This window comes from Caballeronia sp. GAWG1-1, from assembly GCF_023631465.1.
In the GTDB taxonomy this organism is placed as follows: domain Bacteria; phylum Pseudomonadota; class Gammaproteobacteria; order Burkholderiales; family Burkholderiaceae; genus Caballeronia.
The window spans coordinates 1-115,343 of record NZ_JALQDB010000014.1; the positions used below are offsets into that span (position 1 = coordinate 1).

Genomic DNA, 115,343 nt, shown 5'->3' on the forward strand with positions numbered 1-115,343 from the left:
TGCTGCCGTTCGACTTGCATGTGTAAGGCATGCCGCCAGCGTTCAATCTGAGCCAGGATCAAACTCTTCAGTTCAATTCCTGTTACTGTTTTCGGTTGTTTTACCAACCGGTCGCTCACTCAACGTACTGACGATGATCAATCCGTCTTTCGACAGATAAACCTTCCTCTAATACTGTGTGAGACTTGATAACTTTCGCTAAACGTCCCAACCCCGAAAGGTCAGAACCGCTCGCGCCATCAAGTGCCCACACTTATCGGCTGTTAGTTTTTAAAGAGCACATTCGCTAAGACTTCCTGCCAAGCGCACCAAGCATTTTGCTCAGCACCGCTTCGTCTTGCGTCGCTGCATCTGCAGCAGAGAAACGAGATTATGTACGTCGTTTCAGTTACTGTCAACAAGAATTTGAAGCTTTCTTTTCTTGCCCACCGCGCTTCGGAGCGAATACCACCTTTGCCCGCCTCGCCTACTGAAACCACCTCCCGCTTCCTTCGCGTTCATCGAATCGCGAAGGAACGGAATTCTAGTTGCGCGACGTGCAATCCGCAAGTAGTCGAATCGAAAAAATTGACGGGCGAAGATCCACCGCCCAAACGACCCATTTCAAAGCCCGTGTTCAACGTTTCGAACGTCACTCTAGCTACCATTCAGATGAGCAGTAACGGCGCCACCTAAGCAACTACAATTAAAGGTTTTCTGCCCCAACTAAACTCGTATCCCTATGCGCTCGCGAATTGCAAAACGTATTCCTCCGGACGCTGACAAGCTCGTCAGTCTCTCGCTCGCGCTGTTCGCGTCGGGCAGCCGCGTCGAAGACCGCTTCTGGGAAGCGCGTCTCGATGCCCTTATCGCCAAACTCGTGCGCACCGGCAATCAAACAACGCTTGACGCTGCCTTGGATCATCTCCAACAGAATCATCCCGATGCCTACGGTGCGCTTGCCGATATGGCCGAGACGCATAGCGAGTCTTTCGCCATCGATATCGACGGCGTCGCGCACGAAGCGCTGCTGATTGCCGCGCCCGTGCTCGCCTGGACGCGCTATTCCATCCCGTCGGGTGCGCTCAAGTCCGAGACGATCGACGCCATGCGTACGCAGTTGCAGGCGCACGTGCTTGCGGCGGGTGCGCGCGTCGCATTCGCGCCGTATCTGTACAGCATCGATCAATTGCCGCGTCATCACGTGGATACGGCTCGGCTAGCTCAGCAATTGACGCAGACCGCCTTGGGCGCGGCGGCAGTCCGGCTGAATCTAGCTGATCTGCCGGAGACCTCGCCAATTCTCGCCGACCCGCGCTTCCTGTTGGCCATCGCGATCGTTCCTACAGGCGCGGCTTTCTTCCGTTGGCAAGAAGACGAAACGGGCGGTCGTACCGAACGCGGTCAGTGCCTGGAGCAATGGATGGCGCAAGGTGGGCCAAACTTCGCTGCCATCCTGCCGGGTTGTGAGATCGAATGCCTGCTTCCAGACGCCTATTACTCAGCCTGCCGCGATGCAGACGAGCAAGTTCGCCCTCACACGGTGCGCACGGCGGTGCGTTATCTGTTCGATACGCTCGGCACCGCGCCGCAAGAATTGCGCGCAGTCATCGCGGGCTTTGGCGAGCGCCGAATCGACGAGTATCGAGTCGGCTTCACGCGTCGCGGCAGTAACGATGTGATCTACGGTGTCGTATGGCCGTTATACGGCCGCGAGAACGGCGAGCTGGACATGGAAGAGGACATCGTCGAACTGGAAGGCGCGAACGGTCCGGTCGAAGAAATCGTCGAGCTATTGAAGAAAGCTGGAGTGTCCGACGTGCGCCGCCACGCAGGCCGCTTCGAACCCGAATTTTGCGACGACTGCGGCGTGCCGCTTTACGCAGATCCGCTCGGTGAAATCGTACATGCCGAGATGCCTGAAGACGCCGAGCCTGCGCAACCTCACTTTCATTGACTGGCGTCATAAGACTAAGTGCCTAAGGCAATTAAAAAACCCCGCTTTTGCGGGGTTTTTTGTGCAATTCTGCCTATGCCGTTTGGCTAGGGGGAAAAATCGGCCGAAGTTTGTCAATATGGACCCGTGCCGACGCGCTTGTCGGCAGCAAGTCCCGGCGCGCAGGCGTCGGCGTATTGATTCGAGGTATAAGCATGAAAATTACGATCATGGGTGCTGACGGCGAACGTCGTGCAGGCCTTAAAACATTGCTGCGCCGTATCGCGCGTCACGCGCAGTTCAACGAAGTAATCGACTGGCGACAGGCCGGGGTGGCCTTGAGACAAGCCAGATCCAGCCTGATTGTCGTCGACTGGGAGCCTCATCTGCGAGCGGGCGATCTACAGACGCTGCTCGAAGAGGCACGAGGCATCCCCACCGCCGTAGTAGTCGACCGACCCACGGTCGCTCAGGTTTATATGCTGATGGGCATCGGCGCGATGGGCGTCATTCCACGCACGCTCGATCCCGTTCTCATCGTCAGGGCGCTCGACATGGTGCTCATCGGCGGTCATTACGTGCCGCCCGATGTGATCGATCCGGCGCTGAGTCAGGAGTCGCTCATCATTCGTACGCCGCTCAGCGCGGCCATTCGGCGGCGGCTGCGTCATCTGCCTGCCCTGTCGCCGCGGCAGCAGCAGATCATGCGTTGCGTGCACATGGGCAGCACCAACAAGATGATCGCGAAGACGCTGGGTATCAGCGAAGGCACTGTCAAGATCCACCTTGCGAGCATCTTTCAGCAGCTAGGCGCCACGAACCGTGCCGCTGCCGTTGCCATCTATAACGGCGTGCAAACCGCGCATCTCGAGATTCTTCGCAGCAGCGAATGCGAAGCGCCGGAGCGCGCAGTGCCGGGACAAGCGAACGTGGTGCCATTGCGCCGAAGACGCGCGCTGTATCCGTCACTCACGGAAAGCGACGCGTCGTCGCTGCCAATGGCCGCCCAGCCCGAGGCGACGTTCTAGCAACAAAGGACGCGTTTGGGTTCGTCGTTTGCACGCACGAATCACGCGCAACGAGTAATATGCAAGGCATGGGGTTCTTTTACACACCGCTCCCGCTTTGGCTTACCGTCGGCGGCTGGATAGTCGCCGCGGGATTGCTCGCGCTCGTACTGTTGCAGCGTCCTTTCAGCAGATTGCAGGACGCCACGCTACAGCACGTGTGGCTTGGCATCATCGTCGCGGTGACGGTGTTGTGGGCGTGCAATGCATGGTTCGACGACGGACCCGTCATCCACTTGCTGGGCGCGACCTTGATGGTCACCTTGTTCGACTGGCGGCTGGCGCTCATCGGCACGGCTGCCACCACCGGTCTCGCGGCCGTCGTGCTCGACGCATCCTGGCTCTCGGTCGCGGTCACCTATATGTTGTTCGGCGCGCTGCCTGTTGCGGTATCAACGTTCCTGCAACGGCTATCCAATGCGTGGCTGCCGCGCAATCTGTTTACGTTCATCATCGGGCACGGCTTCGTGAGTTCCGCGGCAGCGGTTGCCGCGGCATGCGGCGCGACGGTGCTCTTCGAGATGGCGCTCACCGGCGGACCGGTCACCGTGCCCGCTGCATTCATGCGCGGCTCGCTATTACTGGTTGTTGGCGAAGCGCTCTTTACCGGCCTGCTCACCATTTTGATCTCGGTGTATAAGCCAGCCTGGATCACCACTTACGACGTGCGCCGCTATCGCCTTGATCGCGGACCTCGCGTCTGAGGCACACCGCAAGCCGAATTGCACGCGAGCAAAAACGCAATCAAAGTGCGATAAGATGGAACTCCTTCCCCGCACGCGGCATCTTACTTGCCCGTGTCTTCTTAGCACCAGACTTGATGGAAAGTAACCACGCACCGCGCCGGCTTTTGCGGCTCGTCGGCCGGTTGGCGGTATGCGCATCGATTGCATGCGCGGCAGTATCCGCCTTAGCCGACTCGCTCGACGAGCGCAACGAATTGATTCACCACTTCGTCACCGACTTCCACGCCAATCCGCTCGTCGCGGATTGCGCGGCACACGGCAACTTCATTGCCAGCACTTCGGCGGCGTTCGATCACGTAGAGTTTCCGCCTGCTGTCTTCGACCCATCGCGCTCGACCATCGAACCGTGGAACGATTCGTTCGACGAGAAGAAGCAGCGTATCAAGGTGGACAACGTCGTGACAGTCGAGGGCGAAGGCGTCTCGAAGAGCGGTGAGAGCGATGTCACGCCGCTCAAGTTTCGTTGTGGCTACGTAGGCAGTCAAATGCTCGCCTTCGGCTGGAACGATCCGGTTCCGCCACTACGCCCCCGCGCCGAACCGTCGTCCGCACGCGGCACGAAGGGCAAGCATGGCGCGAAAACAAAAGGTGCGTCTGCGGGCAAAAGCAAGAGCTCGGGCAAGTCGACGAAGAAGTCGGCCAAGAAGCACTAGCTAGCCAGCCAGGAAGCACGGCAAACAAAAAAGGCGCGGCACCTGAAGGTGTTGCGCCTTTTTGCGTCATCGGAAACGCTCTGGGATAGATCAGGCCGGATACGTCTGCAACTGCCAAAGAATCGCCTGCAACATCGCCGCACCAAGCGCCGAACTCCGCTCGCCACTCCAGCCCACACGCTCATCCGGCAAATTCGCGTTGTCCTTGAACGGCATCTCCAGCGTCAGCGAGAGACACTTGTACTCGTTGCCGATGTACTTCGACGCGAGCTTGAGCGCATCCGTCTGATACTTGCTCGACTCGTAGCCGTGCACGTCCTGAAAGTCCGGGCTTGCCTGCTTGAAGAATTCGATGAACGCCTTCTGCTCTTCCGCCTGCTTGCCGGTGAAGCCCGGCAGCATCTCCGAGCCCGCGACGAACACGTAAGGAATGGCTTCGTCGCCATGGATGTCGAAGAACATGTCGCAGCCGATATCGCGGATGGCATCACGCACCACGAGCACCTCGGGACTGCGCGCGGCATCCGGCTCCATCCATTCGCGGTTCAGGTTCGCGCCGGCCGCGTTGGTGCGCAGATTGCCGAGCACGCTGCCATCCGGATTCATGTTCGGGACGATATGAAACACCGCGCGCTCCAGTACCGCGCGCGCGGTCGGGTCACCCGCCCAGTCGCCCCAGCCCGCGAGCCGCTTGACGAGGCCCTCGACGAACCATTCCGCCATCGTTTCGCCCGGATGCTGGCGCGCGATGATCCACACGTTCTTCTTGGGCTTGGCACTCGTGCCATCGGCGAGACCGAGCGAAAGCAAGGACATTGGTCGGCCTTGCACCGTGCTGCCAAGTTCGGTCAACGTGGCGTGCGGCATCTGCTGCACGGCGCCGAGGAATTCCGCGTGACGCTCGTCGCTATACGGCTCGAAATACGCGTAATGGATGCGATCGAAATCGGGCGTATGGTCGATCTTCAACACGCCGCCCACGTACTCCGTCTCCACGCGAAACCAGTTCACGCGATCGTAGCTCGCCACCGCCTGATAGTCGCGCCAGCCTTCCGGAAACGCGCATTGCGCCGCATTCTCGAAGCTCATCACGAGACGCTCGCCGCGCGCGCCCGAGACGCGGAAATAGAACCACTGCGCGAAATCGGCGTGAGAATCCGGACGCACGCGCAAACGAATATCGGACGGGTTGGTCGCGTCGACGACTTCGATTGCGCCCGCATCGAAATGACTTGAAATTGAAATGCTCATGATGAATTCCTTGATGCAGACACTTTAATCCGCGACGCGGCGGCGAAAAACATAAGTCGTATCGTTCGATGCCTTCGCGTCGAACGCATACCCGTCACTGTCGAAGTCCTTGAGCCCTTCCGGCTCGTCGATGCGGTTCTTCACCGCATAGCGCGCCATCAAACCGCGCGCGCGTTTCGCATGAAAACTGATGATCTTGTAGCGTCCGCCCTTCCAGTCCTCGAACACGGGCGCGACCACCGGCACGTCGAGAAGCCGCGGCTTCACCGACTTGAAGTATTCCCCCGACGCACAATTCACGAGCACGCGCGCGCCGCGCTGTTTCCTGAATTGCTCGTTGAGCGCGGCCGTGATGCGCTCGCCCCAGAACGCGTAAAGATCCTTGCCGCGTGCGTTCGGAAACTTGGTGCCCATTTCAAGGCGATAAGGCTGCAATAGGTCGAGTGGTCGCAAGAGCCCATAAAGCCCGGACAAAACACGCACATGATTCTGCGCGTAGTCGAGATCGGCCGAAGACAGCGTCTTCGCGGCGAAGCCTTCGTAGACGTCGCCATTGAAGGCGAGCACGGCCTGCTTCGAATTGGTCTCGTCGAAACGCTTCGACCATTCGGCATAACGCTGGAAGTTGAGCGTCGCGAGCTGGTCCGAGATGCCCATCATTCCGCCGATCTGTTGCGGCGAAAGATGACGCAGACCCTTGATGAGCTCGCCGGCGTCATCGACGAACTCGGGCAGCGTGTGCTTGCGGATATGCGGCGGCGTCTCGTAGTCGAGCGATTTGGCAGGCGATAGAACGATTATCATGGAGGCTCGCCGTCAAACGAGCGGCGATCATAGGCATAAACCCCCAATTGTATCGAATGGAAAATTCCGCCGCGCTGCCCGTTCAAGCGCTCACGCCCGCCTCCGCCTTACGCGTGGTGCTCGATTCCAACGTGTGGATCGACATCCTCGTATTCGACGATCCCGCCACGCGCCCGATTCGCGCCGCGCTCGAAGCAGGCACGCTCGAAGCGCTGATCGATCCGCGGTGTCTCACCGAACTCACGCGCGTGCTCGACTATCCGCAGTTCGTGCGCTTGAACGTCGACAAGGAAGCGGCGCTTGCCATCGTCGCGCGGCTTTCGACCTTGATCGCGCCGCGCACGCAGGAGGCCGAACGGCCGCTGCCCAAGTGCCGCGACCGCGACGACCAGAAGTTCCTCGAACTCGCGCAGGCTTCTCGCGCGGACTGGCTCGTCTCGAAGGATCGCGCGGTGCTGAAGCTCGCGAAGCGCATCGCGCGGGATTTTGCGTTTCGTATCGGCGAACCCAAACCTTTCGTCACCGCATTCGAGGCACGATTCGAGGCACCGCAGGCCACGTCCGCGCACATTGCAAGCGCTGTTTAGAATAGCAACCCTACCCGTCAGCACACGTCCACGCCATGAACGCCACGCACGAACTGCCACAGACCCCGCCCGAGCTGTCCTTTCCGTCGCGTCTGCCCAATGTCGGCACGACCATCTTCACGGTGATGAGCGCGCTCGCCGCACAGAAGGGCGCGGTGAATCTCGGTCAGGGTTTCCCCGATTTCAACTGCGACCCGCGCGTCGTGGATGCCGTCGCCAACGCCATGCGCGACGGCCACAACCAATATCCGCCGATGGCGGGCGCCGCGCCCTTGCGTCAGGCCATCGCGCGCAAGATCGACGCGCTCTACGGCCGCGCCTACGACGCCGACCGCGAGATCACCGTGACCGCCGGCGCGACGCAGGCCCTGCTCACGGCGGTGCTGTGCTGCGTGCATCCGGGCGATGAAGTCATCGTCATCGAGCCGACGTACGACAGCTACGTGCCGTCCATCGAGCTCGCGGGCGGCAAGCCCGTGTTCGTCGCGCTCGAAGCGCCCGACTACGCGCTGCCCTTCGACAAGATCGCCGCCGCGATCACGCCGAAGACGCGCCTTCTGATGATCAACACGCCGCACAATCCGACCGGGCGCGTCTGGCGCGCGGCGGACATGAAGAAGCTCGAAGAGATCGTGCGCGATACCAACGTGCTGATCCTCTCCGACGAAGTCTACGAACACATGGTCTACGACGGCGCGCCGCACGAAAGCGTCTCGCGCTATCCGGAACTGGCCAAGCGCAGCTTCGTCGTGTCGAGCTTCGGCAAGACCTTCCATGTGACAGGCTGGAAAGTGGGCTACGTCGCCGCGCCCGCCGCGTTGACCGCCGAATTCCGCAAGGTGCATCAGTTCAACGTGTTCACGGTGAACACACCCATGCAGGTCGGCCTCGCGCATTATCTCGAAGACCCGAAGCCGTATCTCGAACTGCCCGCGTTCTATCAGAAGAAGCGCGACTTTTTCCGCGCGGGTCTCGCCGATACACGCTTCAAGCTCCTGCCTTGCGACGGCACGTATTTTCAGTGCGTCGATTATTCGGCGATCAGCGACATGCCCGAAGCCGACTTCTCGCAATGGCTCACGAGCGAGATCGGCGTCGCGGCCATTCCGGTGTCGGCGTTTTATCACGAGAGTCACGAATCCGGCGTCGTGCGGTTCTGCTTCGCCAAGAAGGAAGAAACGCTGGCGCTCGCCTTGCAAAGGCTCTCGAAACTCTGAGCGGGGCGCGGCGAATTCAATCACGTAGAGGAGACATCCGCATCATGAGTTCGCAGGAATACGCAATCGGAACGCTTGGAATCGTCGGCAGCGGCGCGATGGGTCGCGGTATCGCGCAGATCGCGACGCTCGCCGGACTCACCGTGCGTCTCTTCGATGCCAATCCCGTCGCGCTTGCCGCCGCGCGCGAGTATCTGTCCGAAACGCTATCGAAGCTCGCCGCCAAGGGCAAGATCAGAGAAGCCGATGCGCACGCCGCGCTCGCCAACGTGCACGACGCACAGGACGCGAGCGAACTCGCGGATTGCGACGTCATCGTGGAAGCGATCGTCGAAAATCTCGACATCAAGCGCGAACTGTTCCGTGAACTCGAAGCCGTGGTGAGCGCGCGCTGCATTCTCGCGTCGAACACTTCGTCACTGTCGATCACCGCAATCGCGGCGGGCTGCTCGAAACCGGAACGCGTCGCGGGCTTCCACTTCTTCAATCCCGTGCCGTTGATGCGCGTGGTCGAAGTCATCGACGGACTGCGTGGCGATCCGCGCGCCGGCGATTCACTCATGGAACTCGCGCGCCGCATAGGTCACACGCCGGTGCGCGCGAAGGACATGCCGGGCTTCATCGTGAATCACGCGGGACGCGGCATGAACACCGAAGGCCTGCGCGTGGCGAGCGAAGGCGTGGCGAGTTTCGCGGACATCGACCGCATCATGCGCGAGCAGGCGGGCTTTCGCCTCGGGCCGTTCGAATTGCTCGATCTCACCGCGCTGGATGTCTCGCATCCGGTGATGGAGTCGATCTATCACCAGTTCTATGAAGAGCCGCGCTTCAGGCCTTCGCCGATCACGGGCACGCGGCTCGCGGGCGGGCTGATCGGGCGCAAGACGGGCGAAGGTTTCTATCGATACGCCGATGGCAAACAAATCGCGCCGCCCGAAGCCGAAGCGCCTACCCGCTTGCCCAAGCGCGTGTGGGTGAGTCGGGCGTCGCAAAGCGCTTATGAAGCGGTGCGCGCGTTGCTTCCCGCATCGGTCGAACTCGATACCGACGCAACGCCCGCCTCGGATTCCTTGATCGTGGTCACGCCGCTCGGCTTCGATGCGACCACCGCCGCCGTCGCCGAAAAGCTCGACGCCACGCGCGTCGTCGCCATCGACACACTCTTTCCCTTCGATACCGCCGCGCGCCGCACCATCATGACGACGCCCGCGACCACGCCCGCCATGCGCGACGCGGCGCACGCGCTCTTCGCCGCCGATGGCGTGCCCGTCAGCGTCATCCGCGACTCGACCGGCTTCGTCGCGCAACGCGTGGTGGCAACCATCGTGAACATTGGCTGCGATATCGCGCAGCAAGGCATTGCGACGCCGTCCGACATCGATCTCGCCGTCATGCTCGGCCTCGGCTATCCGCGCGGACCGCTCGCACTCGGCGACGCGCTCGGCGCCGCGACCATCCTCACGATCTTGCAGAACATCCACGGCGTGCTCGGCGACCCACGCTACCGGCCTTCGCCCTGGCTCGCACGCCGCGCGAGGCTCGGACTTTCTCTTACCCATATCGAGGAGCTCAGATGAGCGCCGAACTGCTGACCTACCGCCCTGCCGGGAGCGACACCACGCTCGTGCTCAAGCTGTCGAATCCGGGCGCGCGCAACGCCCTGCATCCGGATATGTATGCGGCCGGCATCGAGGCGCTCAGCACGGCCGAGCGCGACACGTCGGTGCGCACCATCGTGCTGACGGGCGCGGACAACTTCTTCTGCTCGGGCGGCAACCTGAACAGGCTGCTCGAAAATCGCGCGAAGGATGAGTCGGTGCAGGCCGAGAGCATCGACTTGCTGGGCGAATGGATCAGCGCGTTGCGGGCGTCGACCAAGCCGATCATCGCGGCCGTGGAGGGTGCCGCGGCCGGCGCGGGATTTTCGCTTGCGCTCGCGTGCGATCTGATCGTCTCCGCCGACGACGCACGCTTCGTCATGTCGTATGCGCGGGTCGGCCTCACGCCCGATGGCGGCGCTTCGTGGTTCCTCGCGCGCGCCTTGCCGCGCACGCTCGCCAGCGAAGTCCTGCTCGAAGCGAAGCCGATCGGCGCGGCGCGTCTGTATGAAGTGGGCGTGGTCAACCGGCTGACGAAGAAAGGCATTGCGCTCGATGCCGCCATCGCCTGGGCCGACGATCTCGGCAGCGTGTCGCCGAAAGCACTCGCACGCATCAAGTCGCTCATCAACGCGGCGGACGTGCAGCCGCTCGCCGCGCATCTCGACATGGAACGCGACAGTTTCGTCGACGCCCTGCATCACGGTGACGCGCTCGAAGGCATTACCGCGTTCCTCGAAAAGCGTCAGCCGACTTACCGCTGAGATGGCTCAATACCAGTTGCCCAAACGCCGCCGCATCTATCTGATGCGTCATGGCGACGTCACGTATTTCGACGACAGCGGCCGCGCAATCGACCCGGAAAGCGTGCCGCTCAACGAACGCGGCCGCGAGGAAGCAAGCGCGGCTGGACGCGTGTTTGCCGCGCAGAACATTCGCTTTGACCGCGTGATCGTGAGCGGCTTGCCGCGCACGCGCGAAACGGCGCAGCGCGTGCTCGCCGAAACGGATCAGCCAATCGAGCCGGAAGTTTGGCCGGAGTGGCAGGAGATACGCGGCGGGCGGCTCGCGAGTCTCACGACGCAAGATATCGAGCGCGCGTTTCTTTCCGTGTTCGATGGCGTGGTGCCCGAAGAGACGCGCTTTCTGGGCGGCGAAAGCATTGGCGAGCTGCTCGATCGCGCGCTGCCCGCCATGACGAAGCTGCGCGGCGATGCCTCATGGGACACGGTGCTGCTCGTGCTGCACGGCGGCGTGAATCGCGCGTTGCTGTCGCATGCGATCACGGCCGGCGGGCGCGCGTTCTTCGGACATCTGTCGCAGGCGACGGGCTGCATCAACGCGCTCGATGTCGGCGACAAACCCGGCGACTGGGTCGTGCATGCAATCAATCATTCGCCGCCCTCGCCGCTTCATGCCGACGTGCGTCACACGACGATGGAACTGCTGTATGCGCAGTTTCTGCGCTTCAAGGCCGACGAGATGGACTGAAGCGCGATGTCCTGGCGCACCACAAAAATATGGGAGGAGACGATGCCAGACAACGAAACCGATTTCGCAGCGTTCGAAGGGACGCGTCCGGTGCACGAGAGCCAGCGCTTCGATAGCGACGCGCTCGCCGCGTGGCTTGCCGCGCACGTCGAAGGATTCAGCGGCCCGCTCAAGCTGGAGCAGTTCGCGGGCGGCCAGTCGAACCCGACCTTCAAACTCGTCACGCCCACGCGCGCTTATGTCATGCGCTCGAAGCCCGGGCCGGCCGCGAAGCTCTTGCCATCGGCGCATGCAATCGAGCGTGAATATCGCGTGATGCACGCACTCGCCGCCACGGATGTCCCCGTCGCGCGCATGCTCGCGCTGTGCGAGGACGAGAGCGTGATCGGCCGCGCGTTCTATGTCATGGATTTTGTGGAAGGCCGCGTCTTGTGGGACCCGTCGCTGCCCGGCATGTCGGCCGACGAACGCGCCGCGATTTATGGCGAGACCAACCGCGTGATCGCCGCGCTTCATACCGTCGATGTAGCAGCGGCCGGACTCGCCACCTACGGCAAGCCTGGCAACTACTTCGAGCGGCAAATCGGACGCTGGAGCAAGCAGTACGTCGCGTCGCAAACCGAATGCATCGACGCAATGGACCGCCTGATCGAATGGTTGCCGCGGCATATCCCGCAAGTCGAGGCGCGCGTCAGCATCGTGCATGGCGACTTCCGGCTCGACAACCTGATCTTTCATCCGAACGAGCCGCGCGTGCTTGCCGTGCTCGACTGGGAACTCTCCACGCTCGGCGATCCGCTCGCCGACTTCGCGTATCACTGCATGGCTTGGCATGTCGATCCATCGCAGTTTCGCGGTGTCGCGGGACTCGACTGGACCGCGCTCGGCATTCCCGACGAAGCCGCCTACGTCGCACGCTATTGCGAACGCACGGGCTTTGCGATCGAAGGCGACTGGAATTTTTACCTTGCCTACAACATGTTCCGCATCGCCGCGATTCTGCAAGGCATCATGAAGCGTGTGGTCGATGGCACCGCCGCGAGCGCACAAGCCGCCGATGCGGGCCGGCGCGCGCGGCCGATGGCCGAACTTGCCTGGCACTACGCCCAGAAAGTCGGCCACTGAAGACGAAAAAGAGGAGACGAGCGATGAATTTCGACTACACGGAGAAGGTGCACGCGCTGCGTGAGAAGCTGCTCGCCTTCTTCGACGCGCATATCTATCCGAACGAACACGCCTTCGCCGAGGAGATCGCGGCCAATCGCGCAGCGGGCAACGCATGGGTGCCGACGCGGCTGATCGAAAGCCTCAAGGACCACGCACGTCGCGAAGGACTGTGGAATCTGTTTCTGCCGGCATCGGCGCGTGGCGCGGGTCTCACGAATCTCGAATACGCGCCGCTCTGCGAAATCATGGGTCGCGTACCGTGGGCGCCCGAAGTCTTCAACTGCAATGCGCCCGATACCGGCAACATGGAGACCATCGAACGCTATGGCACCGACGCGCAAAAGGCGCAGTGGCTCGAACCGCTTCTGCGCGGCGAGATTCGTTCGGCGTTTCTGATGACCGAGCCGGAAGTGGCGTCGTCGGATGCGACAAACATCCGTTGCAGCATCACGCGCGATGGCGACGATTACGTCGTCGATGGCCACAAGTGGTGGTCATCCGGTGCGGGCGATCCGCGCTGCAAGGTGTATATCGTGATGGGCAAGACCGATCCCGATGCGCCACGCCACGCGCAACAATCGATGATCCTCGTGCCTGCCGATGCAGCGGGCATCACGGTGCGTCGGCCGCTCAATGTGTTCGGCTACGACGACGCGCCGCACGGCCACATGGAGATTACGCTCGAACAAGTGCGCGTGCCGGCCGCCAACCTATTGCTCGGCGCCGGACGCGGCTTCGAGATCGCGCAAGGGCGGCTCGGGCCGGGGCGCATTCATCATTGCATGCGGCTCATCGGTCTCGCCGAACGCGCGCTCGAACTGATGACGAAGCGCACGCTGTCGCGCGTGGCGTTCGGCAAGCCGATTGCGCGGCAAGGCGTGACGCGGGAGCGCATCGCCGAGGCGCGCATCATGATCGAACAGGCGCGTCTGCTCACGCTCAAAGCTGCCTACATGATGGACACCGTCGGCAACAAGGGCGCGCGCGGCGAGATCGCGATGATCAAGGTCGTGGCGCCGAACATCGCGTGTCAGGTCATCGACTGGGCGATACAGGCGCACGGCGCGGCCGGCATCTGCGACGACTTTCCGCTCGCTTATGCGTATGCTTCGGCGCGCACGCTGCGGCTCGCGGATGGGCCGGACGAAGTGCATCGCAATGCCATCGCGAAGCTCGAGTTCGGGCGGTATTCGGAAGCGCGCGATTGAGCGAGGAAGACGGCCTCGCCGCGCCCTTTAGCTCGCTTGCGAACCCGCGTCGCGCAACCCGAACAGCGCCGCCGAATCCACCGTCAGCACCAGTTCGCCATCCTGGTTATGCGCTTCCCAGCGCGTGGCGACGATACCGCGATCCGGCTTGCTCTTCGACACGCGCTTGTCCAGCACGCGCACCGTAAGCCGCACCGAATCGTCGACGCGCACCGGCTTGATCCAGCGGATATTGTCGAGACCGGGCGAACCCATCGAGGTCGAATCGGCGAGCATGTCGCGCACGAGAATGCCCATCATCGCGGAACAGGTGTTCCAGCCGCTTGCAACGAGACCGCCGAAATGCGACGCCTTGCCCGCTTCCTCCGACAGATGGAACGGCTGCGGATCGTAACGCTTCGCGAACTCGATGATCTCATCGCGCGTGAACGTGTGGGCGGAGAGCGTCACCGCATCACCGACTTCGAAATCTTCATAGGCGTAGGTCATTCAAGCTCCTTCCAGGTCATGAAACGCAGGTTGCGACGCAAAACGCGCGAGGTGGTAGTCTACGTCGCCGAGCGTCGTCTCGATGATCGACAGCCGTTTGAACCAGTGCGCGGCGGGCATCTCGTTGGTCACGCCCATGCCGCCGTGCAACTGCACCGCCTGTTGCCCGACGAAGCGCGCCGCCTGACCGACACGCGCCTTCGCAGCGGAAATGGCCTGCGTGCGCGTGGCCGCGTCGTCGCTGGCGTAACGCGCAGCGGCGAGATACGTGATGGAGCGTGCCTGCTCGGTGTGGATCAGCATGTCCACCATGCGATGCTGCAGCACTTGAAACCGCGCGATGGGCGCACCGAACTGCTTGCGCTCCTTCGTGTAGTCGACGGTCGCGCGATCGAGCGCATCGAGCGCGCCGAGGGCTTCGGCGCAAAGCAAAAGCGTGGCGTAATCGGCGATCTTCGCGAACGTGGCCGCACCGCCGTTCAAACGCGTGGCTTGCGTGTTCCTGAAGACGAGCGTCGCGGCGCGCTGACCGTCGATCGTGCGGTAGTCGGTGACATCGACGTTGGCGGCATCGCGCGGCACCAAAAAGAGCGCGACTTCATCGGCGAGACGCGCGGGCACGATCCAGTAATCGGCCTGCGCGCCGTGCTGCACGACCGACTTCCTGCCGTCGAGCGTATGGCGTTCGCCTTGCTTGCTCGCCGTAGTGCGAAGATCGAAGAGATCGTAGCGCGCGTGCGGCTCGTTGAACGCCAACGCCATCCTGAGTTCGCCACGTCCGGCGCGCTCGAGCAATTCGCCCTGTTCCGCCGATGCCGCGAGCCGCAACGCTTCGATGCCGACCGCCGTCGCCCAATAAGGCTCGACGACGAGCGCGCGCCCGAGCTCTTGCATCACGACGAGCATATCGACGGGCCCACCATCGAAACCGCCTTGCGCTTCGGGAACGGGCAGCGCCAGCAAGCCGAGTTCGGCGAACGCGTTCCAGTGCCGTGCATCGACGCCCGCTTGCGACATGACGATCTTCTGCCGCGCGTCGAACGAATATTCGCGGTCGAGATAGCGGCGCAGTGCATCGCGAAACTGCTGCTGTTCATCGGTGAAATCGAAGTCCATGCGCGCTCCTCAAAGGCCCAGAATCATCTGCGCGATGATGTTCTTTTGAATCTCGTTCGAGCCGCCATAGATCGACGTCTTGCGAAAGTTGAAGTAGTACGCGGCAAGCGGCGCGGCATCGTCGTCGCCGGTCTGGCTCGCGTCGCGCTCGCCTTCGAGGTACGCGGGATCGAAGCCGGCCGCTTGCGGTCCGGCCGCTTCGAACATGAGTTCGGTCAGCGCCTGCTGCACTTCCGTGCCTTTGATCTTCAGCATCGATGCTTCGGGCCCCGGACCTTTTGCATCCGACTCGCTTGCGATCACGCGCTGCACCGTCGCTTCGAGGGCCATCAGTTCTATCTCGAGCGCGGCGACTTTCGCGGCGAACAAGGGATCGTGCAAAAGCGGCTGGCCGCGGCTCGTGCGTTCGAGTGCAAGCCGCTTGAGAAAGCGCAGTTCACGCTTCGATTGCCCCACGCGCGCAATGCCCGTTCGCTCGTGCCCCAGCAAATACTTCGCATACGTCCAGCCGCGATTCTCCTCGCCGACGAGATTGGCGGCCGGCACCTTCACGTCGTCGAAAAAGACTTCGTTGACTTCGTGATCTTCGTCGAGCGTGATGATCGGCCGCACGGTGATGCCCGGCGTTTTCATATCGATCAGAAGGAACGAAATGCCCTCCTGTTTCTTGGCCTCGGGATCGGTACGCACGAGGCAGAACATCATGTCGGCATGTTGCGCGAGCGTGGTCCACGTTTTCTGACCATTGACGATGTAGTGATCGCCCTGTCGCTCGGCGCGCGTGCGCAACGAAGCGAGATCCGAACCGGAGCCGGGCTCGGAATAGCCCTGACACCACCAGTCGGAGCCATCGAGAATGCGCGGCAGATAGCGAGCCTTTTGCGCGTCGCTGCCATATTTCATGAGCACGGGCGCGACCATCGATACGCCGAATGGCAGGACCATCGGTGCGCCCGCGCGCGCGGATTCTTCGTCCCAGATATGACGCTGCGTGGCGTTCCAGCCGGGACCGCCGTACTGCTTCGGCCACGCGACCGCCGACCAGCCGCGCTCGCCGAGCAGCTTGTGCCAGTTCACGAAGTCTTCGCGAGTCAGACGCTTGTGATTGAGAACCTTGTCGCGCAATACGCGCGGCAAGCTGGCTTCGAGCCAGTTACGGATGTCGGCGCGAAAGGCTTCGTCCGCAGGGGAATGATCGAGATTCATACGCTGTGTCTCCTGTGTAGCCGACCACACGAGACACCGCTGATTTACTGCAGCGGCTCTTTCAGTGCGGCCGGAACGGGCAACGGCAATACGTCGATCCCTTCTTCCAGCAAGGCATGCGTTTCTTCGGGCGTCGTCACGCCGCGGATATTGCGCGCGGGCGCTTCATCGTAATGAATGCGCCGTGCTTCCTCGGCAAAACGAACGCCCACGTTCTCGGTCTTCTCGATCAACTCGCGCATTAACTGAAGCGCGCGCGCCTGAACGCCCACCGCATCCGGCGATGCTTCCGCCGGTACCGCGCGGTCGTTGCGCGCCGTCGAAAGATTCAGACGCGGCGCCGATGGCATGCGGCTCACATCGGTCTCCGAACAGACCGGACACGCAACCAGCTTGCGCGACAGTTGCGATTCGAACTCTTCGGTAGAAGCGAACCAGCCTTCAAACCGATGTTCATGCGAGCACTTTAAATCGAGGACCTTCATGCTGATGGGGACTTCCGGGAAGTTTATCTCAAAACTATCGATTGTGAACGGTCGTTCGTAAAGACTGATCTTTTGATTGCTCGACCGGTGATCGATTCTAGCGGTTCGAGGGTACGGGCGCTTGGCTCACCCATAACGCGAAATCTTGCAGTCTGGCACTGCGCCGAAAATGAACAAGCCCCAAGATCGAATGATCTTGGGGCAAGCGATACGTCTTCAGCGGTTCGATGGATGACGACTATGCCTTCGCTTCTCCCAACTTCCACTCTCCCGAGCGCACCTTTTCCAGCCAGAACGCGCCGATGATCGTCTTCACATCGCTGATCGTGCCGTCCTTCACCCACTGCATGAGTTGCGCCGGCTCCGCGATAAACGTCTCGAGAAATTCGCCTTCATCGAGCCGGGCATCGCCAGCGGTGAGACCGCGCGCGAGATAGAGATCGATGAACTCGGTCGAATAGGAGATCACGGGGTGGATACGCGTCAGAAAAATCCATTCGCTCGCGGTATAGCCCGTCTCTTCCAGCAGTTCACGCTTCGCGCATGTCAGCTCGTCTTCGTTGGGATCGAGCTTGCCGGCCGGAAACTCGAGCAGCACCTTTCCCACCGGATACCGATACTGCCGTTCCAGCAAGACGCGACCATCGTCGAATTCCGGCAGGATCATCACCGCGCCCGGATGCTCGACGAATTCGCGCGTGGCGTGCTTGCCGTCGGGCAATTCCACGGTATCGCGCTTGAGCGTCAGAAACTTGCCTTCGTGAAGCGTGACGCTTTCGACCTTCTTCTCGATTAGGCCGTCGTCGTTACCGAAGTTCGCGGTGGAAGAAGCGTTGTGATCTGCCATCTTGAGCCCTATGCCAAATGGCCAAAAGCCGCCGACAGCAACCAGCCGTCAGCGGCGTTTGACAAGATACTGATACGTGAAGCCCGGAAACGCGAACACCACGAAGAGACTGAAGGTAATGGCATAAAACTGCCATTCCTGATCGAAGCGGTTGCCGGCGCGCGCTTCGAGCATGAAGCCGAGCGCGCCAACCGCGAAGTAAAGAACGAGCAACTCGCCGATCCGAATCCAGACGCCCTTCTTCGCCGTCTTGCTCCCATCCGCATGAAGCTTGAGCGGCATGACGGCAAAAAGGCGCTGATTCAGGAACGGCAAGTTGGCGCCGACGAGCGCCAACAGCACGATAAACCATCCCGCTGCCGACATTACAGCGGCAGCGTATGCGTGATCGCTTGCAGGCAAGCCGTCATCAGCGGGCCGGGCACGAGACCGAGCACGAGCACGGCCAGACCGTTGAACGCCAGCAAGGAGCGATTGAGGCTGCCGGCAACGATCGGCGACGCATCTTGCGGCGCGTCGAAATACATCAGCTTCACGATACGCAGGTAGTAGAACGCACCGACCAGCGATGTCAGGACGGCCAGCACGGCGAGCCACGTCAGACCGGCGTTCATCGTCGCTTCGAGCACGGCGAGCTTCGCGTAGAAACCGACCGTCGGCGGAATGCCCGCAAGCGAGAACATCATGATCATCATGACGAACGCGAACACCGGGCTGCGCTGATTCAAACCCTTGAAGTCGTCGATCATCTCGGCTTCGAAGTCGCGGCGCGCAAGCAGCATGACCACGCCGAAGGTGCCAAGCGTCGTGACGAGGTAGATGATGCTGTAGAACATTGCCGAGCTGTAGGCGCCCGCCGCGCCCGTTACCTTGCCGTCCACTACGCCAGCCAGCAGGCCGAGAAGCACGAAGCCCATGTTGGAGATGGCCGAGTACGCGAGCATCCGCTTGATGTTCTTCTGCACGATACCCGTGACGTTGCCGACGATCAGCGACAGCGCGGCGAGAATCACGAGCATCTCTTGCCAGTCGACCGCGAAAGGCAGCAGTCCCATCACCAAGAAGCGCAAGCCCCATGCGAAGGCCGCGACCTTCGGGCCGCCGCCGGTGAGCAAGGTCATTGCGGTCGGTGCGCCTTGATAGACGTCCGGCACCCACATATGGAACGGCACCGCGCCCATCTTGAACGCCACGCCCGCCACGACGAAGATGATGCCGAACAACAGCACCGCGTCGTTGATGCGGCCCGAAGCCACCGCCTTGAAGACTTCACCCAGTTCCAGCGAGCCGGTCGCGCCATAAAGCATGGAAATGCCGTAGAGCAGGAAGCCGGACGCGAGCGCGCCGAGGACGTAATACTTCATCGCCGATTCGTTCGCCTGCGGCGAATCCTTGCGCAGCGCGATGACCGCATACAGCGACAGCGACATCAGTTCGAGGCCGAGGTACAGCGTGAGGAAGTTGTTGCCCGAAATCATCACGCACTGGCCGAGCAGCGAAAAGAGGCCAAGCAGGAAGAAGTCGCCGCGAAACAGACCGCGGTCTTCCAGATAGCGCCGCGAATAGATGACCGACACCGCGTAGCCCAGACACACCACCGCTTTCATGGCGCTCGCGAACGGATCGACGACATACATGCGCGTGAAGAAGTAATGCGGCGTCGGGTCGAGTGCCGTGAACGCAAACCACACGCCGACCACGAGGGTCGACACGAGCGCGATCAGATACGTGACACGACGGCTTGGCACGCCGAAGATCGTGTCGTTCAACCAGGCGATGACGACTGCGGCCATCAGGACCGCGTCGGGCAACAGCACACTCATAGGGGCGTTTTGCATGATCTTTTAATTCCTCCGCACGGCGTTACTGATCCAGCGGCAGCTTGGACTGCGCGACGTGGGAGAGCAGGTTTGCCACCGATTCGTGCATGACGTCGGTGAAGGGCTTCGGATGCAGGCCCATGTACAGCGTGAACGCTGCGAGCACCACCAGCATGAACATTTCGCGCTTGTTGATGTCCTTCAGCTTCGCGACATGGTCGTTCGCCACGGCGCCGAAGTACACGCGCTTGTACATCCACAGCGTATAGGCCGCGCCGAGAATCAGCGTGAACGTGGCCAGGAAACCGATCCAGAAGTTGAACTTTACGGCGGCCAGAATCACCATGAACTCGCCGACGAAACCCGAGGTGCCCGGCAGGCCGCAGTTGGCCATGGCGAACAACATGGAGAACGCCGCGAACTTCGGCATGGTATTGACGACACCGCCGTAATCCGCGATCTGGCGCGAGTGGACGCGGTCGTACAGCACGCCGATGGAAAGGAACATCGCGCCCGAGACGAAGCCGTGCGAGATCATCTGGATGATCGCGCCTTCCACGCCAAGCTGGCTGAAGATGAAGAAGCCAAGCGTGACGAAACCCATGTGCGCAATCGACGAATACGCCACCAGCTTCTTCATGTCCGCCTGAACAAGCGCGACGAGACCGATGTAGATCACCGCGATCAGCGACAGCGTGATGACCACGGGCGCGAGAAAGTGGCTCGCGTCCGGCGCGATGGGCAGCGAAAAGCGCAGGAAACCGTACGCGCCGAGCTTCAGCATGATCGCGGCAAGCACGACCGAGCCGCCCGTCGGTGCTTCCACGTGAGCGTCCGGCAGCCAGGTGTGGACGGGCCACATCGGCACCTTGACGGCGAACGCGAGGAAGAACGCTATGAACAGCAGCACCTGCGGCGTCATGCCGATCTTCGCGGCTTGCCACGTGGCGAGGTCGAACGTATGCGTCTGCGTGTACAGGTACAGCAGCGCGATCAGCATCAGAAGCGAGCCGGCCAGCGTGTACAGGAAGAACTTGAACGCCGCATACACACGGTTCGGACCGCCCCACACGCCGATGATGATGTACATCGGGATGAGCGTGGCCTCGAAGAACACGTAGAACAACAGGCCGTCGGCGGTCGAGAACACGCCGATCATGATGCCCGAGAGAATCAGGAACGCGGCCAGGTACTGCGAGACGCGCTCGGTGATCACTTCCCATGCGGCGATCACCACGATCACCGTGATGAGCGAGGTCAGCACGACAAACCACATCGAGATGCCGTCCACGCCCAGGTGATACGTGATGTTGAAGCGTTCGATCCAGCTCGCCTGCTCGACGAACTGCAACGCGGCCGTCGACGTATCGAAGCCGGTGATGAGGGGGATCGTCACGATCAGCCCGAGCACCGAGCCGATCAATGCGACCCAGCGCGCGGGCGCCGGGTTGTGGTCGTTACCTATAGCCAGGACCAGGACGCCGAATACGATCGGCAGCCAGATCGCGACACTGAGAATCGGAAAAGAGTGCATAGGGTCCCTCGCCTTATTTGCCGCCGAGCGTTACAAACAGGGTCAAGAGCCCCAACATGCCGATAATCATGGCGAACGCGTAGTGATAGATGTAACCGGATTGAAGGAAGCGGATCACACCGGCGAACCAGCCGACGAACCGCGCACTGCCGTTGACGATGCCGTCGATGACGACCACATCGCCCTCTTTCCACAGCCCCCGGCCAATGGCGACCGCGCCCTTGGCGAAGACCACTTCGTTGATCTTGTCGAAGTAGTACTTGTTGTCGAGGAGCGTATAGATCGGGCCGGACGCCTTCTTGATGACAGCGGGCAGATCCGGACGCTTGATATACAGGAACCACGCGACGATCACGCCGAAAGCCGCGATCCACACCGGTCCCGGCGTGATGATGCCGTGCAGCGCCATGGCCATCCAGCCGTGGAACTCCGTGGCCATTTCCTTCAGGCCTTCGTGGTTTTCGGCGATGTAGATCACCTTGTCGAAGATCACGCCGTGCGAAAAGAAGTCGCCGTAGACCATCGGACCGATGCCGATCGCGCCGATGATGATCGACGGAATAGCCAGCAGCACGAGCGGCAGCCACACCACCCACGGGGTTTCGTGCGGCACGTGCGCGTGGCCGTGGTCATCATGGCCGTGCCCGTGGTCGTCGTGACCATGGCCGTGCGAATCGTGACCGTGGCCATGTGCTTCAGCTTGACCCATCGGCGAATCGGGATGCTTCGGACCGCGGAAACGCTCCGGACCGTGGAACACCATGAAGTACATGCGGAACGAGTACAGCGACGTGACGAACACGCTTGCGACCACCGCGAAGTACGCAAAGCCGGAGCCCGCCAAGTGCGAGGCCTTGGCCGCTTCGATGATCGAATCTTTCGAGTAGAAGCCGGAGAAGAACGGCGTGCCGATCAGCGCGAGCGAACCGATCAGCGACGTGATCCAGGTGATCGGCATGTACTTGCGCAGACCGCCCATGTTGCGCATGTCCTGGTCGTGGTGCATGCCGATGATGACCGAACCCGCGCCGAGGAACAGCAACGCCTTGAAGAACGCGTGCGTGGCAAGGTGGAACACGGCGACCGGATAAGCCGACACGCCGAGCGCGACCGTCATGTAACCGAGCTGCGATAGCGTGGAGTAAGCCACCACGCGCTTGATGTCGTTCTGCACGACGCCGAGAAAGCCCATGAACAACGCGGTGATCGCACCGATGACCGTGACGAACGACAGCGCCGCATCCGAATGCTCGAAGAGCGGCGACATGCGCGTCACCATGAAGATACCGGCCGTCACCATGGTTGCCGCGTGGATCAGCGCGGAGATCGGCGTCGGGCCTTCCATCGAGTCGGGCAGCCACACATGCAGCGGAAACTGCGCGGACTTACCCATCGCGCCGATGAAGAGGCAAATGCACGATACCGTCAGCAAGCCCCATTGCGTGCCGGGAAAGGTCATGGTCGCGAGCTTGTCGCTTTGCGCGAACACGTCGCCGTAGTTCAGCGAGCCGCCGAACGCCAGCAACAGGCCGATGCCCAGCAGAAAACCGAAGTCGCCCACGCGGTTCACGATAAACGCCTTCATGTTGGCGTAGATCGCGGTTTCACGCGTGAAGTAGAAGCCGATCAGCAAGTACGACACGAGACCCACGGCTTCCCAGCCGAAGAACAGCTGCAGGAAGTTGTTCGCCATGACGAGCATCAGCATGGAAAACGTGAAGAGCGAGATGTATGAGAAGAACCGCTCGTAACCGACTTCTTCATCCGCCATGTAGCCGATGGTGTAGATGTGCACCATCAGCGAGACGAAGGTCACGATGACCATCATCATCGCGGTGAGCGAGTCGACCAGGAAGCCGACTTCCATCTTGAGCGAACCGACCGTCATCCATTCGTAGACGGTGGCGTTGTAGCTCGCGCCGTTCAGCACGTCGAAGAAGACCATCGCGGACAGCACGAAGGAGATCGCGACGCCGAGAATCGTCACGCTGTGCGCGCCCTTGCGCCCTATCGTCTTTCCCAGCAGCCCCGCGATCAGCGAACCGGCAAGCGGCGCCAGCGGAACCGCAAGCAGGACGTTTTCATTGAGTGTCATGGACATAACAGCCTAGCCTGAAATTAACCTTTGAGCTGATCGAGGTCCTCGACGTTGATCGTGTCGAGGCTGCGGAACAGGGTCACGAGAATCGCGAGACCGATTGCCGCTTCAGCAGCAGCCACGGTCAGCACGAAGAACACGAAGATCTGGCCGTGTATGTCGCCCAGATAATGCGAGAACGCGACGAAATTGGTGTTCACCGCGAGCAGCATCAGCTCGATGGCCATCAAAATGATGATGACGTTGCGGCGATTCAGGAAGATGCCGACGATGCTGATCGCAAAGAGGATCGCACCGAGCACGAGGTAATGGGCAAGACTCAACATTTCGATATTCTCCTTCGCGCTCAGCCCTTGTTGTCGACCGTTCCCGCACCGATGTTGCCGGTCACGGGCGGTTCCGTCGCGGCGTCGGGCGCCTCTGTCTCGGACTTCATCTTGACGATACGCACGCGGTCCTGGGCGCGCACCTTGACCTGCTGGCTGACGGTCTGCGTCTTCTTGTCCTTCTTGTCGCGAATGGTGAGCGAGATCGCCGCGATGATTGCGACCAGCAGCACGAGACCGGCGATTTCGAACGCGAAGATGTAGTCCGTGTAGATGATCTTGCCGATGAGCTGCGTGTTCGGCATCACCGCCGCGCCGCTGACAGCCGCGCCAACGACCGGCGTGGTCGTCGCGCCGAAACCGTGCCACAGGATCAGCGCCGTTTCCACCACGATGATCGCGCCCACGATGCTCGCGAGCGGCACGAAGCGTCTGAAGTCGCGTCGCAGTACGTCGATGTTGATGTCGAGCATCATCACGACGAAGAGGAACAGCACCATCACGGCGCCCACGTAGACGAGAACCAGCAGGATCGCGAGGAATTCGGCCTGCAGCAGCATCCAGATCGCGGCGGCGTTGAAGAACGCGAGCACGAGAAAGAGCGCGGATGACACCGGGTTGCGCGAAGTGATCACCTTCAGCGCCGACACGGTCAGGAGCAGCGCGAAGATATAGAACAGTACGGTTGTGAATTCCATGATTACCGGTTCATCGTTAGGCCATCAAGAGGCATGGTGTATCGGCGCTTCGGCTCGCTCTCTCCGTGCGACGGACAAAGCGCGGCCGGGGAAGATCAGCCACGAAGCACGGTCACTAAGCGCGCCGCATTGTGCCAGACAGCAACAACAAAAACGCAACGACATGTCGAGGACGGGAGCGCGCGAACGTGGTTTCTGTTTCTCTCGCGCGGCGCTCCAGGCTCGGCTTCGCATCAACGATAAGGCGCGTCTGCCGCCTTCGATGCGGCGATTTCCGTCTCGTAACGATCGCCCACCGCAAGCAGCATGTCCTTCGTGAAGTACAGGTCGCCGCGCTTTTCGCCGTGATATTCGAGGATGTGCGTCTCGACGATCGAGTCGACCGGGCAGCTTTCTTCGCAGAAGCCGCAGAAGATGCACTTGGTCAGGTCGATGTCGTAACGCGTCGTGCGGCGCGTATTGTCAGCACGCGTTTCCGATTCGATCGTAATGGCGAGCGCCGGGCATACTGCCTCGCACAGCTTGCAGGCAATGCAGCGCTCTTCACCGTTTTCATAGCGGCGCAGTGCATGCAGGCCACGAAAACGCGGAGAAATAGGCGTCTTCTCTTCCGGGAACTGCACCGTGATCTTGCGCTGGAACGTGTAGCGTCCCGTCAGCGCCAGACCCTTGAGCAGCTCGGTCAGGAAGAAGGTCTTAAAAAAGCTCTGTATTGCGTTCATGATATTTGTCCGCTCTTGTCTCTTTGCGCGCCGTTACTTCCAGATGTTGAGCGGCGACATGATCCAGAAGCCGACCACGACGACCCACACCACCGACACCGGCAGGAACACTTTCCAGCCAAGACGCATGATCTGGTCGTAGCGGTAACGCGGGAAAGTCGCGCGCGCCCAGATGAAGACCGACAGCAGGAGGAAGACCTTGAAAACGAACCAGAACACGCCCGGGATGAACGACAGGAAGCCGAACGGTGCGTCCCAGCCGCCGAGGAACAGCGTCGTGGCGATCGCCGAGATCACGATCATGTTGATGTACTCGGCGAGGAAGAACAGCGCGAACGCCATGCCGGAGTAATCGATCATGTGACCGGCGACGATTTCCGATTCACCTTCCACCACGTCGAACGGATGGCGGTTCGTTTCGGCGATGCCCGAGATGAAGTACACGACGAACATTGGCAGAAGCGGCAGCCAGTTCCACGACAGGAAGTTGACGCCGAAGCCCGCGAAAATGCCGCGTTGCTGCGACGTGACGATATCCGACATGTTCAGCGTGCCCGCGACCATCAGCACGACGACCAACGCGAAGCCCATCGAGATTTCGTAGGACACCATCTGCGCCGCCGCGCGCATGGCGCCGAGGAACGCGTACTTCGAGTTCGACGCCCAGCCCGCGAGGATCACGCCGTACACGCCGATGGACGAGATCGCCATGACATACAGCAGACCGGCGTTGATGTCGCCGAGCACGGCCTTGGCCTGGAACGGAATGACCGCCCACACGGCGAACGCCGGGACCACCGTCATGATCGGCGCGATCACGTAGATCCACTTGCTTGCCTGCGTCGGCTGAATGACTTCCTTGAGCAACAGCTTCAGCACGTCCGCAATTGGCTGCAAGAGACCTGCCGGGCCGACGCGGTTCGGGCCGAGACGCACGTGCATCCAGCCGATGAGTTTGCGTTCCCAGAGAATCAGGTACGCGACGCACAGCAGGATCACTACCGCGACCACGACAATGCGCACCAGCGCCCACACCGTTGGCCATGCGACGCCCAGAATCTGCGTGCCGCCCGCGTTGATCGTATCGAACAAGCCCATTTACGCCTTCTCCACTACCAGTTCGCCGAACAGGCCGCCAAGCGCGGCGCCGGCTGACGTGCCCGCCGATACGCGGACCACCGATTCCGCCAGATTCGCATCGCGAACCGCGGGCAGCACCACCGACAGATTGCCTTGCTTGACGCGCACTGCTTCGCCGTCTTTCAGGCCGAGCTGGTCGAAAAGCGCGGTCGGCAGACCCGCCATGTTCGCGTCGCGGGCCGCGGCCGTCAGATGCAGCGACGGGGCGCGGCGCACCAGTGCGTCGGCGTGATAGATCGGCACGTCGGCAAGACGCTGAAAGCCGCCGTTCGCCGTGACATTCGACGCCGCGCGCTTGGCCGCGACCGTCGTCTCGTTCGACAAACGCGCGCTCAACTCACCCGTGCCGAGTGCGGCGATACGCACTTCCTCGGCCGTGTCGTAATCGAAGCCCGACAGACCGAGCAACGTGCCGAGCACCCGCAGAACCTTCCAGCCCGGACGCGTGTCGCCCAGCGCGCGCACGACGCCGTTGAACGACTGAGCCGTGCCTTCCGCGTTGACGAAGGTGCCCGACGTTTCCGTGAACGGCGCGATGGGCAGCAACACGTCCGCGTAGTCGAGGCCGTGCTTGAACGACGACATCACCACGACCATTTCCGCCTGCTTCAATGCGGCGATGGCTTGTGCGGGGTTGGCCGTATCGAATTCCGGTTCTGCATTGAGCAGCACGTAGCCCTTGCGCGGCTGTTCGAACACTTCGCGCGCGTTGAGACCGCCTTCGCCCGGCAGGACGTCGACCAGATGCGCGCCCACTGAATTTGCGCCTTCGGTCAGGAAGCCAAGCGTGGCGCCCGTGCTGTTCGCGATCCATTGCGCCGCCGCGTGAATCTGCGCGAAATCGGGATGCTGAACCGCGAGGTTGCCGAGCAGCACGACGCGCTTGTCGCCCGCCGAGAGCGATGCCGCGACATCTTTCGCCGCCGCCGATACTTCGCGTCCGGCAAACGCTTCAGGCAGTTCCGAGCCACGCGCTTCGGCCACCGCGGCTGCGATGCCCGCGAGCTGGTCGAGCCAAGCCGACGGCGCCGCCACCAGGCGATGCGCGGTCGGGATCAGCGAGTCGTCGTTGCTTGCGTTGAGAAGCGTGAGCATGGCGCCATTCTTCGCCGCCTGACGCAGACGCGCGGCCAGCAACGGATGATCGCGACGCAGGAACGAACCGATGACGAACGCGGTATCGACATTCGACAGATCCGCGATAGGCACGCCGAGCCAGGGTGCGCCGACGCCCACGGGCGCCGAGAAGTCGTTCTGACGCAGACGGAAATCGACATTGGGCGTACCCACGCCTTCCGCGAATTGCTTCAGCAGGAAAAGTTCTTCGACCGTTGCATGCGGCGTGGCCAGCGCAGCGATGGCGTTCGGGCCGTGGTCCGCCTTGATACCCTTGATGCCCTTCGCCACGTATTCGAGCGCGGTCTGCCAGTCGGTTTCGATCCAGTTGCCGCCTTGCTTGAGCATGGGCGTGCTCAGGCGCTCGTCGCCGTTCAGGCCTTCGTAGGAGAAGCGATCCTTGTCTGAAATCCAGCATTCGTTGATGGCTTCGTTTTCCATCGGCAGAACGCGCATGACGCGATTGTTCTTCACCTGGACGACGAGGTTCGCGCCAACGGAATCGTGCGGGCTCACCGACTTGCGGCGCGACAGTTCCCACGTACGCGCGCTATAGCGGAACGGCTTGCTCGTGAGCGCGCCGACCGGGCACAGATCGATCATGTTGCCGGACAGTTCGGAGTCGACCGTCTTGCCGACGAACGAGGTGATTTCCGAATGCTCGCCACGGCCCAGCATGCCGAGCTCCATCACACCGGCCACTTCCTGGCCAAAGCGCACGCAGCGTGTGCAGTGGATGCAGCGCGTCATCTCTTCCATGGAGATGAGCGGGCCGACGTTCTTGTGGAACACCACGCGCTTTTCTTCGCTATAGCGCGATTGCGACTTGCCGTAACCGACGGCCAGATCCTGCAATTGGCATTCGCCGCCCTGATCGCAAATAGGGCAATCCAGCGGGTGGTTGATCAGCAGGAACTCCATCACCGACTGCTGCGCCTTCACGGCCTTGTCGGAGGTGGTACGCACGATCATGCCGTTGGATACGGGCGTGGCGCACGCGGGAACGGCCTTCGGCATCTTTTCGACTTCGACGAGGCACATCCGGCAGTTCGCCGCGATCGACAGCTTCTTGTGATAGCAGAAGTGAGGAATGTACGTATCGACCTTATGCGCAGCCTGGATCACCATGCTGCCTTCAGGAACCTCGACCGTCTTGCCGTCAATTTCTAGTTCAACCATGATGGATAAAGATCCTCAACCTCTGTCGCGCATCTGATTGCGCGTCTGATTACGCGGTAAGCGCTTCGGACGCCGCATGATGCGCGTGCCCGCCGACGAGACAATGCTTGTGCTCGACGTGATATTCGAATTCGTTCCAGAAGTGCTTGAGCATGCCGCGCACGGGCATGGCCGCCGCATCGCCGAGCGCGCAAATCGTGCGGCCCATGATGTTTTCGGCAACCGAGTTCAAGAGATCCAGATCTTCCTTGCGGCCAAGTCCGTGCTCGATACGATGCACCACGCGGTACAGCCAGCCCGTGCCTTCTCGGCAGGGCGTGCACTGACCGCACGACTCTTCGTAGTAGAAGTACGACAGACGCAGCAGCGAACGCACCATGCAACGCGTTTCGTTCATGACGATGACCGCGCCCGAGCCGAGCATGGAGCCCGCCTTGGCGATGGAATCGTAGTCCATGTCCGTTGCGAGCATCATCTCGCCCGGCACGACCGGCGCCGACGAACCGCCTGGAATGACCGCCTTGATCGACTCGCCGCGTACACCGCCGGCCAGTTCCATCAGCGTGGCGAACGGCGTGCCGAGCGGCACTTCGTAGTTGCCAGGACGATTCACGTCACCCGACACTGAGAAGATCTTCGTGCCGCCGTTATTCGGCTTGCCGATCTCGAGGTAATTCTGCGGGCCGATTTCCAGCAGGAACGGCACGGCCGCGAACGTCTCGGTGTTGTTGATGGTGGTCGGCTTGCCGTACACGCCGAAGCTCGCCGGGAACGGCGGCTTGAAGCGCGGCTGGCCCTTCTTGCCTTCCAGCGATTCCAGCAGCGCGGTTTCTTCACCGCAGATATACGCGCCATAGCCATGATGCGCGTACAACTCGAACGAAAAGCCCGTGCCCAGGATGTTCGCGCCGAGATAACCGGCCGCGCGCGCCTCTTCGAGCGCCGCTTCGAACACGCGATAGACCTCGAAGATCTCGCCGTGAATGTAGTTGTAGCCCACGGTGATGCCCATTGCGTACGCGCCGATGGCCATGCCCTCGATCAGCGAATGCGGGTTCCAGCGCAGGATGTCGCGATCCTTGAACGTGCCCGGTTCGCCTTCGTCCGAATTGCAGACGAGATACTTCTGCCCCGGAAACTGACGCGGCATGAAGCTCCACTTGAGGCCGGTCGGAAAACCCGCGCCGCCGCGGCCGCGCAGACCCGACGCCTTGACGTCGGCGATCACTTGCTCGGGCGGAATCTTCTCTTCGAGAATGCGCCGCAACTGCTTGTAGCCGCCGCGCGCAACGTAATCTTCGAGATGCCAGTTCTCGCCGTTGAGGCCAGCGAGGATCAGCGGCTTGATGTGACGATCGTGGAGTGACGTCATTTCGAAAGTTCCTCGATCAACTGGTCGATCTTCTCGTGGCTCAGGAAGCTGCACATGCGGTGATTGTTCACCAGCACGACGGGTGCGTCGCCGCACGCGCCAAAGCATTCGCCTTCTTTCAGCGTGAACTTGCCGTCCGGCGTGGTTTCGCCGAAGTCGATGCCAAGCTTCTGCTTGAGATACTGAGCAGCACTATCCGAGCCACCGTCCGGGCCGAGCTGGCAAGGCAGGTTCGTGCAAAGCGTGATCTTGTGCTTGCCGACCGGCGCGAGGTTGTACATGGTGTAGAACGTCGCGACTTCCTGCACGGCGACCGGCGGCATGCTGAGATAGCTCGCCACGAACTGCATGAGTTCCGGCGAGAGCCACCCGTGCTCTTCCTGAGCGACAGCCAGTGCTGCCATCACCGCGGATTGCTTTTGCTCCGCAGGATATTTCGCGACCGCGCGATCGATTTCTTTCAGGCCTTCAGCTGAGATCATTTTCAGACACGACTCTTTCAATTCCTACCGAACGAAAACCTGCCGCGCCCTTCTTGTTGCGGCAGACCTGGCGTCCTGCGGTTTGCTGTTATTGCTGCTGCGCTGTTCGCTTGGGCGTCGAGCGAGAACCAATACGAACGGCTATCAGCGATCGATTTCGCCGAACACGATGTCTTGCGTGCCGATGATCGTCACGGCATCCGCGATCATGTGGCCGCGCGCCATTTCGTCGAGCGACGCGAGATGCGCGTAGCCCGGAGCGCGAATCTTGAGGCGATAAGGCTTGTTCGCGCCGTCCGAAATCAGATAGATGCCGAACTCGCCCTTCGGATGCTCGACGGCGGCATACGTCTCGCCTTCGGGCACGTGGAAGCCTTCGGTGAAGAGCTTGAAGTGGTGAATTAGCTCTTCCATGTTGCTCTTCATGCCGACGCGCGAAGGCGGCGCAACCTTGTGATTATCGACCATCACCGGGCCCGGATTCTTGCGCAGCCAGGCAATGCACTGTTTGGCGATACGCACGGACTGACGCATTTCCTCGACGCGCACCAGATAGCGGTCGTAGCAGTCGCCGTTCACGCCAACCGGAATGTCGAAGTCGAGTTGGTCGTAGACTTCGTACGGCTGCTTCTTGCGCAGATCCCATTCGATGCCCGAGCCACGCAGCATTGCACCGGAAAGACCCATCTGCAACGCGCGCTCAGGACTCACCACGCCGATGCCGACAAGCCGCTGCTTCCAGATACGATTGTCGGTGAGCAGCGTTTCGTACTCGTCGACACAGTGCGGGAAGCGATTGAAGAAGTCTTCGATGAAGTCGAGCAGCGAACCTTGACGGTTCTCGTTCATCCGGTCGAGCGCCTTCGCATTGCGAATTTTGGACGCCTTGTATTGCGGCATTGCGTCAGGCAGATCGCGATAAACGCCGCCCGGACGATAGTAAGCCGCGTGCATGCGCGCGCCCGACACCGCCTCGTAGACGTCCATCAGATCTTCGCGCTCGCGAAACGCATAGAGGAACACCGCCATGGCGCCGACGTCGAGCGCGTGCGATCCGATCCACATCAGGTGGTTCAGCACGCGCGTGATTTCGTCGAACAGCACGCGGATGTACTTCGCGCGGATCGGCACGTCGATACCGAGCAGCTTTTCGATAGCGAGCACATAGCCGTGCTCGTTGACCATCATCGACACGTAGTCCAGGCGGTCCATGTACGGAACCGACTGAATGAAGGTCTTGGTTTCCGCCAACTTTTCGGTCGCGCGATGCAAGAGGCCGATGTGCGGATCGGCGCGCTGGATGACTTCGCCGTCGAGTTCCAGCACGAGACGCAGCACACCGTGCGCTGCAGGGTGTTGCGGGCCGAAGTTCAGCGTGTAGTTCTTGATCTCTGCCATGGCGTTCTCTTAATGTTTCAGACCGCCGTAGCGATCTTCGCGAATCACGCGCGGCGTGATCTCGCGCGGTTCGATCGTCACAGGCTGATACACGACGCGCTTCTCTTCCGGGTCGTAGCGCATTTCCACGTAGCCGGAGATCGGGAAGTCCTTTCGGAACGGATGGCCGATGAAGCCATAGTCCGTGAGAATGCGGCGCAGGTCGGGATGGCCTTCGAACACGATGCCGTACAGGTCGAACGCTTCGCGCTCGTACCAATTTGTCGACGACCAGATGTCGACCACCGACGGCACGATGGGCACTTCGTCGTCCGGTGCGAACACGCGCACGCGCACGCGCCAGTTGTTCGCGATGGACAGAAGATGCAGCACCGCGGCAAAACGCGGGCCGTCGTAGACGCCGTCGCCGAAGGTCGAATAGTCGACGCCGCACAGATCCATGCACTGCTCGAAGCCGAGCGAGCGATCGTCACGCAGCCGGGTCGCGACTTCGATGTAGTCGGCCGCTTTCACGACCACCGTTACCTGACCCAGCGACTCGGTGACTTGGAGACGGTCGCCAAACGCCGCCTCGAGGTTCGCTTTGAGGGTCTCGAGTTTGCTTGCCATAATTGGGGAGGCTCAGGCCTTTATTGACGCGCGATGGTGTTGGTCCGGCGAATCTTCGCCTGCAACTGGATCACGCCGTAGACCAGCGCTTCGGCGGTCGGAGGACAGCCGGGCACGTAGACGTCGACCGGAACGATACGGTCGCAGCCGCGCACGACGGAATACGAATAGTGATAGTACCCGCCGCCGTTCGCGCACGAACCCATGGAGATGACCCAGCGCGGCTCGGCCATCTGGTCGTACACCTTACGAAGCGCGGGCGCCATCTTGTTGCACAGCGTGCCTGCCACGATCATGACGTCGGACTGACGTGGGCTCGGGCGAAACACCACGCCGAAGCGATCCAGGTCGTAGCGCGCCGCGCCCGCATGCATCATCTCGACTGCACAGCAGGCGAGACCGAACGTCATCGGCCAAAGAGAGCCGGTGCGCGTCCAGTTGATCAGCTTGTCAGCCGTGGTGGTGACAAAGCCTTCCTTCAAGACCCCTTCGATACTCATTTGTTTTCCACTCCAGATGAGCTGCCAGCCATAGCCGCCCATGAATCCGGTGATCTAACTTTCATTCCCAGTCGAGTCCGCCCTTTCTCCAGATGTAGGCGAAGCCGAGCAAAAATTCGAGCAGAAAAATCATCATGGCCATGAAGCCCGGCCACCCGATATCGCGCAGGGCAACACCCCACGGAAACAGGAACGCCGTCTCAAGGTCGAAGATGATGAAAAGAATCGCGACGAGATAGTAACGCACATCGAACTTCATACGCGCGTCTTCGAAGGCTTCGAAGCCGCATTCGTACGGTGCGTTCTTTTCGGTGTCGGGTCTGTTGGGACCGAGAACTTTGCCGATGCTGACCAACGCTATACCCAGACCGAGGCCGACTACGATAAACAAGAAGACGGGGTAATAGGGTGCGAGGTTCAAGGCTATCCTCAGATCGGTAGATGTGGTCTGTGACTGTCTGGGTGCTGCTGCCGGCGCAAATGCACGGCGGAGAATTCACTTCGGACCGCTTGGTAACTCTTCGGCACCATGCTTATCACAACGATAAGTCAATGTGAAACCGTAAGGGTACTCCAGAAGTGACAATGCCAGCCGAAGCGATGCATGCGGCTGGCATTTGGATAACTTTTTGGTGCCGACGGCGAGACTCGAACTCGCACAGCTTTCGCCACTACCCCCTCAAGATAGCGTGTCTACCAATTTCACCACGTCGGCACTGTACTGCAATCCGGGAAAACAACTTCTTAATTGCCGCGAATCGCTACAAGACTTGAATTATAACTAGGTCTCACGAATTGTTCAACGCACAAAACACGAATAACGCGAAAATTTGTTCTGGGCGTTTCTTGGACAACCGCCCGAGGAATTTGGCAATTTACTTCGGCACGTCGGAACCCGGCGCGCTCGACGCAGGCGCGGCGGATGCTGGCGCAGTCGCAGCGGCAGGCGCCGAACCCGACTTTGCCGCAGCGGGCGCGGAAGCCGTGGGCGCAGGCATTGCACCGCCTAGAACGCCCGCGGAAACCTGCGGCTTGTAGCTGCCGATGTAGGTCAGCGCCAGCGTCGTCACGAAGAAGACTGCGGCAAGCACGGCGGTCGTGCGTGAAAGGAAGTTAGCGGAACCGGTCGCGCCAAACAGACTGCCCGATGCCCCACTTCCGAACGCCGCACCCATGTCCGCACCCTTGCCATGCTGCAACAGCACAAGCCCGATCACGCCAAGCGCCGACAACAACTGGACGACGATAATCAAAGTCTTCAAATACAGCATTTCAACTCACCTGGATCTTGATGTTTCCGTGACACTCATGTGCCGCGATTTGCTTCTTCGTCTGCCTGACGCTTCGACCGCTTACTGAACCTCGGCCAACGCCGCCTGGCAAATCGCAAGAAAATCTTCCGACTTCAAGGACGCGCCGCCAATCAGCCCGCCGTCGATGTCCTGTTGCCCGAACAATTCCTGCGCGTTCTCGGGCTTCACGCTGCCGCCATACAACAGCGGCACGTTCGCCACCGACGCACCCTTCTCCGCCAGCTTCGCACGCACGAACGCGTGAACATCCTGCGCTTGCTGCGCCGTGGCGCTCTTGCCCGTGCCGATGGCCCACACCGGCTCGTACGCCACCACGATGCCCGCTGCCTGTTCCTCGGTCAACGCGAGCAACACGGCTTCGAGCTGCGTGCCGACGACTTCTTCCGTCGAGCCTGCTTCGCGCTGTTCGAGCGTCTCGCCGACGCACACAATGGGCGTCAGGCCTGCGTCGATTGCACGCAGCGCCTTGGCCGCCACGAGTTCCGGACTTTCGCGATGATACGCGCGCCGCTCGGAATGCCCGACGATCGCATATGTCACACCGAAATCGGCGGCCATTTCCGCCGCGACTTCTCCGGTGAACGCGCCCTTCTCATGCGCGGACACATCCTGAACGCCCCAGCGCACGACCGAGCCGCTCAAAAGCGCCTGCGATTGCGCGAGGTACGGACATGGAACGCATACGCCCACACCCACGCTCTTCTGCAAGGCCGACGCCCCAACGGCGACCTCGCTCAGCAAAGCCGCGTTCTCTTTGATGCGGCCATGCATCTTCCAGTTGCCCACCACCAGTTTCGCTCGTTGTCTGGACATTGTCTCGTCACTCGACGGCGGTGGAATGACACCGCCATGCGTGGCGGCCTTTGAGGATCACCGGGGCGAACCCGATCGTTCATCAATCGTTCACCCGGAGGTTCAAAGACCACTCTGTTATAGGAATGTTTGAACCCTCTGCGCGTATTTCGAAAAAGCGAACTGCCAACTGCTTGCAAAACAGGCGATTTTACTGTGATACGGCGAAACCGGTCAAACCGCCAGAACCGCAACGCGCAACAATCAAGGGCAATCAGGCGTCCTGGCGCCAGTCGAGCATGATCTTGCCGACGTGCGTGCTGCTTTCCATCAACGTGTGTGCGGCCGCGGCTTCGCTTGCCGGGAACACCTGATGAATCACCGGCTTGATACGCCCCGCCTCGATCTCCGGCCAGACCTGCTCTTTCAGCTTAGCGGCAATCTTCGCCTTGAACGCCACCGGACGCGGCCGCAAGGTCGATCCGGTGATGACCAGCCGACGCCGCAGCACGTCATTGAGATTGATCTCCGCTTTTGCGCCGCCAAGCAGCGCGATCACGCAGATACGCCCGCCATCCGCGAGCGACTTCAATTCGCGCGGCAGGTAATCGCCCGCGACCATGTCGAGAATGACGTCGACTCCACGATCGTTCGTGAGCGAACGCACCACTTCGACGAAATCTTCTGTCTTGTAGTTGATCGCGCGCTCCGCGCCGAGTGCTTCGCAGGCGCGGCACTTTTCGTCGCTGCCGGCCGTGGCGAACACGCGAAAGCCGAGCGCCTTAGCAATCTGTATGGCCGTCACGCCGATACCGCTCGATCCGCCCTGCACGAGCAGCGTCTCCTCGTCGCCGTTTTCGCCCGAACCGAGATGCGCGCGCTCGAAGACATTGCTCCACACGGTGAAGAACGTTTCCGGCAGCGAAGCCGCTTCGATGTCCGTCAATCCAGCCGGAACCGGCAAACATTGTTCGAGCGGCGCAACCGCGTATTCCGCGTAACCGCCGCCCGCGAGCAGCGCGCAGACGCGATCGCCCTTCTTAAGGCCGAACGGATTATGTTTTGGATCGAAGTCGCCATCGACGATCTCGCCCGCCACTTCGAGCCCCGGCAAATCCGACGCGCCCGGCGGCGGCGCATACGCGCCCTTGCGCTGAAATACATCGGGCCGGTTGACGCCGGAAGCGCTCACCTTGATGAGCACTTCGCACTTGCCCGGCTCGGGCTTCGGGCGCTCGCCCAGCTTCAGCACTTCGGGTGCACCAAACTCAGTGATTTCGATGGCCTTCATTGCTTCTCCCAGACAGTCAGTCGTGTGGCAAGCGCGTTGACTTGGCGAACCAGATGGCACTGTGCCGCGCGGGCAACACGCGCTCACAGTGCCATCGGGTCCGGCGATGCATCGGACAAAGCGTCGCCCGCTGCACCTCATACAAGAAAACGGCCGGCTCGCAGATGCGGCCGGCCGTCGACACATTACCGCATTACTGCTGCGGCTGCGTCGGTTCGGCTTGTTGCGCGGCTTCGTTCAGAAGCGCCTTGGCCGACAGACGCACGCGACCCTTCTCGTCCGTCTGGATGACCTTGACCTTCACGATCTGGCCTTCCTTCAGGTAGTCGTTGATGTCCTTCACACGCTCGTTGACGATTTCCGAGATGTGCAGGAGACCATCCTTGCCCGGCAGGATATTCACGATCGCGCCGAAGTCCAGCAGCTTGAGCACCGGACCTTCGTACACTTGGCCCACTTCCACTTCGGCCGTGATGTTCTCGATACGCTTCTTCGCCTCGGCCATGCCTTCCGAGCTCGTGCTCGCAATCGTCACGACGCCGTCGTCGGAAATGTCGATGGTCGTGCCGGTCTCTTCCGTCAGCGCGCGGATCACCGAACCGCCCTTGCCGATCACGTCGCGAATCTTCTCCGGATTGATCTTGATGGTGATCATGCGCGGCGCGTAGTCCGACAGCTCCGTGTTCGTGGTCGGCACCGCGGCGGTCATCTTGCCGAGGATATGCATGCGGCCTTCCTTCGCCTGCGCGAGCGCGACCTGCATGATTTCCTTGGTGATGCCCTGAATCTTGATGTCCATTTGCAGCGCCGTCACGCCTTGCGCGGTGCCGGCCACCTTGAAGTCCATGTCGCCGAGGTGATCTTCGTCGCCGAGGATGTCGGTCAGAACCGCGAACTTGTTGTCTTCGAGGATCAAGCCCATGGCGATGCCGGCCACGTGCGCCTTCATCGGCACGCCGGCGTCCATCAGCGCGAGGCAACCGCCGCAGACCGAAGCCATCGACGAAGAGCCGTTCGATTCCGTGATTTCCGACACGACGCGGATGGAATAGCCGAATTCGTCGGCGTTCGGCAGGCACGCGACCAGCGCGCGCTTGGCGAGACGGCCGTGACCGATTTCACGGCGTTTCGGCGAACCGACGCGGCCCGTTTCGCCCGTCGCGAACGGCGGCATGTTGTAGTGAAGCATGAAGCGCTCGCGGTATTCGCCTTCGAGCGCGTCGATGTTCTGCTCGTCGCCCTTCGTGCCGAGCGTGGCGACGACCAGCGCCTGCGTCTCGCCGCGCGTGAAGAGCGCCGAGCCGTGGGTGCGCGGCAGAACGCCGGTACGGATTTCGATCGGACGCACGGTGCGCGTGTCGCGACCGTCGATACGCGGTTCGCCGTTCAAAATCTGCGAACGGACGATCTTCGCTTCGATGTCGAACAACACGTTGCCGATGGTCGCCGCATCCGCCGCTGCCGTGCCCGAAGCGGCCGCGTCCGCTGCGAGCTTCGCCGAGGTCGCAGCGAAAACTTCCTTCAGCTTGGCCGAACGCGCTTGCTTGTTGCGCAGTTGATAAGCCGCTTCCAATTCCGGCTTGGCGATTTCCGCGACGCGCGAGATGAGCGCTTCGTTCTTCGGGGCCGGCTGCCAGTCCCATTCCGGCTTGCCGCCGTCGCGCACCAGTTCATGGATTGCGTCGATGGCGATTTGCATCTGCTCGTGGCCGAACACGACCGCGCCGAGCATGACTTCCTCGGACAACTGCTGCGCTTCCGATTCCACCATCAGCACCGCGCGTTCCGTACCGGCGACCACGAGGTCGAGCGCCGATTCCTTCATTTGCGGACGCGTCGGGTTCAGCACGTATTCGTTGTTGATGTAGGCGACGCGCGCGGCGCCGACCGGGCCGTTGAACGGCAGACCGGACACGGCGAGCGCTGCCGACGCGCCGATCAGCGCGGGAATGTCGGCGGGAACGTCCGGGTTCAGCGACAGGACGTGGATCACGACCTGCACTTCGTTATAGAAGCCTTCCGGGAAGAGCGGGCGCAGCGGACGGTCGATCAGGCGCGAGATGAGCGTCTCGCCTTCGGACGGACGGCCTTCGCGGCGGAAGAAGCCACCCGGAATCTTGCCGGCGGCGTAGGTCTTTTCGAGGTAATCGACGGTCAGCGGGAAGAAATCCTGACCCGGCTTGGCGGTCTTTGCGCCGACGACAGTGGCGAGCACGACGGTATCTTCGACATCGACGATCACCGCGCCGCTTGCCTGACGAGCGATTTCACCCGTTTCCAGGCGGACGTTATGCTGTCCCCACTTGAATTCCTTGACGATCTTATTGAACATTGCGACTCCTTCTACGTTGCGCCACGCCGGATCGGTGGACGTTTGCCCACCGGACGGCGCTGGCTAGGCGGTACCGAGCCGCGCTTGAGAGGTGTGTTATGCCATTCCAGCGCGACGCGCGCATTGAGTGTTCGTACCGCGCTGGAATGACACAAAGCTCCGCCGCGAGGCTGCACCGAGTGTCTGTCCGGATGAAGCATCCGGGGTAAAGCATGTGAACTACTTGCCGATTATCAGCATTCGACGAACCCAATGATGAGAGATCGACCGAGCGCTGACCGGGCAAATGATCAGGCGAGCGGATCGCGCAAAAACAAAATGCCTGTATCAGCGAACTGACACAGGCACTTCGTTAGAACGCTGGCCGCAAAGCCACGTTTGGGCGCAATTACTTACGCAGACCCAGTTTTTCGATCAGCGAGCGGTAACGGTCCGCGTCCTTGCCCTTCAGGTAGTCGAGCAGCTTGCGGCGACGGCTCACCATGCGCAGCAGACCGCGGCGGCTGTGGTGGTCCTTCGTGTGGGCCTTGAAGTGGACGGTCAGTTCGTTGATGCGGCTCGTGAGCAGTGCGACTTGCACTTCGGGGGAGCCAGTGTCGTTGGCGCCGCGCGCGTATTCGGCGACGACGTCGGACTTCTTGATTTCTGCTGCGGACATTTGCTTTTCCTTTAAAACAGACAGGCGGTCACGGAAGAAAGGCCGTGCCGTGGTTTGTTCACAATAGTTTCGCTTCTTCTTGACGCTTGGTTTTCAGACTGTTCTCAACAGCCGGATCGAGTCAAAAAAGCGAAGCGCAGAGTATAGCATAGGGCGAAGTCCGAAAGACGGGCGACTAGCGCGCCGGACGCGCCATCTGGCATGTCGACGGCTGAACGGTCTTTTCCGCCGGCACCGCGAGCAACGTCCGAAAGCCATAGCCCGAGCCTTCGTTATCGAACCGGATGCCCGCCGTGCCCGCCTTGTCCATCTCCATGACATACAGGGGCTGGATCAGTTGATGATCTTCCGCGCGCATGGTCGATGCGTGGAATCCTTCGCCATCGAACTTCATGCCTTCGAGCGCGCGGGCCACGGCGTAAGGATCCGCGCTGCCGGCGCGCGTCATCGCGGCGGCGAGCATCTCGATCATCAGCGGCATGCGCAGCACGAGGTAATCGTCCGATGCCGCCGGATAGCGCGCGCGGAAATCGCGGTAATACGCGTCCGATAACGCGCCGCCCGCATTCGGATGCCAGTCGGCGACCGCGATCACGCGCTTCACGCCGGCGTCACCCAGCGCGGCCGGTGCGCCGAGACTGTTGCCGTAGAACGTGTAGAACTTCGTGTCGAGCCCCTGCTCGCGCGCCGCCTTGACGAGCAGCGTGAGATCGTTGCCCCAATTGCCGGTGATGACCGCGTCGGCTCCGCTCGCGCGAATCTTCGCGATATACGGCGCGAAATCCTTCACGCGGCCGATCGGATGAAACTCGTCGCCCGCAATCGCGATATCCGGCCTGCGTTCCTTCAGCGCACGCTGCGCTTCGCGGCTCACGTCGTGGCCAAAGCTGTAATCCTGATTCAGCAGATAGACCTTTTTGACCGCGCGATCGTTCTTCAGCGCGTCCGCGAGCGCGTCCATGCGCATGCCGGCGTGGGCATCGAAGCGAAAATGCCAGAAACTACACGCGGCGTTGGTCAGGGCGGGATCGTCGGCGGAGTAGTTGAGGAACACCACGCGATGCTCGGGCTCGCGCCCGTTCTGCTTGTCGATGGCCGTCACCAGCGCGGCCGCCACCGCCGAACTGTTGCCCTGCATGACGAAGCCGATCCTGTCGTCGATCGCCGCGCGCAACTGTACGAGGCTCGCCTCGCTGCTGCCTTTGCCATCGAGCACGACGAGTCGCAGCGGGTGCATGCCGTCGGCGAGCTTCACGCCGCCCTTCGCATTCACGCGCTCCACGCCGAAGCGCAAGTTGCGCTCGACCGCCGCGCCTGCGTTGGCGAAAGGTCCGGACATGCCCTCGATCATCGCGAGCTCGATGGGCGGCAAATCGGCGGCGCTTACGTGCGCCATGAAAGACGACATCGCGCAGGCCAGCGCGGCCCGTTGCAGCCATCGCGCGGCTCGTTTGCTTGCGGATTCGCTCACCGTCAGCCCTTCCAGTCGAAGAAAGGGCGGATCATAGGACGGCTATGGCTCGCGGTGCAAGTGCGGCGATTCCGCGAGCGCCCTCTTCGCGTCGATGAAAGGCATCGCGCTTTTGTCCCGATGGCGTGTCAAAATCGAACGCGAACGATCCAGGCTTTGGCGACGATCGTCAAAACGATGAATGCGACAACGCGCGGCGCGCTGGAATCTTCGAGGCGCCAAGAACGTTAACACTGTCGCGACACAAGAATGTGTGGAGGCCTTCATGCTGAACTCTTTGAACCGGCTGCGCGGCACGCTCGCTTGCGTGGGTGCCGCGCTCATGCTCACGGCTTGCGCGCAGCCCTGGCAAAACTTTCAGACGGGCGCGGATTCCTCCACGCTCACCGCGCGCTTGGGCCCGCCACGCGAAGTCTACGATTTGCCCAACGGCGGCAAGCGCCTGATGTGGCCGACTCAACCGCTCGGTGAAGTCACGACCGCCGCCGATGTCGATGCGTCCGGCAAGATCGTCAGCGTGCGGCAAGTGCTCGACGAGAACGAGTTCTACAAGGCGCAGATCGGCACATGGACCAAGACGGACGTGCTCGTGAATTTCGGCCGTCCGGTGGAGACGTCGTACTTCCCGCTGATGAAGCGCGAAGTCTGGACGTATCGCTACATGGAGGCGAACGTCTGGTACATGATGTACAACGTCTATTTCGATGAACAGGGCATCGTGCGTCTCACGCAAAAAACGCCAGACCCGCTGCACGATCCCGACCGCCGCAACGCCTTTTGAAGTACTCAAAATGACGAAGGCCTCGCTAATCGCGAGGCCTTTCGTTTCGAGCTACATCAAGCCGCGATCAAAGCTGCGGGTTGAGCTTTTCGACCTTCGAATGCAGCTTGTTCAACGCGGCGATATAAGCCTTCGCCGACGCCGCGATGATGTCCGGGTCCGTGCCCACGCCATTCACGATCCGCCCGCTCTTCGAAAGACGCACCGTGACTTCGCCCTGTGCCTGCGTGCCGGTCGTGATTGCGTTGACCGAATACAGCACTAGTTCCGCGCCGCTATCCACCTTCGATTCGATCGCGTGCAACGTCGCATCGACCGGACCGTTGCCGCGCGCTTCGCCCGTCACTTCCGCGCCTTCGACCGCGAACACCACTTGTGCTTGCGGTTGCTCGCCGGTCTCCGAATGCTGCTTCATCGACACGAAGCGGAAGTGTTCCTTCGCCTGCGCTTCCGCCGATTCCTCCGAGACGATCTGCATGATGTCTTCGTCGAAAATCTCGGCCTTGCGGTCGGCGAGTTCCTTGAAGCGCGCGAACGCGGCGTTCACGTCGGCTTCGGATTCGAGTTGCACGCCGAGTTCTTCCAGACGCTGCTTGAACGCGTTACGGCCTGACAACTTGCCGAGCACGATCTTGTTCGCCGCCCAGCCCACGTCTTCCGCGCGCATGATTTCGTACGTGTCGCGCGCCTTCAGGACGCCGTCCTGGTGGATGCCCGACGCGTGTGCAAACGCGTTTGCGCCGACCACTGCCTTGTTCGGCTGCACGACGAAGCCGGTGATCTGCGAAACGAGCTTCGACGTGGGCACGATCTGCGTCGTATCGATGCCGACATCGAGCCCGAAGTAGTCCTTGCGCGTCTTGATCGCCATCACGATTTCTTCGAGCGACGTATTGCCCGCGCGTTCGCCGAGTCCGTTCATCGTGCACTCGACCTGACGCGCGCCGCCGATCTGCACGCCCGCCAGCGAATTGGCGACGGCCATGCCGAGGTCATCGTGACAATGCACGGAGAAGACCGCCTTGTCCGAATTCGGGATGCGCTCGCGCAGCGTCTTCACGAGATTGCCGTACAGCTCGGGCACGCCGTAACCGACCGTATCCGCGATATTGATGGTACGCGCGCCTTCGTCGATCACGGCTTCGAGCACGCGGCAAAGAAAGTCGATGTCCGAACGGCTGCCGTCTTCCGGCGAGAACTCGACGTCGTCCGTGAACTTGCGCGCGAAACGCACCGCAAGACGCGACTGCTCGTACACCTGTTCCGGCGTCATGCGCAGCTTCTTTTCCATATGCAGCGCGGACGTTGCGATGAACGTATGGATGCGAAACTGGCTCGCGGGTTTCAAGGCGTCGGCGGCGCGCTGGATGTCCTTGTCGTTCGCGCGGGCGAGCGAGCAGACCGTGCTGTCCTTGATCATCGAGGCGATCGTGTGGATGGCGTCGAAGTCTCCGTTCGAGCTGGCCGCGAAGCCCGCTTCGATCACATCGACCTTCATGCGCTCCAGTTGCCGCGCGATACGGATTTTTTCTTCCTTCGTCATGGACGCGCCGGGGGACTGCTCGCCATCGCGCAAGGTCGTATCGAAGATGATCAACTTGTCTGCTGCCATGTTGGACTCCAGTGGGGAGAATTATCGACTGTTGGAATTATCGCGTTGAAGCGAAAGACAAAAGGGAATTCGGGTGTTCGCGCCACCGCTGGCGTCGAAAACCTTGAACGAGCAGACGGGAGGCGAGAAGAATCAGCGCGGTAGGCGCGCTAGTAGCGATAGTGCGCGTAGCGACGCACTAGCCGAATGAAGCGAGAGGGAGAACGAGAAAAAGTTCATTCGAAAACTATAACGGCTTTTAGGAACGCGTGCAATCGGGCTTTCCGATCGAACCGATTGACTTTTACCTGCCGCTTGTCATGCAAAACAGCGCGTAGGAAAACAAAAAGCCTGCATTCCGTTGGGAAGCAGGCTTTCGTAGATTCAGACGGCTTACAACTTACGGCTTAGTAACCGCCGATACTCGCGCTCACGCGCTGACGCAGTTCGCTACCGTCGGTGAACTGCACGTTGTCGATGCGGCGCGCGCCCTGGAAGCGCTGCTCCCAGTAACCGCTTTCCATGTCGTCAACGCGGATCGTGCTGCCGGTGGACGGCGAATGCACGAACTTGTTGTCGCCAATATAGATGCCGACATGCGAAAACGAACGGCGCATAGTGTTAAAGAACACGAGATCGCCTGGCTTGAGATCCGACACTCGGACCTTCTCGCCGACACGGCTCATTTCCTCGGCGCGGCGCGGCAAGGTCATGCCGAGCGTGTCCTGGAAGACGTATCGCACGAAGCCGCTGCAATCGAGGCCGGAATCCGGTGTATTGCCACCCCAGCGATAACGCACGCCGATCATATTGAGTGCGCCGACGACCACGTCGCCCGCCTTGCTGGCAACGCCGGAAAGAAACGAGCGTGCGCCGCCAGGAGCGCTGGCGGTGTCTGCCGTGGCGGCGACTGGGCTGATCTGGGAGGAATTTGAAGCGTTGCCGTTAATGGCAACTTGGCTACTTTGGCTATTACTGCTGACTTCGTCGGCGAACGCGCCGGAAGTTGTTGTCATCAGAAGGCCGATCAACATGCCTGCGGCTGCCCGCCCGCATGTCTGAGTCAATGTCAATGGCTGCATCGGTCGGTAGGTTTTACAATTAAAGACTGAAAAATCAGGGAGACACGAGAAAGTTTGGAAGGATACTAGCCACAAATTATTTAACTGTCAAAAGAAATAGGAAAATACAATTGAGACGAGCACCCAATTGATGAAAAAGAAAGATTTTTAGGATTCGAGCGCTGCCCTCAGTAGCTTTCGTGTGTATTCCTCTGAAGGGTTCGAAAAAATCTTCTCTACTTCTCCCGCTTCCACGACAATTCCGTTTCTCATCACGGCCACGCGATGCGCCATTGCGCCGATCACTTCGAGGTCGTGGCTAATGAAAACATAACCGAGATTGTGCTTCTTCTGAATATCGGCGAGCAGCGTCAGAACTTGCTGCTGGATAGAAACGTCTAGTGCACTCGTCGGTTCGTCGAGAATCAGAATGCTGGGTTCAAGCACCAATGCTCGCGCAATTGCAATGCGTTGCCGTTGTCCGCCGGAAAACTCGTGCGGATAACGCGTGAGCGCCGTCCGATCCATCCCCACCTCACGCAGCACTGCAATGACCTTGTCGCGCCGCGCCGGCGCCTTCAGTTCCGGCCGATGCAACGCAAGCCCCTCCCCGACGATTCGTTCCACCGTCTGACGAGGCGAAAGCGAGCTGAACGGGTCCTGAAACACCACTTGCAGATTCGACCGCAGCACGGTTTTTTCGCGTCCGCGAAAATCGCCGAGCGCGCGCCCCTGGAACTGCACCGCGCCGTTCGATACGCGCTGCAAGCCGAGCAACGCCATGGCCAGCGTGGATTTGCCCGATCCCGATTCCCCGACGATGCCAAGCGTCTCGCCTTGCCGCACGGAAACGCTCACGTCGTCGACGGCTTTGAAGCGGCCGCGCCTGAACCAGCCGTTGATGCCCGGTAGTTTCGTCGCATAGTCGACCGAGAGGTGTTTCGCGTCGAGCAAGACCGGCGCGATGGGCAGCACGGGCAGGACGTGGCGCTTCGGTTTGCTTTCGAGCAATCGCTGCGTGTACGGGTGCTGCGGCGAGGTGAAAATCTGCTCCACCGGCCCGCTTTCCACCAGAAGACCCTTCTCCATCACCGCGACGCGCTCCGCGAAGCGCCGCACGAGATTCAGATCGTGGGTGATCAGCAGCACGGCCATGCCGCGCTTCTCGGCTTCGTCACGCTGCAGTTCCAGCAGGAGATCGACGATCTGCGCGCGGATGGTCACGTCGAGCGCGGTGGTCGGCTCATCCGCGAGCAGAAGGCGCGGCCGGCACGCGAGCGCCATCGCGATCATCACGCGCTGACGCTGCCCGCCCGACAACTGATGCGGGTAGCTGTCCACACGCCGCTCGGGCTCGGTGATGCCGGTACGCGCCAGCAACGCGATGGCACGCTGACGCGCCTCGCGCGGCGTCGCGCCGTCGTGCAACTGAATGGTCTCGCCGATCTGGTCGCCGACCGTGTAGAGCGGATTGAGCGCGGTCATCGGCTCCTGGAAGATCATCGCGATGTCGGAGCCGCGCAGGCCGCGCATCGCGTGCTCGCTCTTCGACAGCAACTCCTCGCCGTTGAAGCGAATGGAGCCGCTGAGTTCGGCATCGCGCACGAGGCGCAGGATCGCCAGTGCCGTCACGCTCTTGCCCGATCCCGATTCGCCGACGAGCGCCACGCGTTCGCCTGCGCGAATGTCGAGACTCACGCCGTCGACCGCGACGGTATCGCCGAAACGCACGCGCAGGTCGTCGATCGCCAATAACGGTTCGCTCATGCTCGCGCTCACTTCGCGCCTCCGGCCTTCACCGCATCCGCAATCCGCGTGTCGAGCGCGTTGCGCAAGGCGTCGCCCATGAAAGTCAGAAGCAACAGGGTCGCCACCAGCACGCCGAAGGTGGACAGCGAAATCCACCACGCATCGAGATTGGCCTTGCCTTGCGCGAGCAGTTCACCGAGCGACGGCGTCGGCGACGGCACGCCCAGCCCGAGAAAATCGAGACTCGTGAGCGCGAGAATCGCTCCGCTCATGCGAAATGGCAGGAATGTGATGACGGGCGTCAGGCTATTGGGCAGCACGTGCCGCCAGATGATCTGCCAGTTGGACAAACCCATCGCGCGCGCGGCGCGTACGTAGTCTTGCGTGCGGTTGCGCAGAAACTCCGCGCGCACGTAGTCCGACAGCCCGATCCAGCCGAACAGCGACAGGAGGATGACCAGCAAAACGAGGCTCGGCTCGAAGATCGACGCGAAGATGATCAGCAGATAAAGCTCCGGCAACGCGCTCCAGATTTCGATCAGCCGCTGCCCGGCGATGTCGGTCCGGCCGCCGAAGTAGCCCTGCACCGCGCCCGCCACCACGCCGAGCACCGTGCCGATGGCCGTCAGCACGAGCGCGAACAGCACCGATACGCGAAAGCCGTAGACGAGCCGTGCGAACACATCGCGCCCGCGGTCGTCGGTGCCGAGCCAGTTCTCGCGCGACGGCGGCGCGGGATTCGAGCCCTTCGAGAAGTAATTGAGCGTGTCGTAGTAATAGTGATTCGGCGGATAAACCGCGAAATTGCCCGGCGCGCTGAAGCGGTCGCGCACGAACGGGTCGAGATAATCGGCGGGCGTCGGATAGTCGCCGCCGAACGTCGTCTCCGCGTAGGTCTGCACGATCGGAAAATACAAGTGTCCCTGGTAGCGCACGACGAGCGGCTTGTCGTTCGACCAAAGCGGGCCGGCCAGGCTGATCGCGAACGCCACGACGAACACGATCAGACTCCAGTAGCCGAGCTTGTGCTGCCTGAAACGCATCCACACCCGCCGCGAAGGCGATGGCGAAACCGGCTCGCGCAAGGGCTGCGCATCGGCGGCGCCGCGTGAGGATCGTGAAGAAGCGGCTCGGTTCATCAGCGCTCCAGTTGCTCGAATTGAATGCGCGGATCGACCCAGACGTAGCAGAGGTCGGAAATGAGCTTGGTCGCAAGCCCGATCAGCGTGAAGAGATAGAGCGTGCCTAGCACGACGGGATAGTCGCGCCGCACCACGGATTCGTACGAGAGCAGCCCGAGTCCGTCGAGCGAGAACAGCGTTTCGATCAGCAGACTGCCCGTGAAGAATGCGCCGATAAACGCTGCGGGAAAGCCGACGATCAGCGGCAAGAGCGCATTGCGGAACACGTGCTTCCAAAGCACGCGTCTTTCGGAAAGGCCCTTCGCGCGCGCGGTGAGCACGTATTGCTTGCGGATTTCGTCGAGAAACGCGTTCTTGGTCAGCATGGTGACGATGGCGAAGCTGCCGACCACCGACGCCACCACCGGCAAGGTGATGTGCCACAGATAATCGACGATCTTGCCGCCGAGCGAGAGCGTGGCCCAGTTATCCGAAGTGAGATTGCGCAACGGGAAAAGCTGCCAGAACGAGCCGCCGCCGAACAGCACGAGCAGCAGCACGCCGAGCACGAAGCCGGGAATCGCGAAACCGATCAGCACGATGAGACTCGTCGCCACGTCGAAGCGCGAGCCGTTTCTCACCGCCTTCGCTATCCCGAGCGGCACCGATATCAGATAAGTGATGAAAAACGTCCATACGCCGATGCTGATCGACACCGGCAGTTTCGACACGATCAGCGACCAGACGCTCTGATGCCGGAAGTAACTGTCGCCGAGATCGAAGCGCGCGAACTTGCCGAGCATCAGCCAGTAACGCTGCAAAGGCGGCTTGTCGAAGCCGTAGAGCGCCTTGAGTTGCGCGACCTGCTGGGCATCCACGCCAGTATGCGTGCGCAGCCCGAAGCCGCCGCCTTCCGCGTTGCCGCGCCGCAGATCGTGCACCGCCTGCTCGACAGGCCCGCCCGGCACGAACTGAATCACGACGAAGGTCAGCGTGAGCACGCCGATGAGCGTTGGGATCATCAACAGAATGCGTTTGAGTATGTAGCTCCACATGGCGCGCGGTCCTGTTATTTCGACGCGGCGGCTTTCGCCCACCACGCCGACACTACCCACTCTTCCGCCGTGTAGTAGAGCGGCAAGGTCGCGGGGTACTGAAGCGTATTGCGATACGCCACCCGATGCGTCGCCGAATACCAATGCGGCACCACGTAATAGCCATTCATCAGCACGCGATCGAGCGCGTGAGTGGCATCGACGAGTTGTTCGCGCGTCTGTGCGCCCACCACTTTTTGCAGAATCGCGTCGACCGCCTTCGACTTCACGCCGGCGAGATTGTCGGAGCCTTGCTCGTCCGCGGACTTGCTGCCGAAGCGCGAGACTTGCTCCGTGCCGGGAATCTGCACGTCGGGCATGCGCACGCTTGTGACGTCGAAATCGAACGCGTCGAGCCGTTTTTGGATCAGCGCGTAGTCGACGGTGCGAAAGTTCATCGTGATGCCGAGCTTTTGCAAATTGCGCCCGAACGCGGCGGCGACCGGTTCCATGGAGGCGCCGCCGCCCGTATCGTCGAGAATCTCGAACACGAAGGGCTCGCCCTTCGCATTGCGCAGCGCGCCATCGCGATACGTCCAGCCCGCCTCGGCGAGCAATCCGCGCGCCTTGATGAGGTTGGCGCGCAGCGATCCGGGCGGATCGGTGTCGGGCTGACGCGGCATCTCGCCGAACACGGACGCCTCGAGGTCCTTTTTGAGCGGATCGAGAATGGCGAGTTCGCCGTCGCTCGGCTTGCCCTTCGCCTGCAAGTCCGTATTGACGAAGAAGCTGTCGATGCGCCTGTACTGATTGAAGAACAGTTGCCGGTTGAGCCACTCGAAGTCGAGCGCGAGATCGAGCGCCTGACGCACGCGCACGTCCTTGAAGAGCGGCCGGCGCGTGTTCATGAAAAAGCCCTGCATGCCGGTGCCGTTATGCTGCGGGAATTCGCGCTTGATGAGTTCGCCGCTGTCGAAGCGCTTGCCGATATCGCGCCGCACCCAGCTTCGCGCAACGTATTCGACGAGCACGTCGTACTCGCCCGCCTTGAAGGCTTCGAGCCGCGCGACCGGGTCCGAATACAGCTTGTAGTGAATCTGCGCGAAATTGAACAAGCCCACGCGCACCGGCAACGCCGCGCCCCAGTAGTTCGGGTTGCGCTTGTACGAGATGGTGCGGCCGTTGTCGTATTGGTCGATCAGATACGCGCCGCTGCCGATCGGCTTCTGAAACGCGAGTTGATCGAACGGAATACGCGTGCCGTCGGGCTTCACTCCCCATTTGCGCGAAAACACGGGAATGCCGCCCGCGAGCAACGGCATCTCGCGCGTCGCGGTCTTGAATTCGAAGCGAATGGTCGATGCATCCACCACGACCGCGCGCGCGATCTGCCCGAAGTACACGGAGAACTGCGGCGCGGCGAGCGGGCTTTTCAGCGTCTCGAACGAGAACTTGACGTCCTCCGCGGTAACGGGATCGCCATTCGAGAAATGCGCTTTCGGGTTGATGTGGAACGTGGTGGACAGGCCATCGGGCGCGACGGCGATGTCGTCGGCAAGCAAGCCATAACCGGTCGATACTTCATCGAGACTGCCGGTGGTCAGGCTTTCGAACATCAGCGAGAGCCCCGGCGCGGGATTACCGCGCAAGGTGAACGGATTGAATTTGTCGAAGCTCGTCAGGCGGTTCGGATTGGCGAGTACGAGCGTGCCGTCGCGCGGCGCGTCGGGATTGACGTAATCGAAGTGACTGAAGCCGGCCGGATATTTCGGCTCGCCATACTGTGCGTAGGCGTGCGCCGCCTCGGCCTGGTTCGCGCCCGAGACGATCGATCCGGCCAGCGCGAGCGCAATGGCCATGCGCCATGCGCGGGTTGGGCGGATCGTCGTGCGAGTCGTCATAAGCTCCTTGGGCGCCGGGTATCGCGCAATCGACGTTCGGGTCGGGCAGGCCATTGCGATGTGAGAGAATTCTACCCAAATCAAAAGCCGTGCGACCGTGGGTCAATTGCGCCGCACGCGCTTGAGGCTCACGCGGCGCGGGCAGATGCGGCTCGTTCGCCACCGTGCGCGACATTGACTTCAAAGGAGCATTCATGGGCTTTCTCGCTGGAAAACGAATTCTGCTGACGGGCTTGCTGTCGAACCGTTCGATTGCCTACGGCATCGCACAGGCCTGCAAGCGCGAAGGCGCGGAGCTGGCGTTCACCTATGTCGGCGAGCGTTTCAAGGATCGCATCACCGAATTCGCAACCGAATTCGAAAGCGATCTGATCTTTCCGTGCGATGTCGCGAACGACGCCGACATCGACGCACTCTTCGCGTCGCTCAAGGAACGCTGGGATTCGCTCGACGGTCTCGTGCATTCCATCGGCTTCGCGCCGCGTGAAGCGATCGCGGGCGACTTCCTCGACGGCATGACGCGCGAAAACTTCCGTATCGCGCACGACATTTCGGCGTACAGCTTTCCGGCGCTCGCCAAGGCCGCCAAGTCGATGCTGTCGGACAGTTCGTCGCTGCTCACGTTGAGCTACCTCGGCGCCGAGCGCGCGATTCCCAACTACAACACGATGGGTCTTGCCAAGGCATCGCTCGAAGCAAGCGTGCGCTATCTCGCGGCTTCGATGGGCAACAACGGCGTGCGCGTGAACGGCATCTCGGCCGGTCCCATCAAGACGCTCGCGGCCAGCGGCATCAAGGGCTTCGGCAAGATTCTCGATTTCGTCGAAAACAACGCGCCGCTCAAGCGCAACGTGACGATCGAACAGGTGGGTAACGTGGCGGCGTTCCTGCTGTCGGATCTCGCGGCCGGCGTGAGCGCGGAAATCGTGCACGTCGATGCGGGATTCAATGCGGTGGTCGGCGGCATGGCGGGCGTGACCGAATAACGCCTGCGGCGCTCGATCATGTGCAGAGGGCTGCTCTCTTGCGAGAGCGGCCCTTTTGCTTTTGTGTTCGGGTTTTTGCAAGTGCTGGCGTCGTGACAGCCGCTTACACAGCGCCATGCATGCGGGCGTGATCTTCGTGAACCTCGCCTTCGGGAACGTTGGCTTTGTGAAGAACGCCTTTGACAGCGTCGTCTAAAGACCCGCTATATCTGCCGACTCGGCAGCCAGACTGGACCAGCGCGTTCAATGCCTGCCATGCGGACCACCATGTCCGTTGCCATGACCATTGCCGTGTCCGTACCCGTTACCGTGTCCGTGTTGCGGCCCGCGATTGTAGCCATGCCCGTAACCGTGGCCGTGATAACGGTTCCAGTCGTTCCGGTTCCAGTAACGGCGCCCATCCCAATACCGGTTTCCATACCAGCCGATGACCACGGGCGGACGCGCATAAACCGGAGCCGGCTGGTAAATCACAGGCGGCGGAGGCGGCGCGTACACAGGCGCGGGTGCAACGTACACCGGCGCGGGGATGCCGACGTTCACGCCTACGTGTACATCGGCGTGCGCGGTGCCACTTATCGCTGACGCGGTCACGATCAACATGCCGCCCAGCACTCGCCCCATAACATTCACTTTCATCGCGTGGTCCTCGTTTTGTTTTGATTGGCTTGCGACAAAATATAACGGACGCCTTTCAGCGCAATATTTCAGCTTTGTAAGTTCTTCCCATGACGTGGCTCTCGTCAGGAGAAACCTTACCTTTTGTTACACGCTGCCGCGCGGCGACAAATAAAAAGCCACCCTTCGACCGGGTGGCTCTCTCTTAGCGCGACGTTCGCTCAATGGTCGTGATGACCGTGATCGTGATGATCGTAGTCGCGGCCGCCGTATCCGTGACCGCCGTGACCGCGGTTCCACTCGTCGCGGTTCCAGTAGCGATGGCCATCCCAGTACTGGTCGCCATGCCATCCGATCACGATAGCCGGTTGCGCATAAACCGGCGGAGGCGGCGGCGCATAGACCACGGGCGGAGGCGGAGGCGCATAGACCGGCGCCGGCGCAACATATACGGGCGCGGGCACGCCGAGATTGATGCCGACGGAAACGCCCGCCATTGCCGCGCCGGACAGCGTCATACCACCGATGACGAACGCTCCTGCGAGCGCGGATGTCCTCAATACCTTGTTCATGTGAAGCCCACCTCGATGGGATGTTTGTTGTGTTGAGTGGACTATATCGAACGAACGCCTTTGCTTGTGTGCCACTTGGTAACGTCCCATTACCAATGCCTACCAGACAAATGATTACGGAGAGTAAGGATCATGCACGCCGCGCGCCAATGAGAAACGGCGGCTCGTGAAAGCCGCCGTCAGGGACCGTGCAACGGGCACTAATTGGGCAGTTCCTGTCCGCGCGTTTCAGGCGCGAGCGGAATCACCGCGAGGCCGATGAGAAACGCAATACCCGTGAGCGCGATCGGCACGCCGAGCGTCTTCATATGCAGCACCATCGCGCCGATGCCGAAGTTCACGATCGCGCCGAAGAAGCGTCCCACCGACGTGCAGAATGCGAATGCCGTTGCCCGGACGCGCGTTTCGAACTGTTCCGGCAGCCACAAGCTGAAGAGCGCGAAGTTGCCGCCGAAGAAGCCGAGCACGACGAGCAGCGCAATGAACGGCACGAGCCCGTTCGGCAGATAGAACGCCCAGCCGAACGACAGCGCAATGGAAGCCGCCATGCCGACGAAATACACCGCGAGCGTCTTGCGCCGGCCGATGCGCTCGGCCATCGGCGGCAAGGCGAGACAGCCGATGATCGTGCCGATGGACAGCAAGCCCGTCGCGATCGACGCCATGCGCGCGGCTTCCGGCTTGCTCATGCCGGCCTTCGTCGCAAGCTGAATGACTGCCGACGGTTCATACACCGCGCCCGCCCACAGACCGATGATCGCCACGGTCAGCAGCACCGCCGCGACGATCGTGCGCTTGCGATACTGCGGCGAGAAGATCGTGCGCAACGAACCGTGCTGCTTGACGGCAGGCGCGCTCGTCGCTTCGGCACGCTGCCACTTGTCGGTTTCCTTCACGCGCAAAAGCACGAGAATCGATACGACGACCGGGAACAGTCCAACCAGAAACATCGCGCGCCAGCCGAATGCCGCGCCGATCGTGTAGTTGAGCGCGGCCGCCAGAAAGAAGCCCGCGTAATACCCTGTTTGCAGATAACCCGCGCCCATCTTGCGACGATCTTCCGGCCATGCCTCGGCGACGTACGTTCCGGCAAGCGCCCACTCCCCGCCTATGCCGACGCCCGCAAAGAAGCGATAAATGCCCAACTCCCAAACCGAATGCGATGTCGCGGCCAGCCCCGTGAAAATCGCGAACGTGAAGATGGTCGCGGCGAGCACCTTGGTGCGCCCGAAGCGATCGGCGAGCGGTCCCCAGATGAACGACAGTCCCCATCCGACCAGAAAGAGCGCGAAGAGTATGGAGCCTGCAAGACCGACGTTCGCGGGCGTGGCGGCGTAGCCCGAACGCGGCAGCAGTTCGGTGAGCGCGGGCGCAAGCACGAGCGCGTAGATGAACGAATCCATTCCGTCGAGCGTCCAGCCGGCCCACGCACCCCAGAAGCCGGTGATCTGCGAGCGGTTGAGCGGGGTTTTGATCGGGCGCGAGGCGCGTAACTCTCGGTCCACCGTGGTTGGCATGGCCATGTCTCCGGAAAGGGGAATATAGATACACGCGCGCTCTCGATTCTTGTCAGCCGCTCCCAGCTTAGGGAAAGCACCTTCTGTGAAGTCGCGCATCGTTTTATATATAATATTTGAACATTGACACGCGGCAAGTCCGCACTTACACCTAGCCATGCCGACAGATCTCTCCACTTCCGATGCAGCGCAGCCACTTGCATCGTTTCGTCACGCACAGTTCGAACCGCGCCAGAGCACGTCGCGCTTCATCGCGGATGCGTTGCGCACGGCTATCGTCGAAGGTGCGTTGTTGCCGGGCGAACCGCTGCGCCAGGACGCCATCGCACGGCAGTTTTCGGTGAGCGCGATTCCGGTGCGCGAAGCGTTCCGGCAGCTCGAAAGCGAAGGCTGGGTGACCATCGAGCCGAATCGTGGCGCGGCCGTCAGCCTGCAATCGGCCGACGAGGCGCGCGAGATCTACGAGATACGCGCGTCGCTCGAAAGCTTGGCGATCGGCATCGCGCTCGAACATCACACGGCGGAAACGCTCGCCGAATCGCAGCGTCTGCTCGAAGCGGCGGAAAGCGAGCCGGACCCGGCGCTCTACGTCGTGCGCAACGAGCAGTTCCATATGAGCCTTTACGCGCCGGCGGACCGGCCGCGTCTGATGGAGCTGATCGGCCAGATGCATCGGCGCGGCGAACGTTATTTGCGGCTGAAGCTCGGCTTGCCGATCCACAAGGATTCGTCGGATGCGGAGCATCGCGCGATTCTTGCCGCGCTCGTCGCCCGCGATATCGAACAGGCGCAAACGCTCGTCGCGCGTCATCTGCTTGCGACAGGCGATTTGATCCACCGCTTTCTCGCCGATGCGCAAGCGCTTGCCGCGGCGAGCCATGTCAAGAAGAAGCGCCGCCCGCGCGCCGCGCCCGCAACGGCTTCTGCAACCTCTTTGAAGGAGGATCGATGAACTCGTCCCCGACGCCTGCCACGTCGCCCGCGCGCGACACGAGCCCGCAAACCCGGCAGTGGAACACGCGCGCGCAGGAAAAAGCGCGCCGCCTCAAGCTGATCGAACCGTGGCTCGACGGCTCGGTGCTCGCGACCGACCGTATCGTCGATGCCTTGCACGCGCTGATCGTCACGGGCGACCGCGTAGCGCTCGAAGGCAACAATCAGAAACAGGCCGACTTCCTCTCGCGCGCCTTCGCCAGACTCGATCCCGAACGCGTGCACGACGTTCATCTGCTGATTTCGAGCATCAGCCGCCCGGACCATCTCGCGCTGTTCGAACAGGGCATCGCGCGCAAGGTCGATTTCGCGTTCGCCGGTCCGCAAAGTCTGCGCGTCGCGCAACTGCTCGAAGACGGACAACTCGAGATCGGCGCGATCTATACGTATATCGAACTGTATGCGCGCATGTTCATCGACCTCACGCCGCAGGTGGCGCTCGTGTGCGCGGTGCAGGCAGACCGGCACGGCAATCTCTACACGGGCGCGAACACCGAAGACACGCCTACCATCGTCGAGGCCACCGCGTTCAGACATGGCATCGTGATCGCGCAGGTCAACGAGATCGTCGATGAACTGCCGCGCGTCGATATCCCCGGTTCGTGGATCGATGTCGTCGTGAAGGCAGACCGCCCGTTCGCCGTCGAGCCGCTCTTCACGCGCGATCCGCGGCATATCGGCGAGTTGCAGATTCTCATGGCGATGATGACCATTCGCGGCATCTACGACCGCTACGGCGTGACGTCGCTGAATCACGGCATCGGTTTCGATACGGCGGCCATCGAACTTCTGCTGCCGACATATGGCGAATCGCTCGGGCTGAAGGGAAAGATCTGCACGCACTGGGCGCTCAATCCGCATCCGACCTTGATCCCCGCGATCGAAAGCGGCTGGGTGCAGAGCGTGCACTGCTTCGGCAGCGAGGTCGGCATGGAGGACTACATCACGGCGCGGCCGGACGTGTTCTTCACCGGCCGCGATGGCAGCCTGCGTTCTAACCGCGTGTTCTGCCAGTTGGCAGGGCAATACGGCGTCGATCTCTTCATCGGTTCGACCCTGCAGATGGACGCCGACGCCAACTCGTCCACCGTCACGCTCGGGCGGCTGGCGGGCTTCGGCGGCGCGCCCAACATGGGCCACGATCCACGCGGGCGCCGTCATTCGAGCGAGGCGTGGCTCAAGCTGCTGAAAAACGACGGCCCGAACCCGGCCATCGCGCGCGGTCACAAACTCGTCGTGCAGACCGCCGAGACGTACAAGAAAGGCGGCGAGCCGACCATCGTCGATGCATTGGATGCCATCGCCGTCGGTGAAAAAAGCAACATGCCGATCGCGCCCGTCATGATCTACGGCGACGATGTCACGCACGTCGTGACGGAAGAAGGCATCGCGTATCTGCATGCGGCCGAAGGCGTCGATGAGCGCCGCGCCGCGCTTGCCGCCGTGGCGGGCGTCACGCCCATCGGCGTGCGCGCGGATGCGAAGAAGACCGCGGAGTTGAGAAGGCGCGGCATCGTCGCGTTGCCGGAAGACCTCGGCGTGCGGCGCGGCGAAGCGAAGCGTTCGCTGCTCGCGGCACGCAGTATCGACGACCTGGTGGCGTGGTCGGGCGGTCTGTATGCGCCGCCTGCGCGCTTCAGAAGCTGGTGAGCGCGATGGGTTCGTATATGTCTGACCGTGAAGACGAAGCGTCGAGCCTTTGCGTGGTTGCCGACATTCCCGCTGGCGTGTGTTCGTGGAACGCAGAGGCGCGGCTCGATGACGCCACGCATGCGAACCCGTCGAATTCGCGTGCCGTCGCAACGCACGCCAATACCGGAGCCGCTGCCCGCCCGAGCATGGGCCATGCGATGCAAACGGCGCTAGCGTCGCGCGAAGCCACTCGGTTCGCCCACTTGCAGCCGATCGCGCCCGATGCCATCGCGATGCGCGCCGTGGCCGCGCTCATCGACGAAGCGTGTCTCACACCGAAACCCGCATTGGTGGACCGGCGCGGCAGCGGCGCGCATCGCGATTTGTCGCTCGACATCATGTTGCGCTCGGCAAAAGCGTTGCACCCCACGTTTCTCGCCATCGCTCGCGCGTCGGCCGATCTCGACCCGTCGCAGACGTTACGCGAACAGCTTGCACGCATTGGCCGCGAAGGCGAGATTGCGATGATGCGCGCGACCGCCGGCAGCAACGCGCATCGCGGTGCGATCTGGATCGTCGGCTTGCTGTGCGCCGGTTCGGCAATGCATGCGCCCGACGACAGCGCGGCGATCTGCGCAAGCGCGGCACGCATCGCGCGCTTCGAGGATCGTTACGCGCCCGCGTCGGCACAAACGAGTCACGGCGCGCGCGTGTCGGCGCGATACCGTGTGGCGGGCGCGCGCGGCGAAGCGTGCGATGGCTTTCCGCATGCGCTCGAAATCGGGCTGCCCGCGCTCGATGCAGCCCGTCGCCGCAATCTCGATGAAAACGACGCGCGCCTCGAAGCGCTCGTCGCGATCATGGCGTCGCTCGACGATACCTGTCTCCTGCATCGCGGCGGCATGACGGCGCTGCGAGTCGCGCAACACGGCGCGCGTCGTGTGCTCGACGCAGGCGGCGTTGCATCGGCGAGCGGCAAGACAGCGCTTCACGAGCTCGACCGCGAGCTGCTCGCGCTCGATGCATCGCCTGGCGGCGCCGCCGACTTGCTTGCGGCGACGCTCTTTCTCGACAGTCTCAGGCGCTTGCATTGATTCGCAACGCGCGCATCGAAGAGGAACGATGATGGAAAACATCCGATACGAATACCCCGCCACCCGCCCCGTGCCGCGTCGCGCGCACGTCGGCGTGGTCGGCTCGGGCGATCTCGAAGTGCTGCTCTCGCCATCGGCGACAGCGAATGCGGAAGTGGTGATCCGCACGAGCGTCGACGGCTACGAGCATGTCTGGAAGAGTGTGCTCGACCGTTTTTTTCAGCGATACGACGGCGCCGCGAAACTGGAGCTCAACGACTTCGGCGCGACGCCCGGCGTGGTCATGCTGCGCCTGAATGAAGCCGTCGAAGCCAGCGAGGGCACGCCATGAACGCTCACGACACCTTTCTCGCGCGTCACAGCTTCATCGAGATGACCGCGCGCGAACGCGCCCGCGCCCTGCTCGATGCCGGCACCTTTCGCGAACTGCTCGGCCCCTTCGACCGGCTCGAATCGCCGTGGCTTGCCATGCAGAACGTCGTCTGCCAGTCCGACGACGGCGCGGTGATCGCGCGCGGCATGCTCGATGGCGAACCCGCCGTGATCGCGGCGATCGAACCCGCGTTTCAGGGCGGCAGCATCGGCGAAGTCTCGGGCGCGAAGATCGCGGCCGCGCTCGAAATGGCGCTCGGCGAATTCGAAGCGGGCCGCTCGATTCGTCCCGTCGTGCTGTTCGAAACGGGCGGCGTGCGCCTGCAGGAGGCGAACCTCGGGCTTGCGGCCATCGCCGAGATTCAGGCGGCGATCGTCGCGTTGCGGCGGCACGTGCCGGTGGTCGGCGTGATCGGCGGCATGGTCGGCTGCTTCGGCGGCATGTCGCTCGCGGCGGCGCTCTGCACCGAACTCGTGATGACGCGGCAGGCGCGCCTTGGCATGAACGGGCCGGAGGTGATCGAACAGGAAGCGGGCATCGAGGAGCTCGATTCGAGCGACCGGCGCCTCATCTGGTCGATGATTGGCGGAGAAGAACGCGCGGCGGTCGGCCTCGTCGATGCGCTCGTCGAAGACGATACCGCGCAAGTACGCGACGCGGTGCTGGCGGCGTTCGCGCGCGGCGTGCCGACGCGTCATCGCACCGAGGATGTGGACGGTTTCATCGAGCGTCTGGCGCGCGTGAACCCGGACGCCATCGATCCCGAAACGCTGCGCACGCTCTGGAGTGCATCACGATGAACACGACAACTCTCTCGCGCGGCGAACGCTGGATCGACGCGCTGACTTCGCCTGCGTCCGGCGCGCAAGCCGGTCCGATTCGCGCGCGTGGCGGGCTTTTGAACGGCGAGCACGCGCATTTTCTCGCCGTCGTGCCCGATCCGGACAACCGCTTTCCACGCGCTCGCGACAACGTCGTCGGCCTCGAACAGGGATGGCTGCTGGCGCGCGCGGTGCGCGAGGTTATCGACGCGGATCGCGAGCGTGACGTGAAGCGTCCGATCGTCGCCGTCGTCGATGTCAAAAGTCAGGCTTATGGCCGGCGCGAGGAACTGCTCGGCGTGCATCTTGCCTGCGCCGCTGCCGTCGATGCTTATGCGAGCGCGCGTCTTGCGGGTCATCCAGTGATTGCGTTGATCGTCGGGCCGGCCATGTCGGGCGCGTATTTGGCGCACGGGTATCAGGCGAACCGGATCGTCGCGCTCGATTCACCTGGCACCGCCGTGCACGCAATGGGTCGCGAAGCAGCCGCGCGCGTCACGCGGCGCAGTGTGGAAAGTCTGGATGCGCTCGGCGACACCGTCTTGCCGATGTCGTACAAGATGAGCGCTTATGCAAAGCTCGGGTTGCTGCATGAACTGATCGAAGGCGTCGATGCGGATGCGCCCTCGGCGGCCGAGATCGAGCGCGTGAAGGCATCGCTTGCGGCGGCCGTGAACGATGCGCGCGGTGCTTTGCGTGATCTGTCGAGCCGGCTTGGTTCTGCCGATGCGAAGCGCACGCGGGCTGCGTCGGTGGAGGTGCGCAAGCGGATGCGTGAGCAGTGGGATGAAGCTTGAGTCGGGGCGGTGCTCCATGCGGCTTGGCGCATCGAGAATGGCTTGTCACGCACCAATGAAGCAGCTGTCACCGACGATGAGCTCCGCTTCGACGCAACATGCAAGAGGCCTTTGTGCGGCCCGTTTGCCGCGCATCGTTCGACACGGTCGCGCGATTCGTGACTGCGCGTGCCCAGCAAGCGTCACCGATGAGAACAATGATGAACGCAAGGCAGTATGAGATACGGCCACATGACCTGCTGAAGATCGACACGCTGTCGTCATCGGCCGGAGGCGGCGCGGATGTCGCGGCCTCGCTTCTCTTCGCGCCCAACGTGCCGTCCTGGGTCGCCACCTCGCTCGCGCGCTCACCTTTCGTCGTCGTCCGCCGTGCGCCGCGCCTGGGCGACGCAATTCCCATCGGCGTACGCGGTTCGACGCGCGGCGAGCGCTTCGGCGCGTGGATCGATCAACGGTCGATCGCGTCTGCGTTGTCTCCCGAAGCCTTGCTCGAACGCACGCCCGATTCGCACCGCGCACACTTGCCCGCGTTCGCGCTTCTGCGGGCAATCTCGTCTTCGTTCCAGGCAACGGGACTCGCCTGGGGCCCCGCCGGCAGCACAGGCTTCGAACTCGCGAGCGGTACACCCACGGTCACACCCGAAAGCGATCTCGACATCGTGATTCGCGCGCCCTCGCCGCTTTCGCGCGATGCAGCCGCCGCGCTTCTCGACACACTGTCGCGAACCGCGCGGGAGATCGGCACGCGCATCGACGTGCAGATCGAAACGCCGGAAGCCGCCTTCTCGCTCGCGGAATTCGCGCGCGCGAATCTACGCGTGATGCTGCGTCACGCCGACGGGCCGCGACTCGTCGCCGATCCGTGGGCAGCCGCATGATCGCGTATCTCTTTCCGGGACAAGGTGCGCAGACGCCGGGCTTTTTGCATCGGCTGGGCGGCGAGCGGCCGCATCCGGTCATCGGACAGACGCTCGCCGAAGCATCCGACATCCTCGGCGAAAACATCCTGCAACTCGATGACGCCACCGCGCTTGAGTCGACCGTCGCGGTGCAAGTCACGTTGCTGGCGGCAGGCGTGGCGGCGGCGCGTGGGCTTGCGGCCGAAGGTATCGAGCCGGAAGCCGTCGCGGGTTTGTCGGTCGGCGCGTATGGCGCGGCGGTGACGAGCGGCGCCATTGCGTTCGACGATGCCCTGCGCCTCGTTCGCCTGCGCGCGACGCTCATGCAGAACGCGTATCCGCACGGCTACGGCATGCTGGCGGTGCTCGGGCTGAACGAACGAGAGATTGCACGCGTGATCGCCGACGGTCACGCCGATGCCTATATCGGCAATCTGAACGCGCCGCGTCAAATCGTCGTATCCGGCAGCGATGATGCGCTCGAAGCCGTGAGCCGCCTCGCGCTCGAACGCGGCGCGCGCAAGGCCGAACGGTTAGCGGTGAGCGTGCCTTCGCATTGCGTGCTGCTCGAAGACGCGGCCACGCAATTGATCGAAGCTGCCGCGAAAGTCCGCTTCGATGCGCCACGCGTCCCATATGTCGGCAATCGCGGCGCACGCGTGCTGCGTCGCGCCGATGCCGTGCGCGAAGACCTCGCGACCAACTTGCGCTATCCGGTGCGCTGGCACGAATCGACCATCGCGCTGTTCGAACTTGGCGCAAACGTCTTCGTCGAAATGCCGCCCGGCCACACGCTGACGCAACTCGCAAGCGACGCCCTGCCCGATGCGCAGGCGCTATCCATGGACGCCGCGTCCACTCATCCGACCGCCGCTCGCGTACGCGCGGCAAACCAGCGCGCCGCAGATTGATCCACTTTTTCTGCACTTTTCCGACAGCGAATTGTCAACGCCCGTAAGCAAAATCAGAATGTTCCGCTAGCTTTTTGTTCGACGGACATCGACGATGCCGCTCCGTGCGCGAAGCATCGCGTCACGGACGCCCCAAAAACAATTCTAGGAAGACCGAAACATGAAATTCATCCGCTTGGCGCTCGCGGCGCCCGCTCTGTGCGCGCTCATCTCCTGTAGCAGCATGAACGCGCTTAATCCCGACACGTTGTTGCAGTCTGGCCAACTCGCATCGCAAGCCTTCACGCTGAGTGACGCCGATGTGCGCACGCTCTCCGACAAATCGTGCGCGGACCTGGACAAGGAAAACAAGATTGCGCCGGCGTCGAGTCAATACACGCAGCGTCTGAACCGCATCTCGAAGCAACTGGGCGACAACATCAATGGCGTGCCGGTCAACTACAAGGTCTACATCACGAAGGACGTCAACGCCTGGGCGATGGCCAACGGTTGCGTGCGCGTGTACAGCGGCCTCATGGACGCAATGAACGACGACGAAGTGCGCGGCGTGGTGGGCCACGAAATGGGTCACGTGGCGCTCGGCCACACCAAGAAAGCGATGCAGCTCGCCTATGCGACCTCGGCCGTGCGCTCGGCGGCGGCATCGACGGGCGGCGCGGTGGCGAATCTGTCGGCATCGCAACTGGGCGACTTGTCCGAGAAGTTCGTCCAGGCGCAATTCTCGCAATCGCAAGAAAGCGCCGCCGACGATTATTCGTTCGACATGCAGAAAAAGAAGGGATACAGCCCGGCTGGCCTCGTGACGGCGTTTCAAAAGCTCGCGACGATCGACGGCGGCAAGTCGAGCATGATGGATTCGCACCCGTCGTCGCCTTCGCGCGCGAAGCACATTCAGGATCGGATTGCGTCGGGCAAGTAAGGACCGTGCAAAAAAAAGCGCGAGCAGCGGTTGCTCGCGCTTTCGATTCCAATTCGTGACGATCAGAAGTAGTAATGCACGCCGACGGTCAGGCTGTCGTTACGACGATGGCCGCCGTCGCAGTGCGCCGTGTCGGCCGTGTATTCGCCAGCGACACTCCATTGCTTCGCGAACTTATACTCGACGCCCGCGCCATAGTGCAAGCGCGTGTCCGGCCAGGTGCCAGTGAAGCCCACGCGCGCGTAAGGCATGATGTTGCCGTCGATAGGCATGCCGACTTTTACGTCGATGCCGCCGTCCTTCTTGGTCGTGGAACCAGCGTGAAGATCAGCGAATCCTTCGACGCCGACCACGAACTGGTTGACATCGACGTTATAGCCTGCCGTCAGGCCCGGAAAGAACGTCGTGTGCGTCGATTCCTCGAAACCGTGTCCGGTTGCATCGGAGAAATTCAAGCCGAGCTTCGCGCCGACGAAGGGGCCGGCAAATTCGCTAGCGTGCGCGCTAGCGATACCGAGCAGCGAGACGAAAATCGGCGCCGCTACCTTTTTGATACTTACCATGAGTGAGCCAACCGTGAGAAAGGCGTCGCCAGAACACGCAAATCGAATTCAGGCAAGAAAATAATCGAGACAGCGCAGGCTGTCTTGCAATTGACTGCTTCCAAACCGTCAACGCGCAAGATTAGTTTCCGATTGTTAACTCGGATAGCGGACTTGTCTTAAAGGTTGGGCTCGGCGGCGTAGGGCGTGACATGCGTCACGTGTTGCCTGGCCGATGACGCCGATGAGACCGGCACGCCTCATGGGAAAGTGGCGGCGATTGATGGTAGTACCGGCGGATGAGTGAACTTGCCGCCTACTTCCCGCGCAGAATGTCCCAAATTGCGATACTTCCCAAAAGCAAAACGACGATCAGCGCCGCCGTTCCAAGCACGTTAAAAATCACATTCACGATCAACTTCGTCGCCTCCATACACTGCCTGTTTTTTTGAATGGTTCGAGTAAGTATTCGCTATTTTTGCACGCCAGCCGTTTGAACGATCGAAGATGGGAACTGACTCTCATACATGATCGTGCGTCGCTCGTTCTTTATTGCGTGTGGAAGACCTCGTCCGGGCGGAGGGTTTCTCCTGAACCATCCTGATATTGCAATCTGCCATTCGGTCGGTGTGTGACGCGTGGCACGTCCGAGACATGGCTGGCGTGCTCCGCAAAATTTCTAAGCTTGGACCCTGAACACGCCATCTCCACAAAGTTGCATTCCAAAAGACATCGATAGACTCGCTCCGATGATAAGATCGTTAGTCTTCTTTAGCTTTCGAACGCGTCGTTTTCGTCAGAGCCGATTTTCTTCAACTTGGCTCGCTCGTGTCGTTCATCGTGCGAAACCATCCGCCATTACGCGAAAGCGATTACATAGCCCACAACCGTGACTTCAGACCGCATACCCATGCGATCGTCTTGATGTCCCGTGGTCAAACTCGCAGCGTCCTTAAAGACTCGTCACTTCTCTCATCGTCAACAGTGCGACATCCCCTCGTTAGCTCATCCAATTGGAGCATCACTTAAATGAAAATCACGCTATTGGTGAGTTCCATGGGAAGCGGCGGCGCGGAACGGGTCGCGGCCACGCTCGTGAATGCCTGGAGTGAGCGCGGTGACGATGTCACGCTAGTCGCTACATATAGCGGTAAGGGTGATTGCTTTTACAAGATTTCCGAGAACGTTCGCTTCATCTATCTGACTGACCGTGCAGGGAGTCAAGGCGGCAAGTTATCAAGCTTCGTTCAGCGACAGCGGGCTTTGCGCTCGCTCATCCGGGAGAACCGTCCCGACGTTGTGATTTCCTTTTTAACCAATGTCAACGTAGCCGCAATTCTTGCAACATTAGGCTTGGGCATTCCGGTTATCGCTTGCGAACATAACGATCCATCTCGCGACGGACGATCCGCGTTATGGAAACTGCTTACTCGTCTGACTTACCCGCATGCCAGCGCGATAACGGTGCTCACCGAAAATGTCGTCGCGCCGTTCAAGACAATGGTGCCCGGCATGCGACATATTGCTGTCGTCCCAAATCCGCTGCCTGACGAATTATTCCAGCAGTCGGCGCCGTCTATCGAAACCGGCGCGCGCATGCGCCTCGTTTCGCTCGGACGATTGCATCCGCAAAAGAACTATCGCCTTTTGATCGACGCATTCTCGTCCATTGCGAATGCGTGCCCAGAATGGGATCTGTGGATATGGGGTGAAGGCGCCGAACGCGCATCGCTCGAAGCGGAGATCGAAAGGCGAGGTATGACCCAGCGCATCTTTCTTCCGGGTGTCACCGAAAAACCATGGACGGAGATTCTGCGCTCGCAGGCATTCGTCATGTCATCCCGCTTCGAAGGATTCGGCCTCGCCCTCGCCGAGAGTATGGCTTTAGGCGTTCCCGCCATAGCTGTCGATTGTCTCAGTGGTCCGCGCTACATCACGCGCGACGGGCAGGACGCGCTGCTTGTGCCAGTCGCCAATCCGCAAGCGTTAGCCGCTGCAATTCAAAGGATGCTCACCGATGACACGCTGCGTGCCGAACTGAGTCGCAAAGGCGCAAAGTCCGTTCGCGAGCGATATTCAACGAATACGATTCTTCGCGTGTGGGACGAGTTGTTCACGCGCGTTGGCGTGGACAACGACGATGCCGCGGCGCGCCGACCCATCCATGAAAACGACATGACAGATTACGACTCACACGAATCGCAAGGCGCCTACGACTCGACGCGCCGTTGATATCGCCTAATGAAGAAAATAGCTGTAGACATCAGCCTGATAATTCTTGAGGGCATCTGCCGACAGGGCTAGAAGAATCAGCGCAGTCCACCATATCAAGAACGCGTTCCTGAATCGAATTTGCGAAATCACGTACGGCAGCAGTAACGCTATGCAATACCACACGCGTCCCTTCCCAAAGGGAAACAGCACATACGCGAAGACCAAATAAGCCATGAGCGCAACGTGCATCGTGCATAGCTCCGTCCATACCTTGTCCTTCGCTGTGCCCTTCTCTTTCCATTGCGTATAAAGCACGATGACAGAAGCCGTTGCATAGACGATCAACAGGATGAGCAGCCGGATAGTGAAATCGTCCTGGTAGTCCGCATATTCCTCGACACGCCTGCCGCCGAAATTATTGAAAAGATAGCCCGCTGCGGCGGCGAGTAGGAACGCCGTCAAACTCGAAACGATCAACGCTCGCCATTTTCGATCTCCGCACGCTCGAATGGAGAGCAATAGCAACGCGGGTATCGCGAAGGTCGTATGAACGAAGCTCGCGAGCACCCATCCGAGGACGGGCCGCTGATAGCGCAGCGTGATAAGCATCGCTATGCCGAATGCCAAACCTTGACGGATTTGAAACAGTCCGACCGTAGCCAAGGCTACCGGAACGACCGCCCAAAGAAGCAGCCCTAGTAGCGGTCGCCGGACTTCTAAAAGCGCCGCAATGACAAGTGCGTTCGCCAATACGACGGTCACTCTTACACCAATATCGGGTGTTACGCCGAACGCATTCAATACGATCAACCAGGTACGCCAGCCGAATTCCTCCGTCACCGTGCTGATGACAAAACTGAGCGTTGAAGTGCGTGTCTGATAAAGATTGACGAACCAGTCCCACGTTGTCTGGCTGAAGTACTCCAGGTAATTGTCCTGATCTAGCAGCATCGTACGATCGCCTACCGCAACCACCACCAGCAACAGAATCGCTATCAGGATGAATAGCCAGCCGCCAGGAGTAGTCAGGTAGGCTCGCGCCTGAGTTTTGCGACGGGGAACTGGTGGACTCGGCGCTTGAGTCATTCTGGCTTTCATCGAAATTCTTTTAGGTCGGATAATGCGCTCGGCGCCGGCTTGCTGCCTTGCGAGGTTGTCGTCGGCGAAGTGCGCCGGTTATCGAATAGTCTTCAAGTTTGTTACTACGATCTGCGGTCCGCGCTTGTCGTAATTGTGGCTTTCGACGGAAAGAAGCTTTGGCTTGATCCAGGTCGCCGATCGATTGACGATTCGTCCTTTCACAATTGAACCTTTGGTATCGAGACCTGAAACGCTAAAGGCGGCGATCTTCGCGGATTCATCGCGCTGACCGCTGATATCGATCTGCACCTCCTTGGGCTCGACACCCGCAATCTTCAAGAGATAGACGAGGATGCCGATCTTGCAGTTTCGCGTGACAGGATTGACGATCCTGATGTTCTCCAGCACGTCACGATTCGAATTGGGCTCGATATCCAGACCCGCCGACGGCGCCGTTCCACCGATGTTCTCCCACAGACCGCGTTCAATAAAAACGTTCCTTCCGCTGATGATGGATATTCCCTGTCGACGACAGTTATTCGCGTGATGGTCGATCACGTGAATATCCTGAGGCGGCATGCTGGTCGGCTGATAACTGTTCGCCAGGTAGATACCGTCGCCCCAGCAACCCACCGTGGTTGCCGATTTGATCGTGATTTTTGAACTACCTGCTATCGAAATGCCCATGCCGTAGCCTTCCGAATGCGTTTTGGGCTGCGCCGAGTTCAACTCACGACTGCCGTCCAGCGTCGCGTTCTCCAGCACAACGTCGCTCACGTCCCACATGCGCAACATTTGATACGAAGGCGTGTCATGCGCAAGCAACTTGATCGAGGCGCCCGGTTCGAAGCGAACGCGCGAGCCGCTTCGCAGACTCAGTCCTTGCGTGTCGATGCGGCATTGTCCGCCAATGAGTAACGTCTTGCCAACTGAGCGATCGATCGCATCCTGAAGACGCGACGTGTCATTGCTCACGCCATCGCTCACGACGCCGAAGACACTCGCATGCACGACGTCGTCTTCATTCGATATCTTAGCCGCCGCCGACCGACACGCAAGCCCATGCGCCAGAGGCATCGACGCTATGACTTTGAGCGCAACTCTTCTGCTTATCATGATCGTTCTCAAGCGTTCTGCGTTGTTCCATACACCGCAACGGTCCGCTCGATCACGATCCTTTCGTCGAACTCTGCGAGCGCGCGAACGCACGCATTGGCACCGATCGTTTCGCGCAACACCGGGTCGTCATGCAGACGCGCGATTGCATCTGTCAGTGCGACGCTGTCCTTCACCGGAACGCGCAAGCCATCGACGCCATCTTGACTCACGACCTCGCGACAACCCGGCGCATCCGTCGTCACCAGCGCGATGCCGCATGCTGCGGCTTCGATCATCGCCTTTGGCAACCCTTCTCTATAACTGGGCAACACCATGATGTCGATGTCGCGTAGCAACGCCGGCATGTCACCGACATGACCGAGCCAAGTCAGCGTGCCCTCCTCGACCCAGGCCTCAACCGTTTTTGTCGGTACCGAAGCAGGATTGCCCTCGTCGGGATCGCCGGCGAGCAGGAATTCGAACGAGCGCTGGCTGTTTCGCAGCGCGCGAGCCGCTTCCACGTATTCCGCGATGCCTTTGTCCCAAAGCAGGCGCGCAGCCAGCAAAACGCGAATCGGTCGTGGCGTGCCGCTCGTGTCCTTCGCGCGTTGGGCGAACTTCTGTACGTTCACGCCCGATCCGGGAATGAGGTGGATGCAAGACTTGTCGACGATACCGGCGTTGATGAACATCGCGACATCGTCCGGGTTCTGGAGAATCAGCGATGCGCCGCGGCCATTCAACGTCGCGCGCATCAATATTTTGACCAGCGGTCGTAAGACGCGCGCCTTCAACGAATCGTTCGTAAACACGAAGCCGAGACCTGCCACAGCGTTGACGCGCTGCCTGACGCGCGCGAGACGCGCCGCAAGCGAACCGTACACCGCGCATTTAATGGTGAACCCATGCACGACATCTGGCCGCTCTTTGCGAAACAGGCGGCATAGGTGCAAGACCAGCAAGAGTTCCCGCAAGGGGTTCAGACTGCGTCGTTGCATCGGCACGGGAAGCCAGCGGAATCCGGCGTCCTCTAACCCCGCGACATAAGGCCCCGGCGGCGACATGAGCAACACCGACCAGCCATTGTCCCGAAGATACCTCGCGAGCGACAAACGAAAATTGAAAAGGTACCAATCCGTATTGGCAAAGAGAACGACTTTTTTCATGACCTACCGACCTAACTCACGTCGAAACTTGAACCGCCAGTACAAATAAAGCGCTGATCCGAATGGCAGATTCAACAGCACCTGCAAGCGATGCCCGGACGCCATCGCGATCTGGTACACGGAACGTCGCGCCAAAAACTCGTAAGCAATGAGCCGCCACGTCATCACGATCCGCGTGCGCATGTTGACCGGCGGCGCGATTGCCCAGCGAATGCCGTGTGCGGACCCGACCGGGCACAGGACCGTCAGCGCCGCGCCGCCTCGCGTCAGACCATCGGACAGATACTCGCAAACATAGAAGCCGATGTTCACGTGCAGCATGCGATACCGCCGCCCGATCATTCCCCACACGGCGGACTCCATCATGAAGCGCTCGCCTTCGACTTCCGGAAAAGGAAACTGCTTCAAGATGTCTGCGCGCCAGACTTCGGCCTTGTCGCCACGCACACCGCGATTGATGCGCATATCGATGTATGTCGCCAACTCGCGGTCCGGTTCGAAACGGTCACCGATCACGCCTCCATCCGCGCGCAGTCTGAGAAAGCTCATGCCGCATACGTCGGGAATGGTTCGACACGAAGACCAGTTTTCGCGAATCGTTGCGATGGCATCGAGCGTGAGCGTGTCATCGCTATCGACCGTGATGATCAACTCGCCCTTCGCAAGCGCGAAGCCCCGATTCAGCGCGGTATGCTTCCCGCCGTTCGGTTTCTGAATGTAGCGTAGCGGCCAATCGACCTGATGAGCCCAGCGCTCGCAAAGCGCGCGCGTGTTGTCGACGCTGCCATCATCGACGACTATCCATTCGAAATCTCTGTCGCTTTGTTTTTCGAGGCTGGCGAACAAGCTTGGCAACTGAGCCGCACGGTTATAGCTGGCGGTAATAACAGAGATGAACGTCATCGAGAAAACTTGACAATGCGTGGCATGCTTGTAACGCGCTTCCAGGTCGGCGATCGCGTCAGACAAGGCATCGGCGAGAAATCAGGCTGCATGCTCTTGCTCCATGTCCTCTTCCTCGTTCTCGTGGATGGAGAAAAGGTAGAGAACGAACACGACGCCGGCCATGACAGCAGTGCCTACGGGAAGCGCGGCCAAACCGAGCATTGGTGTGAAGGCGAAGTTGGCCGCGACCTTGGCGACGAAGCCTGCGCATGTGATGAACGCGATCGACCGATAGCGCCCTTCGCTGGCAGCCATCTGCATCAACACTAATGTGGCAAATGCTGGCGCTAATTGCAGCGTGAACCAGCGAAGCAAGACCGCGACATGTTCAGTATCGACTGCCGTGAAAGCGCCTCGTTGAAACAGCACACGCACGATCAAAGGCGCGGCGAACGAAGCGACACATGCCGCCACGGCGCCGATTCCGAACATGACGTAGGCCCATTTGATCGCCATGGATCGAGCGCGCTCGCGTTCGCCATTACGGATTGTCTGCGTCAACACGGGCAACGTCGCCCTTCCGATTGCCGATGCACCGAGACCCATCAGCAACGCAATCAGCCGATTGGCATAACCGAGCGTGGCGACCGCTCCAGCGCCATCACGGGTCGCCATGTATTGATCGATAGGCACGATACAAGCAAGGATGGCCTGACTGACGAGCATGACGCCGATCGAATGCGCCATGGCCCGCCACTGCGGCGAACTGAATCCGAAGCGAATGGGAGCGCGGACCTTATCCGCACGCCTTGCGAACATCGACAACAAATAGACTTGCAGCGCAAGTCCGAGCGTAACGGCCATGTAAAGCGGCTTGATCGACGAACCGGTACTGAGGATCACCACGAAAAAGAGCACTGCAGCCGGCACGGCTTCGAGCAACGTGTTGATATGCCGCTCGCGTGCCTGCAAGCGCGCGGCATCGATACACATGAGCAAGGTGAGCGGCACGAGCGGCGACATGCCGACGATAAATTGCATCGCGAGCGATCTCGTATGCTCGGGCAGCGTTCCACCCACATAGGTGATCACCACGGGCGATGCGAAAACGAGCACGTTGGCGATGGCAAGACCGACCAGCCACGCCAAGCCACGCAATTCGCCGATGAAGTTGGCGAGCGTGTCCGTGTCGTCGTTGCGCATGCGCACGAGCACGGGAATCAGCACGGTACTGAGCACCGTGACGAGCATGGAAGGTATCCATGTGGCGAGCGTGAAGGACAACTGGTAGGCATCGACGATACCGCTCACGCCATAGCGATACGCGATCGCCATTTCCTTGAAGGCGCCGGCACTTTTGCCCATGAGCACGAAGAGCGATACCCATGCCGCGCCCTTCGCTATCCTGCGATGATCCGGATGCGCGTTCGCAAGCTTGGCCCGAAGCTTGGAGGCCAGTCCGAAGCTCATGTCCGCTTCTCTCTGCGATGCCGCGGAACGACCTTGCCCGCGCGCGCGGCGACTTCGCGCCAGGTCGACTCATACGCTTGCTGCATCCGCTCGAGACCGAAGTTACTCACAATGCGAGTGCGCGCGCGTTCCCTGCGCGCTTTACCTTCAGTCGTGCGGCTCATTGCAATTGCTGCACCAAGCGCCTTTGAAAGCGCGACTGAATGACCAGGCGGGACGACCCATCCTTCGCTACCGACTATCGTGGCAACGTCGCCTACATCGGTATTCACGCTCAACGTGCCGCAAGCCATCGCCTCGGCGACCACGTTCGGGAACGCTTCGCCAGCGCTCGGCAGCACGTGGATATCGAGCGCGTTCATGACACCTGGGATATCGTCCGACGGTCCCGCCAGAAGCACGCGTTCGCGCAAACCGACAGCATCGAGCGATGCGAGAAGATCGGCGTTCGCGGATGTCATGTCGGCGCCGACGAGCACCAGCTTGAAAGCGACGCCATTATCGGCGAGCATCGCTGCGGCGCGAAACAGGTTCGGATGGTCTTTCTGAGGATTCCAACGCGCGACGCATCCGATAAGCGGCGTATCGTCCGAGACTTGCCAGAGCTGTCGTTGCGCGGCCCTTGCACGAGGATCCGGCGAGAAGCGTTCGATGTCGTAGCCGTTCGGGATCCACGAGAACTTGCTGCCGTCATAGCCGATCTGTTGATGCGCGGCCTGGCCTCGTTTCGAGCAGCACACGATGCGGTCCGGCACGAAGCGCGAGAGCAATCCGCACATCTTCGCGATCCGGACCGTCATGCGTGTGTTCTTGTCGGAATCGAGATTCGCGTGGTGAACCGCCCAGCAAATCGGCTTGAAGCGCGTCAGATAGGCAAGCACGCCGCCGATGAGATCGGCGTGATACATCCAGGTCTGCACGACGTCCGGGCCGAACGCGCGCATGACCGACCAGAGACGAAGCAACGCGTGCGGCTTGATTCGGCCTCTCGAACAATTCAGCGATTCGACTTCGATGCCTTGTTCGAGCAACTTCGCCGTGTAGTACCCTTCTCCGCGCATACAGACCACGCGATGCTCGATACCGCTCGTGCGCCCGTGCGACACAACCTGGAACAACACCGCCTCTGCGCCACCGCGATCAAGGCTGCTGATGATATGCAGAACCTTCATCGCGATGTATTACCGTTGCTCGCATCGGAAGATTGGACGTGGTCTCGCTGCGTCTTCGTCGACGCGATATACCACGGCACGGCGGTCCGAATGCCTTCGTCGAGCCGCACGCCGTCGGCATATCCAAGCATCGACTTCGCCTTCTCTATACTGGCCTGCGAATGACGTACGTCCCCTGCGCGAAACGCGCGGTATGTCGGCGGCCGATCGTATCGAATGCCGTGTTCTTCAAGCGTGTCACGCAGCAAGCCGAACAACTCGTTCAATGTCGTGCGATCGCCGAGTGCGACGTTGAAGACCTGTCCGCGCACATCATCGCTCGCCATTGCTGCGAGCAGATTCACCTGTACCGCGTTATCGACGAAGCAGAAGTCGCGGCTCGTCTCGCCGTCGCCATTGATCTGCACGTCTTCGCCGCTCATCATCGTGGCGATCCAGCGCGGAATGACCGCCGCATACGCGCCGTTCGGGTCCTGGCGTTTGCCAAAGACGTTGAAGTAGCGCAAGCCCGTCGCCTTGAAGCCGTAGCAGCGCGCGAAGACTTCTGCATAGAGCTCATTCACGTACTTCGTGACGGCGTAAGGCGAAAGCGGACGTCCGATATTCGCTTCCTCTTTGGGAAGCGCCGGATGATCGCCGTATGTTGAACTCGACGCCGCGTAGGTGAAGCTGGACACGCCTGCATCGCGCGCGGCGACCAGCATGTTGAGGAAGCCACCGATGTTCACCTGATCAGTCGCCACCGGATCGTTCAGCGAACGCGGCACCGAACCCAAGGCGGCCTGATGCAGCACATGCTTTACGCCAGCGACAGCGGTCTCGCAATCTCGCGCATTGCGGATATCGCCTTCTATCAGCGTGAAGCGTGACCATTGCTCCGGCAACACCGAGGACGCCACTTCATCGAGATTGCGCCGATGACCGGTCGCGAAGTTATCGAGCCCGACGACCTCCTGATTCAGCCTGAGCAGCGTCTCGACGAGATTCGAACCGATGAATCCCGCCGCGCCCGTGACCAGCCATCGCACTGGATTCGCTCGCAACGCTTCGCAGATAACCTGATAGCGATTCATCGTGAGTATCCTTACAGGCGCAGATCCGAACCATCGGCCGGCAAGACGTATTTGAGGTCATAAAGAAGGTGCTCCTTCTTGCCGAAATCGCGCATGCCCTTTCCGAGCGTGACGAACTGCTCGTGAGCGACCGCGATAACGATCGCGTCATAAGCACCCGCCTCAGGCGACTCGACGAGATCGATGCCGTATTCGTCCTTGACCTCGTGCACAAGCGCCCACGGATCGCAGACATCGACATGCGCCTGATACTCTGCAAGCTCGCTGACGATGTCGATGACACGCGTGTTGCGAATATCCGGGCAGTTTTCCTTGAAGGTGAGACCGAGAATGAGCACGCGCGCATCGGCGATAGCAATGCGCTTCTGCGCCAGCGCCTTGACGAGTTGCGCGACGACATACTGCCCCATGTTGTCGTTGAGGCGACGACCCGCGAGGATGATCTCCGGGTGATATCCAATCTCTTCGGCCTTATGCGTCAGATAGTAAGGATCGACGCCGATGCAGTGACCACCGACCAAACCCGGCTTGAACGGCAGGAAGTTCCACTTCGTACCCGCCGCGCGCAGCACGGACTCGGTATCGATATTCATGCGATTGAAGATGATCGCGAGTTCGTTGATCAACGCGATATTCACGTCACGCTGCGTGTTCTCGATGACCTTCGCGGCTTCGGCCACGCGGATGCTCTCCGCCATGTGCGTTCCCGCCGTGATGATCTCGCGATAAACGGCATCGACCTTGCGCGCGGTTTGCGGCGTCGAACCGGACGTCACCTTGCGAATGTCCACTACGCGATGCGTCTTGTCGCCGGGATTGATGCGCTCGGGACTGTAGCCGACGAAAAAGTCGACGTTCATCTTGAGACCAGAGACGCGCTCGAGCACGGGCACGCAGACTTCTTCGGTGGCGCCCGGATAGACCGTCGATTCGAACACGACAATGTCGTTTTTCTTCAGCACCTTGCCGACGGTCTGGCTCGCCGAGATGAGCGCGCCGAGGTCGGGCCGGTTGTACGCGTCGATTGGCGTCGGCACCGTGACGATGAAGAAGTTGCACTTGGCAAGATCCGCCGCATCGGCGCTGAAACTAAGCTGACTTGCGCGGGCGAGTTCCTCGGTACTTACTTCGAGCGTCGAATCGATACCCTGCTTCAGCGCATCGATACGCGTCGTGTTGATATCGAAGCCGACTACGGGACGCCCGCAACCAAACTCGACAGCAAGAGGCAAACCTACATAGCCCAGACCGATGATTGCAATACGGAGATTTTCTAACATTTCGTTTAACCAACCTTCAGTGTTTCTCGATGCTTCGCTTGAAACATCGACGCCGAATTCGTCACGGCGTGCTTTTAGCGAGTGCTGCGATCAGGAGCGGTCCTGGTAGTAACCGTCTCCGGTATAGCGATAGCTTTGATATCGGCCGCCGTAGCCATAGATTCTTCCGCGCGGCTTGATTGCGTTGAACAGCAAGCCGGTGACTTGCGTGCCGGTCTGCGTCAGACGCTTGATGGATTCGCTGACCTCTCCGCCGCGCGTCACGCCAGAGCGCGTGACGAGGAAGACGCTGCCCGCCGAGCCAACGATGGTTTCCGCGTCGGAAACGACGAGTACTGGAGGCGCGTCGACGATGACGACGTCATAGGCACGTGATGCCGCCGAGATGAAATCGCCCCAGTTTTTATGCGAGAGCACTTCCGCAGGGTTCTGCGGATAATTGCCCGACGAGACGAAATCGAGATTGGGAAGAACGTCCCGATGCACGACAGAATCGACCGACCTGGCTTCGGATATCGCGTCGGACAGCCCGGCATCGCGCCCCAGACCGAAATACCGGTTGAGATAACCCTTGCGCATGTCCGCATCGATGAGCAACACGCGGGCGCCGCTCGACGCCAGCACCGTCGCGAAGTTGACGGACACGAACGACTTGCCGATTCCCGGTGTCGGACCCGCGATCAACACGACGTTATTTTTTCCGCCCGATGCGACGAACTTGAACGCGGTCCGAAGACTGCGCAGGCTCTCCACGGCCGGATCGTTCGGATACAGATTCGCGAGCACCAGCGGGCGCGAACCGTCGCTTCGCAGGTTACGGATGAGTTCGGCCTGCTTGTCGCTAACGGGAATCGTGGCGTAGACGCTGAGACCGGTGTGCTCTTCCAGCGAGATCGGATCGGTGACGCCCGTGAACAAGCGGTCCTTCACGAGAGCGAGTAAGGTTCCGAGGAACAGACCGACGATCGCCGCTGCGGCCATGACGATCAGCTTGCGCGGCTTGACCGGGCGCTCGGGGATATCGGCGGTATCGACGATCCGTACATTGCCGATCTTGCCCGCCTTCACCAGACGCAACTGCTCGACGTTGCTGCGCATGGCGACATACAGGTCCGTCGAAACACGCACATCGCGCTGAAGCTTGAGCATGTCCTGCTCGGTCAGCGGCATCTGGCGAATCTGCGCGGCGATGCTATCGATCTGCTTCTGGTTCGTCGCAATTTGTTCGTCGATAGCGAGCAACGACGGATGCATCGGACCGAAACGCGTCGCCAAGTCCTGGCGCTTTTGCTTCATCGCGATGAGGCGTGTCTCCGCGTCGGCCGATTGCTGCAAGCTGACCTTGCCGGCCTCGGACAAGTCCACGATCGTGTGACTGTTTTGATATTCGCTCAACTTCGCTTCAGCGTCTTCGAGTTGCTGCTTCATGACGGGAAGCTGAGCGTCGAGGAACGAGATGGAATGTTCCGCTTGAGCCGCTTTGCGGTCGGCATTCTGCTTGACGTATTGGCGGCCGAGTTCATTCAGCGTGTCGCTCAGAAGCACGGGGTCCGTGCTTTCGAGCGTCGCGGAAATCACGCCCGAGTGCTTGCCCTGCTCGATGATCTGCAACGACTTGATGAGGTCATCGGTCGTGAGTTGGCTCGAACGAGATTTCAGGACGAAGCTGGCGCCCGGTCTTCCGGACAGCTTGGTAACCTTCAGGGTGAGCGCGCCGAAGCTCGAGTTGAACTTCTCATCGGTGCCGATAGAACCCGTCACTGGAGATTCCAGTCCGTAACCGCTCAGGCTGTACCGGTTGTCCTTTAGCACTGTCAGGTCGTAGCTGCGTCCCTGAAGCTTGCGGGGAACCTCGAAGGCGGCAAGCTCGATCGATTCGCTGCCCCAATCGAAACCGCCCCAACCGAATACCCCAGGATTCGACAGTCCGTCGTTGTGAGATGCCATCCATTTACCGAACACGGGAAAATAGCGTGGTTTCGCTTCGACATTGAGTTTCAGCGCGTCGACCGTTCCGGACGCGACGAGCCGCGAACCAAGAATCTGGATTTCGCCATCCGCTGACGATTTGACATCGAACATGGCGGAAACATCGCTAAGTAGGTTCTTAGCGCTGGCCGCATCGGAAGAATCTTCGACGGCTACCAGAATGCGCGAGCTATAAACCGGCGTCGCGAGAAACGCATACATTGCGCCGACGATCACGAACAGCGCAGCGACGATGGCAATCAGCTTTCTGTGATCCAACAGGGCGTCCAGCAGCTCGACGATACTTAGTTGATCGCTGCTCTCGCCATGCAACATAACCGGTAGATTCTCTTGTTTCATAACTTCCAACGCGTTGATTCAATTCGCCCGACCCAGTCCGAAAGTCCTCTTTCGATCAAGTCAAAACAGTCTTCGAAAACATTCCGTTCTTTTCGGTATGGGTCCGGTACTTCAAAGTCACTGAATTGACCTAGCCTGAAGACGCGACCTTTTACAAACGGATATCGCTTTTCCAGATAGCGCTTTTGCTGTTCCTGCATTACGAGGATCAACTCGGCGCGCTTGCAGTCGAAGCCGCTCAACTGCGCGCCACGATGAGACGAGATGTCGATGCCGTGATCCATCATCACGCCTTGTGCGTATGGATCGGCCGGCTGTCCGGCAAGCGCGCTGATTCCGGCGGACCAGACTTCCAGCGACGGCACTTTCGACTGCAACCAACCCGCTGCCATCGGACTGCGGCAGATATTTCCCTCGCACACGAGGAGAACGGAGTCGATCATCCCGAGACTCCTGTGCGATCGTTCATGCGAGTCGTGCGTGAGGACATGATCAATAGCCCGCGACCTGGCGCCCGATGTTCGCGCCTTGCGCGCTCGGCAAGAGCAGATTGACAATGCGGTTCCAGCGAGCAAGACCAGTGGCGTCCACATAGACGACATCCTTTGGCTGCAGCTCGAAGTGCTCCGCGAGCGCCAGTGCCACCGGCGACGTGCTGTCGAGATGAAAGACCTGCGGCGCGGCCGGGTCTTCGGTCGGACGTACGACATGAACTCCTGCCGCTTCGGCCGTCGAAGGATTCACGCCGGCAGCCGAGGCCAGTGCGTCATTCAAGGTGAGTCGACCGTCGTGCATCGGCAACGTCATCGGGCGCATTACTTCGCCGGTGACGAACACCTGGTTATAGGTCTGCGGCAAGACACGAACGACATCGCGGTCTTTGAGGAAGATCATCGATGCATCGAGTTTCTGTTCCGCGAGTTGCGGCAAGCTAATCTGGAAGGTCCGGCCGTTACGCAAGATCTGGATCCGGCTCGTGTCGCCCACGCCGGCGGTGACGCCATTGGCCTCGCTGAGCGCTTCCGACAGGGACATCGGGACATTCGTGATCGGCTTGATGCCAGGCTGATTGACTTGGCCCTCCACGAACACGCGCTGACTGCGATAGGCGATTACGCTTACCGTCAGTTGCGGATTTCTCAGATAAGGCGTGAGAAGGCGCTTTAACGTCACTTGTAACTGAGCGACGGTTCCGCCAGAAGCCTTCACTTTTCCAATATATGGAAACTGAATGTCCCCGTTATCCCCGACGACGAAGCCGGGGACCGTCTGTGTGCTGAGACCCGGCCCATTGGGCAGCGTGCCGGCTGTATCGCCGATGCTGTAGGTCAGATTTGGAACGACCAGTTCGGGGTGATCCCATACGATGATGGAAAGCACATCGGCCGGCCCAATGACGTAATGACTGGGATAGCCGATGAGCTGGCGATAATCGCCTTGGGACGTGGCATCGCGCTCAGCCTTTTGCTGCCTGACCAGTTGCGGCGTGATGGTCGCGATGTCGGGTGTTGAGGCTGGGTCGGAAGAGTCGACTGGTGCTTTGGGATCGAGTCGCATGCCGGGGGCAAGCGCGCATGCGCTAAGCAGGGCGGGCAGCATTGCGATAGCGAGAGCCAACTTGAGACGGCCGGAAAATTTCAAATCAACCATTGCTTGCGGGTGTTCAATTCAATTCGGTTCAAACACTGGCTTGACGCTGAATCGGCGTCGGCCTTAGTCCGTGTTCTCAATCAAAATTTCAGGGTTAAAAACAGAGACGGTTTTATTGTTCAGCGTGCACGACAATAGGTTGCTCTTTGACAGGCGCTGGCCGAAGCCAAGCCGGCACGTGAAATCTCACGATTGCGGCATACAACCAGACATAGGTGGCAATAAAGAGGAGTGCCGACGCGCCGAGAAGAACTGGAGATTCTGAAAACAAGGTTGCCGGAACGACCGCGCAAAGCGTCAGCGTCCACAAATAAGGAGATGCCCGGGAATTTCTAAGACTCAAGGCGCGTGAATCGCATCGATTCAATTCTCCGCCAAGCACGCGACGATAAACCAGTGTATGCAAATGAACCGCATCAGGCGCACCGGCAGGCAAACCGCGCACGAGTTTTCTTCGGTAGATCGAGAAGACGGTTTCGAAGACTGGGTAGATCGTTACCAGAATTGCGTAAAGCGGCGAAATGCTGGGATTGCGCATGGTGAGCAAGATCAGCAACTCGGCGATTAGAAAACCGATGAAATACGCGCCGCCGTCTCCGAGAAAGACTCGGGAGATCGGAAAATTCCAGGCAAGAAAACCGGTAATCGCACCAATCAGCGTCAACGAGACAATAACAATTGTCGAGTCGCCCACATGAAACGCCACCAGGCCGATCGACGCTAAAATGATGATCGCAACAACGGATGCAAGCCCATTCAAACCGTCGATGATGTTAATCGCGTGCACCACGCCAGATACTGAAAATACTGTCAGAGCAATCGCGATGGGCGAAAAAACAAGCACTGCATCGACATAAGAAAAATTCACCCGTGTAACCACCGCCCGCAGTGCGAAGCAAGCAAGCAGTGCCGCAACCATGGACGCGATCAAACGCGTTCTCGGGCTGATTCTCTTGGTCAGATCCTCGGCGAAACCTGACAGGAACGCGGGCAAGGAACAGCCAAGCAAAATCAGAGCTTCGCTACTGTTACGCGAAGGATTCAGAAAGGCATTCAAGAGTAACGAAGCAGCGACTGCAACGATGACGCCCGCGCCACCGATTCGTGGCACCGCAACCGCATGGACTTTTTGAATCCCATCCAGATCGCGGTCCATTGAGAAGGAACCATGCCAGCGCTCGAAGCGAACAATGAACAGTACCGAAACAAAGGAGACCAGAAGCGCGATCAACACAACCAACATCGAAATCACCACCAAGTCCTCAACCTAAAAATCGAAAGCCTTTCTGCGCAAGATCAAAATAAGCGTGAATATTGGCTTCTTCTTTCCTGCCAAACATGCGAGATAGTCCGCTTGTTTATGCTTTTCATTATCTCCGCTTTCAGGCCCTAAAGGCCTACCAACTTTCAAAGCAATTTATTTCACTCAAACCTTTCAAGGCCATCCGTCATCCCGGTAACGGTGTCGAGTCCGTATCAATGGACGCGTCGCTAGTGCTATTCGGAAATTTCTTAAGGGAGGAACAATATGGCTACGGTCGCGAGACCGCCATCACCAACTTTGGCGGACTTTGATTTAAACGCTCACAACGAACAAGTGTACTAGCAGTTGTAAAAAGTCTGGTAGCGATCGGGTGATAAACCGTGTAATTTCGTCACATTCCTAGTTTTTACTGACACACTTTTAGGCGCTATTACAGACACCTCTTAGTATTTTGAGATTTCTCAGACAAAAAGCGTAAAACCGTTGAAACAATCTGTTTTGTATCAAGCTTTCAGAGCGTGCCAAAGGAAGCAAAATCGCTCAATCGAGATAAGAGGTCTGGCTAGCGATAGAAGTTAGAAGTTTGAGCAGCGGACGCGTCGCGCGCTTTTTCTGTTTGTGCGCGAAGCCTAAGGATTCCGATAGCGCCGCCGGAACATACTGCGATCAACGTGCGGATCGACTGGTGCATGTGCGCGTTCTCGATGTTTGGCATCGCGATCCCTTCATGCCAGACGCGCGATTGCTCGAATTCAAGACGCAGACAACCCCGCGCCTGAAAAAGAGGGAGACAGTTCCGCGCGAGCACTGCTCTGGCAAGCGACACAGCGAATCGCCATGCATGGCTGCTAGAACTTATCCACGCAAGCCAAGTTGAATCTCACGCGACCGGGCCCGATCACCGCCCAAAAACAAAAAGCCCCGCAAGTTTTTAACCTTGCGGGGCTTTTCTACTACTACTGGCGGAGACGGAGGGATTCGAACCCTCGATCCAGTTTTTAGCCAGATGCTCCCTTAGCAGGGGAGTGCCTTCGACCACTCGGCCACGTCTCCCAAACTGTTCGTCGCACCGGGAGTGCAGTGCAACGAGATCGAGATAATAGCGTGTTCGCCCGCGCCGGTCAAATTCGCATAACGATTTTTTCCAATCGATTGCGCATCGGCTCATGGCTTACGCGAACCGCAACAGTGCATGAGACCTCGAACCCGTCGCAACGCTCAACGCCACACTCAAACAAGACTCAAGCAACACTCAAGCGCGATCGAGCTCGAACGCCTTATGCAGCGCGCGCACCGCGAGTTCGGTGTACTTCTCGTCGATCAGCACGGAGATCTTGATTTCGGAGGTCGAGATCATCTGGATGTTGATGCCCTCTTCCGACAACGTGCGGAACATGGTGCTCGCGATACCCACGTGCGAACGCATGCCGACACCCACCACCGACACCTTCGACACCTTCGGGTCGCCCAGCACGGTCTCGGCCTGCACGTGGCCCTTCACTTGGCCATTCAGGATCTCGAGCGCGCGCTGATAGTCGCCGCGGCCCACCGTGAACGTGAAGTCGGTCTTGCCGTTCACGCTCTGGTTCTGAATGATCATGTCGATGTCGATGTTTGCATCGGCGACAGGTCCGAGAATTTGATACGCGACGCCCGGCTTGTCCGGCACGCCCATCACGGCGATGCGCGCTTCGTCGCGCTGAAACGCGATGCCAGAAATCACTGCTTTTTCCATGTTCTCGTCTTCTTCAAAAGTAATCAGGGTGCCCGAGTGCATTTCCTTTTCGAGCGGCATAAGCGGGTCGGTCAGGCTCGAGAGCACACGCGTCTTCACCTGATACTTGCCGGCAAATTCCACCGAACGGATCTGCAGCACCTTCGAGCCCAGGCTCGCCATCTCCAGCATTTCTTCGAAAGTCACGCGGTCGAGCCGGCGCGCTTCTTCGACGACGCGTGGATCGGTCGTATAGACGCCGTCGACATCGGTATAGATCAGGCACTCGTCAGCCTTGAGCGCCGCGGCGATCGCGACCGCCGAGGTGTCCGAGCCGCCGCGCCCGAGCGTGGCAATGTGACCTTCCGGATCGACGCCCTGGAAGCCCGTGATGACCACGACCTTGCCCGCATCGAGATCCTTGAGCACGCGCTCGCCGTCGATTTCGCTGATGCGCGCCTTGGTGAACGCGCTGTCCGTCTTGATCGGCACTTGCCAGCCGGCGTAGCTCACGGCTTCGAGGCCTTCGGCGTGCAGCGCGATGGCGAGCAAGCCCACGCTGACCTGTTCGCCGGTGGAGGCGATCATGTCGAGTTCGCGCGGGTCCGGATTGGGCGTGATGTCTTTCGCGAGGCCGAGCAGGCGGTTGGTTTCGCCGGACATCGCCGAGGGCACGACGACCAGCTTGTGGCCTGCCTTGTGCCATTTGGCAACGCGCTTGGCGACGTTCTTGATGCGCTCGACCGAGCCCATCGAAGTGCCGCCGTATTTGTGTACGATGAGTGCCATTGTCGTTTTGAACTGGAAGGAAAACCGCGCTTCATGCGCTCGTTGCAATGCGCTTTAAGCGTTGTGGCCGATCACTTCGGGGATGATTTGAAGCTGGCGACGCGACGCGTTGGCGCATATGCCGCCGCGTGCTTGGGGTACCGGATTGCAATACCAGGCAGCAGTTGCGTTAGCCAATCGCGCATGAAAGTCGCGCGGTTGGTACGCAGCGAATTCGCGCGATGGCTGGCGATTTAACGTTGAATATCACGTCTTTTGGACGGAGATGACGAGCAAAACGCCAAGCGGACAAACGAGCTACGGTACCGGATCGAAGCCGAAATTACAAGATGAAGCGGCTGGGCGTCTATTTTAACGGGTTTGCAGCGGAGCATCCCGAAAAGAGGTGTGCGCAAGTTGCTGCCCTCCCGTACTGGAAACTCGTTGCCAGCCGGACACCGCACCCCTCAGGCGATCAACAAATCCGGCCGCCAGATCAACCGCCGCCACGGCCCCTTCGCGTTTTCGACTTCGCGATTCACGCCGACGAGCGGCACGAACATCAGCAACGCGCCGATGAAGATGAGCGGCACATCGCGCTTCCACGCTGGCACGCCGCGCTCCTGAAAGAGATTCTTGAGCGTGCGGCTAGGTGCATCGGATGCAACGCGCAAACGCTCGCCGCCCGCGCGTGAACGCGCGCTCAACGGCGCGGCGCGCAACACGCTTTCGGCGATGACGTCATCGCCCGGTTCGGCGGCAGGCTCGAACACCAGCGACCCGCGCCACTGCGGCAAACGCCAGACTTCCTCGCCCTGCCAGCGCAGTTCGACCAACGCTCTCGCTTGACTCGGACCGTCGTCGAGATCGGGTGCATCGGCGCTGTCGGCCTTCTCCCAGAACAACGCATTGCGATAAACCCGCAGCGCGTGTCCCACATGATCGATACGAAGCGCGTGCCCGTCGCGCGCGTCGGCGGCTGCGTGCAGTTGACGCAGAATGTCCGCGACACGCGCGGTGGATGCCGCCTGCAAGCCGCGATCTCGCATCCAATAGCGCAGCAGATTGGTCGCGCGTTCGTCGTCGAGTGCGAGCAGCGCATCGAGCGCGAGCGCGCCTTCTTCCGCGTGCCGCGCCTTTTCCATGTCGATGCCCGCCAGCTCGTCGAGCAAGCGTTGCGCCGAAGCGGCATGCGACGCCGTGCGCGCGAGCGCATCGCGAAAGCCGGGGAAATGCACGGCGAGCACCGGCAGCACGTCATGCCGCAGCGCGTTGCGCGCATAACGCGTGTCGGCGTTGGATTCGTCCTCGATCCAGCTCAGGTCGCGCTCATGCGCGTATTGCTCGAGTTGCGCGCGCAGCAGCCGCAACAACGGACGCAGACGCAGCACCTCGCTTGCGTGAAGACGCTGCGGCGCCATCGCCGCGAGGCCCGCGACGCCCGCGCCGCGCAGCAATTGCAGCAGCACGGTTTCGGCCTGATCGTCGGCGTGATGCGCGATCAGAAGCGCCGCCGCGCCTTGCTCGTCGCAGAGATCGTCGAGCGCGCGATAACGCGCATCGCGCGCGGCGGCTTCGAGACTCTCGCCGCCCATGCGGACGACATCGACATGACGCGACGCATATCGCACATCGAGCGAGGCCGCCAGCGCCTCGCAATGCGATACCCACGCATCCGCGTTAGGACTCAGGCCGTGATGGATATGCAGCGCGATCACGCGCGATGCGCCGAAGCAGCGCACGGCGGCATCGAGAAGAACCGTGGAGTCGAGACCGCCGCTGAGCGCGACGGCCAGTAGCGAGTCGGCGGGCAGCGCCGCCTCCGACAAAGCGCCGCGCAACGCCTCGATAACGAGGCGGCCGGCCGGGGTTTCAGTGTCGAAGTTCGCCATGAGGAACGCGGATCACGCGCCCGGCAGCGTTTCCTTGAACTTGCCGTACGCCATCAGCTTGTCGAAGCGGCGCTCGCGCAGATCCTGCACGCTCATGCCCTGGAACTGGCGCAGGGAATCGGCAAGTGCGCGACGCAAAAGCGCCGCCATGCCCTTGGGGTCGCGATGCGCGCCGCCGAGCGGTTCGTTCACGATCTTGTCGATGAGACCCAGCGCCTTCAACCGATGCGCCGTGAGCCCGAGCGCTTCCGCGGCTTCCGGCGCCTTGGCCGCGCTCTTCCACAAGATCGACGCGCAGCCTTCCGGCGAGATGACCGAGTACGTGGAGAATTGCAGCATCATGACGGTGTCGGCCACGGCGATGGCAAGCGCGCCGCCCGAACCGCCCTCGCCGATGATCGTCGTGATGATCGGCGTCTTCAACTCCGCCATGACGTAGAGATTGCGCCCGATGGCTTCCGACTGCCCGCGTTCCTCCGCGCCGATGCCGGGATACGCGCCGGGTGTATCGACGAAAGTGAAGATGGGCAGATTGAACTTCTCGGCGAGACGCATGAGGCGCTCGGCCTTGCGATACCCTTCCGGGCGCGGCATGCCGAAGTTGCGCAACGCGCGCTCCTTGGTGTCGCGACCCTTTTGATGGCCGATCACCATGCACGGCTGGCCATTGAAACGCGCAAAACCGCCGACGATGGCGAGATCGTCCGCATAGGAACGATCGCCATGCAGTTCATGGAAGTCCGTGAACAACTCGTTCACGTAGTCGAGCGTGTACGGACGCTGCGGATGCCGCGCGATTTGCGATACCTGCCACGGCGACAGATTCGCGTACAGATCTTTGGTGAGCTGCTGGCTCTTTTTCGACAGCCGCTCGATTTCTTCCGAAATATCGACAGCGGAATCGTCCTGAACGAAGCGGAGTTCTTCGATCTTCGCTTCGAGTTCAGCGATCGGCTGCTCGAAATCCAGAAACGTGGTCTTCATGTGTTCGAGTCCTAGAACATCGGGCAGGGCGTATTTTAACCGCGTCCGTCCCTGATAAATGCGCGCGGGAACTATCGATTATAAATCAACGATAGTTCGCCAATCTTTTAGTCGGTTCTTAATGGTCCGCGGGAATCGGATTGAGACTGCGCCACATGTACCACGTTGCAACCGTGCGCCACGGCTCCCAGTTAGCAGCCACTTCGCGCGCTTCACTGCGCGTGACAGGTTCGCCGCTGAAGTAGTTGACGCTGATCGCCTGAATCAGACCGAGGTCGTCGAGCGGCAAAACGTCCGGGCGCGCCAGGTTGAAGATGAGGAACATCTCCGCCGTCCACCGGCCGATACCGCGAATCTGCGTGAGTTCGGCGATCACGGCTTCGTCGTCCATCGACGCCCAGGTATCCACGTGCAACGCGCCCGATACGAAGTGCTGCGCGAGATCGAGAATGTACTCCGTCTTGCGTTTGGACAAGCCGCACGCCTGAAGCTTCTCCGGGCCGAGCTTGATGAAACGCGCCGGCACGACATCCGGACAAGCGCCCTTCACGCGTTCCCAAATGGCTTGCGCGGCCTTCACCGAGATCTGCTGGCCAGCAACCGAACGCGCGAGCGTCGAGAAGGGATCGCCCAGATTCACTAGATGCATCTGGCCGAACTTCGGAATGAGTTTCTTGAGGATGCGGTCGCGCTTCATCAGGTCGGCGCACGCTTTGTCCCAGTAATCGGGACGCACGACTTCGCGCGTGAGTCCGCCGATCTGCACGGGCACCTCGGCATCTGCCGTGACGACGCGCGACTTGCGCACGACTTCACCGCGCTCCTTGTCGGCGACGAGCGCTTGCGCGTTCGTGGCATCGCCGGCATGCGCGCGCCCGTTCGCCTTGACGGGCGACGCTTCCGCTTCCTCGCTGCGCGTTTTTGTCACGCGCGCGGATGCGCGGATCGCTTTCGTGTCCGTCTTTGCATCCGCTTTTACGTCCTCACGGCTTACGCCGTTCAGACGCGTGCCGTCGCTACGTTTGAGTGCCGCGCGCTTGACTGCCTTCTGAGCCGAAGCTCTTGCACCATCACTCTTGAGCGTGCTTGTCGTCGCTTGCTCGCCGCGCGTTCGCTTCGTCGCGGGCGATGCATTCCTGACAGACGCGGGTCGCTTGACCGGCGTCTTCCTGGCCGTTGCCATCGTGCCTCCTGCCTGGTGAGTCGATCAGAGGGTATGAAGGGCTGCGTTCACACGCGGCGCCATTCGGTCGACCCACCCGGTTTGTCTTCAAGCGCAATACCGGCTTCGAGCAATTCGGCCCGAATACGGTCTGCTTCGGCATAGTTCCTTGCCTGCTTCGCGGCAACGCGTTCGGCGATCTTCGCTTCGATCTCTTGCGGCGCGAGGCCTTCGGTCGAAGCCGCGCCGCCTGCTTGCTGCAGGAAAGCGCGCGGCTCACGGCCGAGCAGACCCAGCACGCCGGCGAGACCCTTGAGCTGGCGCGCGAGAGAAGTGTCGCGTGTGCGGTTCACTTCGCTCGCGAGATCGAACAGCACCGAGACCGCCACGGGCGTGTTGAAGTCGTCGTTCATCGCAGACTGGAAACGCTGCGCGTTCGCCTCGTTCCAGTCAAGTTGCCGATTGTCCGGCTCGACATCTTTCAACGCCGTATAGAGGCGAGTCAATGCGTTCTTGGCATCGTCGATATGCACGTCGCTGTAGTTCAGCGGCGACCGATAGTGTGCCCGTGCAATAAAGAAACGCACCACTTCGGCATCAAATTTTTCAAGGACTTCGCGAATGGTGAAGAAGTTGCCAAGCGACTTCGACATCTTCTCGTTGTCGATCTGCACATAGCCGTTGTGCATCCAGTAGTTCACGAACGTCTGCCCGGTCGCGCCTTCGCTCTGCGCGATCTCGTTCTCGTGGTGCGGGAACTGCAAGTCCTGGCCGCCGCCATGAATGTCGAACCGGTCGCCAAGCAAGCTGCAGCCCATGGCCGAACATTCGATGTGCCAGCCCGGACGCCCGCGTCCCCACTTCGAGTCCCAGCCCGAGTCCCGCGGCTCGCCGGCCTTCGCCTGCTTCCACAAAACGAAGTCGAGCGGATCTTCCTTCGCGTCGTTGGCGGCGACGCGCTCGCCCGCGCGCAAGTCTTCGATGGACTTGCCCGACAGCTTGCCGTAGTCAGCGAACTTGCGCACGGCGTAGTTCACGTCGCCGTCTTTCGCGTGATAGGCATAGCCGTTCGCCTGCAATGCATCGATCATGCCGAGCATCTGCGCAATGAAGTCGGTTGCGCGCGGCTCGAGGTCCGGACGCGCGACGCCGAGCGCATCGGCATCTTCGTGCATGGCCGCGATGAAGCGCGTGGTGAGCGCCTTGATGGGCTCGCCGTTGTCCACCGCGCGACGAATGATCTTGTCGTCGATGTCCGTGATGTTGCGCACGTACGTGACTTTATAGCCGAGCGTGCGCAGCCAGCGCTGCACGATGTCGAACACCACCATCACGCGCGCATGGCCGATGTGACAATAGTCATACACCGTCATTCCGCAGACGTACATGCGTACCTCGCCAGCGCGAAGCGGCGTGAAGGATTGCTTGTCACGCGCGAGCGTGTTGTAGATGCGCAGCGAATTCATAGAGAGACAGTGCGTGAACCCGGAACATTCGTGCATGGCATTGCATGCGGCGTGTCGATGCGGGCTTTACGGCCAAGGCGCACTCGCGAAAGCGACACGACGGTCATGCGACCAGAACGAAGACGGCCACGAGTGGCTGAAAAGGAAAGTCCAACAAGAAAGTCCAACGAGTCCGATGCCTCGCAACGCTGCTTCGATACACCGGGCAACACATGCACTTGCAAAGGATAGCTGCAAGCAGCCGGCGCGTGCGCGAAACGTACGGACCTTTTGTTAGAATGGGTCGGAGTATAACACCGGGGCCTGTGCCCATGAAGTGCCCGGCGTGCCGCGCGACGGACTTCGCGCGTGACGCTCGAACCATGCCCGCGGCCTTTTGCGGCGGGCTTGTCGGCCAAGTTGCCGCATGCTTCGCTGACTTGCTTCGACACCTGGTTGTCCGCTTGCCGGCCGCTTGCCGGCCGCTCATCCATCAAGCCCGGTTATGATCCCTTCGCTGCTTCATTCCTTGAATCGATTCCAAGTGACTCACGCTCGCGCGCGCATGCCTTCGCACCTCTTCTCTCTTTCCCGCAACATCGCGAGGAACACGCTCATGCGTGCCGGCGCGATCGCGGTCATCGGCATGGCGGCTTCGGTCGGCATCTCGACCACGGCGTTCGCGCAGCTCGCGAAATCCACCACCGACGGCACGCCGCAAATCGACTCGACCATCGCCGGACAAGACTGGAACGCCGCGCTCAAGCAACTCGATGCGCGCATCGCCACCAATCCGACCGACGTGCAGGCGAAGTTCAAGCGCGGCACCGTGCTTGCGCGCCTGAACCGCGACGACGACGCCATCGTGGCCTTCACCGAACTCACGCAGGCGTATCCCGAACTGCCCGAGCCGTATAACAACCTCGCCGCGCTCTACGCCAAGAAAGGCCGCTACGAAGAAGCGCGCGCCGCGCTCGAAACGGCGGTCAAGGCGAACCCCGGCTACGCGCTCGCATACGACAATCTCGGCGATCTCTATCTGCGGCTCGCGAGCGAATCGTACAAACGCGCGCAATCGCTCGGCTCGACGAGTCCGCTCACGCGTCAGCGCGTGACGGCCATTCAGAACATCATCACGCCGCCGCCGGTTCGTCGCGGCGTTGCGGCGAATGGAGCCTCGGGCACGCGCGCCACGGCGGCGCCGCAATCGCCATCGGGTGAATGGGCGCCCGCGCAAGGCTCGGGCAGCACCGACAGCGGCACCGGCCTGTCGACCATGCCCTCACCCGATTCGTACTCGCCGTACGGCGGCGCAACCGGGCCGTTCCCGACCGCGCCTTACGTCGCGCCGCAGACGCAGCCTTGAGACACGCGACCACGGCGCGCCGTCGGACAAGGCTAATTGGCGCACCCGCGCGTGCAGGCGGTAAGCTGTCGGTCGGCCGCGATTGCGGCTGCTTATCTGCATTCGTTTGCATTCATCACCCGAGGACCGATCCTTCATGAAATTGCTGATGTTGGGGCTTACCAGCGCTGCCCTGATCGCTACCGCGCCCGCCTTCGCACAGGCGGCGCAATCCGCCACGGGCGCGCATCCGACCGTGCTGTTCCATACCTCGCAAGGTGACTTCAAGGTCGAGCTGTATCCGGAGAAGGCGCCGAAGACGGTCGCGAACTTCCTGGACTATGTGAAGTCCGGTCAATACTCGGGCACGATCTTTCATCGCGTGATTCCGGGTTTCATGATCCAGGGCGGCGGCTATAGCACGAGTTTCGCCGAGAAGCCCACCCGCGCGCCCATCGCGCTCGAAAGCAAGAACGGCCTGAAGAACACGACGGGCACGCTCGCCATGGCGCGCACCAGCGACCCGAATTCCGCCACGGCGCAGTTCTTCATCAATACGGTCGATAATGCAGGACTCGACTTCCCGAATCCCGACGGCAACGGTTATGCCGTGTTCGGCAAGATCGTCTCGGGCATGGATGTCGTGAAGAAGATCGAAGCGAGCCCGACCACCACGCGTGGCCCGATGCAGGACGTGCCGCAAAAGCCGACCGTGATCGAGTCGGCTACCGTGGTCTCGCAATAAACGCACAACCCGGCAGCGTTCGTTCGGTGAACGCCGCCCATCGTCAATCATCAACATACCGGAGAAATCATCATGGTCGAACTGCATACGAACCACGGCGTCATCAAGATCGAACTGGACGCTGAAAAGGCGCCGAAGTCGGTTGAGAACTTCCTCAACTACGTGAAGAAGGGTCATTACGACAACACCGTGTTCCACCGTGTGATCGACGGCTTCATGATTCAGGGCGGCGGCTTCGAGCCGGGCATGAAGCAAAAGCCGACCGATGCCCCCATCGACAACGAAGCCAACAACGGCCTCACGAACGACAACGGCACGGTTGCCATGGCGCGCACGAACGACCCGCATTCGGCAACCGCGCAGTTCTTCATCAACGTGAAGGACAACGACTTCCTGAACCATTCGTCGCCGACGCCGCAGGGCTGGGGCTACACCGTGTTCGGCCGCGTGGTCGAAGGTCTCGACGTGGTGGAGAAGATCAAGAAGGTCAAGACCGGCTCGAAGGGCTTTCATCAGGACGTGCCGGTGGACGACGTCGTGATCGAAAAGGCCGTGGTGGTCTGAACACGGCACGCATGATCGACACGAAGTCTTTCAGGCAAGAGGTCGCGCAAAAAGCAGCGGGCGCAGCGCACAACGCGCGCCCGCTGTTTTTCATTTCTGACCTGCACTTGAGCGAGGCGATTCCGAAGACGGTCGCCGCGTTCGAGCATTTCATCGAAGTCACGGCGAGCGGCGCGGACTCGGTTTTCATCCTCGGCGACTTGTTCGAGTTCTGGGTCGGCGACGATATCCTGGATGACGCCGTCGCCGACGAGCGCGCCCGCTTCGCGCGCCGCATGACGAAGCTTTTGCATACGCTCACCGAGCGCGGCATCGCGTTATATGTCATGCATGGCAATCGCGATTTTCTGCTCGGCAAGCGCTTCATGAAGGAAGCCGGCGCACTTCCGTTGCCCGATCCGTTCACCATGACCGCGTTCGGCACGCGCATCGTCCTCGCGCATGGCGACGCGCTCTGCACCGCCGATCCCGGTTATCAGCGCTTTCGGCGCTTTGCGCGCAATCGGTTCGCACAGCGCGCGTTTCTCGCGTTGCCGCTGAAGACGCGGCTCGGCATCGGGCAGCGCATGCGCACGAACAGCGAGGGCGCGCGCATGCAGGGCGAATCGCCGAAATACGACGTGACGCGCAAGGCGGTGTCGGAGCTTTTCATCCGCAGCCGCACGCATACGATGATCCACGGACATACGCATCGTCCGGCGATGCATCGGGAAGTGGAAGGCGCGCGCTGGGTGTTGCCGGATTGGGAACTGGATATGGATGAACCGCGCGGCGGGTATCTGCGGATCGACGAGGAAGGCTTTCGCGCGCTGCCGTTGTAGTTCTGGTGCATGACTCTTGGGTTCGCCACGCAACCGTTGCCATGTGAGCGCGAAATTCGAACTGCACTCACGCTTTCACGCGCCGCAGCGGCACAAAAAATTACCGCTGCGCGAGTTCGCTTTCCACCTTCCCTTCCATCGACGCGCACAAGCGCTTCAAGTCCACGAGCCCCGCTCCGCCGGCACCATTGAGCGCTTCCACGCGCGTGCCCAGACGTTCGAGTGCGGCGACGATTTCATCGACACGCTGCGTTTGCGTCGATGCGTGATCGATCAAACCATGAATGGCCAGCGACACCGGATCGTCCGCGTTCGGCGTGATGCCGTAAGCGCAAAAGCCTTCACGCGCGGTTTCCTTTGGCCGCTGCACCGCCGGCATCACGATGCGCGCCGGATTGCCCACCGCCGTGCCGCCCGCCGGAACCGGCTTCACGACGACCGCGTTCGAACCGATCTTCGCCTCCGCGCCGACCGTAAAGCCGCCGAGCACCTTTGCGCCCGCGCCGACGATCACGCCGCGCCCCAGCGTGGGATGCCGTTTCGCGCCGCGCGTGAGCGACGTGCCGCCAAGCGTCACGCCCTGATAGATCGTGCAGTCGTCGCCAATCTCGGCCGTCTCGCCGATCACCACGCCCATGCCGTGATCGATGAACACGCGCCTGCCGAGCGTCGCGCCCGGATGAATCTCGATGCCCGTGAGAAAGCGCGCCATCTGCGAGACGAAACGCGCGAGCCAGCGCCACTGCGCGCGCCAGCAAGCATGCGCGAAACGATGCAGCACGATGGCATGCAGGCCGGGATAGCACGTCACGACTTCAACGGCGCTGCGAGCGGCGGGATCGCGCTCGCGGATGGCGGCGATATCTTCGCGAAGTCGTTGGAACATGTCGTGATCTCGATGGGGTCAGGCGCGAAGCCCAAATGACCGCGCGCGCAAAGCTTATATTTTTGGCGATTGTAGAGTCACTCGGACGAACTCTGCACGATTGTCCCCGCTGCAAGCACGGTTGCTTGCAGCCACATCGCGTTCAGGGTTTTTTGACGCGCGCGAGAATATGTTTGGCGATGCCGCGCAGGATATTCACTTCCTCGTGCTCGAGTCCCGAGCGCGCGAAGAGCCGCCGCACGCGCGACATCAGCTTCTTCGGATTGGCGGGATCCAAAAATTCCAGCGCGACGAGCGCTTCTTCGAAATGCGCGTACATGCCTTCGATCTCATCGCTCGATGCACCCGCGACATGCGCGGCCGGCTCGACGAGCGTGAGTTCGGACGCGGGCTCCTGAAACGCGACGCGCAATTCGTAGGCGAGGACCTGCACCGCCTGCGCCAGATTGAGCGAGCTATACGCCGGATTCGCCGGGATATGGGCAAGCGCGCTGCAACGCTCGACATCCGCGTTGGACAAGCCCGTGCGCTCGTTGCCGAACACGAGCGCGATGTCGCCATGCCGCACGAGTTCGTGCGCGCGTTCGGCGAGTGCGCGTGGCGGCATCTGCGGCGGACCGTATTCGCGCATGCGCGCCGTGAGCGCGACGGACCAGCGCACGCCGACGAGCGCATCGGCGAGCGTATCGACGACATGGGCGCTCGCGAGCACGTCGTCGGCGCCGCTTGCCATCGCGATGGCTTCGGGTTCGTTCTTGACGTCGGCCACGCGCGGCGCGACCAGCACGAGGCGCGCGAAGCCCATGGTCTTGAGCGCGCGCGCCGCCGCGCCGACATTGCCAGGATGACTTGGCTCGACGAGGATGAAACGGGTCGACGTGAAGCCGCCCGCGGGCGCGATGAATTGGTTGGTGTCCAAGGATGAAGGTGCTTTGCGTGTTGCTGAATGGTTCGTGCGCGTCGGTATTGCGTCTCGTCGCGCATCGATGGCGAACGGGTGCACACAGTCCGCTATGTTAGCGATTGTCGGCGATGTTGGCGGCTTTTTGGTTCGCGCGCGCGGCCAAAAGGCGCGTTTCGGGTAAAATAACGCGCTTGCGTTTCGCCTCTTTAACTTTGCCTGGCGCCGCGCCCCGCTCTTATCCAATTCGTCTTTCGTCGACAAAGTCGTTGTCGCTCATTTAATTCGCCTGCTCGCGGTTCTTGCCCGTGCACGGCGGTCAAAGGATTTCGCTCATGCATCCGATGCTCAATATCGCTGTCAAGGCCGCGCGCCGCGCCGGACAGATCATCAACCGCGCATCGCTGGACCTGGACCGTATCCAGATCAGCAAGAAGCAGCACAACGACTTCGTGACGGAAGTCGACAAGGCGTCCGAAGCCGCCATCATCGAGACGCTGCACACCGCTTATCCCGATCACTCCATTCTTGCCGAAGAATCCGGCAAGGACGATCGCGACTCCGAGTTCCAGTGGATCATCGACCCGCTCGACGGCACCACGAACTTTATCCACGGCTTCCAGTATTACTGCGTGTCGATCGCGCTCGTGCACAAGGGCATCGTGACGCAGTCCGTGATCTACGACCCGACGCGTAACGACCTCTTCACGGCATCGCGCGGCCGTGGCGCGTATCTGAACGAGCGTCGCATTCGAGTTGGCAAGCTGGATCGTCTTTCGGATGCGCTCATCGGCACGGGCTTTCCGTTCCGTGACGGCCAGGGCCTGAACGGCTATATGCGCCTTTTCAGCGAAATGACCTTGTCGTGCGCGGGCCTGCGTCGTCCGGGCGCGGCGGCGCTCGATCTCGCCAATGTCGCGGCGGGCCGTCTCGACGGCTTCTTCGAGCAAGGCATTCATCCGTGGGACGTGGCTGCGGGCAGTCTGCTCGTAACCGAGGCGGGCGGTCTCGTCGGCAACTACACGGGCGAATCGGATTTCCTGTTCCAGAACGAGATCGTCGCGGCCAATCCGAAGGTGTACGCGCAGATGATCAAGGTGCTCGATCCGCATTCGCGCACGCGGTTGACGGGAGAGTAAGGGGCGTTTGGGTCGGCGGGCACGCGCGAGCGGCCCGCCTAGCGTTTTCCTCGTTCTTCGATCGCCACGCTGCATCACTTCCTGCATCGAATCCGCCGCTCCGATACAGTGCAATCTTTCGCGCACGCGGCAAGGTTCAAGCGCCACAGCACGCTCCTTGGCTGTCCGTTTCCCCCGAACACACCCCAGCGCGCGCCGCACGACGCGCGCCAACTCTCGTTTTGCCATGAAAAAAGGCTTCTACACGATCATTGCCGCGCAGTTCGTCTCGTCGCTGGCGGACAACGCGCTTTTGATCGCCGCGATCGCCATGCTTGCCGTCGTGCAATCGGCGCCGTGGGTCACGCCGCTGCTTCAGATCTTTTTCACGGTGTCGTATGTGGTGCTCGCGCCTTTCGTCGGTGCATTCGCCGATGCCCTGCAAAAGCGCCACGTGATGTTCATCTCCAATGCGCTCAAAGCCGCGGGCTGCGCGCTGATGATCGCGGGCGTGCATCCGATGATTGCATACGGCGTGGTCGGCCTCGGCGCGGCCGCGTATTCACCCGCGAAGTACGGCATCCTGACCGAACTGCTGCCGCCGCAAAAGCTCATCGCGGCGAACGCGTGGCTCGAATCGGCGACGGTCGGATCGACCATCCTCGGCACGGTGATCGGCGGCGCGCTCGTGAGCCAAGTCGTGGCGCGCTGGGTCGAGAACGCGCACGTGCCGTTGATGCACACCGCCGCGCACGCCGCGATGTTCACGGTCATGCTGATCTACGCGTCGGCGGCCGCGATCAACGCGTTCATTCCCGATACCGGCGCGCGCTACCCGAATCTGCTGAACCAACCGACGCGCCTCGTCGGCGACTTCTCGCACAGTTTCAAGGTGCTCTGGACCGACAAGCTCGCGCAGATCGCGCTCTGGGTCACGACGCTCCTGTGGGGCGCGGCCGTTACGCTGCAACTGCTCGTGCTCAAGTGGGCCGACGCCAATCTCGGCCTCTCGCTTTCCAAAGCGGCCGTGTTGCAGGGCGTGACGGGCGTGGGCATTGCACTAGGCGCGGCGGCGGCATCGGCATGGATCGTCTTGCGGCAGTCGCTCAAGGTTCTGCCGGTGGGCGTGCTGATCGGCGCGGTATCGGTGGCCATGGCCTTCTACAACAAGGACATGTTCCCTGCCAACGCAGGCGTGCATATCGGGCCGCTCTTCGCGCCCGCTTATATTCTGATGGCGTATCCGCTGATGATCGCGCTCGGCGGCCTCGCGGGCTTTTTCATCGTGCCGATGAACGCGATTCTTCAGCACCGGGGCGCCACGCTTTTGTCCGCGGGCGCGTCCATCGCCGTGCAGAACTTCAATCAGAACATCGCCGTGCTGGCCATGCTCGGCTCCTACGCGCTGCTCCTCACGATCAAGGTTCCGGTGCAATGGATCATCGTGATATTCGGCGTGTTCGTCGGCGTGATGATGGCGCTCGCCATGCGCCGCCATTCGCAAAACGAACGTGATTTGGATCTCGGCGCGCTCGTCGAGGAATGAAGCTTGCTACCGAGTGTATCCTGGGTTCGTACCAGGCCGCAAAGCCCAGTGGCCTGTGCAATCGGTCGCGGGCAACCGCGAAAAACCTGGTAGACAGTGCACCAGACGCGGCACGCTGCAATACGTGCGGGTTCGCGTCGTGCGACTCTTTTCGGCACGTCAATAAGGAGCAAGGAAATGGGATTGTTCACACGTTCGACGCTCGACAGCAAAATCAATGGCGCAGCCAACGTGGGCCAGCGCGCCGTGCGCGGTGCGAGCGATGCGGTCGATTCGGCCAGCAGCCAGTTGCGCAGTTTGCTCGATGACCTCGAAAGCTCGATCCAGAGCGGCAAGGATATCGACGGCGACAAGCTGCGCCGTGACTTGCAATCGAAGCTCAAGACCGCTCGTTCGCAAATCGACGGCGCGAGTACGGCACTGACAGGCAAGCTCGGCGATGCCGCAGGCTACGCCGACGAATTCGTGCATGACAAGCCGTGGCATACGCTGGGCGCGGTGGCGGGTCTCGCGCTGCTGGTCGGATTTCTGGCCGGACGCGCATAAGGATCAGCGCTTTTAGCGTTGCGTGGTTCTGACGAAGGCGCCGGCGAGTCCGGCGCCTTCGTTATTTCATCGGCTACTGGAGCACGTACTCGACCCTAGCCCGTTCGGCCGACTCCTCTCGCACGTGCCCGACAGGTTAAACTCATGCTCGTCGGCCCTAATGGCAGGACTTTCGAAATTTAACCATCGCCATGCACACTCCCCAGACGATCAGATCCTTACTTCGCGATTGGATTATTAGAACCAAGGAACATAAAGTCAGCGATGTCTTTATAAATGAACTGTGCATAGTCGACAAGACATGTCGTGTGGATTTAGTCCATGCCAATGGCCGATTCATCGGTTTTGAAGTTAAATCGGAAGCAGACACGCTTAAACGCTGGCCGCAACAAATGGACGCTTATTTACGAATATTCGACGAGGTTTGGCTTTGCTGCCATAGGAAACATGCTCTTCGCGGCGCCGAAACCTCCGACCCCGCAGTAGGCATTATTATTATAGATGAGCTATCGTCCCTGGCAATCTTGCGTCCCGCTCAATACAATAAAAAAGTCAATCCGCTCGCCCTTGCCGGGCTGCTATGGCGAAAGGAACTCGACCAGCTTTGCTCTTTATACGGTATGCCGGTGATTCGTCGACAATTGATTCAGGACGTGCGGTATCTCGTTGCGGATAAAGTTCCCGTCGACGCGCTCAAAGCCTTCGTCCTCCAGCGCGTCAAGGAGCGTTATTCAATGTTGCCTTACAACTCGTCGTCATCGTCGGATAGCAGCCCGGCGCCTTGATTAGCTAACGTCGTGAATTATTGCAATACAGCACACACATGCTGATTAATTCGATACCCATTCCACGTGCCGTTATTGCCGTACTGTGCACCCGTCGTCGCGATTCTCGAAATCTCACGCGTTGCCCAGCAAAAATCGTCTCCATGATATCCCGGGAGATTGCGAATCAATTGAGCAATTTCGGTATATTGGTGAAAAGCCTTATCTCCGCCTTGACGCGTTTGCCACCATTCTAAAGGCATCAGATAATTGGCAAAAGGAATGACCGGCATACCTGGAACAAATTCCATTGTTCCAGTTGGGTTGGTTGCGCCATAGTCTCCATAGACTAGGCGAGTGTCGGGACGTGCTACTCTTGCGCTCGTTTGCCAGACCAAATCCAAGCAGGCTACACCTCGCGCGCTCCCCGATGCAGGCTTGTCGTCGGGGAATGAAGTACTGATCAGCACAATACTGCGCACGCCATAGGCCGAAGCCTCAGTAATGAGCGTGTTCAGCCAACTGCCTGGGCCGATGAGCGGATGAGAAGAAATTTTTCGAAAGTCTATCAACAAATCAACGATGGAAGGATCAGCAACAGAATTAAGAATATTTTGAGCAGCGCCCCATTGACGCGGCCCCGTGAAATCAACATCTATTCTGACTGCGATTCGCTTGAATTCGCTCGCTAAGATAAGTGCGCATTGAACCACGGCTCTTGTTGGATCCCCATCAGCCCAACCGACCACGGGAACCAAAGCTTTATTCTTTACAACGCATGCTTCGTAAAACTTGCGCTTCGCTTGAAACCCTTCTTTGAAATCATTCAATCTATGCTCAACCAAGAAGGGGTCACTTGCGTCGGAGATAAAGCGCGAGATATCTAGATAGAAGGATGTGTCACCCCAGCTTTGAAAGAACGCGTCGAGATGACGGAGATTTTTGCCTCGCATGGCCAGCAAAGGGGCAACGCGTTCCTTTCGTACTGCCTCAAGGTTTGTTAGCGCTTTGATGTCGTTTTGACCAACTCGCAATGCAACCACATATTCCATATTGCCTCACTTTCGACTAGGACTGAAGAAATTCCCGTTTCCTCTTGACGGGGTTAAATTCTATTCGAAGAATGATTTGTTTAGCATAACATTGCACCGATTCAGTGACTCTTTTTAATGAGACATCGAAGCCATTATAATAATGCCCAATTATTCTTGCTTCTAAGCAGATGTTATCTTTAACGGCAGCAATTCAATCTAGACAGCTGAATAAAAGAAACTGGCACGAAATATCTTCTGCCGCACTCATCAAAAATAACGTGCGGCAGTTGCCCCGGCGGACTATTGTCTTAAGGCCTTAGCCAGGGCAGCGCTATGGAACGGATGCCTGTGCGACGGGCAGATTTTCGTTGGACCAAGCTCTCGCTTTCGACCTTTGCCACGAAGGCGGATTCGAAGTGAGAGGTCACGTCACGACCCTAGCCCGTTCGGCCGACTCCTCTCGCACGTGCCCGACAGGTTAAACTCATGCCCTATCAGTTGGCGCGCGGCTGAACGCACGCTGCGCCCGGCGTCTTTGCACTTACCGCACGCAAGATGGGCAATCAAACGGCAACTCCCGAACCTTCTTCCAATGCAGCGGCCGCGCTTCCGGCGGATATCGCGCAGCACACTCCCATGATGCAGCAGTACTTGCGCATCAAGTCGGAGCACCCCGGCACGCTCGTCTTTTATCGTATGGGCGACTTCTACGAGCTCTTTTTCGACGATGCCGAGAAAGCCGCGCGCCTGCTCGACCTCACGCTCACGCAACGCGGCACGTCGAACGGCAATCCAATCCGCATGGCGGGCGTGCCGCATCACGCATGCGAGCAATATCTCGCCAAGCTGGTGAAGCTCGGCGAATCGGTGGCGATCTGCGAGCAGATCGGCGACCCGGCGACATCGAAAGGACCAGTCGAACGCAAGGTCATGCGCGTGGTCACGCCCGGCACGCTGACCGACGCGGCGCTCCTCGCCGATAAAAGCGACGTCTATCTGCTTGCGCTCTGCCCCATGCACAACCGGCGCGGCGTGGTGACGAGCGTCGGCCTCGCGTGGCTCAATCTCGCGAGCGGCGCGCTGCGGCTCGCGGAAGTCGCGCCCGAGCAAGTGAGCACGGCGCTCGAACGCATCCGTCCGGCGGAAACGCTTATCGCGGATACCGTCACCGACACGCGCGCTTCCTTCGGCGTGACGAATCTCACGGCGACCACGCGCGTGCCCGCATGGCATTTCGACGTTAGCTCCGGCACCAAGCGTCTCGGCGAACAACTGGATGTAGCGAGCCTCGACGGCTTCGGCGCGCAGACCCTCACCTGCGCGTGCGGCGCGGCGGGTGCGCTGCTCATCTACGCGGCCGCCACGCAAGGCCAGCAGTTGCGCCACGTGCGCAGCCTGAAGGTGGAATACGAGTCGGAGTACATCGGGCTCGATCCTTCCACGCGCCGCAATCTCGAACTCACCGAGACGTTGCGCGGCACGGAATCGCCCACACTGTTCTCGCTTCTCGATACCTGCTGCACGACCATGGGCAGCCGTCTGTTGCGTCATTGGCTGCATCATCCGCCGCGCGATACGTCGATTGCGCAGGCGCGTCAGCATGCCATCGGTGCATTGCTCGATGCGCCCGCCGCGAGCGGTCTCGACGCGTTGCGAAGCGCGTTGCGCAAGATCTCGGACATCGAACGCATCACGGGGCGTCTTGCGCTGTTGTCGGCGCGTCCGCGCGATCTGTCGAGCCTGCGCGATACCTTCGCCGCCCTGCCCGATCTGCGCGCCTTGGTGGCAGCCGTGCCCGCGCAGACGACGGCGCTCGTGCGCATTGGCGAAGCGCTCGAACCGCCGCGCGAGTGTCTCGATTTGCTCACGGCCGCGATCGCGCCCGAGCCTGCCGCGCTGATCCGGGACGGCGGCGTAATCGCGCGCGGCCACGACACGGAGCTCGACGAGTTGCGCGACATTTCGGAGAACTGCGATCAATTCCTGATCGATCTCGAAACCCGCGAACGCGCGCGTACGGGCATCACCAATTTGCGCGTCGAGTTCAACAAGGTGCATGGCTTCTATATTGAAGTCACGCGCGGACAGACTGACAAAGTGCCCGACGACTACCGGCGCCGGCAGACGCTCAAGAACGCCGAGCGCTACATCACGCCCGAACTCAAGACTTTCGAGGACAAAGCGCTTTCGGCGCAAGAGCGGGCGCTCGCGCGTGAACGCTTGCTTTACGACGCGCTCTTGCAAAATCTGCTGCCATTCATTGCAGATTGTCAGCGCGTCGCGGCAGCGCTCGCCGAACTGGATCTGCTCGGCGCTTTCGCCGAACGCGCGCATGCGCTCGACTGGGTCGCGCCCGAGTTCGCCGCGGGTGCGGGCATCGATATCGAACAAGGGCGGCATCCCGTGGTCGAGGCGCAGGTCGAGCAATTCATCGCCAACGACTGTTGCCTGTCGCAAGAGCGCAAGCTCTTGCTCATCACCGGTCCGAACATGGGCGGCAAGTCCACCTTCATGCGGCAAACGGCGTTGATCGCGCTCATGGCTCACGTCGGCAGCTACGTGCCGGCGAAGCGAGCACGCTTCGGCGCGCTGGACCGCATCTTCACGCGAATCGGTGCGGCGGACGATCTCGCGGGCGGGCGCTCGACGTTCATGGTGGAGATGACCGAAGCAGCCGCCATTCTCAACGACGCGAGCGCATCCAGCCTCGTACTGATGGATGAAATCGGGCGCGGCACGTCCACGTTCGATGGCCTCGCGCTGGCATGGGCCATCGCGCGCCATCTGCTCACGCATAACGGCTGCTACACGCTCTTCGCCACGCACTACTTCGAGCTCACGCAACTGCCCACGGAGTTCACGCAGGCGGCCAACGTGCATCTTTCGGCCGTCGAGCACGATCATGGCATCGTGTTCCTGCATTCGGTCAATGAAGGTCCGGCCAATCAGAGTTATGGTCTGCAAGTCGCGCAACTGGCTGGCGTGCCGTCCGCGGTGATCCGCGCAGCGCGCAAGCATCTCGCGCATCTGGAGCAGCAGTCCATCGGCCAGCCGACGCCGCAATACGATCTCTTCGCGAGCCCGGCTTACCATTATGAAGACGAGCCGGAAGCATCGCCGGTTCACGCGCCGCCCGAGCATCCCGCACTCGACAAGCTGCGTTCACTCGATCCGAACGAGTTGCGTCCGCGCGATGCGCTCGAACTGCTGTTCGAATTGCACGACATGGCGAAGTCCGCGGCGGATGACGCGCGTTGAGCGCCTCTCGGCGGGCAATCTAATGCGCGCGTTCTGCGCGGCGGCACTGCTTGGTGCCGCGCTCACGCACGCCCACGCTCAAGGCGAAGACAACGGGCCGCTGACCTTCGCCGTCATTGCCGATTCTCTTTCGCGTCCCGCCGACGAAGCGCCCGTGCGGCAAATGCTCGATGCCATCGGCCGCGATCGGAATCTGGCGTTCATCGTCTATGACGGAAATCTGAAGGGACCGGCCGAAGCATGCCGCGACAGCGTGTATCAGTCGCGTCACGATCTTCTCGATGCATCGCGCACGCCGCTCATCATGCTGCTCGGCGAACACGATTGGGCCGATTGCGGCTCGGCGCGCTCAGGCGCATACGATCCGGTCGAACGGCTCGATTTCGTGCGTCAGCAATTTTTTGGCGATGCAGGCTCACTTGGACAGAACCCGCTCACGCTCGCACGCGAAAGCGATGTCGCGCGCTTTCGCTCATTCCGCGAGATCGTGCGTTGGCAAGCGAACGGCGTCGCGTTCATCGGACTCAATGCGCCGAGCCCGAACAATCACTACCTGACGGCCGGCGGGCGCAACGGCGAGTTCGAGGATCGCGCGGTGGCGACCACGTTCTGGCTCGAACATGCGGCGGAATCGGCGCGACGTTCGGGCATGCGCGCGCTCGTCGTGCTCATGCAGGGCGATCCGGATTTCGCATGCTATGAAAAGCGCGATCGTTTTGCATGGCTGCGCTTTTCGCGCACGAACCCGGTACGCGACGGCTTTCTCGAACTGAAGCGCAGCCTCGTGAAAGCGGCGGAGACGTTTCGCGGACCGGTGATCGTCATTCATGGCGGCGACGCGAGCGAGCCGAGCGGCTTTCATATCGATCAGCCCTTGCACAACGACAAGGGATTGGTGGTGACGAATCTCACGCGGGTTGCGATCGCGTTGAAGAAACCGCAGACGCAGTGGCTCGAAGTTCAGAGCGATGCTTCTTGGCATCCGCCATTCCGGCTGCGCGTGCGCAACGTGAGCGATGTCCGCAAGCGCGACAGCAGCGATCAGCAAAACGAAGCACCTGCGCAATCGAGCGGTTCGTCTGCACCACTGGGTGCGTCTTCTTATGCGGCGCCCATCGTGCCGCCAACCACGCCGCCCGCCTTGCCGCGCGATGACCTCCCCGCTCCGTTGCCCGCGCCACCTTCCTTACCGCAGCCGCCTGCATCGGACCTGCCACCGGTCTTCACGCCGCAATCCATGCCGCCATTGTTTCCATTGCCGGCATCGGGCGTACAGAACGGTGCAGCGCCTCAAGGCTCGAACGAAAGCAATCGATATTAAAAAAGCGCAGCAAGCGCTGCGCTTTTCGGACTGCATCAAACAAGATGATCAGTGTAGCGTGGGGCCCGCGTCTTTCGGCGGCTCTTCGTCATCATCTTCGTCGTCGGCCACTTGAAGGCCGTCCGCGCCATGCGCGTGCTGATGCACGATTTCGTCTTCCGTGGCCGTGCGCACTTCCTGCACAGACAATGCGAAGCGCAGCGCCATGCCTGCGAGCGGATGATTGCCGTCGAGCACGACCTTGTCTTCGGCAACGTCGGTCACCGTATAAATGAGCGAGTCGAGTTCGTCGTCGGCGTCTTCGGGCGTGCCTTCGAACTGCATGCCCACTTCGAGCGGTTCGGGGAAACGGCTGCGTTCCTCGATCTTCACGAGTTCAGGGTCGTACTCGCCGAATGCATCTTGCGGCTCCAGTTGAATGGACGTTTCATAGCCGGGTTCGCGACCATCGAGCGCTTCCTCGATCTTGGGGAACGTGCCATCATAGCCGCCGTGCAGATAGACCATCGGCTCGTCGCTTTCCTCGATCAGATTGCCTTGTGCATCCGATAGCTTGTAAGCGACCAGAACGACAGTGTCTTTCGCAATTTTCATTGGATCCTCCAAGATACAAGCCTCGATTATACGATGCCCAAGCGGCCACCTGAAGCAACACCCATCCCCGATTCCAGCCTGCGTCCCAACATGCACAAGCCTGGCGCACCGTTACCCGACGAGCCTACGCCTCTGTTGGGCAACCGCACGCCGCGACAGTTCATGCGGCGTTACTGGCAGAAGAAGCCGCTCCTGATTCGCCAGGCGTTCCCCGGCATGAAGGCGCCGCTGTCGCGCGACGAACTCTTCGAACTCGCCGATCTCGACGACGTCGAATCGCGCCTCATCACGCATTTTCGCAATACGTGGAACATGGAGCACGGACCGTTCGCATCCGACGAACTGCCGGCCGTCAAGAAGCGCGAATGGACGCTGCTCGTGCAAGGCGTGAACCTGCATGACGATCGCGCCGCCGCGTTGATGAACTGCTTTCGCTTCATCCCCGATGCGCGTCTGGACGATCTCATGATCTCCTATGCGACGGATGGCGGCGGCGTCGGCCCGCACTTCGACTCTTACGATGTGTTCCTGCTTCAAGTGCATGGCAAGCGCCGCTGGCGCTTCGGCGCACAGCGCGATCTCTCGCTAAAACCCGACATGCCGTTGAAAGTTTTACAGCACTTCGAGCCTGAGGAAGAATGGGTGCTGGAGCCGGGAGACATGCTGTATCTGCCGCCTCATATCGCGCATGACGGGATCGCCGAGGGCGAGTGCATGACTTGCTCTATCGGCTTTCGCGCGCCTTCCACGCGAGAACTCACGGCGCAGTTCCTCTATCACCTAGCCGAACGCATGGGCGATACACCAGCGAACGCAAAAGCGCAGGCGCGCTATCGCGATCCGCAACAGGAGCCGGTTACGAAACCCGCGCTTTTGCCGCAGCTTCTGCTCGACCGGGTTGGCTCGATCCTTGCTGATATCAAATGGACCGAAAAGGATATCGCGGCGTTTTTAGGCAGTTATTTGAGTGAGCCGAAAGCGAATGTCGTTTTTGATCCGCCGGAGCGTGCGCTTAATCAGCAAAAGTTTGTTGAGCGCGCGAAGAAGGCAGGTATAACGCTCGACCGTAAGACTATTCTGCTCTATGACAAGACGTCTTATTTTGTTAATGGCGAGGCTGAAGCGTTAACTGCAAGGGCTAAAAAGTGGCTTCCCGAACTGGCCGATGCACGTTGCCTTGAGGGGAAACGCTTTGTAACACTTACAGATGATTCTTCAATGACATTGCTGCTGCACGAATGGTATTGTGCGGGCTGGATTAAGCTGGACTCTTTGATCTGAATTGCTTGACAGCCAATGCGCCGCCAAGTATTTGCGGAACTAATTGTTTTGCTGTCCCGCAATATGAAAATTTGTATGAGAAAGACAACGTATCGGCCCCCGATTTATCGACGGTCGCGTCGAAAGTGCCTATAATTTCCGGCCAAGCCGTAGGATGTCTCACAACAAAAAAATATTGTGGGGCTCCACAGCGGCCCAGGTCGGTGTTGGAGCACACATTACCGGTACTTTGCGCTGTTGCTTACCTTTAACCATAAAAGGACGTGATCATGAAGAAATCCCTCCTCGTAGCATCCCTGTTGGCTGCTGTTGCTCTTGCTGCATGCAACAAGTCTAGCGATTCGGCTGCTCCGAGCGCTGCAAGCGATACGTCGGCTGCTTCGGCACCGGCGGCTGCTGCTTCGGACGCAAACGCTGCAGCATCGAGCGCTTCGGCCGCTGCAAGCGACGCAGCTTCGGCTGCTGGCGCAGCATCGGACGCTGCCGCTTCGTCGGCTGCCCCGGCTTCGGGCGCAAGCCAGTAAGGTTGAGTCCTTACTTAGTGCGGGCTGCTTCATCGCAGCTTGCATGCAAAAAAACCGGCTTTTGGGCCGGTTTTTTTGTGTCTGCGTTTTCTGTGCGAGTTGCTTAGATGATCAAAGCGCGAGCCAATCGAACCCTTCGGTCTGCGTTGCAACGACGACATCCACCGCCGACGCACCCACTACGCCAGCGAGCGCAGCCTGCGCCAGATGCGGCAGATTGTTTTGCTGACTGAGATGCGCGGCAACCAGATGACGCAACTTGGAACGGTCGAGCGCCGCGAGAATCGCAGCAGCGGCGTCATTATTCAGGTGTCCGTGCGTTCCGCCGATGCGCGCCTTCAACGAAGCCGGATAGCGGCTTCCCGCGAGCATTTCGATATCGTGATTGGATTCGAGCACAAGCGCATCGCACCCGCTCAACACGTTCAGGATGTGCGGCGTCGACACACCCACGTCGGTTAGCACGCCGAGACGGCTTGAGCCGTCCGAAAACACGTACTGCAAGGGCTCGCGTGCGTCGTGCGGCACCGTGTAAGGCAAGAGGCTGATATCGCCGATGGCGACGCTCTCATCGCCCCACAACACGTTGAGCTGTACGTTCGCTTCGTCGGCGCCGCATGCGCGCGCCGTGCCCCAACTCATATGCAGTGGAATGGACCACTTGCGCGCAAGCGTCAGCGCGCTGCCGATATGATCCGTGTGTTCATGCGTGATGACGATGGCATTGAGCTCGTCCGCGCGGCAGCCGAGCCGCGCGAGCCGGCGCTCGGCTTCTTTCGCGGAGAACCCGCAGTCGAGCAGCACGCGCGTGGTGGTCGTGCCGCTCGTCGCCTCGACGAGCAATGCATTGCCTTCGCTACCGCTGCCGAGGCTCGCAAATCTCACAATGTGTCCATGTCGATGCGCGAATATTCAGTTCAACTGCGCGTGCAGCAAGGACACGATACGCTGCGCATCGGATGAATTGTCCGGCTGGCCGTTGGCGTCGACCACGGCGATCTGCGTAAGCGCATCCGCCTTCGGCTTCACGTTGACGAAGAACTGGCGTGTAGGCATGGGCGTGTTGCTCGAAAACAGCTTGCCGAAGAAACCTTCCTTCTTCAGCTCCGCCATGGAGTCCGAATAATGCACGTAGTAGAGACCCTTCGCGCGGTCGCGATTGTCCACCGTGAAGTTGGTGCGATCGAGCGCGAGGCCCACGCGCAGCCACGCGCGATCGAACGGTTCCGCCAGATCGAGCGTCGAGCCGCCCGCGGCTGAATCGACCGCGACTTTCGCGCCCGCCGGACGCGCCTGCGTCACGAGCTTCTTGCCCTGGTCTTCGGTCAGGCCGAACTTCTGCATGATCTTCACGAGAATCGCGGCTTCGAGCGCCGGATTGCGCGGACGCGTTTCCCAGCGCGACGAAGTCTTGTCCTGACCCGTCAGCACTTCTTCCATTGCGCTATGCGTGACGTTGATGTCGGTCGAGCCGTCCGCCGCGCGATCCACTTGCGTGCGGAACATGTCGCGCGTACCCGACGAATACGCAAAGTCGATCAGCTTGCCGACGCTCTTTCTGAACCAGTCGTCCGGAATGTTCGCGCGATTCTCGGCCCAGTCGGTCGCCATGATGCCGGTCTGCGGCGAGTCGGTCTTGAGCGTAAAGCCGTTCTCCGTCCAGAACTCCTGGAGTTGCGGCCAGACTTGGTCGGGCACACGGCCGTCGACGACGAGCCAGCGGCGGTCGCCATCGCTTTCCACGTGCATGCCGTACGGATCTTGCGCTGTCGGCACGCCGAGCGTGGTGTTGCCGGCCGGCGTGACCGAACGCGCGGCGGTGCCGCCGAGCGTGTTTTCCTTCGGCGGCGCGGCGTAACGCTGGCTGATGTCGGCGGTGGAAAGATCGGACGGCACGGCCAACGCGGGCGCGGTCTCAGCAGCCTTGTAGTTGACGCGGTCCGGCGCGAGCCAGTCGTTGAGCGTATCGCAGCCGGCAAGCGCGAAGACGGCGCTGACGCCGAGTGACAACACGCTCAGGCGTTTGGCTTGAGTAAGAAGAGCGGAACGGTTCATGAGGTCCTTCTTTGCTGCTGATGACGCATTGCCTCGCGTCGTTCCCGCGTTATTCGTGCGGGCCGACGGGGCCAATGAACGGCGGTTGATGACTGATGAAGTGGCTCATTTCGATCACTTGCGGCGGTGCTGGCGTCTCGATGATTTCGATAAGGTCGCCCGCCGCGCCCGATCAGGCGAGCAGCCCGGTTTCGCGCAACGCGTCGCGCACCACGTCGTGGTAGCGCTCGTCGAGCGGCGTGAGCGGCAGACGAATGCCGCCTTCCATGCGGCCGAGCGCTTGCAGCGCCCACTTGGCCGGAATCGGATTCGCTTCGCAGAAGAGTTGCTTGTGCAGCGACAGCAAGCCGAGATGGATACGGCGTGCGGTGATGGCGTCGCCTTCGAGCGCGGCGCGGCACAACTGGCTCATGGCCTTCGGCGCGACGTTGGCCGTCACCGAGATGTTGCCGTGGCCGCCGAGCAGCATGAGCGCGATGGCGGTGGGATCGTCGCCGCTATAGATCGAGAAATGCGCCGGCGCGTGCTTGATGAGATGCGCCGCACGATCGATATTGCCGGTGGCTTCCTTCACGCCGATGATGCCCGGCACTTCAGCAAGACGCAGGATGGTCTCGTTGCTCATGTCGGCCACGGTGCGGCCCGGCACGTTGTAGAGAATCACCGGCAGGTCGACGGCTTCCGCAATCGCTCGGAAGTGGCGGTACATGCCCTCTTGCGTCGGCTTGTTGTAATACGGAACGACTTGTAGCGTGGCATCGGCGCCGACCTTTCTGGCCTGCTTCGACAGCTCGATGGCCTCTGCCGTCGAATTGCCGCCCGCGCCCGCGATGATCGGGAAGCGCTTGGCCGTATGCTCGACGGCCGTCTGCACCATCAGCACGTGTTCTTCCACCGACAAGGTGGCGGACTCGCCGCTCGTTCCGACTACGACCAGTCCATTCGAGCCTTCCGCGACGTGCCAGTCGATCAGCTTTCGAAACGCCGGCAAATCGAGACTACCGTTCTCGTGCATCGGTGTGACGATGGCAGGAATGCTGCCGCGGATCTGGATGCCGCCAAGTGTTCCGTTTGTCATGAAACTCTATGAATTTAATCGAAAATTTAGTCGCAAAAAGCGCGATACCGCGATTGTAGCGGATTAGCCGGTCAATTCGTAACGTGGCCAACCCGAGGGTGTGTTACCGGTTGTGTCTTCAATCGCGCCGGCTTTTGCGGGCTCTGGAACGAGTACAGCGCAGATTCGTTGCACGAAGGCAGGATGCGGAGCATCGACGAAACCGTCTTCATACGCGATCACGCGCAGACGGCCGCGCACGGCTTCGAGCAACTCGCCAGGTTCGAGCAGAAACGCAGGATTGGACGGTTTACCGACGGTTTGGTTGCCGGCCGCGAAGGTTTCGTAGATGAGCGCGCCGCCCGGCGCGAGCGCATGAATCAGATGCGTGAAAAGCGGACGATGCAGATAGCGCGTAACGACGACCGCCCCGAACGTCCGGTCGCCAGCCAGCGGCCACGGCGCGCCTTCGAGATCGGCGCACAACGTCGCGATGTCGGGAAGCGCGGACATGGAGGCGAGCGCATCGGCGTCACGGTCGACGGCCAGTACCGCGTGCCCGCGCGCCGCGAGCCAGCGCGCGTGGCGGCCGCTTCCGGATGCGACATCGAGCACCGAAGCGCCGGGCGCAATGAGATGCGCCCAGCGCGTGACCCAACCGCTCGGCGTGCCAGCGTCCATCAGTTGTAGGACAGGCCCATTGCCTCGCGTACGTCGCGCATGGTTTCGACGGCGAACTTGCGTGCCTTGTCGCAACCGTCCGCGACGATGGCGCGCAACAGCGAAGGATCGTCCATGTACTTCTGCGCGCGTTCGAGCATGGGCTGCTGCTCGCGCAAGATGCCTTCGATCACCGGTTGCTTGCAGTCGAGGCAACCGATTCCCGCGCTGCGGCAGCCCTTTTGCACCCACTCGTGCGTGGCTTCGTCGGTATAGACCTGATGCAGTTGCCAGACCGGGCACTTGTCCGGATCGCCCGGATCGGTGCGGCGCACGCGAGCCGGATCGGTCGGCATGGTGCGCACTTTCTTCGCGATGGTCTCGGCGTCCTCACGCAAGCCGATGGTGTTGCCATACGACTTCGACATCTTCTGGCCGTCGAGACCCGGCATGCGCGACGCTTCCGTCAACATCACTTGCGGCTCGACGAGAATCAGCTTGCGCGCGCCTTCCAGATAGCCGAACAGGCGCTCGCGATCGCTCATCGATAGGCTCTGCGATTCCTGCAGCATCGCGCGGGCTTGTTCGAGCGCTTCGTCATCGCCTTCCTGTTGATACGCCACGCGCAATTCGTGATACAGCTTCGCGCGCTTGCCGCCCAGCTTCTTCGCGGCTTCGAGCGCCTTCTCCTCGAAATCCGGTTCCTTGCCGTACAGGTAGTTGAAGCGGCGCGCGATCTCGCGCGTCATCTCCACGTGCGGCACCTGATCTTCGCCGACCGGCACGAGCGAGGCGCGATACAGCAGAATGTCCGCCGCCATCAGCACCGGATAGCCGAGAAAGCCGTAAGTGGAGAGATCTTTCTCGCGCAGCTTTTCGATCTGTTCCTTGTAGGTCGGCACGCGTTCCAGCCAGCCGAGCGGCGTGCCCATGCCGAGCAGGAGCGACAGTTCCGCATGCTCCGGCACGCGGCTCTGAATGAAGAGCGTGGCCTGCGCCGGGTCGATACCCGACGCGAGCCAGTCGATCAGCACTTCCCAGACGTTTTTCTCGATGACCTCGGGCGTCTCGTAGTGCGTCGTGAGCGCGTGCCAGTCGACCACGGCGAAGAAGCACGGGTATTCGGACTGCAGCCGCACCCAGTTTTTCAGCACGCCGTGATAGTGGCCGAGATGCAGCGAGCCGGTCGGCCGCATGCCGGAGAAGATACGGTCAGGGAACATGGTTTTATGGGAATAGTGAAGCGAAGGGATTCAGTATGGCCGATACCGCCGCGTAACCGACGCCGACGAGCGGACTCAGCCAGTAGCGTGTGAGCACGCCCGTCACGACCAGCGCCATCACGATGAAGAAACCGTAAGGTTCGAGCTTCGAAAACGCGATCGACGCGCGTACCGGCAATAGCGCCATGAGCACGCGGCCGCCATCGAGCGGCGGCAGCGGAAAGAGATTGAGCACGCCGAGCACGAGATTCACGCCGACGCCAGCGGCCGCCATGCGCGTGAAGAACGGTTCGTCGACATTGAAAGCCGCGAGCAGCACCGCGATCACGCCCCACAGGAGCGCCTGCACGAAGTTGCTACCGGGACCCGCCGCTGGACCCAGAGGCTGCCCCAGCGCGGATTGCGCAGATTGCCGAAGGCCACCGGCACCGGTTTCGCGTAGCCGAACATGAACGCGCCGCTCGTCACGAAATAAAGCACGATGGGAATCACGATAGTGCCGATGGGATCGATATGCCGCATCGGGTTCATCGAGACACGGCCGAGCACGTAGGCCGTGTTGTCGCCGAGCAGACGCGCGGCGTAGCCATGCGCGGCCTCGTGCAGGGTGATCGCGAAGATCACCGGGAGCGCGTAGACCGCGATGGTTTGTATCAGGGAAGCATCCATAGGGCGGTATTGTATCAAGCAGGCAGGCGAGAGCAGACGAAGGCGGCGCGATGCCAAGCGCCGCGCCGGCGGTTTGTGCAGGATTTAAGCGCGTGGACGAAAAACTTACGCGGCGAGACCGAACGGCTCCAGACTACCGCGTCCCGCGCGCACGAGCACGGGTTCGCCGCCGGAAAGATCGATGACCGTCGAGGGTTCGGCCGGGCAAGCGCCTGCATCGATCACGAGTTCGATCTGCTTTTCGAGCCGTTCGCGGATCTCCTCCGCGTCGTTGAGCGGTTCCGTGTCGGGCGGCAGGATCAGCGTGGAGCCAAGCAGCGGCTGCCCCAGCGCTTCGAGCAGCGCCAGCGTGATGGCGTGATCCGGCACGCGCAGCCCGATTGTCTTGCGCGACGGATGCGACAACCTGCGCGGCACTTCCTTGGTCGCCTGCAGCACGAACACATAAGGGCCCGGCGTCACGGACTTGATGAGCCGGTACTGCGTGTTGTCGACCATCGCGAAATTCGACAGCTCCGAGAGATCGCGCACGAGCAGCGACAGCAACTGCTTGTCGTCGATCCCACGAATCCGGCGCAGACGCTCGACCGCCGTCTTGTCGTCGAGATGGCAGGCGAGCGCGTAGCTCGAATCGGTCGGCAGCGCGACGATCCCGCCATCGCGAATGATCTGCACGGCCTGATTGATGAGCCGCGGCTGCGGATTGTCGGGGTGAATCCTAAAGAATTGAGACATGACGATGCCTTCTTGTTCGCTCGTACCCGCAACGCCACGCGAGCGCCCAGGCGTGCCGCGCGTGCGGAAAATTCAGATGACGCAGGGAGCACGGGCCGTGCGGACGCCTTACAGCCAACGCTCCCAAACCGGTGTGAGATCGTCCGGCAACGGCGGCAACTGACCGAGATCGACGCGCCCTTCCCCCGCGCCGTGGAAGTCGGAACCGCGCGAGGCTTCGAAGCCGTAACGACGCGCGACATCCGCATATTCGCGATACTGATCCGGCGTGTGGCTGCCGGTGACGACCTCGATGGCGCGGCCGCCGAGTTGGATGAATTCGTCGAAGAGCGCGGCGAATTCGAGCGGGCTGTAATCGTAACGCCCCGGATGCGCGATGATCGGCTCGCCGCCCGCGTTGCGAATCCATTTCACCGTGTCGGCAAGTTTCGCCCAGCAGTGGCCGACGTAACCCGGCTTGCCCTCGCCGAGATAGCGCGCGAACACGTCGGACGTGGTCTTGGCGTAGCCTTCTTCCACCAGGAAGCGCGCGAAATGTACGCGCGAAATCATGTCGGGGTCCTCGGCATGGCGCAGCGCGCCTTCGTGCGCGTTCGGAATACCGACTGCCGCCAACGCTTCGCCGATAGCCACGCCGCGCGCCGCGCGGCCGTTACGCGTGGCTTCGAGCCCACGCTGCAGTTCCGCGTTTTCCGGATCGACATTCATGCCGACGATGTGAACCGTGCGCCCCGCCCACGTCACCGAAATCTCGACGCCCGGCAAATAGCCCATGCCGAGCGCCTCGGCCGTCTCCCGCGCTTCGCGCTGGCCGCCGAGCTGATCGTGATCGGTGAGCGACCATAATCCGACGCCGCCGGCGTGCGCGCGCGCCGCGACCTGCGCAGGCGCGTACTGGCCGTCGGAGACGGTGGAATGGCAGTGCAAATCGGCGTTGATCGTCGGCTTCATGATTTTTAACATTTTACTGTAACGGCATGACGTGCTGGTGATGCCGTTGCGCCTGGCCGCGCGTCAGCGTGCACATTCACGCGCAGAACGCTTCGATGAGCGCGGCGACTCGCTCGGGCTGATCGTGATGAACCATATGCCCCGCTTCATCGATGATTTCCTCGCGCCAGTCGGCAAACGCCTCGAAGCGCGTCTTGAACTCGGCAATCGGCATTTTTCCGGCAAAACCCGCAAGTGTGGGCGAATCCTTCGCCTCGACGTGCAGCACGGGCGCCTGGACCCGCTTCCAGACCGCCGACACCTCATCGAGCCGATACAACGTAGGACCGCGCAGCTTGTGTGCCGGGTCGGCGAGCAAATGAAATTGCCCGTCGGCTTCCTGCCGTGACCAGTGCTGCGCAAGAAACCGCGCGCGTGCAGGTGCCAAGCGCGGATTGGTGCGGATCAGCCGATCGGCGACTTCATCGAGCGTCGCATAGCTGCGCAGTTGTGGCGGCGCGCGCAGGTCGTCGAGCCATGTAGCGATACGTCCGGGCGCCTGCGCCGGATGCGCCGCGGGCAGCCCAAAGCCTTCGAGATCGACGACACGGCGTACCCGCTCCGGCCGCACGCCCGCATAGAGCAGCGCGAAGTTCGCGCCCATGCTGTGGCCGATCAGGTTCACTTTGCCGACGGGATCGAAATGGTCGATGAGCGCTTCGAGGTCCGCGAGATAGTCCGGAAAGTAGTAATGGCCGCCGCCCTTCTCGGCCACCGGCCAGTCCGACAGCCCGAAGCCGCGTGCGTCGGGCGCGAGCACTTGCCAGTCGTCCTTGAGCGCATCGACGACGAACTGGAACGATGCCGCGACGTCCATCCAGCCGTGCAGCATGAAAAGCATGGGCGCGTCGGGCGAGCCCCAGCGGCGCACGTGCAGACGCACGCCGCGCGCATCGACGAATTCGGAGCGCGATTCTTTCATGGTCGGTGTCGCATTCGAAAAAGATGATCGTTCGATTATAGCGACGGGTTCTCGTCCAGCCCGGCGAGCGCGCGCAGCTCGGCCTCGTCGAAGCCCGCGTCGCGACGCGCCTCGAAGTTGAACGGGCCACGCAATTTCGGCGCGTGATACTGCTTCGCAAGACGCTCGTAAGTGGGATGCGGTTCGAGACTCGCCGCGTCGCAGAGAAAACGGAACCAGTGGTTGCCAATCAGCACATGACCGATTTCATCGCGCAGGATTACATCGAGAATCGCTGCCGACGCTTCGTCGCCCGCCTGCGCGAGACGCTTGCGAATGGGCGGCGAGGCATCGAGACCGCGCGCTTCGAGCGTGCGCGGCACGAGCGCCATGCGCGCCAGCACGTCGGCGCGGGTGCGCTCGGCCATTTCCCACAAGCCGTCGTGAGCGGGAAAATCGCCGTAGACGTGGCCGAATTGCGCCAGACGCGCGGTTAGCAGCGAGAAGTGATGCGCCTCCTCCGCCGCGACCTTCAGCCAGTCGATGTAGAACGCCGTGGGCATCGAAGGAAAGCGCCACACGGCATCGAGCGCCAGATTGATCGCGTTGAATTCGATGTGCGCAAGCGCGTGCAGCAGCACCGCGCGCCCCGCGTCGGATTGCATGCTGCGGCGCTTGAGCGATGACGGCTCGACGAGTTCCGGCGCCTCGGGACGGCCGGGCAAGTGGTCCGGTTCGTCGAGCACGACTTCCGGGTCGATGCGCGCCGCGCCGCTCAGCACGCGCTCGTACAGCGTGCGGGCGTCGCGCGCTTTCGTCACCGGATCGCGCTCGCGGAGAATGGCGAGCGCCGCGCGGCGCATGCAGGCATCGTCGGCGAAGGAAGTCGGAACGTTTTGCATGATGCTCGGTTAAGCGAAAGACGCCAGGAAGCGAATGCGGCCGGCGCGAAGGACGTTTCGGCGCAACCGGCTAAAATGGTACTCCCGGCGCACGCACGACACGCCGAAAGCAATAATCCGCGCGGTCAACCAATTGGACAAGGCGCGGAAAGACATACGACAAAGGCGCGCATTGTAGCCCTCGCGCGGTCCAGCGCGGCAACGAGCGCATCCCACCCTTCGAAGACAACGCCCAGGAGACACAGTGGCCATCTACAAACTCGGCGACGACGCCCCCACCATCCACGAAAGCGTCTTTCTCGCGGATACCGCGACGATCATCGGTCAGGTGACGCTCGAGGAAAATGCCAGCGTGTGGTTCGGCGCGACGCTGCGCGGCGACAACGAACCGATCGTCGTCGGTCACGGCAGCAACGTGCAGGAAGGCGCGGTGCTGCACGCGGACCCGGGCTTTCCTCTGACGATCGAAAACGACGTGACCGTCGGACATCAGGCCATGCTGCACGGTTGCACCGTAAAGGAAGGCTCGCTGATCGGAATTCAGGCGGTGGTCTTGAATGGTGCGGTAATCGGCCGCAACTGTCTGGTTGGCGCGGGCGCCATCGTCACCGAAGGCAAGGTTTTTCCGGACAACACGCTGATTCTCGGCGCACCCGCCAAAGCGGTGCGGGAAATCGGCGAAGCGGATATCGCCCGCATGCGCGGAGCCACGGCGAGCTACGCGGACCGGCGCGAATTCTACAAGGCGCAGCTCGTGCGCATCGGTTGAGCGGCTCATCCGCTTATCGAAGACGGCGCGTCTCGCCTCATCACCCCAAGGAAGAGTTGTGAACGACCAGTTGCAAAAATTCATGTTCAATGCGGCGCCCGTGCGCGGCGAGATCGTCTCGCTGCGCAATACGTGGCAAGAAGTGCTCGCGCGCCGTTCGTATCCGCAAGCGGTGCGCAATGTGCTCGGCGAGATGATGGCCGCGTGCGCGCTTCTGTCGGCGAACCTCAAGTTCGACGGCACGCTAATCATGCAGATATATGGCGACGGCCCCGTGAAAATGCTGGTCGTGCAGTGCAATTCGAATCTGTCGCTGCGCGCCACGGCCAAGCTTTCCGATGACGCGAACGAACAGCAGCTCGACGGCGACATGTCGCTTGCCGATTTGCTCAACCGCAATGGCCAAGGGCGCTGCGTCATCACGCTCGACCCGAACGACAAGAGGCCGGGACAGCAGCCGTATCAGGGCATCGTGCCGTTGTCGGGCGAGCACGGGCCGCTCACGTCGATGTCGGAAGTGCTCGAACACTACATGCATCACTCCGAGCAGCTGGACACGCGCATCTGGCTCGCGGCCAACACCGACCGCGCCGTCGGCGTGCTGCTGCAGAAGCTGCCGGGCGATGGCGGAATCGTGCCGCATCCGGGCGAACACGACGCCGATACTTGGCAGCGCGTGTGTCATCTCGGCAGCACGCTTTCCGCCGAGGAATTGCTGAAGGAAGAGCCCGAGACGGTGTTCCGGCGACTTTTCTGGCAAGAGAACGTGCAGCACTTCGAGCCTGCGCCCGCGCGCTTCCAGTGCAGCTGCTCGCGCGAAAAGGTCGGCGGCATGCTGAAGATGCTCGGCCGCGAAGAGGTGGACAGCGTCATCAAGGA

105 protein-coding genes, 2 tRNA genes, 1 rRNA gene and 1 pseudogene (1 of these 109 running past the window's edge) are annotated in these 115,343 nt (G+C 61.0%); 37 read left to right on the forward strand and 72 right to left on the reverse strand.

Annotated elements, in window-relative coordinates; translation table 11 throughout:
- A 16S ribosomal RNA gene (locus tag NCT03_RS08660) occupies positions 1-74 on the reverse strand; the annotation flags it as partial.
- A 647-nt stretch (positions 75-721) separates the two neighbouring features.
- On the opposite strand from NCT03_RS08660, the gene NCT03_RS08665 reads away from it, so the two are divergent.
- The 4 genes from NCT03_RS08665 (at position 722) to NCT03_RS08680 (ending at position 4,381) form a co-directional block, all read left to right on the forward strand.
- On the forward strand, positions 722-1,936 hold the full coding sequence (locus NCT03_RS08665; protein ID WP_250492513.1) for a DUF2863 family protein: 1,215 nt from the start codon (positions 722-724) through the stop codon (positions 1,934-1,936).
- A 194-nt stretch (positions 1,937-2,130) separates the two neighbouring features.
- Positions 2,131-2,943: a LuxR family transcriptional regulator gene (locus tag NCT03_RS08670; protein ID WP_250492514.1), complete on the forward strand. Its 813-nt coding sequence runs from the start codon at positions 2,131-2,133 to the stop codon at positions 2,941-2,943.
- 68 nt (positions 2,944-3,011) lie between these two features.
- Positions 3,012-3,686 carry an energy-coupling factor ABC transporter permease gene (locus NCT03_RS08675; RefSeq protein ID WP_244825446.1) on the forward strand — a complete coding sequence of 225 codons (675 nt, stop codon included), beginning with the start codon at positions 3,012-3,014 and terminating at the stop codon, positions 3,684-3,686.
- 116 nt (positions 3,687-3,802) lie between these two features.
- Complete coding sequence (locus tag NCT03_RS08680; RefSeq protein ID WP_250465109.1) at positions 3,803-4,381, forward strand: BspC domain-containing protein; 579 nt, start codon at positions 3,803-3,805, stop codon at positions 4,379-4,381.
- A gap of 90 nt (positions 4,382-4,471) precedes the next feature.
- Here NCT03_RS08680 and NCT03_RS08685 read toward each other — a convergent pair whose 3' ends face one another.
- Both NCT03_RS08685 and yaaA read right to left on the reverse strand, forming a co-directional pair.
- On the reverse strand, positions 4,472-5,632 hold the full coding sequence (locus NCT03_RS08685) for a M14 family metallopeptidase (protein ID WP_250492515.1): 1,161 nt from the start codon (positions 5,630-5,632) through the stop codon (positions 4,472-4,474).
- A 24-nt stretch (positions 5,633-5,656) separates the two neighbouring features.
- Positions 5,657-6,436: a peroxide stress protein YaaA gene (yaaA, locus tag NCT03_RS08690; RefSeq protein ID WP_250492516.1), complete on the reverse strand. Its 780-nt coding sequence runs from the start codon at positions 6,434-6,436 to the stop codon at positions 5,657-5,659.
- A 56-nt stretch (positions 6,437-6,492) separates the two neighbouring features.
- Between yaaA and NCT03_RS08695 the strand changes: the two genes are divergently transcribed.
- Genes NCT03_RS08695 through NCT03_RS08725 form a run of 7 tightly spaced genes read left to right on the forward strand, consistent with a single transcriptional unit; the run spans position 6,493 to position 13,704 of the window.
- The gene (locus tag NCT03_RS08695; protein ID WP_250492517.1) at positions 6,493-7,023 is read left to right on the forward strand and encodes a putative toxin-antitoxin system toxin component, PIN family; all 531 of its coding nucleotides are present in this window, start codon (positions 6,493-6,495) and stop codon (positions 7,021-7,023) included.
- Positions 7,024-7,058: 35 nt separating this feature from the next.
- On the forward strand, positions 7,059-8,240 hold the full coding sequence (locus NCT03_RS08700) for a pyridoxal phosphate-dependent aminotransferase (RefSeq protein ID WP_244825453.1): 1,182 nt from the start codon (positions 7,059-7,061) through the stop codon (positions 8,238-8,240).
- Positions 8,241-8,284: 44 nt separating this feature from the next.
- Positions 8,285-9,817, forward strand: coding sequence for a 3-hydroxyacyl-CoA dehydrogenase (locus NCT03_RS08705; protein ID WP_250492519.1), 1,533 nt, complete (start codon positions 8,285-8,287; stop codon positions 9,815-9,817).
- Positions 9,814-10,602, forward strand: a complete 789-nt coding sequence (locus tag NCT03_RS08710; RefSeq protein WP_244825456.1) for an oxepin-CoA hydrolase, alternative type — start codon at positions 9,814-9,816, stop codon at positions 10,600-10,602. The genes NCT03_RS08705 and NCT03_RS08710 overlap by 4 nt, the downstream gene beginning before the upstream one ends.
- A 1-nt stretch (position 10,603) precedes the next feature.
- Entirely contained in the window at positions 10,604-11,329 is a 726-nt protein-coding gene (locus NCT03_RS08715; RefSeq protein ID WP_250492520.1) for a histidine phosphatase family protein, read from the forward strand.
- 42 nt (positions 11,330-11,371) lie between these two features.
- The gene (locus NCT03_RS08720) at positions 11,372-12,454 is read left to right on the forward strand and encodes a phosphotransferase (RefSeq protein ID WP_250492521.1); all 1,083 of its coding nucleotides are present in this window, start codon (positions 11,372-11,374) and stop codon (positions 12,452-12,454) included.
- A 23-nt stretch (positions 12,455-12,477) separates the two neighbouring features.
- Positions 12,478-13,704 carry an acyl-CoA dehydrogenase family protein gene (locus NCT03_RS08725; RefSeq protein WP_250492522.1) on the forward strand — a complete coding sequence of 409 codons (1,227 nt, stop codon included), beginning with the start codon at positions 12,478-12,480 and terminating at the stop codon, positions 13,702-13,704.
- A gap of 27 nt (positions 13,705-13,731) precedes the next feature.
- Here NCT03_RS08725 and NCT03_RS08730 read toward each other — a convergent pair whose 3' ends face one another.
- From NCT03_RS08730 to NCT03_RS08860, 27 genes are all read right to left on the reverse strand, one after another.
- The gene (locus NCT03_RS08730; RefSeq protein WP_244825464.1) at positions 13,732-14,193 is read right to left on the reverse strand and encodes a MaoC family dehydratase; all 462 of its coding nucleotides are present in this window, start codon (positions 14,191-14,193) and stop codon (positions 13,732-13,734) included.
- Entirely contained in the window at positions 14,194-15,309 is a 1,116-nt protein-coding gene (locus NCT03_RS08735; protein WP_250492523.1) for an acyl-CoA dehydrogenase family protein, read from the reverse strand. It lies immediately after the preceding gene.
- Between the two features lie 9 nt (positions 15,310-15,318).
- Positions 15,319-16,515 carry an acyl-CoA dehydrogenase family protein gene (locus tag NCT03_RS08740; protein ID WP_250492524.1) on the reverse strand — a complete coding sequence of 399 codons (1,197 nt, stop codon included), beginning with the start codon at positions 16,513-16,515 and terminating at the stop codon, positions 15,319-15,321.
- Between the two features lie 44 nt (positions 16,516-16,559).
- Positions 16,560-17,000 (reverse strand): DUF1178 family protein, encoded by a 441-nt coding sequence (locus NCT03_RS08745; protein WP_250492525.1) that lies wholly within the window; start codon positions 16,998-17,000, stop codon positions 16,560-16,562.
- 238 nt (positions 17,001-17,238) lie between these two features.
- Positions 17,239-17,847, reverse strand: coding sequence for an NUDIX domain-containing protein (locus tag NCT03_RS08750; RefSeq protein ID WP_250492527.1), 609 nt, complete (start codon positions 17,845-17,847; stop codon positions 17,239-17,241).
- 48 nt (positions 17,848-17,895) lie between these two features.
- Complete coding sequence (locus NCT03_RS08755; protein ID WP_250465130.1) at positions 17,896-18,213, reverse strand: DUF2818 family protein; 318 nt, start codon at positions 18,211-18,213, stop codon at positions 17,896-17,898.
- Complete coding sequence (gene nuoN, locus NCT03_RS08760; RefSeq protein WP_244825471.1) at positions 18,213-19,685, reverse strand: NADH-quinone oxidoreductase subunit NuoN; 1,473 nt, start codon at positions 19,683-19,685, stop codon at positions 18,213-18,215. Before nuoN ends, NCT03_RS08755 begins: the two co-directional genes overlap by 1 nt.
- Positions 19,686-19,710: 25 nt before the next feature.
- Complete coding sequence (locus tag NCT03_RS08765) at positions 19,711-21,201, reverse strand: NADH-quinone oxidoreductase subunit M (protein ID WP_250492528.1); 1,491 nt, start codon at positions 21,199-21,201, stop codon at positions 19,711-19,713.
- A gap of 13 nt (positions 21,202-21,214) precedes the next feature.
- A complete protein-coding gene (gene nuoL, locus NCT03_RS08770; protein WP_244825474.1) occupies positions 21,215-23,302 on the reverse strand; it encodes an NADH-quinone oxidoreductase subunit L in 2,088 nt (695 codons plus the stop codon).
- Between the two features lie 17 nt (positions 23,303-23,319).
- Positions 23,320-23,625 carry an NADH-quinone oxidoreductase subunit NuoK gene (gene nuoK / locus NCT03_RS08775; RefSeq protein ID WP_031360677.1) on the reverse strand — a complete coding sequence of 102 codons (306 nt, stop codon included), beginning with the start codon at positions 23,623-23,625 and terminating at the stop codon, positions 23,320-23,322.
- A 20-nt stretch (positions 23,626-23,645) separates the two neighbouring features.
- Positions 23,646-24,323: an NADH-quinone oxidoreductase subunit J gene (locus NCT03_RS08780; protein WP_244825476.1), complete on the reverse strand. Its 678-nt coding sequence runs from the start codon at positions 24,321-24,323 to the stop codon at positions 23,646-23,648.
- Between the two features lie 233 nt (positions 24,324-24,556).
- On the reverse strand, positions 24,557-25,045 hold the full coding sequence (nuoI, locus tag NCT03_RS08785; RefSeq protein WP_244825478.1) for an NADH-quinone oxidoreductase subunit NuoI: 489 nt from the start codon (positions 25,043-25,045) through the stop codon (positions 24,557-24,559).
- 33 nt (positions 25,046-25,078) lie between these two features.
- Complete coding sequence (gene nuoH, locus NCT03_RS08790; RefSeq protein WP_244825480.1) at positions 25,079-26,143, reverse strand: NADH-quinone oxidoreductase subunit NuoH; 1,065 nt, start codon at positions 26,141-26,143, stop codon at positions 25,079-25,081.
- A complete protein-coding gene (gene nuoG / locus NCT03_RS08795) occupies positions 26,144-28,480 on the reverse strand; it encodes an NADH-quinone oxidoreductase subunit NuoG (protein WP_250492530.1) in 2,337 nt (778 codons plus the stop codon).
- 49 nt (positions 28,481-28,529) lie between these two features.
- Entirely contained in the window at positions 28,530-29,852 is a 1,323-nt protein-coding gene (gene nuoF, locus NCT03_RS08800; protein WP_244825483.1) for an NADH-quinone oxidoreductase subunit NuoF, read from the reverse strand.
- On the reverse strand, positions 29,849-30,334 hold the full coding sequence (nuoE, locus tag NCT03_RS08805) for an NADH-quinone oxidoreductase subunit NuoE (RefSeq protein ID WP_244825485.1): 486 nt from the start codon (positions 30,332-30,334) through the stop codon (positions 29,849-29,851). Before nuoE ends, nuoF begins: the two co-directional genes overlap by 4 nt.
- A gap of 144 nt (positions 30,335-30,478) precedes the next feature.
- Positions 30,479-31,732 (reverse strand): NADH-quinone oxidoreductase subunit D, encoded by a 1,254-nt coding sequence (locus NCT03_RS08810; protein WP_250465136.1) that lies wholly within the window; start codon positions 31,730-31,732, stop codon positions 30,479-30,481.
- A gap of 9 nt (positions 31,733-31,741) precedes the next feature.
- Positions 31,742-32,341 carry an NADH-quinone oxidoreductase subunit C gene (locus NCT03_RS08815; RefSeq protein ID WP_244825489.1) on the reverse strand — a complete coding sequence of 200 codons (600 nt, stop codon included), beginning with the start codon at positions 32,339-32,341 and terminating at the stop codon, positions 31,742-31,744.
- Between the two features lie 20 nt (positions 32,342-32,361).
- Positions 32,362-32,841, reverse strand: coding sequence for a NuoB/complex I 20 kDa subunit family protein (locus NCT03_RS08820; RefSeq protein ID WP_006052903.1), 480 nt, complete (start codon positions 32,839-32,841; stop codon positions 32,362-32,364).
- A gap of 61 nt (positions 32,842-32,902) precedes the next feature.
- Complete coding sequence (locus NCT03_RS08825; RefSeq protein ID WP_244825491.1) at positions 32,903-33,262, reverse strand: NADH-quinone oxidoreductase subunit A; 360 nt, start codon at positions 33,260-33,262, stop codon at positions 32,903-32,905.
- A 209-nt stretch (positions 33,263-33,471) separates the two neighbouring features.
- Positions 33,472-33,556, reverse strand: a tRNA-Leu gene (locus tag NCT03_RS08830).
- A gap of 160 nt (positions 33,557-33,716) precedes the next feature.
- Positions 33,717-34,112, reverse strand: a complete 396-nt coding sequence (gene secG, locus NCT03_RS08835) for a preprotein translocase subunit SecG (protein WP_244825493.1) — start codon at positions 34,110-34,112, stop codon at positions 33,717-33,719.
- Positions 34,113-34,193: 81 nt separating this feature from the next.
- Complete coding sequence (tpiA, locus tag NCT03_RS08840) at positions 34,194-34,967, reverse strand: triose-phosphate isomerase (RefSeq protein ID WP_250465137.1); 774 nt, start codon at positions 34,965-34,967, stop codon at positions 34,194-34,196.
- Between the two features lie 253 nt (positions 34,968-35,220).
- A complete protein-coding gene (locus NCT03_RS08845; protein WP_250492531.1) occupies positions 35,221-36,237 on the reverse strand; it encodes an NAD(P)H-quinone oxidoreductase in 1,017 nt (338 codons plus the stop codon).
- 193 nt (positions 36,238-36,430) lie between these two features.
- Complete coding sequence (gene pnp, locus NCT03_RS08850; protein WP_250492532.1) at positions 36,431-38,569, reverse strand: polyribonucleotide nucleotidyltransferase; 2,139 nt, start codon at positions 38,567-38,569, stop codon at positions 36,431-36,433.
- Between the two features lie 388 nt (positions 38,570-38,957).
- The gene (gene rpsO / locus NCT03_RS08855) at positions 38,958-39,227 is read right to left on the reverse strand and encodes a 30S ribosomal protein S15 (protein ID WP_244825500.1); all 270 of its coding nucleotides are present in this window, start codon (positions 39,225-39,227) and stop codon (positions 38,958-38,960) included.
- A 175-nt stretch (positions 39,228-39,402) separates the two neighbouring features.
- Positions 39,403-40,635, reverse strand: a complete 1,233-nt coding sequence (locus NCT03_RS08860) for a branched-chain amino acid ABC transporter substrate-binding protein (protein ID WP_250492621.1) — start codon at positions 40,633-40,635, stop codon at positions 39,403-39,405.
- Positions 40,636-40,963: 328 nt separating this feature from the next.
- Here NCT03_RS08860 and NCT03_RS08865 point away from each other — a divergent pair, with 328 nt between their 5' ends.
- Positions 40,964-41,479: a hypothetical protein gene (locus tag NCT03_RS08865; protein ID WP_250492533.1), complete on the forward strand. Its 516-nt coding sequence runs from the start codon at positions 40,964-40,966 to the stop codon at positions 41,477-41,479.
- Between the two features lie 67 nt (positions 41,480-41,546).
- Here the strand turns inward: NCT03_RS08865 and NCT03_RS08870 are convergent, their stop codons facing one another.
- The 6 genes from NCT03_RS08870 to NCT03_RS08895 all read right to left on the reverse strand — a co-directional run bounded on the left by NCT03_RS08870 (position 41,547) and on the right by NCT03_RS08895 (position 49,894).
- The gene (locus NCT03_RS08870; RefSeq protein ID WP_244825503.1) at positions 41,547-43,091 is read right to left on the reverse strand and encodes a 2-isopropylmalate synthase; all 1,545 of its coding nucleotides are present in this window, start codon (positions 43,089-43,091) and stop codon (positions 41,547-41,549) included.
- 386 nt (positions 43,092-43,477) lie between these two features.
- A complete protein-coding gene (locus NCT03_RS08875) occupies positions 43,478-44,152 on the reverse strand; it encodes a C40 family peptidase (RefSeq protein WP_250492622.1) in 675 nt (224 codons plus the stop codon).
- A gap of 147 nt (positions 44,153-44,299) precedes the next feature.
- On the reverse strand, positions 44,300-45,898 hold the full coding sequence (locus NCT03_RS08880; RefSeq protein WP_250492534.1) for an ABC transporter ATP-binding protein: 1,599 nt from the start codon (positions 45,896-45,898) through the stop codon (positions 44,300-44,302).
- Positions 45,899-45,906: 8 nt separating this feature from the next.
- Positions 45,907-47,019 (reverse strand): ABC transporter permease, encoded by a 1,113-nt coding sequence (locus tag NCT03_RS08885; RefSeq protein WP_250465141.1) that lies wholly within the window; start codon positions 47,017-47,019, stop codon positions 45,907-45,909.
- Positions 47,019-48,056, reverse strand: coding sequence for a microcin C ABC transporter permease YejB (locus NCT03_RS08890; RefSeq protein WP_244825509.1), 1,038 nt, complete (start codon positions 48,054-48,056; stop codon positions 47,019-47,021). Before NCT03_RS08890 ends, NCT03_RS08885 begins: the two co-directional genes overlap by 1 nt.
- A gap of 14 nt (positions 48,057-48,070) precedes the next feature.
- Positions 48,071-49,894, reverse strand: a complete 1,824-nt coding sequence (locus tag NCT03_RS08895; RefSeq protein WP_250492623.1) for an extracellular solute-binding protein — start codon at positions 49,892-49,894, stop codon at positions 48,071-48,073.
- A gap of 236 nt (positions 49,895-50,130) precedes the next feature.
- On the opposite strand from NCT03_RS08895, the gene fabI reads away from it, so the two are divergent.
- Positions 50,131-50,922: an enoyl-ACP reductase FabI gene (gene fabI, locus NCT03_RS08900; protein ID WP_244825511.1), complete on the forward strand. Its 792-nt coding sequence runs from the start codon at positions 50,131-50,133 to the stop codon at positions 50,920-50,922.
- A gap of 243 nt (positions 50,923-51,165) precedes the next feature.
- Here fabI and NCT03_RS08905 read toward each other — a convergent pair whose 3' ends face one another.
- The 3 genes from NCT03_RS08905 to NCT03_RS08915 all read right to left on the reverse strand — a co-directional run bounded on the left by NCT03_RS08905 (position 51,166) and on the right by NCT03_RS08915 (position 53,629).
- Positions 51,166-51,561 (reverse strand): hypothetical protein, encoded by a 396-nt coding sequence (locus NCT03_RS08905; protein ID WP_244825513.1) that lies wholly within the window; start codon positions 51,559-51,561, stop codon positions 51,166-51,168.
- Positions 51,562-51,761: 200 nt separating this feature from the next.
- Positions 51,762-52,112, reverse strand: coding sequence for a hypothetical protein (locus NCT03_RS08910; RefSeq protein ID WP_502800363.1), 351 nt, complete (start codon positions 52,110-52,112; stop codon positions 51,762-51,764).
- A 200-nt stretch (positions 52,113-52,312) separates the two neighbouring features.
- On the reverse strand, positions 52,313-53,629 hold the full coding sequence (locus tag NCT03_RS08915; RefSeq protein WP_244825515.1) for an MFS transporter: 1,317 nt from the start codon (positions 53,627-53,629) through the stop codon (positions 52,313-52,315).
- Positions 53,630-53,786: 157 nt separating this feature from the next.
- On the opposite strand from NCT03_RS08915, the gene NCT03_RS08920 reads away from it, so the two are divergent.
- The 9 genes from NCT03_RS08920 to loiP all read left to right on the forward strand — a co-directional run bounded on the left by NCT03_RS08920 (position 53,787) and on the right by loiP (position 62,068).
- Entirely contained in the window at positions 53,787-54,581 is a 795-nt protein-coding gene (locus tag NCT03_RS08920; RefSeq protein ID WP_250492535.1) for a GntR family transcriptional regulator, read from the forward strand.
- The gene (gene mdcA, locus NCT03_RS08925) at positions 54,578-56,272 is read left to right on the forward strand and encodes a malonate decarboxylase subunit alpha (protein ID WP_250492536.1); all 1,695 of its coding nucleotides are present in this window, start codon (positions 54,578-54,580) and stop codon (positions 56,270-56,272) included. Before NCT03_RS08920 ends, mdcA begins: the two co-directional genes overlap by 4 nt.
- Positions 56,273-56,472: 200 nt before the next feature.
- On the forward strand, positions 56,473-57,348 hold the full coding sequence (locus tag NCT03_RS08930; RefSeq protein ID WP_284503149.1) for a triphosphoribosyl-dephospho-CoA synthase: 876 nt from the start codon (positions 56,473-56,475) through the stop codon (positions 57,346-57,348).
- Between the two features lie 31 nt (positions 57,349-57,379).
- Complete coding sequence (locus tag NCT03_RS08935; RefSeq protein WP_244828068.1) at positions 57,380-57,679, forward strand: malonate decarboxylase subunit delta; 300 nt, start codon at positions 57,380-57,382, stop codon at positions 57,677-57,679.
- Positions 57,676-58,521 (forward strand): biotin-independent malonate decarboxylase subunit beta, encoded by an 846-nt coding sequence (locus NCT03_RS08940; protein ID WP_250492537.1) that lies wholly within the window; start codon positions 57,676-57,678, stop codon positions 58,519-58,521. The genes NCT03_RS08935 and NCT03_RS08940 overlap by 4 nt, the downstream gene beginning before the upstream one ends.
- Positions 58,518-59,339, forward strand: coding sequence for a biotin-independent malonate decarboxylase subunit gamma (gene mdcE / locus NCT03_RS08945; RefSeq protein ID WP_250465148.1), 822 nt, complete (start codon positions 58,518-58,520; stop codon positions 59,337-59,339). Before NCT03_RS08940 ends, mdcE begins: the two co-directional genes overlap by 4 nt.
- Before the next feature lie 197 nt (positions 59,340-59,536).
- Positions 59,537-60,217 (forward strand): malonate decarboxylase holo-ACP synthase, encoded by a 681-nt coding sequence (locus NCT03_RS08950; protein WP_250492538.1) that lies wholly within the window; start codon positions 59,537-59,539, stop codon positions 60,215-60,217.
- Positions 60,214-61,149 (forward strand): malonate decarboxylase subunit epsilon, encoded by a 936-nt coding sequence (gene mdcH / locus NCT03_RS08955; RefSeq protein WP_250492539.1) that lies wholly within the window; start codon positions 60,214-60,216, stop codon positions 61,147-61,149. Before NCT03_RS08950 ends, mdcH begins: the two co-directional genes overlap by 4 nt.
- A 160-nt stretch (positions 61,150-61,309) precedes the next feature.
- Positions 61,310-62,068, forward strand: coding sequence for a metalloprotease LoiP (gene loiP, locus NCT03_RS08960; protein ID WP_250492540.1), 759 nt, complete (start codon positions 61,310-61,312; stop codon positions 62,066-62,068).
- Positions 62,069-62,130: 62 nt separating this feature from the next.
- On the opposite strand, the gene NCT03_RS08965 is transcribed toward loiP, so the two are convergent.
- Positions 62,131-62,631, reverse strand: a complete 501-nt coding sequence (locus NCT03_RS08965; protein ID WP_250492541.1) for a porin family protein — start codon at positions 62,629-62,631, stop codon at positions 62,131-62,133.
- 1,008 nt (positions 62,632-63,639) lie between these two features.
- Between NCT03_RS08965 and NCT03_RS08970 the strand changes: the two genes are divergently transcribed.
- Positions 63,640-64,842, forward strand: coding sequence for a glycosyltransferase family 4 protein (locus tag NCT03_RS08970; protein ID WP_250492542.1), 1,203 nt, complete (start codon positions 63,640-63,642; stop codon positions 64,840-64,842).
- Between the two features lie 6 nt (positions 64,843-64,848).
- Here the strand turns inward: NCT03_RS08970 and NCT03_RS08975 are convergent, their stop codons facing one another.
- The 18 genes from NCT03_RS08975 to cysS all read right to left on the reverse strand — a co-directional run bounded on the left by NCT03_RS08975 (position 64,849) and on the right by cysS (position 87,276).
- Positions 64,849-65,922 (reverse strand): EpsG family protein, encoded by a 1,074-nt coding sequence (locus tag NCT03_RS08975; protein WP_250492543.1) that lies wholly within the window; start codon positions 65,920-65,922, stop codon positions 64,849-64,851.
- Between the two features lie 78 nt (positions 65,923-66,000).
- Positions 66,001-66,879, reverse strand: a complete 879-nt coding sequence (locus tag NCT03_RS08980; RefSeq protein WP_250492544.1) for a right-handed parallel beta-helix repeat-containing protein — start codon at positions 66,877-66,879, stop codon at positions 66,001-66,003.
- 149 nt (positions 66,880-67,028) lie between these two features.
- On the reverse strand, positions 67,029-68,168 hold the full coding sequence (locus NCT03_RS08985) for a glycosyltransferase family 4 protein (RefSeq protein ID WP_250492545.1): 1,140 nt from the start codon (positions 68,166-68,168) through the stop codon (positions 67,029-67,031).
- Positions 68,169-68,171: 3 nt separating this feature from the next.
- Positions 68,172-69,071, reverse strand: a complete 900-nt coding sequence (locus tag NCT03_RS08990; protein WP_250492546.1) for a glycosyltransferase family 2 protein — start codon at positions 69,069-69,071, stop codon at positions 68,172-68,174.
- An 81-nt stretch (positions 69,072-69,152) separates the two neighbouring features.
- The gene (murJ, locus tag NCT03_RS08995; protein ID WP_250492547.1) at positions 69,153-70,523 is read right to left on the reverse strand and encodes a murein biosynthesis integral membrane protein MurJ; all 1,371 of its coding nucleotides are present in this window, start codon (positions 70,521-70,523) and stop codon (positions 69,153-69,155) included.
- Complete coding sequence (locus tag NCT03_RS09000) at positions 70,520-71,695, reverse strand: glycosyltransferase family 4 protein (protein ID WP_250492548.1); 1,176 nt, start codon at positions 71,693-71,695, stop codon at positions 70,520-70,522. The genes murJ and NCT03_RS09000 overlap by 4 nt, the downstream gene beginning before the upstream one ends.
- Positions 71,692-72,768, reverse strand: a complete 1,077-nt coding sequence (locus NCT03_RS09005) for an SDR family oxidoreductase (RefSeq protein WP_250492549.1) — start codon at positions 72,766-72,768, stop codon at positions 71,692-71,694. Before NCT03_RS09005 ends, NCT03_RS09000 begins: the two co-directional genes overlap by 4 nt.
- 11 nt (positions 72,769-72,779) lie before the next feature.
- Complete coding sequence (gene tviB, locus NCT03_RS09010; RefSeq protein WP_250492550.1) at positions 72,780-74,048, reverse strand: Vi polysaccharide biosynthesis UDP-N-acetylglucosamine C-6 dehydrogenase TviB; 1,269 nt, start codon at positions 74,046-74,048, stop codon at positions 72,780-72,782.
- A gap of 90 nt (positions 74,049-74,138) precedes the next feature.
- Positions 74,139-76,376 (reverse strand): polysaccharide biosynthesis tyrosine autokinase, encoded by a 2,238-nt coding sequence (locus NCT03_RS09015; RefSeq protein WP_250492551.1) that lies wholly within the window; start codon positions 76,374-76,376, stop codon positions 74,139-74,141.
- A complete protein-coding gene (locus tag NCT03_RS09020) occupies positions 76,373-76,819 on the reverse strand; it encodes a low molecular weight protein-tyrosine-phosphatase (protein ID WP_250492552.1) in 447 nt (148 codons plus the stop codon). Before NCT03_RS09020 ends, NCT03_RS09015 begins: the two co-directional genes overlap by 4 nt.
- A gap of 49 nt (positions 76,820-76,868) precedes the next feature.
- Positions 76,869-78,026, reverse strand: coding sequence for a polysaccharide biosynthesis/export family protein (locus NCT03_RS09025; RefSeq protein WP_250492553.1), 1,158 nt, complete (start codon positions 78,024-78,026; stop codon positions 76,869-76,871).
- 112 nt (positions 78,027-78,138) lie between these two features.
- The gene (locus NCT03_RS09030) at positions 78,139-79,281 is read right to left on the reverse strand and encodes an MraY family glycosyltransferase (RefSeq protein WP_250492626.1); all 1,143 of its coding nucleotides are present in this window, start codon (positions 79,279-79,281) and stop codon (positions 78,139-78,141) included.
- Between the two features lie 969 nt (positions 79,282-80,250).
- A tRNA-Ser gene (locus NCT03_RS09035) sits at positions 80,251-80,343 on the reverse strand.
- A 199-nt stretch (positions 80,344-80,542) separates the two neighbouring features.
- Positions 80,543-81,793 (reverse strand): aspartate kinase, encoded by a 1,251-nt coding sequence (locus NCT03_RS09040; protein ID WP_244825543.1) that lies wholly within the window; start codon positions 81,791-81,793, stop codon positions 80,543-80,545.
- Between the two features lie 446 nt (positions 81,794-82,239).
- Complete coding sequence (tilS, locus tag NCT03_RS09045) at positions 82,240-83,664, reverse strand: tRNA lysidine(34) synthetase TilS (protein ID WP_244825545.1); 1,425 nt, start codon at positions 83,662-83,664, stop codon at positions 82,240-82,242.
- A gap of 12 nt (positions 83,665-83,676) precedes the next feature.
- Positions 83,677-84,648, reverse strand: coding sequence for an acetyl-CoA carboxylase carboxyltransferase subunit alpha (locus tag NCT03_RS09050; RefSeq protein ID WP_244825547.1), 972 nt, complete (start codon positions 84,646-84,648; stop codon positions 83,677-83,679).
- A 118-nt stretch (positions 84,649-84,766) separates the two neighbouring features.
- Positions 84,767-85,831, reverse strand: a complete 1,065-nt coding sequence (locus NCT03_RS09055; protein ID WP_250492554.1) for a DNA-3-methyladenine glycosylase family protein — start codon at positions 85,829-85,831, stop codon at positions 84,767-84,769.
- Positions 85,832-85,878: 47 nt separating this feature from the next.
- Complete coding sequence (cysS, locus tag NCT03_RS09060; RefSeq protein ID WP_250492555.1) at positions 85,879-87,276, reverse strand: cysteine--tRNA ligase; 1,398 nt, start codon at positions 87,274-87,276, stop codon at positions 85,879-85,881.
- Between the two features lie 595 nt (positions 87,277-87,871).
- Between cysS and NCT03_RS09065 the strand changes: the two genes are divergently transcribed.
- From NCT03_RS09065 to NCT03_RS09080, 4 genes are all read left to right on the forward strand, one after another.
- A complete protein-coding gene (locus tag NCT03_RS09065; RefSeq protein WP_250492556.1) occupies positions 87,872-88,621 on the forward strand; it encodes a tetratricopeptide repeat protein in 750 nt (249 codons plus the stop codon).
- Between the two features lie 136 nt (positions 88,622-88,757).
- Positions 88,758-89,345, forward strand: a complete 588-nt coding sequence (locus NCT03_RS09070) for a peptidylprolyl isomerase (protein WP_250492557.1) — start codon at positions 88,758-88,760, stop codon at positions 89,343-89,345.
- A gap of 72 nt (positions 89,346-89,417) precedes the next feature.
- Complete coding sequence (locus NCT03_RS09075; protein WP_244825556.1) at positions 89,418-89,909, forward strand: peptidylprolyl isomerase; 492 nt, start codon at positions 89,418-89,420, stop codon at positions 89,907-89,909.
- Positions 89,910-89,920: 11 nt separating this feature from the next.
- The gene (locus NCT03_RS09080) at positions 89,921-90,730 is read left to right on the forward strand and encodes a UDP-2,3-diacylglucosamine diphosphatase (protein WP_250492558.1); all 810 of its coding nucleotides are present in this window, start codon (positions 89,921-89,923) and stop codon (positions 90,728-90,730) included.
- 100 nt (positions 90,731-90,830) lie between these two features.
- On the opposite strand, the gene cysE is transcribed toward NCT03_RS09080, so the two are convergent.
- Together cysE and NCT03_RS09090 are read right to left on the reverse strand one after the other, a co-directional pair.
- Entirely contained in the window at positions 90,831-91,616 is a 786-nt protein-coding gene (gene cysE / locus NCT03_RS09085) for a serine O-acetyltransferase (RefSeq protein WP_250492559.1), read from the reverse strand.
- A 142-nt stretch (positions 91,617-91,758) separates the two neighbouring features.
- A complete protein-coding gene (locus NCT03_RS09090) occupies positions 91,759-92,535 on the reverse strand; it encodes an RNA methyltransferase (protein ID WP_250492560.1) in 777 nt (258 codons plus the stop codon).
- Positions 92,536-92,852: 317 nt separating this feature from the next.
- Here NCT03_RS09090 and NCT03_RS09095 point away from each other — a divergent pair, with 317 nt between their 5' ends.
- From NCT03_RS09095 to NCT03_RS09110, 4 genes are all read left to right on the forward strand, one after another.
- Positions 92,853-93,656, forward strand: coding sequence for an inositol monophosphatase family protein (locus tag NCT03_RS09095; protein WP_244825561.1), 804 nt, complete (start codon positions 92,853-92,855; stop codon positions 93,654-93,656).
- 226 nt (positions 93,657-93,882) lie between these two features.
- Positions 93,883-95,181 carry a lysophospholipid transporter LplT gene (lplT, locus tag NCT03_RS09100; protein ID WP_250492561.1) on the forward strand — a complete coding sequence of 433 codons (1,299 nt, stop codon included), beginning with the start codon at positions 93,883-93,885 and terminating at the stop codon, positions 95,179-95,181.
- Positions 95,182-95,358: 177 nt separating this feature from the next.
- A complete protein-coding gene (locus NCT03_RS09105) occupies positions 95,359-95,727 on the forward strand; it encodes an ElaB/YgaM/YqjD family protein (protein WP_244825565.1) in 369 nt (122 codons plus the stop codon).
- A 191-nt stretch (positions 95,728-95,918) separates the two neighbouring features.
- Positions 95,919-96,512: a sce7726 family protein gene (locus NCT03_RS09110; RefSeq protein ID WP_250492562.1), complete on the forward strand. Its 594-nt coding sequence runs from the start codon at positions 95,919-95,921 to the stop codon at positions 96,510-96,512.
- 17 nt (positions 96,513-96,529) lie between these two features.
- Here the strand turns inward: NCT03_RS09110 and NCT03_RS09115 are convergent, their stop codons facing one another.
- Positions 96,530-97,543, reverse strand: a complete 1,014-nt coding sequence (locus NCT03_RS09115; RefSeq protein ID WP_250492563.1) for a beta family protein — start codon at positions 97,541-97,543, stop codon at positions 96,530-96,532.
- A 537-nt stretch (positions 97,544-98,080) separates the two neighbouring features.
- Between NCT03_RS09115 and mutS the strand changes: the two genes are divergently transcribed.
- Positions 98,081-100,783, forward strand: coding sequence for a DNA mismatch repair protein MutS (gene mutS, locus NCT03_RS09120; RefSeq protein ID WP_250492564.1), 2,703 nt, complete (start codon positions 98,081-98,083; stop codon positions 100,781-100,783).
- Complete coding sequence (locus NCT03_RS09125; RefSeq protein WP_250492565.1) at positions 100,770-102,104, forward strand: hypothetical protein; 1,335 nt, start codon at positions 100,770-100,772, stop codon at positions 102,102-102,104. Before mutS ends, NCT03_RS09125 begins: the two co-directional genes overlap by 14 nt.
- A 48-nt stretch (positions 102,105-102,152) precedes the next feature.
- On the opposite strand, the gene NCT03_RS09130 is transcribed toward NCT03_RS09125, so the two are convergent.
- On the reverse strand, positions 102,153-102,698 hold the full coding sequence (locus tag NCT03_RS09130; RefSeq protein WP_244825571.1) for an FKBP-type peptidyl-prolyl cis-trans isomerase: 546 nt from the start codon (positions 102,696-102,698) through the stop codon (positions 102,153-102,155).
- A gap of 33 nt (positions 102,699-102,731) precedes the next feature.
- Here NCT03_RS09130 and NCT03_RS09135 point away from each other — a divergent pair, with 33 nt between their 5' ends.
- Positions 102,732-103,979, forward strand: coding sequence for a cupin domain-containing protein (locus NCT03_RS09135; RefSeq protein ID WP_250492566.1), 1,248 nt, complete (start codon positions 102,732-102,734; stop codon positions 103,977-103,979).
- Between the two features lie 269 nt (positions 103,980-104,248).
- Positions 104,249-104,503, forward strand: a complete 255-nt coding sequence (locus NCT03_RS09140) for a hypothetical protein (RefSeq protein WP_244825575.1) — start codon at positions 104,249-104,251, stop codon at positions 104,501-104,503.
- A 111-nt stretch (positions 104,504-104,614) separates the two neighbouring features.
- Here the strand turns inward: NCT03_RS09140 and NCT03_RS09145 are convergent, their stop codons facing one another.
- The 10 genes and pseudogenes from NCT03_RS09145 to NCT03_RS09190 form a co-directional block, all read right to left on the reverse strand.
- Positions 104,615-105,388: an MBL fold metallo-hydrolase gene (locus tag NCT03_RS09145; protein WP_250492567.1), complete on the reverse strand. Its 774-nt coding sequence runs from the start codon at positions 105,386-105,388 to the stop codon at positions 104,615-104,617.
- A 27-nt stretch (positions 105,389-105,415) separates the two neighbouring features.
- On the reverse strand, positions 105,416-106,558 hold the full coding sequence (gene bamC / locus NCT03_RS09150) for an NlpB/DapX family lipoprotein (protein ID WP_244825578.1): 1,143 nt from the start codon (positions 106,556-106,558) through the stop codon (positions 105,416-105,418).
- Positions 106,559-106,730: 172 nt separating this feature from the next.
- On the reverse strand, positions 106,731-107,636 hold the full coding sequence (gene dapA / locus NCT03_RS09155) for a 4-hydroxy-tetrahydrodipicolinate synthase (protein ID WP_250492568.1): 906 nt from the start codon (positions 107,634-107,636) through the stop codon (positions 106,731-106,733).
- A gap of 63 nt (positions 107,637-107,699) precedes the next feature.
- Positions 107,700-108,296 carry a class I SAM-dependent methyltransferase gene (locus tag NCT03_RS09160; protein WP_244825580.1) on the reverse strand — a complete coding sequence of 199 codons (597 nt, stop codon included), beginning with the start codon at positions 108,294-108,296 and terminating at the stop codon, positions 107,700-107,702.
- Positions 108,296-109,498, reverse strand: coding sequence for a tryptophan--tRNA ligase (locus NCT03_RS09165; protein WP_244825581.1), 1,203 nt, complete (start codon positions 109,496-109,498; stop codon positions 108,296-108,298). Before NCT03_RS09165 ends, NCT03_RS09160 begins: the two co-directional genes overlap by 1 nt.
- Before the next feature lie 4 nt (positions 109,499-109,502).
- Positions 109,503-110,167, reverse strand: a pseudogene (locus NCT03_RS09170) (site-2 protease family protein).
- Between the two features lie 105 nt (positions 110,168-110,272).
- Complete coding sequence (locus tag NCT03_RS09175) at positions 110,273-110,902, reverse strand: L-threonylcarbamoyladenylate synthase (protein ID WP_244825584.1); 630 nt, start codon at positions 110,900-110,902, stop codon at positions 110,273-110,275.
- A 108-nt stretch (positions 110,903-111,010) separates the two neighbouring features.
- Entirely contained in the window at positions 111,011-111,853 is an 843-nt protein-coding gene (locus NCT03_RS09180; protein ID WP_244825586.1) for a 3',5'-nucleoside bisphosphate phosphatase, read from the reverse strand.
- 76 nt (positions 111,854-111,929) lie between these two features.
- Positions 111,930-112,814, reverse strand: coding sequence for an alpha/beta fold hydrolase (locus NCT03_RS09185; protein ID WP_250492569.1), 885 nt, complete (start codon positions 112,812-112,814; stop codon positions 111,930-111,932).
- 35 nt (positions 112,815-112,849) lie between these two features.
- Positions 112,850-113,695, reverse strand: a complete 846-nt coding sequence (locus NCT03_RS09190) for a ferritin-like domain-containing protein (RefSeq protein WP_250492570.1) — start codon at positions 113,693-113,695, stop codon at positions 112,850-112,852.
- A gap of 244 nt (positions 113,696-113,939) precedes the next feature.
- On the opposite strand from NCT03_RS09190, the gene NCT03_RS09195 reads away from it, so the two are divergent.
- Both NCT03_RS09195 and hslO read left to right on the forward strand, forming a co-directional pair.
- Entirely contained in the window at positions 113,940-114,464 is a 525-nt protein-coding gene (locus tag NCT03_RS09195) for a gamma carbonic anhydrase family protein (RefSeq protein WP_244825592.1), read from the forward strand.
- Positions 114,465-114,522: 58 nt separating this feature from the next.
- Positions 114,523-115,343 carry the 5' portion of an Hsp33 family molecular chaperone HslO gene (hslO, locus tag NCT03_RS09200; RefSeq protein ID WP_244825594.1) on the forward strand. The gene runs 133 nt beyond the window's last position, so 821 of the gene's 954 nt are visible here — the first part of the coding sequence; the start codon lies at positions 114,523-114,525; the stop codon falls past the right edge of the window.

Coding starts and splice junctions, on each gene's coding strand:
- NCT03_RS09140 (WP_244825575.1), top strand. CDS start 104,249: ATGAAGAAATCCCTCCTCGTAGCATCCCTGTTGGCTGCTGTTGCTCTT.
- NCT03_RS08675 (WP_244825446.1), top strand. CDS start 3,012: ATGGGGTTCTTTTACACACCGCTCCCGCTTTGGCTTACCGTCGGCGGC.
- NCT03_RS09075 (WP_244825556.1), top strand. CDS start 89,418: ATGGTCGAACTGCATACGAACCACGGCGTCATCAAGATCGAACTGGAC.
- NCT03_RS09055 (WP_250492554.1), bottom strand. CDS start 85,831: ATGGCAACGGCCAGGAAGACGCCGGTCAAGCGACCCGCGTCTGTCAGG.
- NCT03_RS09080 (WP_250492558.1), top strand. CDS start 89,921: ATGATCGACACGAAGTCTTTCAGGCAAGAGGTCGCGCAAAAAGCAGCG.
- mdcE (WP_250465148.1), top strand. CDS start 58,518: ATGAACACGACAACTCTCTCGCGCGGCGAACGCTGGATCGACGCGCTG.
- NCT03_RS09105 (WP_244825565.1), top strand. CDS start 95,359: ATGGGATTGTTCACACGTTCGACGCTCGACAGCAAAATCAATGGCGCA.
- NCT03_RS09175 (WP_244825584.1), bottom strand. CDS start 110,902: ATGTCTCAATTCTTTAGGATTCACCCCGACAATCCGCAGCCGCGGCTC.
- NCT03_RS08950 (WP_250492538.1), top strand. CDS start 59,537: ATGATGAACGCAAGGCAGTATGAGATACGGCCACATGACCTGCTGAAG.
- NCT03_RS09065 (WP_250492556.1), top strand. CDS start 87,872: ATGCGTGCCGGCGCGATCGCGGTCATCGGCATGGCGGCTTCGGTCGGC.
- NCT03_RS08750 (WP_250492527.1), bottom strand. CDS start 17,847: ATGGCAGATCACAACGCTTCTTCCACCGCGAACTTCGGTAACGACGAC.
- NCT03_RS09095 (WP_244825561.1), top strand. CDS start 92,853: ATGCATCCGATGCTCAATATCGCTGTCAAGGCCGCGCGCCGCGCCGGA.
- mdcH (WP_250492539.1), top strand. CDS start 60,214: ATGATCGCGTATCTCTTTCCGGGACAAGGTGCGCAGACGCCGGGCTTT.
- NCT03_RS09125 (WP_250492565.1), top strand. CDS start 100,770: ATGACGCGCGTTGAGCGCCTCTCGGCGGGCAATCTAATGCGCGCGTTC.
- NCT03_RS08665 (WP_250492513.1), top strand. CDS start 722: ATGCGCTCGCGAATTGCAAAACGTATTCCTCCGGACGCTGACAAGCTC.
- NCT03_RS09000 (WP_250492548.1), bottom strand. CDS start 71,695: ATGAAGGTTCTGCATATCATCAGCAGCCTTGATCGCGGTGGCGCAGAG.
- NCT03_RS09130 (WP_244825571.1), bottom strand. CDS start 102,698: ATGAAAATTGCGAAAGACACTGTCGTTCTGGTCGCTTACAAGCTATCG.
- NCT03_RS09015 (WP_250492551.1), bottom strand. CDS start 76,376: ATGAAACAAGAGAATCTACCGGTTATGTTGCATGGCGAGAGCAGCGAT.
- NCT03_RS08985 (WP_250492545.1), bottom strand. CDS start 68,168: ATGAAAAAAGTCGTTCTCTTTGCCAATACGGATTGGTACCTTTTCAAT.
- tpiA (WP_250465137.1), bottom strand. CDS start 34,967: ATGTCCAGACAACGAGCGAAACTGGTGGTGGGCAACTGGAAGATGCAT.
- NCT03_RS08940 (WP_250492537.1), top strand. CDS start 57,676: ATGAACGCTCACGACACCTTTCTCGCGCGTCACAGCTTCATCGAGATG.
- nuoL (WP_244825474.1), bottom strand. CDS start 23,302: ATGTCCATGACACTCAATGAAAACGTCCTGCTTGCGGTTCCGCTGGCG.
- NCT03_RS09050 (WP_244825547.1), bottom strand. CDS start 84,648: ATGAAGACCACGTTTCTGGATTTCGAGCAGCCGATCGCTGAACTCGAA.
- NCT03_RS09185 (WP_250492569.1), bottom strand. CDS start 112,814: ATGAAAGAATCGCGCTCCGAATTCGTCGATGCGCGCGGCGTGCGTCTG.
- NCT03_RS08715 (WP_250492520.1), top strand. CDS start 10,604: ATGGCTCAATACCAGTTGCCCAAACGCCGCCGCATCTATCTGATGCGT.
- NCT03_RS08965 (WP_250492541.1), bottom strand. CDS start 62,631: ATGGTAAGTATCAAAAAGGTAGCGGCGCCGATTTTCGTCTCGCTGCTC.
- NCT03_RS09005 (WP_250492549.1), bottom strand. CDS start 72,768: ATGAATCGCTATCAGGTTATCTGCGAAGCGTTGCGAGCGAATCCAGTG.
- mdcA (WP_250492536.1), top strand. CDS start 54,578: ATGAACTCGTCCCCGACGCCTGCCACGTCGCCCGCGCGCGACACGAGC.
- NCT03_RS08870 (WP_244825503.1), bottom strand. CDS start 43,091: ATGGCAGCAGACAAGTTGATCATCTTCGATACGACCTTGCGCGATGGC.
- NCT03_RS09165 (WP_244825581.1), bottom strand. CDS start 109,498: ATGTTCCCTGACCGTATCTTCTCCGGCATGCGGCCGACCGGCTCGCTG.
- tilS (WP_244825545.1), bottom strand. CDS start 83,664: ATGGCGAACTTCGACACTGAAACCCCGGCCGGCCGCCTCGTTATCGAG.
- pnp (WP_250492532.1), bottom strand. CDS start 38,569: ATGTTCAATAAGATCGTCAAGGAATTCAAGTGGGGACAGCATAACGTC.
- nuoI (WP_244825478.1), bottom strand. CDS start 25,045: ATGAACGCAATACAGAGCTTTTTTAAGACCTTCTTCCTGACCGAGCTG.
- loiP (WP_250492540.1), top strand. CDS start 61,310: ATGAAATTCATCCGCTTGGCGCTCGCGGCGCCCGCTCTGTGCGCGCTC.
- NCT03_RS08780 (WP_244825476.1), bottom strand. CDS start 24,323: ATGGAATTCACAACCGTACTGTTCTATATCTTCGCGCTGCTCCTGACC.
- NCT03_RS08915 (WP_244825515.1), bottom strand. CDS start 53,629: ATGCCAACCACGGTGGACCGAGAGTTACGCGCCTCGCGCCCGATCAAA.
- NCT03_RS09190 (WP_250492570.1), bottom strand. CDS start 113,695: ATGCAAAACGTTCCGACTTCCTTCGCCGACGATGCCTGCATGCGCCGC.
- NCT03_RS09180 (WP_244825586.1), bottom strand. CDS start 111,853: ATGAAGCCGACGATCAACGCCGATTTGCACTGCCATTCCACCGTCTCC.
- NCT03_RS08865 (WP_250492533.1), top strand. CDS start 40,964: ATGCTGAACTCTTTGAACCGGCTGCGCGGCACGCTCGCTTGCGTGGGT.
- NCT03_RS08890 (WP_244825509.1), bottom strand. CDS start 48,056: ATGTGGAGCTACATACTCAAACGCATTCTGTTGATGATCCCAACGCTC.
- NCT03_RS08810 (WP_250465136.1), bottom strand. CDS start 31,732: ATGGCAGAGATCAAGAACTACACGCTGAACTTCGGCCCGCAACACCCT.
- NCT03_RS08680 (WP_250465109.1), top strand. CDS start 3,803: ATGGAAAGTAACCACGCACCGCGCCGGCTTTTGCGGCTCGTCGGCCGG.
- NCT03_RS08920 (WP_250492535.1), top strand. CDS start 53,787: ATGCCGACAGATCTCTCCACTTCCGATGCAGCGCAGCCACTTGCATCG.
- NCT03_RS08685 (WP_250492515.1), bottom strand. CDS start 5,632: ATGAGCATTTCAATTTCAAGTCATTTCGATGCGGGCGCAATCGAAGTC.
- NCT03_RS08740 (WP_250492524.1), bottom strand. CDS start 16,515: ATGAATCTCGATCATTCCCCTGCGGACGAAGCCTTTCGCGCCGACATC.
- murJ (WP_250492547.1), bottom strand. CDS start 70,523: ATGAGCTTCGGACTGGCCTCCAAGCTTCGGGCCAAGCTTGCGAACGCG.
- lplT (WP_250492561.1), top strand. CDS start 93,883: ATGAAAAAAGGCTTCTACACGATCATTGCCGCGCAGTTCGTCTCGTCG.
- NCT03_RS08845 (WP_250492531.1), bottom strand. CDS start 36,237: ATGAAGGCCATCGAAATCACTGAGTTTGGTGCACCCGAAGTGCTGAAG.
- NCT03_RS09040 (WP_244825543.1), bottom strand. CDS start 81,793: ATGGCACTCATCGTACACAAATACGGCGGCACTTCGATGGGCTCGGTC.
- dapA (WP_250492568.1), bottom strand. CDS start 107,636: ATGACAAACGGAACACTTGGCGGCATCCAGATCCGCGGCAGCATTCCT.
- nuoK (WP_031360677.1), bottom strand. CDS start 23,625: ATGTTGAGTCTTGCCCATTACCTCGTGCTCGGTGCGATCCTCTTTGCG.
- NCT03_RS08885 (WP_250465141.1), bottom strand. CDS start 47,019: ATGAACCGAGCCGCTTCTTCACGATCCTCACGCGGCGCCGCCGATGCG.
- NCT03_RS09020 (WP_250492552.1), bottom strand. CDS start 76,819: ATGATCGACTCCGTTCTCCTCGTGTGCGAGGGAAATATCTGCCGCAGT.
- NCT03_RS09160 (WP_244825580.1), bottom strand. CDS start 108,296: ATGGACGCTGGCACGCCGAGCGGTTGGGTCACGCGCTGGGCGCATCTC.
- NCT03_RS08695 (WP_250492517.1), top strand. CDS start 6,493: ATGGAAAATTCCGCCGCGCTGCCCGTTCAAGCGCTCACGCCCGCCTCC.
- NCT03_RS09135 (WP_250492566.1), top strand. CDS start 102,732: ATGCCCAAGCGGCCACCTGAAGCAACACCCATCCCCGATTCCAGCCTG.
- NCT03_RS08815 (WP_244825489.1), bottom strand. CDS start 32,341: ATGGCAAGCAAACTCGAGACCCTCAAAGCGAACCTCGAGGCGGCGTTT.
- NCT03_RS08860 (WP_250492621.1), bottom strand. CDS start 40,635: ATGTCGTCTTTCATGGCGCACGTAAGCGCCGCCGATTTGCCGCCCATC.
- NCT03_RS09070 (WP_250492557.1), top strand. CDS start 88,758: ATGAAATTGCTGATGTTGGGGCTTACCAGCGCTGCCCTGATCGCTACC.
- NCT03_RS08700 (WP_244825453.1), top strand. CDS start 7,059: ATGAACGCCACGCACGAACTGCCACAGACCCCGCCCGAGCTGTCCTTT.
- NCT03_RS08875 (WP_250492622.1), bottom strand. CDS start 44,152: ATGCAGCCATTGACATTGACTCAGACATGCGGGCGGGCAGCCGCAGGC.
- NCT03_RS08710 (WP_244825456.1), top strand. CDS start 9,814: ATGAGCGCCGAACTGCTGACCTACCGCCCTGCCGGGAGCGACACCACG.
- nuoG (WP_250492530.1), bottom strand. CDS start 28,480: ATGGTTGAACTAGAAATTGACGGCAAGACGGTCGAGGTTCCTGAAGGC.
- tviB (WP_250492550.1), bottom strand. CDS start 74,048: ATGTTAGAAAATCTCCGTATTGCAATCATCGGTCTGGGCTATGTAGGT.
- NCT03_RS08935 (WP_244828068.1), top strand. CDS start 57,380: ATGGAAAACATCCGATACGAATACCCCGCCACCCGCCCCGTGCCGCGT.
- nuoF (WP_244825483.1), bottom strand. CDS start 29,852: ATGACGTCACTCCACGATCGTCACATCAAGCCGCTGATCCTCGCTGGC.
- NCT03_RS08735 (WP_250492523.1), bottom strand. CDS start 15,309: ATGGACTTCGATTTCACCGATGAACAGCAGCAGTTTCGCGATGCACTG.
- fabI (WP_244825511.1), top strand. CDS start 50,131: ATGGGCTTTCTCGCTGGAAAACGAATTCTGCTGACGGGCTTGCTGTCG.
- NCT03_RS08755 (WP_250465130.1), bottom strand. CDS start 18,213: ATGTCGGCAGCGGGATGGTTTATCGTGCTGTTGGCGCTCGTCGGCGCC.
- NCT03_RS08910 (WP_502800363.1), bottom strand. CDS start 52,112: ATGAACAAGGTATTGAGGACATCCGCGCTCGCAGGAGCGTTCGTCATC.
- NCT03_RS08905 (WP_244825513.1), bottom strand. CDS start 51,561: ATGAAAGTGAATGTTATGGGGCGAGTGCTGGGCGGCATGTTGATCGTG.
- NCT03_RS08705 (WP_250492519.1), top strand. CDS start 8,285: ATGAGTTCGCAGGAATACGCAATCGGAACGCTTGGAATCGTCGGCAGC.
- NCT03_RS08990 (WP_250492546.1), bottom strand. CDS start 69,071: ATGACGTTCATCTCTGTTATTACCGCCAGCTATAACCGTGCGGCTCAG.
- NCT03_RS09025 (WP_250492553.1), bottom strand. CDS start 78,026: ATGGTTGATTTGAAATTTTCCGGCCGTCTCAAGTTGGCTCTCGCTATC.
- NCT03_RS08730 (WP_244825464.1), bottom strand. CDS start 14,193: ATGACCTACGCCTATGAAGATTTCGAAGTCGGTGATGCGGTGACGCTC.
- NCT03_RS09110 (WP_250492562.1), top strand. CDS start 95,919: ATGCACACTCCCCAGACGATCAGATCCTTACTTCGCGATTGGATTATT.
- yaaA (WP_250492516.1), bottom strand. CDS start 6,436: ATGATAATCGTTCTATCGCCTGCCAAATCGCTCGACTACGAGACGCCG.
- nuoH (WP_244825480.1), bottom strand. CDS start 26,143: ATGGGCTTGTTCGATACGATCAACGCGGGCGGCACGCAGATTCTGGGC.
- secG (WP_244825493.1), bottom strand. CDS start 34,112: ATGCTGTATTTGAAGACTTTGATTATCGTCGTCCAGTTGTTGTCGGCG.
- NCT03_RS08975 (WP_250492543.1), bottom strand. CDS start 65,922: ATGAAAGCCAGAATGACTCAAGCGCCGAGTCCACCAGTTCCCCGTCGC.
- NCT03_RS08880 (WP_250492534.1), bottom strand. CDS start 45,898: ATGAGCGAACCGTTATTGGCGATCGACGACCTGCGCGTGCGTTTCGGC.
- NCT03_RS08670 (WP_250492514.1), top strand. CDS start 2,131: ATGAAAATTACGATCATGGGTGCTGACGGCGAACGTCGTGCAGGCCTT.
- NCT03_RS08720 (WP_250492521.1), top strand. CDS start 11,372: ATGCCAGACAACGAAACCGATTTCGCAGCGTTCGAAGGGACGCGTCCG.
- rpsO (WP_244825500.1), bottom strand. CDS start 39,227: ATGTCCGCAGCAGAAATCAAGAAGTCCGACGTCGTCGCCGAATACGCG.
- nuoE (WP_244825485.1), bottom strand. CDS start 30,334: ATGATCTCAGCTGAAGGCCTGAAAGAAATCGATCGCGCGGTCGCGAAA.
- NCT03_RS08820 (WP_006052903.1), bottom strand. CDS start 32,841: ATGAGTATCGAAGGGGTCTTGAAGGAAGGCTTTGTCACCACCACGGCT.
- NCT03_RS08745 (WP_250492525.1), bottom strand. CDS start 17,000: ATGAAGGTCCTCGATTTAAAGTGCTCGCATGAACATCGGTTTGAAGGC.
- cysS (WP_250492555.1), bottom strand. CDS start 87,276: ATGAATTCGCTGCGCATCTACAACACGCTCGCGCGTGACAAGCAATCC.
- NCT03_RS09115 (WP_250492563.1), bottom strand. CDS start 97,543: ATGGAATATGTGGTTGCATTGCGAGTTGGTCAAAACGACATCAAAGCG.
- NCT03_RS08725 (WP_250492522.1), top strand. CDS start 12,478: ATGAATTTCGACTACACGGAGAAGGTGCACGCGCTGCGTGAGAAGCTG.
- nuoN (WP_244825471.1), bottom strand. CDS start 19,685: ATGCAAAACGCCCCTATGAGTGTGCTGTTGCCCGACGCGGTCCTGATG.
- NCT03_RS08765 (WP_250492528.1), bottom strand. CDS start 21,201: ATGCACTCTTTTCCGATTCTCAGTGTCGCGATCTGGCTGCCGATCGTA.
- cysE (WP_250492559.1), bottom strand. CDS start 91,616: ATGTTCCAACGACTTCGCGAAGATATCGCCGCCATCCGCGAGCGCGAT.
- NCT03_RS08970 (WP_250492542.1), top strand. CDS start 63,640: ATGAAAATCACGCTATTGGTGAGTTCCATGGGAAGCGGCGGCGCGGAA.
- bamC (WP_244825578.1), bottom strand. CDS start 106,558: ATGAACCGTTCCGCTCTTCTTACTCAAGCCAAACGCCTGAGCGTGTTG.
- NCT03_RS08895 (WP_250492623.1), bottom strand. CDS start 49,894: ATGGCCATTGCGCTCGCGCTGGCCGGATCGATCGTCTCGGGCGCGAAC.
- NCT03_RS08930 (WP_284503149.1), top strand. CDS start 56,473: ATGCAAACGGCGCTAGCGTCGCGCGAAGCCACTCGGTTCGCCCACTTG.
- mutS (WP_250492564.1), top strand. CDS start 98,081: ATGGGCAATCAAACGGCAACTCCCGAACCTTCTTCCAATGCAGCGGCC.